89 protein-coding genes, 11 pseudogenes and 1 riboswitch (2 of these 101 cut by a window edge) are annotated in these 115,343 nt (G+C 62.3%); of the genes and pseudogenes, 38 read left to right on the forward strand and 62 right to left on the reverse strand.

Annotated elements, in window-relative coordinates; genetic code table 11:
* From ssuD to ubiE, 16 genes are all read right to left on the reverse strand, one after another.
* Positions 1 to 987, reverse strand: partial view of an FMNH2-dependent alkanesulfonate monooxygenase gene (gene ssuD, locus ACL58G_RS01525; protein ID WP_440964786.1) — the 5' portion only. The gene continues 165 nt to the left of window position 1, outside the view; only the first 987 of its 1,152 coding nucleotides appear in the window; its start codon is at positions 985 to 987; its stop codon lies beyond the left edge, outside the window.
* Positions 988 to 990: 3 nt separating this feature from the next.
* Entirely contained in the window at positions 991 to 1,992 is a 1,002-nt protein-coding gene (locus tag ACL58G_RS01530; RefSeq protein WP_440964788.1) for a sulfonate ABC transporter substrate-binding protein, read from the reverse strand.
* 26 nt (positions 1,993 to 2,018) lie between these two features.
* Complete coding sequence (gene ssuE / locus ACL58G_RS01535; RefSeq protein ID WP_440964789.1) at positions 2,019 to 2,582, reverse strand: NADPH-dependent FMN reductase; 564 nt, start codon at positions 2,580 to 2,582, stop codon at positions 2,019 to 2,021.
* 123 nt (positions 2,583 to 2,705) lie between these two features.
* Complete coding sequence (locus tag ACL58G_RS01540; protein ID WP_413386230.1) at positions 2,706 to 4,382, reverse strand: ATP-binding protein; 1,677 nt, start codon at positions 4,380 to 4,382, stop codon at positions 2,706 to 2,708.
* Positions 4,379 to 5,668, reverse strand: a complete 1,290-nt coding sequence (locus ACL58G_RS01545) for an HD-GYP domain-containing protein (RefSeq protein ID WP_440964790.1) — start codon at positions 5,666 to 5,668, stop codon at positions 4,379 to 4,381. Before ACL58G_RS01545 ends, ACL58G_RS01540 begins: the two co-directional genes overlap by 4 nt.
* Positions 5,669 to 5,775: 107 nt before the next feature.
* Entirely contained in the window at positions 5,776 to 7,434 is a 1,659-nt protein-coding gene (locus tag ACL58G_RS01550; protein ID WP_440964792.1) for a diguanylate cyclase, read from the reverse strand.
* A gap of 129 nt (positions 7,435 to 7,563) precedes the next feature.
* Entirely contained in the window at positions 7,564 to 8,829 is a 1,266-nt protein-coding gene (locus ACL58G_RS01555; RefSeq protein ID WP_440964794.1) for a lipoprotein-releasing ABC transporter permease subunit, read from the reverse strand.
* Entirely contained in the window at positions 8,826 to 9,284 is a 459-nt protein-coding gene (gene nudB / locus ACL58G_RS01560) for a dihydroneopterin triphosphate diphosphatase (RefSeq protein ID WP_413386226.1), read from the reverse strand. Before nudB ends, ACL58G_RS01555 begins: the two co-directional genes overlap by 4 nt.
* A gap of 103 nt (positions 9,285 to 9,387) precedes the next feature.
* The gene (aspS, locus tag ACL58G_RS01565) at positions 9,388 to 11,181 is read right to left on the reverse strand and encodes an aspartate--tRNA ligase (RefSeq protein WP_440964796.1); all 1,794 of its coding nucleotides are present in this window, start codon (positions 11,179 to 11,181) and stop codon (positions 9,388 to 9,390) included.
* A gap of 83 nt (positions 11,182 to 11,264) precedes the next feature.
* On the reverse strand, positions 11,265 to 11,894 hold the full coding sequence (locus ACL58G_RS01570; protein WP_440964798.1) for a DUF502 domain-containing protein: 630 nt from the start codon (positions 11,892 to 11,894) through the stop codon (positions 11,265 to 11,267).
* A 77-nt stretch (positions 11,895 to 11,971) separates the two neighbouring features.
* Positions 11,972 to 12,280 (reverse strand): FmdB family zinc ribbon protein, encoded by a 309-nt coding sequence (locus ACL58G_RS01575; protein ID WP_440964799.1) that lies wholly within the window; start codon positions 12,278 to 12,280, stop codon positions 11,972 to 11,974.
* Positions 12,281 to 12,559: 279 nt separating this feature from the next.
* Positions 12,560 to 13,165, reverse strand: coding sequence for a methyltransferase (locus ACL58G_RS01580; protein ID WP_440964801.1), 606 nt, complete (start codon positions 13,163 to 13,165; stop codon positions 12,560 to 12,562).
* Positions 13,165 to 14,733 (reverse strand): ubiquinone biosynthesis regulatory protein kinase UbiB, encoded by a 1,569-nt coding sequence (gene ubiB / locus ACL58G_RS01585; protein ID WP_413339787.1) that lies wholly within the window; start codon positions 14,731 to 14,733, stop codon positions 13,165 to 13,167. Before ubiB ends, ACL58G_RS01580 begins: the two co-directional genes overlap by 1 nt.
* On the reverse strand, positions 14,733 to 15,392 hold the full coding sequence (locus tag ACL58G_RS01590; protein WP_413386222.1) for a ubiquinone biosynthesis accessory factor UbiJ: 660 nt from the start codon (positions 15,390 to 15,392) through the stop codon (positions 14,733 to 14,735). The genes ubiB and ACL58G_RS01590 overlap by 1 nt, the downstream gene beginning before the upstream one ends.
* Positions 15,393 to 15,622: 230 nt before the next feature.
* Positions 15,623 to 16,576: a Tim44 domain-containing protein gene (locus ACL58G_RS01595; RefSeq protein WP_440964804.1), complete on the reverse strand. Its 954-nt coding sequence runs from the start codon at positions 16,574 to 16,576 to the stop codon at positions 15,623 to 15,625.
* Between the two features lie 9 nt (positions 16,577 to 16,585).
* The gene (gene ubiE / locus ACL58G_RS01600; protein WP_056126659.1) at positions 16,586 to 17,320 is read right to left on the reverse strand and encodes a bifunctional demethylmenaquinone methyltransferase/2-methoxy-6-polyprenyl-1,4-benzoquinol methylase UbiE; all 735 of its coding nucleotides are present in this window, start codon (positions 17,318 to 17,320) and stop codon (positions 16,586 to 16,588) included.
* Between the two features lie 275 nt (positions 17,321 to 17,595).
* Here ubiE and ACL58G_RS01605 point away from each other — a divergent pair, with 275 nt between their 5' ends.
* Positions 17,596 to 17,799 carry a cold-shock protein gene (locus ACL58G_RS01605; RefSeq protein ID WP_413339701.1) on the forward strand — a complete coding sequence of 68 codons (204 nt, stop codon included), beginning with the start codon at positions 17,596 to 17,598 and terminating at the stop codon, positions 17,797 to 17,799.
* 57 nt (positions 17,800 to 17,856) lie between these two features.
* On the opposite strand, the gene ACL58G_RS01610 is transcribed toward ACL58G_RS01605, so the two are convergent.
* From ACL58G_RS01610 to ACL58G_RS01710, 21 genes and pseudogenes are all read right to left on the reverse strand, one after another.
* Positions 17,857 to 18,282 carry a gamma-butyrobetaine hydroxylase-like domain-containing protein gene (locus tag ACL58G_RS01610; RefSeq protein WP_413386220.1) on the reverse strand — a complete coding sequence of 142 codons (426 nt, stop codon included), beginning with the start codon at positions 18,280 to 18,282 and terminating at the stop codon, positions 17,857 to 17,859.
* A 126-nt stretch (positions 18,283 to 18,408) separates the two neighbouring features.
* On the reverse strand, positions 18,409 to 18,831 hold the full coding sequence (locus ACL58G_RS01615; protein WP_413386219.1) for an HIT family protein: 423 nt from the start codon (positions 18,829 to 18,831) through the stop codon (positions 18,409 to 18,411).
* The gene (locus tag ACL58G_RS01620; protein WP_440964807.1) at positions 18,828 to 22,847 is read right to left on the reverse strand and encodes a DUF3683 domain-containing protein; all 4,020 of its coding nucleotides are present in this window, start codon (positions 22,845 to 22,847) and stop codon (positions 18,828 to 18,830) included. The genes ACL58G_RS01615 and ACL58G_RS01620 overlap by 4 nt, the downstream gene beginning before the upstream one ends.
* A gap of 375 nt (positions 22,848 to 23,222) precedes the next feature.
* The gene (locus ACL58G_RS01625) at positions 23,223 to 24,044 is read right to left on the reverse strand and encodes a 4'-phosphopantetheinyl transferase family protein (RefSeq protein ID WP_440964809.1); all 822 of its coding nucleotides are present in this window, start codon (positions 24,042 to 24,044) and stop codon (positions 23,223 to 23,225) included.
* Between the two features lie 643 nt (positions 24,045 to 24,687).
* Entirely contained in the window at positions 24,688 to 25,980 is a 1,293-nt protein-coding gene (gene ectB, locus ACL58G_RS01630) for a diaminobutyrate--2-oxoglutarate transaminase (protein WP_440964811.1), read from the reverse strand.
* A gap of 43 nt (positions 25,981 to 26,023) precedes the next feature.
* Positions 26,024 to 27,271, reverse strand: a complete 1,248-nt coding sequence (locus ACL58G_RS01635) for a hypothetical protein (protein WP_440964813.1) — start codon at positions 27,269 to 27,271, stop codon at positions 26,024 to 26,026.
* A complete protein-coding gene (locus ACL58G_RS01640) occupies positions 27,268 to 28,017 on the reverse strand; it encodes an outer membrane lipoprotein-sorting protein (protein WP_440964814.1) in 750 nt (249 codons plus the stop codon). Before ACL58G_RS01640 ends, ACL58G_RS01635 begins: the two co-directional genes overlap by 4 nt.
* A 35-nt stretch (positions 28,018 to 28,052) precedes the next feature.
* Entirely contained in the window at positions 28,053 to 28,739 is a 687-nt protein-coding gene (locus ACL58G_RS01645; protein ID WP_440964816.1) for an ABC transporter permease, read from the reverse strand.
* A gap of 142 nt (positions 28,740 to 28,881) precedes the next feature.
* Positions 28,882 to 29,445 (reverse strand): hypothetical protein, encoded by a 564-nt coding sequence (locus ACL58G_RS01650; RefSeq protein WP_440964817.1) that lies wholly within the window; start codon positions 29,443 to 29,445, stop codon positions 28,882 to 28,884.
* Positions 29,442 to 30,149, reverse strand: a complete 708-nt coding sequence (locus ACL58G_RS01655) for an ABC transporter ATP-binding protein (RefSeq protein WP_440964819.1) — start codon at positions 30,147 to 30,149, stop codon at positions 29,442 to 29,444. Before ACL58G_RS01655 ends, ACL58G_RS01650 begins: the two co-directional genes overlap by 4 nt.
* Positions 30,146 to 30,934 (reverse strand): SET domain-containing protein-lysine N-methyltransferase, encoded by a 789-nt coding sequence (locus ACL58G_RS01660; protein ID WP_440964820.1) that lies wholly within the window; start codon positions 30,932 to 30,934, stop codon positions 30,146 to 30,148. The genes ACL58G_RS01655 and ACL58G_RS01660 overlap by 4 nt, the downstream gene beginning before the upstream one ends.
* Positions 30,935 to 30,951: 17 nt before the next feature.
* A complete protein-coding gene (locus ACL58G_RS01665; RefSeq protein ID WP_440964822.1) occupies positions 30,952 to 34,146 on the reverse strand; it encodes a non-ribosomal peptide synthetase in 3,195 nt (1,064 codons plus the stop codon).
* Positions 34,143 to 38,804 (reverse strand): SDR family NAD(P)-dependent oxidoreductase, encoded by a 4,662-nt coding sequence (locus ACL58G_RS01670; protein ID WP_440964823.1) that lies wholly within the window; start codon positions 38,802 to 38,804, stop codon positions 34,143 to 34,145. The genes ACL58G_RS01665 and ACL58G_RS01670 overlap by 4 nt, the downstream gene beginning before the upstream one ends.
* Positions 38,801 to 42,136, reverse strand: a complete 3,336-nt coding sequence (locus ACL58G_RS01675) for a condensation domain-containing protein (protein WP_440964825.1) — start codon at positions 42,134 to 42,136, stop codon at positions 38,801 to 38,803. Before ACL58G_RS01675 ends, ACL58G_RS01670 begins: the two co-directional genes overlap by 4 nt.
* A 21-nt stretch (positions 42,137 to 42,157) precedes the next feature.
* Entirely contained in the window at positions 42,158 to 44,218 is a 2,061-nt protein-coding gene (locus tag ACL58G_RS01680) for an FAD-dependent oxidoreductase (protein ID WP_440964827.1), read from the reverse strand.
* A gap of 13 nt (positions 44,219 to 44,231) precedes the next feature.
* Positions 44,232 to 44,981: a 3-oxoacyl-ACP reductase FabG gene (gene fabG, locus ACL58G_RS01685; RefSeq protein ID WP_440964829.1), complete on the reverse strand. Its 750-nt coding sequence runs from the start codon at positions 44,979 to 44,981 to the stop codon at positions 44,232 to 44,234.
* 29 nt (positions 44,982 to 45,010) lie between these two features.
* Complete coding sequence (locus ACL58G_RS01690) at positions 45,011 to 46,219, reverse strand: beta-ketoacyl synthase N-terminal-like domain-containing protein (RefSeq protein ID WP_440964831.1); 1,209 nt, start codon at positions 46,217 to 46,219, stop codon at positions 45,011 to 45,013.
* Positions 46,220 to 47,470 (reverse strand): beta-ketoacyl-[acyl-carrier-protein] synthase family protein, encoded by a 1,251-nt coding sequence (locus ACL58G_RS01695; protein ID WP_440964833.1) that lies wholly within the window; start codon positions 47,468 to 47,470, stop codon positions 46,220 to 46,222.
* Between the two features lie 42 nt (positions 47,471 to 47,512).
* Positions 47,513 to 47,995, reverse strand: a complete 483-nt coding sequence (locus tag ACL58G_RS01700) for a 3-hydroxyacyl-ACP dehydratase FabZ family protein (protein ID WP_440964835.1) — start codon at positions 47,993 to 47,995, stop codon at positions 47,513 to 47,515.
* A gap of 29 nt (positions 47,996 to 48,024) precedes the next feature.
* Complete coding sequence (locus tag ACL58G_RS01705) at positions 48,025 to 48,354, reverse strand: acyl carrier protein (RefSeq protein ID WP_440964837.1); 330 nt, start codon at positions 48,352 to 48,354, stop codon at positions 48,025 to 48,027.
* A gap of 565 nt (positions 48,355 to 48,919) precedes the next feature.
* Positions 48,920 to 49,093: pseudogene (locus ACL58G_RS01710) on the reverse strand (hypothetical protein); the annotation flags it as partial.
* Between the two features lie 185 nt (positions 49,094 to 49,278).
* Between ACL58G_RS01710 and ACL58G_RS01715 the strand changes: the two are divergent.
* Entirely contained in the window at positions 49,279 to 49,770 is a 492-nt protein-coding gene (locus ACL58G_RS01715) for a helix-turn-helix domain-containing protein (protein ID WP_440964839.1), read from the forward strand.
* A pseudogene (locus tag ACL58G_RS01720) lies at positions 49,767 to 50,211 on the forward strand (transposase); the annotation flags it as partial. The gene ACL58G_RS01715 and the pseudogene ACL58G_RS01720, both read left to right, overlap by 4 nt.
* Before the next feature lie 60 nt (positions 50,212 to 50,271).
* On the opposite strand, the pseudogene ACL58G_RS01725 reads toward ACL58G_RS01720, so the two are convergent.
* Positions 50,272 to 50,442: pseudogene (locus ACL58G_RS01725) on the reverse strand (integrase core domain-containing protein); the annotation flags it as partial.
* A gap of 230 nt (positions 50,443 to 50,672) precedes the next feature.
* Positions 50,673 to 51,197, reverse strand: a pseudogene (locus ACL58G_RS01730) (transposase); the annotation flags it as partial.
* Between the two features lie 213 nt (positions 51,198 to 51,410).
* On the opposite strand from ACL58G_RS01730, the gene tnpA reads away from it, so the two are divergent.
* From tnpA to tnpC, 3 genes are read left to right on the forward strand one after another with little or no spacing between them, the layout of a single operon-like run.
* Positions 51,411 to 51,770, forward strand: a complete 360-nt coding sequence (gene tnpA, locus ACL58G_RS01735; RefSeq protein ID WP_440964841.1) for an IS66-like element accessory protein TnpA — start codon at positions 51,411 to 51,413, stop codon at positions 51,768 to 51,770.
* Positions 51,767 to 52,114, forward strand: coding sequence for an IS66 family insertion sequence element accessory protein TnpB (tnpB, locus tag ACL58G_RS01740; protein WP_440964842.1), 348 nt, complete (start codon positions 51,767 to 51,769; stop codon positions 52,112 to 52,114). The genes tnpA and tnpB overlap by 4 nt, the downstream gene beginning before the upstream one ends.
* 30 nt (positions 52,115 to 52,144) lie before the next feature.
* Entirely contained in the window at positions 52,145 to 53,704 is a 1,560-nt protein-coding gene (gene tnpC / locus ACL58G_RS01745; RefSeq protein WP_440964844.1) for an IS66 family transposase, read from the forward strand.
* Positions 53,705 to 54,030: 326 nt separating this feature from the next.
* Here tnpC and ACL58G_RS01750 read toward each other — a convergent pair.
* A pseudogene (locus ACL58G_RS01750) lies at positions 54,031 to 54,819 on the reverse strand (IS5 family transposase).
* 188 nt (positions 54,820 to 55,007) lie between these two features.
* The gene (locus ACL58G_RS01755) at positions 55,008 to 59,015 is read right to left on the reverse strand and encodes a DUF3683 domain-containing protein (RefSeq protein WP_440964845.1); all 4,008 of its coding nucleotides are present in this window, start codon (positions 59,013 to 59,015) and stop codon (positions 55,008 to 55,010) included.
* Positions 59,016 to 59,465: 450 nt separating this feature from the next.
* On the opposite strand from ACL58G_RS01755, the gene ACL58G_RS01760 reads away from it, so the two are divergent.
* The 4 genes from ACL58G_RS01760 to ACL58G_RS01775 all read left to right on the forward strand — a co-directional run bounded on the left by ACL58G_RS01760 (position 59,466) and on the right by ACL58G_RS01775 (position 65,029).
* A complete protein-coding gene (locus tag ACL58G_RS01760; RefSeq protein ID WP_413386217.1) occupies positions 59,466 to 61,952 on the forward strand; it encodes a type VI secretion system Vgr family protein in 2,487 nt (828 codons plus the stop codon).
* Positions 61,953 to 62,228: 276 nt separating this feature from the next.
* Positions 62,229 to 64,400, forward strand: a complete 2,172-nt coding sequence (locus ACL58G_RS01765) for a hydroxyethylthiazole kinase (RefSeq protein ID WP_413386216.1) — start codon at positions 62,229 to 62,231, stop codon at positions 64,398 to 64,400.
* Positions 64,401 to 64,853, forward strand: a complete 453-nt coding sequence (locus ACL58G_RS01770; protein WP_413339691.1) for a hypothetical protein — start codon at positions 64,401 to 64,403, stop codon at positions 64,851 to 64,853.
* Between the two features lie 44 nt (positions 64,854 to 64,897).
* Positions 64,898 to 65,029, forward strand: coding sequence for a PAAR domain-containing protein (locus ACL58G_RS01775; RefSeq protein WP_413386215.1), 132 nt, complete (start codon positions 64,898 to 64,900; stop codon positions 65,027 to 65,029).
* Between the two features lie 87 nt (positions 65,030 to 65,116).
* Here the strand turns inward: ACL58G_RS01775 and ACL58G_RS01780 are convergent, their stop codons facing one another.
* The gene (locus ACL58G_RS01780) at positions 65,117 to 65,620 is read right to left on the reverse strand and encodes a YqaA family protein (protein WP_413386214.1); all 504 of its coding nucleotides are present in this window, start codon (positions 65,618 to 65,620) and stop codon (positions 65,117 to 65,119) included.
* A gap of 179 nt (positions 65,621 to 65,799) precedes the next feature.
* On the opposite strand from ACL58G_RS01780, the gene ilvA reads away from it, so the two are divergent.
* From ilvA to rapZ, 5 genes and pseudogenes are all read left to right on the forward strand, one after another.
* A complete protein-coding gene (ilvA, locus tag ACL58G_RS01785; protein ID WP_413339685.1) occupies positions 65,800 to 67,332 on the forward strand; it encodes a threonine ammonia-lyase, biosynthetic in 1,533 nt (510 codons plus the stop codon).
* Positions 67,333 to 67,527: 195 nt separating this feature from the next.
* Entirely contained in the window at positions 67,528 to 68,358 is an 831-nt protein-coding gene (gene queF, locus ACL58G_RS01790; protein WP_440964848.1) for an NADPH-dependent 7-cyano-7-deazaguanine reductase QueF, read from the forward strand.
* 335 nt (positions 68,359 to 68,693) lie between these two features.
* On the forward strand, positions 68,694 to 69,176 hold the full coding sequence (locus ACL58G_RS01795) for a PTS sugar transporter subunit IIA (RefSeq protein ID WP_259448148.1): 483 nt from the start codon (positions 68,694 to 68,696) through the stop codon (positions 69,174 to 69,176).
* A gap of 16 nt (positions 69,177 to 69,192) precedes the next feature.
* Entirely contained in the window at positions 69,193 to 70,128 is a 936-nt protein-coding gene (gene hprK, locus ACL58G_RS01800; RefSeq protein ID WP_036238906.1) for an HPr(Ser) kinase/phosphatase, read from the forward strand.
* A gap of 216 nt (positions 70,129 to 70,344) precedes the next feature.
* A pseudogene (gene rapZ, locus ACL58G_RS01805) lies at positions 70,345 to 71,209 on the forward strand (RNase adapter RapZ).
* A 242-nt stretch (positions 71,210 to 71,451) separates the two neighbouring features.
* On the opposite strand, the pseudogene ACL58G_RS01810 reads toward rapZ, so the two are convergent.
* The 8 genes and pseudogenes from ACL58G_RS01810 to ACL58G_RS01845 all read right to left on the reverse strand — a co-directional run bounded on the left by ACL58G_RS01810 (position 71,452) and on the right by ACL58G_RS01845 (position 78,108).
* Positions 71,452 to 72,529: pseudogene (locus ACL58G_RS01810) on the reverse strand (enoyl-CoA hydratase/isomerase family protein).
* A 103-nt stretch (positions 72,530 to 72,632) separates the two neighbouring features.
* Positions 72,633 to 72,992: a ribosome hibernation-promoting factor, HPF/YfiA family gene (gene hpf / locus ACL58G_RS01815; protein WP_036238902.1), complete on the reverse strand. Its 360-nt coding sequence runs from the start codon at positions 72,990 to 72,992 to the stop codon at positions 72,633 to 72,635.
* Positions 72,993 to 73,054: 62 nt separating this feature from the next.
* A complete protein-coding gene (locus ACL58G_RS01820; RefSeq protein ID WP_440964850.1) occupies positions 73,055 to 74,557 on the reverse strand; it encodes an RNA polymerase factor sigma-54 in 1,503 nt (500 codons plus the stop codon).
* 2 nt (positions 74,558 to 74,559) lie between these two features.
* Positions 74,560 to 75,354, reverse strand: coding sequence for an LPS export ABC transporter ATP-binding protein (gene lptB / locus ACL58G_RS01825; RefSeq protein ID WP_440964852.1), 795 nt, complete (start codon positions 75,352 to 75,354; stop codon positions 74,560 to 74,562).
* A complete protein-coding gene (gene lptA, locus ACL58G_RS01830) occupies positions 75,351 to 75,920 on the reverse strand; it encodes a lipopolysaccharide transport periplasmic protein LptA (protein ID WP_413337890.1) in 570 nt (189 codons plus the stop codon). Before lptA ends, lptB begins: the two co-directional genes overlap by 4 nt.
* A 13-nt stretch (positions 75,921 to 75,933) precedes the next feature.
* Positions 75,934 to 76,545: an LPS export ABC transporter periplasmic protein LptC gene (gene lptC / locus ACL58G_RS01835; protein WP_413386210.1), complete on the reverse strand. Its 612-nt coding sequence runs from the start codon at positions 76,543 to 76,545 to the stop codon at positions 75,934 to 75,936.
* A 7-nt stretch (positions 76,546 to 76,552) separates the two neighbouring features.
* Positions 76,553 to 77,086: a KdsC family phosphatase gene (locus tag ACL58G_RS01840; RefSeq protein WP_413386208.1), complete on the reverse strand. Its 534-nt coding sequence runs from the start codon at positions 77,084 to 77,086 to the stop codon at positions 76,553 to 76,555.
* Complete coding sequence (locus tag ACL58G_RS01845) at positions 77,086 to 78,108, reverse strand: KpsF/GutQ family sugar-phosphate isomerase (RefSeq protein ID WP_440964855.1); 1,023 nt, start codon at positions 78,106 to 78,108, stop codon at positions 77,086 to 77,088. The genes ACL58G_RS01840 and ACL58G_RS01845 overlap by 1 nt, the downstream gene beginning before the upstream one ends.
* Before the next feature lie 85 nt (positions 78,109 to 78,193).
* Between ACL58G_RS01845 and ACL58G_RS01850 the strand changes: the two genes are divergently transcribed.
* Complete coding sequence (locus ACL58G_RS01850; protein ID WP_440964857.1) at positions 78,194 to 80,176, forward strand: cation:proton antiporter domain-containing protein; 1,983 nt, start codon at positions 78,194 to 78,196, stop codon at positions 80,174 to 80,176.
* A gap of 73 nt (positions 80,177 to 80,249) precedes the next feature.
* Here the strand turns inward: ACL58G_RS01850 and ACL58G_RS01855 are convergent, their stop codons facing one another.
* Positions 80,250 to 81,368 (reverse strand): DUF484 family protein, encoded by a 1,119-nt coding sequence (locus ACL58G_RS01855; RefSeq protein ID WP_440964858.1) that lies wholly within the window; start codon positions 81,366 to 81,368, stop codon positions 80,250 to 80,252.
* Between the two features lie 95 nt (positions 81,369 to 81,463).
* Positions 81,464 to 82,054 carry a prolyl oligopeptidase family serine peptidase gene (locus tag ACL58G_RS01860; RefSeq protein ID WP_440964860.1) on the reverse strand — a complete coding sequence of 197 codons (591 nt, stop codon included), beginning with the start codon at positions 82,052 to 82,054 and terminating at the stop codon, positions 81,464 to 81,466.
* Between the two features lie 154 nt (positions 82,055 to 82,208).
* Between ACL58G_RS01860 and ACL58G_RS01865 the strand changes: the two genes are divergently transcribed.
* The 8 genes from ACL58G_RS01865 (at position 82,209) to ACL58G_RS01900 (ending at position 89,475) form a co-directional block, all read left to right on the forward strand.
* The gene (locus tag ACL58G_RS01865) at positions 82,209 to 82,958 is read left to right on the forward strand and encodes a GntR family transcriptional regulator (protein ID WP_440964862.1); all 750 of its coding nucleotides are present in this window, start codon (positions 82,209 to 82,211) and stop codon (positions 82,956 to 82,958) included.
* A 22-nt stretch (positions 82,959 to 82,980) separates the two neighbouring features.
* Positions 82,981 to 84,723, forward strand: a complete 1,743-nt coding sequence (locus tag ACL58G_RS01870; protein WP_440964864.1) for a fumarate reductase/succinate dehydrogenase flavoprotein subunit — start codon at positions 82,981 to 82,983, stop codon at positions 84,721 to 84,723.
* Between the two features lie 13 nt (positions 84,724 to 84,736).
* Entirely contained in the window at positions 84,737 to 84,970 is a 234-nt protein-coding gene (locus tag ACL58G_RS01875; protein WP_036238885.1) for a 4Fe-4S dicluster domain-containing protein, read from the forward strand.
* 21 nt (positions 84,971 to 84,991) lie between these two features.
* Complete coding sequence (locus ACL58G_RS01880) at positions 84,992 to 86,386, forward strand: ABC transporter substrate-binding protein (protein ID WP_440964866.1); 1,395 nt, start codon at positions 84,992 to 84,994, stop codon at positions 86,384 to 86,386.
* Between the two features lie 146 nt (positions 86,387 to 86,532).
* Positions 86,533 to 87,354, forward strand: coding sequence for an ABC transporter permease (locus ACL58G_RS01885; RefSeq protein WP_440964868.1), 822 nt, complete (start codon positions 86,533 to 86,535; stop codon positions 87,352 to 87,354).
* Positions 87,351 to 88,193, forward strand: coding sequence for an ABC transporter ATP-binding protein (locus ACL58G_RS01890; RefSeq protein WP_440964870.1), 843 nt, complete (start codon positions 87,351 to 87,353; stop codon positions 88,191 to 88,193). The genes ACL58G_RS01885 and ACL58G_RS01890 overlap by 4 nt, the downstream gene beginning before the upstream one ends.
* Before the next feature lie 23 nt (positions 88,194 to 88,216).
* Positions 88,217 to 89,194 (forward strand): HEAT repeat domain-containing protein, encoded by a 978-nt coding sequence (locus tag ACL58G_RS01895; RefSeq protein WP_440964871.1) that lies wholly within the window; start codon positions 88,217 to 88,219, stop codon positions 89,192 to 89,194.
* Complete coding sequence (locus ACL58G_RS01900) at positions 89,191 to 89,475, forward strand: DUF971 domain-containing protein (protein WP_413386195.1); 285 nt, start codon at positions 89,191 to 89,193, stop codon at positions 89,473 to 89,475. The genes ACL58G_RS01895 and ACL58G_RS01900 overlap by 4 nt, the downstream gene beginning before the upstream one ends.
* Positions 89,476 to 89,594: 119 nt before the next feature.
* On the opposite strand, the gene ACL58G_RS01905 is transcribed toward ACL58G_RS01900, so the two are convergent.
* A complete protein-coding gene (locus tag ACL58G_RS01905) occupies positions 89,595 to 90,440 on the reverse strand; it encodes an MOSC domain-containing protein (RefSeq protein WP_440964873.1) in 846 nt (281 codons plus the stop codon).
* A gap of 135 nt (positions 90,441 to 90,575) precedes the next feature.
* Positions 90,576 to 90,679, forward strand: a riboswitch (TPP riboswitch).
* A gap of 197 nt (positions 90,680 to 90,876) precedes the next feature.
* Here ACL58G_RS01905 and thiC point away from each other — a divergent pair.
* From thiC to thiE, 5 genes are read left to right on the forward strand one after another with little or no spacing between them, the layout of a single operon-like run.
* Positions 90,877 to 92,790, forward strand: coding sequence for a phosphomethylpyrimidine synthase ThiC (gene thiC / locus ACL58G_RS01910; protein WP_413386192.1), 1,914 nt, complete (start codon positions 90,877 to 90,879; stop codon positions 92,788 to 92,790).
* 2 nt (positions 92,791 to 92,792) lie between these two features.
* Positions 92,793 to 92,996 (forward strand): sulfur carrier protein ThiS, encoded by a 204-nt coding sequence (gene thiS, locus ACL58G_RS01915; RefSeq protein ID WP_105378838.1) that lies wholly within the window; start codon positions 92,793 to 92,795, stop codon positions 92,994 to 92,996.
* Between the two features lie 25 nt (positions 92,997 to 93,021).
* Positions 93,022 to 93,816, forward strand: a complete 795-nt coding sequence (locus ACL58G_RS01920; protein ID WP_413386190.1) for a thiazole synthase — start codon at positions 93,022 to 93,024, stop codon at positions 93,814 to 93,816.
* A complete protein-coding gene (thiD, locus tag ACL58G_RS01925) occupies positions 93,816 to 94,580 on the forward strand; it encodes a bifunctional hydroxymethylpyrimidine kinase/phosphomethylpyrimidine kinase (RefSeq protein WP_413386189.1) in 765 nt (254 codons plus the stop codon). Before ACL58G_RS01920 ends, thiD begins: the two co-directional genes overlap by 1 nt.
* Positions 94,581 to 94,590: 10 nt before the next feature.
* Positions 94,591 to 95,196, forward strand: a complete 606-nt coding sequence (thiE, locus tag ACL58G_RS01930; protein WP_413386188.1) for a thiamine phosphate synthase — start codon at positions 94,591 to 94,593, stop codon at positions 95,194 to 95,196.
* Between the two features lie 116 nt (positions 95,197 to 95,312).
* On the opposite strand, the gene ACL58G_RS01935 is transcribed toward thiE, so the two are convergent.
* Positions 95,313 to 97,295, reverse strand: a complete 1,983-nt coding sequence (locus tag ACL58G_RS01935) for a PhoX family protein (protein WP_413386187.1) — start codon at positions 97,293 to 97,295, stop codon at positions 95,313 to 95,315.
* Positions 97,296 to 97,450: 155 nt separating this feature from the next.
* On the opposite strand from ACL58G_RS01935, the gene ACL58G_RS01940 reads away from it, so the two are divergent.
* On the forward strand, positions 97,451 to 99,409 hold the full coding sequence (locus ACL58G_RS01940; RefSeq protein ID WP_413386186.1) for a phosphatase PAP2 family protein: 1,959 nt from the start codon (positions 97,451 to 97,453) through the stop codon (positions 99,407 to 99,409).
* Between the two features lie 3 nt (positions 99,410 to 99,412).
* On the opposite strand, the gene ACL58G_RS01945 is transcribed toward ACL58G_RS01940, so the two are convergent.
* Positions 99,413 to 100,063, reverse strand: coding sequence for a DVUA0089 family protein (locus ACL58G_RS01945; RefSeq protein WP_413386185.1), 651 nt, complete (start codon positions 100,061 to 100,063; stop codon positions 99,413 to 99,415).
* Positions 100,064 to 100,486: 423 nt separating this feature from the next.
* Between ACL58G_RS01945 and ACL58G_RS01950 the strand changes: the two genes are divergently transcribed.
* Positions 100,487 to 100,918 carry a hypothetical protein gene (locus tag ACL58G_RS01950; protein ID WP_440964877.1) on the forward strand — a complete coding sequence of 144 codons (432 nt, stop codon included), beginning with the start codon at positions 100,487 to 100,489 and terminating at the stop codon, positions 100,916 to 100,918.
* Between the two features lie 161 nt (positions 100,919 to 101,079).
* Positions 101,080 to 102,867 (forward strand): annotated as a pseudogene (locus tag ACL58G_RS01955) (type VI secretion system Vgr family protein).
* A 71-nt stretch (positions 102,868 to 102,938) separates the two neighbouring features.
* Here ACL58G_RS01955 and istB read toward each other — a convergent pair.
* Both istB and istA read right to left on the reverse strand, forming a co-directional pair.
* Positions 102,939 to 103,724, reverse strand: coding sequence for an IS21-like element helper ATPase IstB (gene istB, locus ACL58G_RS01960; RefSeq protein WP_413382469.1), 786 nt, complete (start codon positions 103,722 to 103,724; stop codon positions 102,939 to 102,941).
* The gene (istA, locus tag ACL58G_RS01965; RefSeq protein ID WP_440962794.1) at positions 103,721 to 104,800 is read right to left on the reverse strand and encodes an IS21 family transposase; all 1,080 of its coding nucleotides are present in this window, start codon (positions 104,798 to 104,800) and stop codon (positions 103,721 to 103,723) included. The genes istB and istA overlap by 4 nt, the downstream gene beginning before the upstream one ends.
* On the opposite strand from istA, the gene ACL58G_RS01970 reads away from it, so the two are divergent.
* The 4 genes from ACL58G_RS01970 to ACL58G_RS01985 all read left to right on the forward strand — a co-directional run bounded on the left by ACL58G_RS01970 (position 104,769) and on the right by ACL58G_RS01985 (position 108,496).
* Entirely contained in the window at positions 104,769 to 105,872 is a 1,104-nt protein-coding gene (locus ACL58G_RS01970) for a DUF2345 domain-containing protein (RefSeq protein WP_440964879.1), read from the forward strand. The genes istA and ACL58G_RS01970 overlap by 32 nt on opposite strands.
* Positions 105,869 to 107,548, forward strand: coding sequence for a hypothetical protein (locus ACL58G_RS01975; protein ID WP_440964881.1), 1,680 nt, complete (start codon positions 105,869 to 105,871; stop codon positions 107,546 to 107,548). The genes ACL58G_RS01970 and ACL58G_RS01975 overlap by 4 nt, the downstream gene beginning before the upstream one ends.
* A complete protein-coding gene (locus tag ACL58G_RS01980; RefSeq protein ID WP_413386183.1) occupies positions 107,545 to 108,147 on the forward strand; it encodes a hypothetical protein in 603 nt (200 codons plus the stop codon). Before ACL58G_RS01975 ends, ACL58G_RS01980 begins: the two co-directional genes overlap by 4 nt.
* 82 nt (positions 108,148 to 108,229) lie before the next feature.
* Positions 108,230 to 108,496 (forward strand): PAAR domain-containing protein, encoded by a 267-nt coding sequence (locus tag ACL58G_RS01985; RefSeq protein WP_413386182.1) that lies wholly within the window; start codon positions 108,230 to 108,232, stop codon positions 108,494 to 108,496.
* On the opposite strand, the pseudogene ACL58G_RS01990 reads toward ACL58G_RS01985, so the two are convergent.
* Positions 108,468 to 109,133: pseudogene (locus ACL58G_RS01990) on the reverse strand (integrase core domain-containing protein); the annotation flags it as partial. The gene ACL58G_RS01985 and the pseudogene ACL58G_RS01990 overlap by 29 nt on opposite strands.
* Before the next feature lie 3 nt (positions 109,134 to 109,136).
* On the opposite strand from ACL58G_RS01990, the pseudogene ACL58G_RS01995 reads away from it, so the two are divergent.
* Positions 109,137 to 109,850 (forward strand): annotated as a pseudogene (locus ACL58G_RS01995) (integrase core domain-containing protein); the annotation flags it as partial.
* Between the two features lie 104 nt (positions 109,851 to 109,954).
* On the opposite strand, the gene ychF reads toward ACL58G_RS01995, so the two are convergent.
* From ychF to ACL58G_RS02010, 3 genes are all read right to left on the reverse strand, one after another.
* Positions 109,955 to 111,046, reverse strand: coding sequence for a redox-regulated ATPase YchF (gene ychF, locus ACL58G_RS02000; RefSeq protein WP_105378846.1), 1,092 nt, complete (start codon positions 111,044 to 111,046; stop codon positions 109,955 to 109,957).
* A 460-nt stretch (positions 111,047 to 111,506) separates the two neighbouring features.
* Positions 111,507 to 111,932, reverse strand: coding sequence for a recombinase family protein (locus tag ACL58G_RS02005; protein WP_440964884.1), 426 nt, complete (start codon positions 111,930 to 111,932; stop codon positions 111,507 to 111,509).
* A 103-nt stretch (positions 111,933 to 112,035) separates the two neighbouring features.
* The gene (locus ACL58G_RS02010) at positions 112,036 to 113,133 is read right to left on the reverse strand and encodes a patatin-like phospholipase family protein (protein ID WP_440964886.1); all 1,098 of its coding nucleotides are present in this window, start codon (positions 113,131 to 113,133) and stop codon (positions 112,036 to 112,038) included.
* Positions 113,134 to 113,273: 140 nt separating this feature from the next.
* Between ACL58G_RS02010 and ACL58G_RS02015 the strand changes: the two are divergent.
* Positions 113,274 to 113,813, forward strand: a pseudogene (locus ACL58G_RS02015) (DUF3857 domain-containing protein); the annotation flags it as partial.
* Between the two features lie 1,161 nt (positions 113,814 to 114,974).
* Here the strand turns inward: ACL58G_RS02015 and ACL58G_RS02020 are convergent.
* A protein-coding gene (locus ACL58G_RS02020; RefSeq protein ID WP_413386180.1) for a GNAT family N-acetyltransferase crosses the window boundary here: on the reverse strand, positions 114,975 to 115,343 show its 3' portion. It continues 150 nt past the right edge of the window; only the last 369 of its 519 coding nucleotides appear in the window; its start codon lies off the right edge, out of view; its stop codon occupies positions 114,975 to 114,977.

Raw genomic sequence — 115,343 nt, forward strand, 5'->3', positions numbered from 1 at the left:
GATGCCGAGGTCCTGGTACTCGCGCATGCGCGCGGCCACGGTCTCCGGATCGCCGACGAGCGCCGTGCCCGCGCCGCCGCGCACGAGGCCCACGCCGGCCCACAGGTTGGGCGCCACTTCCAGCTTGTCGCGCCGGCCGCCGTGCAGCGCGGCCATGCGGCGCTGGCCCACCGAATCCATCTTCGCGAACGCCGCCTGCGCCTTGGCGATGGTGGCGTCGTCCAGGTGGCTGATGAGTTTATCGGCCGCGGCCCACGCTTCCTCGTTCGTCTCCCGGACGATCACGTGCAGGCGGATGCCGAATTTCACCGTGCGGCCATGCTTCGCGGCGCGCGCGCGGATGTCCGCGATCTTCGCCGCCACGGCGGCCGGCGGCTCGCCCCACGTCAGGTAGACATCCATCTGCTCCGCGGCCAGTTCGTGCGCCGCTTCCGACGAGCCGCCGAAGTACAGCGGCGGATACGGCTTCTGCACGGGCGGATAGAGCGTACGCGCGCCTTTCACGGTCAGGTGCTTGCCCGCGAAGTGGAAACCCTCGTCGCCGCCCTCTCCGGCCAGCGCGGCGCGCCAGATACGGATGAATTCATCCGAGATCTCGTAGCGCGTCTCGTGGTCGGCGAACACGCCGTCCGCTTCCAGCTCCGCCTGGTCGCCGCCCGTGACGACGTTGATCAGGAGGCGGCCGTTGGACAGGCGGTCGAACGTCGACGCCATGCGCACGGACAGGCCCGGCGTCGACAGGCCGGGACGGATCGCGACGAGGAATTTCAGCTTGCGCGTGGCGTGGATCAGCGACGACGCGACGACCCACGCATCCTCGCAGGAGCGGCCGGTGGGCAGCAGCACGCCGTCGTAGCCGAGCGTGTCGGCCGCCACGGCGATCTGGCGCGTGTAGTCGGCGTCGACGGGGCGGGCACCCTTGCTGGTGCCGAGGTAGCGGCTGTCGCCGTGGGTCGGGATGAACCAGAAAACGTTCGGACTACTCATGGCTTATTCCTTCGCGAGCAGGTTGGCGGGCGGCTGCGCATCGCGCACGGCGATCGGTTTCGGGATCAGCTTCAAACTGTGGAACGTGTCCGCGATCTTCTGCTGCGCGGCCAGCACGTCCGGGGTCACGGTGCGCACGCCGTACGCATAGCGCCGGGCCGCGAGGGCCACGACGTCCACGGGGAGGCCCGTCTGCGCCGCGAGGATGGTCGCGACTTCCTGCTGGTGCGTTCGGCCCCACTCGTCGACCTTGGCCAGTTCGTCGATCACGGTGCGCACGACGTCGCCATACTGCTCGGCGAACGGGCGCGCGGCCACGTAGAACTGGTGGTTGGCGGCCAGGCCCTTGCCATCCGCGAGCACGCGCGCGCCCAGCTGCCTCTCGGCCGCGGCGAGGAACGGGTCCCAGATCACCCAGGCATCCACGGCGCCGCGCTCGAACGCGGCGCGCGCCTCGGCCGGCGGCAGGTACACGGTCTGGATGGCACGGTAATCGACGCCGGCCTTTTCCAGCGCCTTCACGAGCAGGTAGTGCACGTTCGATCCCTTGTTGAGCGCAACCTTTTTCCCTTTCAGTTCCGTCACGCTGCGCAAGGTGGAATTCTTCGGCACGACGATCGCCTCGGAGTCCGGCGACGGCGGCTCGTTGCCGACGTAGACCAGGTTGGCGCCCGCGGCCTGGGCGAAGATCGGCGGCGCTTCGCCGACCGTGCCGAAGTCGATGCTGCCCACGTTCAGGCCTTCGAGCAGCGCGGGACCGGCCGGGAACTCGGTCCACTTGACCGCGATGTTCTTCTCGGCCAGGCGTTTTTCAAGCGTGCCGCGGCCCTTCAGCAGCGTGAGGGTGCCGTATTTCTGGTAGCCGATGCGCACCTCGCGGGACGCGCCCGCGGCACGCGCCAGCGGCAGATCGGCGAAGGGGGCCGCCACGGCGGCGGCGAACAGCAGGCCGAGCGTGCGGCGGCGCTGGCCGCGCCGCGTGCCGGCATCGAACGAATCAGTCATGGGGGTGATCCTTTTTATCGTGACGGTCAGGCGGCGACGGCGAGTACGTGGGCGGCCGGTGCCATGCGCTGCAAGTCGTCGTGCAGCTGCGCGACGCCGGCGGCGATGCGCGCGGAGATCGCCGGCACCGGGCGCAGGCCCAGCTCCGGATCCCACGGCAGCTGCTCCGACGTTGCGAAGATGCTGGGCAGGATGTGGCGCGGCGCGAGCGAGGCGAGCACGGGACGCAGCGCGTAGTCCAGCGCCAGCATGTGCGACTGGCTGCCGCCGGTGGCGAGCGGCAGCACGAGCTTGTCCGCCAGGCCGTCCTGCGGCAGCAGGTCGAGGAAGGCCTTCAGCACGCCGCTGAAGGAGGCTTTATGGATGGGGGTGCCGATGACGATCGCATCGGCGTCGCGCACGCGGGCGACGGCGTCCGCGATGACGGGATCCTTGACGTCGGCGCGCAGCAGCGCCAGGGCGGGCAGCTCGCGCACCTGCAGCGCGCCGGTGCGATGGCCCAACGCGGCCAGGCGTTCGCCCACCAGTTGCTGCAGGCGCCACGTCGTCGAAGGAAAGGATGGGCTTCCGCCCAGCAGGAGAACAGTCATGGTCGTTCCGGGTCGATGAGATGGACACAGGCTACTGCTGCCCTCATCGAAGCGGAACGAATGCTTTTACGTTTTGATATGCCGTTTTCGTTAAAAGATTTCGCGCATATGCATTGTCGACGGCTAGATGACGACGCCCGCCTCGGGCACCGGCTGGAAGCGCGGCAGGACGACGCGGAACAGGGTTCCCTTGCCCACTTCGCTCTGCACCTCGAAGCGGCCGCCGTGCTTCTGCACGATCCCGTACGACAGCGACAGGCCGAGACCCGTGCCTTTGCCCACCGGCTTGGTCGTGAAGAAGGGTTCGAAGATGCGGCCCAGCCGGTCCTCGGGGATGCCGGTGCCGGTGTCCTCCACCTCGATCCACACGTGCTTCTCGTCGTGGGCCGTGCGCAGCGTGATGCGGCCGTGCTTCTCGATCGCGTGCGCCGCATTGACCAGCAGGTTCATGAAGACCTGGTTCAGCTGCGACGGGTAGCATTCGATCTGCGGGATGCTTCCGTACTCCTTGGTCACCTCGGCCTTGTACTTGATCTCGTTCCAGACCACGTTCAAGGTGCTGTTCAGGCCCGCCTCGATGTCGGCGTACTGTAGGTCGCCGCCGTCCACGTGCGAGAAATCCTTCATGTCCTGCACGATGCGCCGCACGCGGTCGATGCCGTCGAGGGATTCGCGCAGCAGCGGCTCCAGGTCCTCGCGCAGGTACTCGGCGTCGACTTCCTCTTTTACCCGCGCGATGCCGGCGCGGTCTTCGGGGCTGAACGCCCCTTCCAGCGCCGCGTAGCTGTCGAGCAGCCGCAGCATGCCCTGGGCGTACCGCTGCAGGCTGCCCAGGTTCGAATTGACGAAGCCGATCGGGTTGTTGATCTCGTGCGCGACGCCGGCCGCCAGCACGCCGATCGACGCCATCTTCTCCGACTGCAGCAGCTGGCTCTGGGCCTCGCCCAGCTTCTTGATCAACTCCGCCTGGCGCGCCTTTTCCTTTTCCAGCGTCGCATTCGCCTCCTGCAGGGCGCGCGTGCGTTCGCGCACCTTCGATTCGAGCTGGTCGCGCGACTCGCGCAGCGCTTCCTCGGCCCGGTGGCGTTCGGTGACGTCGGTGTAGCCGAACACCCGCCCGATGATGCGCTCGCCCAGGAACTGCGGACGCGAGCGGCATTCGAAGAAGCGGCCGTTCTTCAGGCGGAACAGGTCCTGCGTTTCGGTCGTATCGGCCACCTGGCGCAGCTGGCTGCGGATCAAGTCGCCCTGCTCCACCTGGCCCGCGATGTATTCGACGATGCCGTCGTCGTCGCCGGCCTGCAGCAGCGCGGCCGGGATCTCCCACATCGCCGAGAACAGGCGGTTCATGCTCGTGATCTTGCCGTGCCAGTCGACCACGAGGATGCCGTCCGCGGTGGACTCCAGCGTCGTGCGCAACTGGGCCAGGGTCTGCTCGAGCAGGGCCTCGACCTGGCGCTCGTGGCGGCAGTCCTGCGCGCGCACGAGCAGCAGCGGGCGGTCGCCGTCGTGGAGTACGTTCACCGACTTCATCACCGTCAGCAGCGACGTGTCGGCGCACAGGTACTCGCCCTCCTGCGCCTCGAAGCCGAGATACTGGCCGCCGCGTACCTCTTCCCAGTAGAACACGTCCTGCAGCGAGCTTTCGATGTCCGTGATGAGCATGTCGCGCAACTGCGCGGCCGCGTAGCCGAGCGTCTGTTCGACCTTGCGGTTGGCGACGAGGATGCGCAGGTCGGCCGGATCGACCAGCATCACCATGTGCGGGCTGTGGTCGACCATCAGCTGGTGCAGGTTCATGGCTGGCTCCTCCGCGCCGGGTCACCCGCGTCGAAGTAATAGCTGACGCGTTTGCGCGGGCTGAGGTAATTGTAGATGTCCTTGGGCACCTGGGACGGGCGGATCGACTTCACGATGTTCAGGTCCGGCTGCGTCTCGAGGTTGACGACGATCGCTTCCTCGCGCGGCACGCTGGCCTCGTAGATCATCACCTGCGGCCTGGTCGGCTTGGCGGTGTTGACGTTGACGCACATGCCGACGACGCCGTTGGCCAGCTGGACGATCGTGCCCGGCGGGTATACGCCGAGGCAGCGGATGAACACCTGCAGCAGCTTCGGGTCGAAGCGGCTGCGCATCTTGGCGAACATCAGCGACAACGCCTCGTGCGGCGTCAGCGAATCGGCCGGGTTGCGCGGGTTGCACAATTCGTCGTAATGGTTCGCGATCGCGACGATGCGGGCGAGGATGCTGATCGCCTCCCCTTGCAGGTGGCGCGGATAGCCGCTGCCGTCGAACATCTCGTGGTGGTCGCGGATGATGGCCAGCGCGGGTGCCGCGAGGCCCAGCTTCCTGCCGATCTCGTAGCCACCCTCGCAATGCGTTTCGACCAGCGCCTGCTCGGCGTGGTTGTAGGCATCGAGCTTGTTCAGCACCTTGTCCGGGATGTTCTTCGTCCCGACGTCGTGGAACAGTGCGCCCATGCCGAGCAGGCTGGCCACCTCGTGCGGCAGCTTGATGTCGCGCGCGATCATCATCGACAGCATCGTGACGTTGAGCGAGTGGACATAGATTTCCTCGCCGCCCAGCTTGTCGCCCATCAGGTTGATCGCCAACTCGGGCGCGGACAGGATCGAATCCGTGATCTGGCCGATCAATTTGCCGGCCACGCGGACCGTCTCGGCCGGCTGGGAAAACAGGTTGCGGTCGATGTCGCGGACCGCGCGCGCCGTGTTCACGAACGCCTGCTCGATGCGCGCCGCGTTCTCGCGCTGCTCGCGGATGCGTTCCATCATCTCCCGTTTCGCCGCCATGACCGGCGACTCGGCACGCGCCTCCGGCGACATCGGCGCCGGCACCGCCGGCACAGGCTGCGCCGATGCCGGTGCGGCCGTGGGCACGGGCCCGTCGCTGAGCGCGGGATCGACGCGGACCGTGGCCAGGCCCAGGCCGCGCAGGATGCGCAGCTGGTCCTCGGTCTTGACCTTGAAATGGCTGAACGCGAACGGGTGCTGGAACCATTTCAGGTCCAGGTAGACATACAGGCCGATCTGGACCTGGTCGATTTGGATAGTGACTGTATCGGCCATGAAAACGCCTCCTTCCAGACCGAAAGTATCAACCCCCACCCATTTCGGTCAAGAAACATTTGTTGCCGTGTGGAATTGATGACACAATCCCGGCGGCGGCGCCACAATCAGTCGCCCATCACCACCCGGTTGCGGCCCTGCTGCTTGGCGCGGTACAACGCCTTGTCGGCTGCCCAGAACAGCGCCTCGGCATCCTGGGCGTGGGCGGGATAGGCCGCGACGCCGAACGACGCCGTCACCTTCTGCGGTCCCTCGCCCTCGGGGTGCGGCGCGATGGCGGCCAGCGCGATGCGGATCGCCTCCGCGCGCGTGCCAGCGTCCGCCGCCGCGCACTCCGGAAGCAAGAGTACCATTTCCTCGCCGCCGTAGCGACAGGCGATGTCCCCTTCGCGGACACCCAGGCGCAGCTGCTGCGCGATGGTGCGCAGCACGGCGTCGCCGACGGCGTGGCCGTAGTCGTCGTTGACACGTTTGAAATGGTCGATGTCGACCAGCACGAGGCTCACGGGCACGTTCTTGCGGCGCGCCCGCGCGAGTTCGCGTTTCAGCGCGGCGTCGAAATGGCGCCGGTTGAACAGGCCCGTGAGCGGATCGAGCACCGATTGCCGGCGCAGCGATTCGCGCAGGCGCGCATTCCCCAGCGCCAGCGCGAGCTGCTCGGCGACCGTCACCGCGAGGCGTTCCTGTTCTTCGTAATCCGGAGCGGCGGCCAGCCCCTCGAGGTGCAGCATGCCCACCAGTTCATCGTGCGTGACGAGCGGGATGCACAGGCGTGCCGCCGCTTCATCCGCCGGCTTGCGGTAGTGCGCGCACGGCAGGTCGTCGGAACTCGCCGTGCGGTAGCGCGCCCCGTGGCGCAGCGACCAGCAAGACTCGATGTCGATCTCGGAGGGTTGCCCGGACGGCGTGCCCCATTGCGTGTGCCGGTCCAGCACATGGTCGTCCTCGTCGCGCAGCAGGAACAGCGTGCCGGACACGCCGGGCAGCAGCTTCGGCAGCGAGCGCGCGATCACGGGCGCGGCATCGGGGATCGACGGCACGGCCTCCACGGCGCGCAACAGTTCCGCGACAAATTTCAGTTCGCGGTTATGGCGCGTCGTCAGCGCGACGGCCTCCGCGAGCTGGCCGGTCTGCGTCTCCAGCTTCCCGGCGATGGCGCGGCGCGCGCGCAGCATGCGCATCGTGACCAGCAGCAGGATACCGAGCGCGATGATGTTGCAGGCGGTGGCGGCAACGCTCACGGTGAACGAGCGCGCCGAACGGGCCAGCAGGTCGGCCTGCAGCGCGTCGCGGCGCGCGCTGCGCCGCGTACGTTCCGCCGCGACGATGCGGCGCAGGTCGTCCATGTACTGCTTGCCGCGCAGGGAGCCGACGACGCGTTCCGTCGCCTCGAATCCTTCACGGCGGCGCAGCCGGATGGTCTCGTCGAGTTCCGCCAGCTTCAGTTCCGCGAGCCGCTCGATGCGCCACGCGGTGGCCCGCTCGGCATCCGTGCGCGCCTTGTCCTTGGCGTCGTGCAGCGCCGCGGGCAGCGTGCGCCGGACCTGCTCGTACGGCTCGAGGAAGACGTCGTTGCCGGTGATGACGAAGCCGCGCTGCGCCGTCTCGGCGTCGCGCATGGATGTCAGGATGTCATCGAGGCGCTGCTGCGCGCGCAGCTCGGCGCGCGATTGCGCCAGCAGCACGTTGACGGAGCGGTTCAGCCAGAACGGCACCGCCGCGATCAGGACCATGACGAGGAAGACGGCCAGGGCGACGAACTTCAAATGTCTTGCGCTGCGCATGCGGGGGTGGTCGGGACTCGGTTGCTATAAGGCAAGGCAAAATAGCACAACTCGAGCGCGCACGGTTGAATTGGACGATTTCGTAACTGGGGCCCACATTTGTCGATGCGCTCACTCGTAGCGCAACGCCTCGGCCGGCCTGACTCGCGCGGCCGACCAGCTCGGGTACAGCGTGGCGATGAAGGCCAGCAGCACGGCCACGCCGCCCACGCGCCCGACGTCGCTCCACAGCAGGTCGGATGGCATCTCGCTGATGAAATAGATGCCCTTGTCGAGGAAATGCACGCCGAACGCGTGCTCGATAAACCGGACGATCACGTCGACGTTGAGCGCCACCGCGACGCCGAGCCCCACGCCGATCAACGTCCCGAGCAGCCCGACGAGCGTGCCCTGCACCATGAAGATCCGCATGACGGCACCCGGGGACGCGCCCAGCGTGCGCAGGATGGCCACCTCGGCCTGTTTGTCGCGCACCGTCATGACGAGCGTCGAGACGAGATTGAACGCGGCCACCGCGACGATCATGGCGAGGATGATGAACATCATGCCCTTTTGCGACTGCACGGCGGCGAACCACGTGGCGTTCACCCGCGACCAGTCGCGCATGACCAGTTCGCCTGTCATGCTGCGCTTGAGCTCCCGCGCCACGCGCGGGGCGGTATCCATGTCCGCCAGCCGCAGGCGCAGGCCCGCTGGCGCCGTGACGCCCTGCAAACGCTCGGCGTCGTCGAGATGGACGAAGGCCAGGGTCGAATCGAACTGGTAATGCCCGGCTTCGAAGATGCCTGCCACCGTGAAGGTGTGCGGCCGCGGCAGCATGCCCGCGACGCCGCGCTGCCCGGGCGCGGCCGGCGCCGTCGTCAGCACGGTAATGCGCTCGCCAACGCCCACGCCGAGCGCACGCGCCAGTGCGCTGCCCAGCACGATGTTCGACGAGCCGGCACGCAGCGCGTCCAGGCTGCCCTCGCGCATCTGGCGCGCGACGTCGGACACTTGCGTCTCCATGGCCGGCAGCACGCCGCGGATCACGGCCGGTTTCATCGTGTCGTCGCGCACGAGCATGGCCTCGGTCTCGACGAACGGCGCGGCGCCGCGCACCTGCGGATTGCGCGCCGCTTCCCGCGCCGCCGCCTGCCAGTCGGGCATGCTGCCGCGCGCGTCGAAGATCTCGATGTGCGCCACCACCGACAGCATGCGCGCCGTGACTTCCTTCTCGAAGCCGTTCATGACGGACAGGACGACGATGAGCGCCGCCACGCCCAGCGCAATGCCGGCCACGGAGATCAGGGAGATGAACGAGATGAAGCTGTTCCGGCTGCTGCGCTTACCCGCGCGGGTGTAGCGCAGGCCGATGACCCATTCATAGGGCAGGTTCATCGTTTGCCCGGAACATGCCTGGGAAGCTGCAGGATGGCCTCGGCGTTCGACGACGAGAAGCACCGGTCGGCCGCCTCCAGCAGCGGCAGCCAGGCGTATTGCAGGTGCTCGCGCGGTGCGAGGGTGATCGGGATGTCGCGCGGGACGCAGACGGAGAACACGTGTTCCGTGTTGTGGGTGACGCCGGGCGCGTAGCGGTGGCGCCAGGTCTGGTAGATCTCGTAGACGTTGGACAGGAGCCAGTCCTTGAGGACGATGCGCTCGCCATCGGCCACGATGCCCGTTTCCTCGAACAGTTCGCGCGTGGCCGTTTCCAGCAGCGGTTCGTCGGGGCGGTCGAGGGAACCGGTGACGGATTGCCAGAAGCCGGGGCGGTCGGCGCGTTCGATCAGCAGGACGTCCAGGTCGGCGGTGTGGATGACGACCAGAACGGATTCGGGGATTTTGTGGGGCATGGCATGATTGTAACGCTATGCGAACGTCACGCGTGGGCACGGGGTGCCCACCCAACGGCAGGATTTCGCAGGGTGGGCACCCCGTGCCCACCAAACGCATCCGTTACGCGACCTTCGGCTCGTTACGCAGACGGATATGCAGCTCTTTCAGCTGCTTCTCGTCGACTTCCGACGGCGCGTTGGTCAGCAGATCCTGCGCGCGCTGCGTCTTCGGGAACGCGATCACGTCGCGGATCGACTCGGAGCCGGTCATCAGCGTGATCAGGCGATCCAGGCCGAACGCCAGGCCGCCGTGCGGCGGGGCGCCGTACTGCAGGGCGTCGAGCAGGAAGCCGAACTTCAGCTGCGCTTCTTCCGCATCGATCCTCAGCGCGCGGAACACCTTGCTCTGGACTTCCTCGCGGTGGATACGGATCGAACCGCCGCCCAGTTCCCAGCCGTTCAGGACCATGTCGTAGGCCTTGGCGATGCAGGCGCCCGGGTTCGTCTCGAGCATGTCTTCGTGGCCGTCCTTCGGTGCCGTGAACGGGTGGTGCGTCGCGTTCCAGCGGTCGCCTTCGTCGTCGTACTCGAACATCGGGAAGTCGATGACCCACAGCGGCGCCCAGACGTCGTCGAACAGGCCGGCCTTCTTGCCGAATTCGGAGTGGCCGATCTTCACGCGCAGCGCGCCCATCGAGTCGTTCACGACCTTGGCCTTGTCCGCGCCGAAGAAAATCAGGTCGCCGTCTTCGGCGCCGGTCAGTTCCAGCACCTTGGCCAGCACGTCGTCCGAGATGTTCTTGACGATCGGCGACTGCAGGCCTTCGCGGCCCTTGGCCTTCTCGTTGACCTTGATGTAGGCGAGGCCCTTGGCGCCGTAGATGCCGACGAATTGCGTGTACGCGTCGATTTCCGAACGCGGCATCGAACCGCCCTGCGGCACGCGCAGGCCGACGACGCGGCCGCCCACCATGTTGGCGGCGTTGTTGAAGACCTTGAATTCGACGGTCTTCATCAGCTCCGTCAGTTCGGTGAACTGGAGCTTCACGCGCATGTCCGGCTTGTCCGAACCGTACGAACCCATCGCGGTGGCGAAGTCCATGACAGGGAACGGGTTCGGCAGGTCGATGCCGGCGGCGTTCTTGAAGACGACGCGCATCATGTCTTCGAACAGGTCACGGATTTCCTGCTCCGTCAGGAACGACGTTTCGCAGTCGATCTGGGTGAATTCCGGCTGGCGGTCGGCGCGCAGGTCTTCGTCGCGGAAGCACTTGGTGATCTGGTAGTAGCGGTCGAAGTTGGCGACCATCAGCAGCTGCTTGAACAGCTGCGGCGACTGCGGCAGCGCGAAGAAGTTGCCCGGGTTGACGCGCGACGGCACCAGGTAGTCGCGCGCGCCTTCCGGCGTGGACTTGGTCAGCATCGGGGTCTCGATGTCGATGAAGCCCAGGTTGTCCAGGTACTTGCGCACTTCCATCGACACCTTGTAGCGCAGGCGCAGGTTGTGCTGCATCTGCTGGCGGCGCAGGTCGAGCACGCGGTGCGTCAGGCGCGTGGTTTCCGACAGGTTGTCGTCGTCCAGCTGGAACGGCACCGGCACCGAAGCGTTCAGCACTTCCAGCCTGGTGGTGTTGATCTCGATCTTGCCCGACTTCAGGTTGGCGTTGGCGGTGCCCTCCAGGCGGTTCACGACGGTGCCCGTCACGCGCAGGCAGTACTCGTTGCGCACGTGCTCGGCGACCTTGAAGACCTCCGCATTGTCGGGGTGGCAGACGACCTGCACGAGACCTTCGCGATCGCGCAGGTCGATGAAGATCACGCCGCCGTGGTCGCGACGACGGTGCACCCAGCCGCACAGGCTGACGGTTTGGCCCAGCAGCTCTTCGGTCACGAGGCCGCAGTAGTGAGTACGCATGGAGGACATAGTTTTTCGATCCTGGTTGGTTGATTCGGTGGCCCGCTTCTGGCGGGCCTGGATTCTTTGCTGCCTTGTTGGTTCTATTCCGCGGCGGCGGCGGGGGCCCCGGCCGCTGCATCGAGCGGCGACGGCGGCGACGGCGGCGCCACGACGCCCATCGAGACGATGTACTTGAGGGCCGCGTCGACGGTCATGTCCAGCTCCACGACGCGGCTCCGTTCCATCATCAGGAAGAAGCCGGACGTCGGGTTCGGCGTGGTCGGCACGTACACGCTCACGTACTCGCCCACCAGGTGGTTCTTGACGTCGCCGCCCGGCACGCCGGTCAGGAAGGCGATCGTGTACGAATTCTCGTGCGGGTACGGGATCAGCACGGCCTTGCGGAACGCGTTGCCCGACGACGAGAACAGCGTGTCCGACACCTGCTTGACGCTCCCGTAGACCGAGTTCACAACGGGAATGCGCTGCAGCAGCCGCTCCCACATGCGCACGAACCATTTGCCGACCAGGTTATTGGTCAGCACGCCGGTCAGGAACACGATGGCCAGCGTGATGATGGCGCCGAGGCCCGGGATGTACGTGCGCGGCTGCCACTCGCTCGGGACGAGCACGAGCGACTGGTCCAGCGTGCTGATCACGAAGTTCAGCACCCAGGCCGTGATCGCCAGGGGAACCAGGACCAGCGCGCCGGTAATGAAATATTTACGCATCGATTGTCGTGACGGATCTCGTCCGAGGATTTGTCGGGTGCTCATTATGCGCCGGCCGCGATGGGCCGGCGCCGCGGTCAGGTACTGCTGCTGTCCTTCGCCGGCGCGGCGGCCGGCGTCGGCGCGGGCGACGCGTCGGTGCTGCTGCCCGTGCTACTGTCGGACGACGTCGACGATGGGGCCGTGCCCGTTGCCGGCGTAGAGCCACCGCGGAAGTCGGTCACGTACCAGCCAGTACCTTTCAATTGGAAACCGGCGGCGGTGACTTGCTTCTTGAACGATGACTTGCCGCACGAAGGGCAAACGGTCAGAACCGGATCGGAAATCTTTTGCAGTACATCCTTGGCAAAACCGCATTCATCGCAGCGGTAGGCGTAAATCGGCATCTGAATACTCCGCAAAAATCATCAAAACCCTGAATTATAAAGCTTTTACGGAGCCGATGGACGCCTGGCCGGCTTGGTGCATTATGGAAACAGTGTTGTTTTTCGTCAGCGCACGATTGTTTCTGTTTGTCGAACGTCAACTTAACTGATTAAATAGCATTCTTAGCAGCAATGCTGCACGAGGATTAAGAAACAGAAGTTTGCGCGACCGGCTTCCGGCCCGCCGCAATACCGCAGAAAAGCACTTCACTCGGGCCCGCTTGCGGGCCCTTTTCTTTTTTATCGGCGCTGCCAAATCATCCAGCGTTCCTTGCCTGCGAACACGGGAATCGAATCCTCGACGGCCTCATCGGCCACGCATTCGAACGTGGGCGTCAATAAGCCATCCAGTTCCTCACGCGTGATGCCGAACGGCGGCCCCTTCGGCACCTGGTCGAAATAAAAATAGCCAGCCAGCAGGCCGCCCTGCCCCAGCAGTTCCGCCCAGCGCCGCGCCACGTCCGGCCGGCGTGCCCCCGGCAGCGCGCACAGGAACGCCTGTTCGTAGACGAGATCCAGCGGCTTCTCCAGCGCATACGCGAAGAAATCGGCTTGCCGGATGCGGTCCGCCCACGGTCCGGCCAGCGCGCGGGCGCGCGCGACGGCTTCGGGCGAGAAATCGATGGCGGTGGCGTCCCAGCCGGCCTCGCACATCAGCGTCAATTCGTGCGCGGAGCCGCAACCAGGAATCAATGCCGACAACGGACGCGCCGATGCGCAAACGAACCGCCGCAATGCCGCCGACACTCCACCCCGCTCCCACGGCGTGAAACTGCGCTCGAAGCGCTCGTCCCAGAATTGCGGCGACAGCGGATCGCGGCTGGCGAAAGCGGGCGGTGCCACCATCACGGCGTCCAGTGCAGGTGCCCCGCGACCTCCAGACCGACGACGATCACCGTCAGTACGCCCGTCACGCAGGCGAGGAAGGCCAGCAGGCGATTGGTGCGGCGCTGCTGGTCGACCAGCTTGGCCATCAGGTCGCCCATGTCGAGGTCGCTGTACGCCCGCTTGTGCAAGACCTGGTGCACGAGACGGGGCAGCTGCGGCAGGATCTGGCCGAAGCGCGGCGCCTCCGCCTTCAGGCGCTCGGCCATGCCGCGCCAGCCGACCTGCTCGGCCATCCAGCGCTCCAGGTACGGTTTCGCCGTCTTCCACAAGTCGAGGTCCGGGTCGAGCTGGCGGCCCAGGCCTTCGATGTTCAGCATGGTCTTCTGCAACAGCACGAGCTGCGGCTGCACTTCGACGTTGAACCGGCGCGACGTCTGGAACAGGCGCAGCAGCACCTGGCCGAACGAAATGTCCTTGAGAGGACGATCGAAGATGGGCTCGCACGTCGCGCGCACGGCGGCTTCCAGTTCGTCGACGCGGGTCTCGCGCGGCGCCCAGCCCGATTCGATGTGCGCCTCGGCCACGCGCTTGTAGTCGCGGCGGAAGAAGGCGAGGAAGTTCTGCGACAGGTAATCCTTGTCGAAATCGTTCAGGGTGCCCACGATGCCGAAGTCCAATGCGATGTAGCGCCCGAACGTGTCCGGATCGATAGACACGAGGATATTACCCGGGTGCATGTCCGCGTGAAAAAAGCCGTCTCGAAAAACTTGCGTGAAGAAGATTTCGACACCGTCGCTGGACAATTTCTTGAGGTCGACGCCGGCCGCGACGAGGCGGTCGGTCTGCGAGATCGGGATGCCGTTCATGCGCTCCATCACGATCACGCTGCTGGAACAATAGTCCCAGTACATCTCCGGCACCATCAGCAAATCGGAATTCGCGAAATTGCGGCGCAGCTGGCTCGCGTTGGCGGCCTCGCGCATCAGGTCGAGCTCGTCGTGCAGGTATTTGTCGAACTCGGCCACGACCTCGCGCGGCTTCAGGCGGCGGCTGTCGGCCCACACCTTTTCGATGAGGCCGGCGGCCATCTGCATCAGGGCAATGTCTTCATCGATCGTGGTCTTCATGCCCGGACGCAGCACTTTCACCGCGACCTGCTTGCCATTCTTGAGCTCGGCAAAGTGCACCTGGGCGATCGATGCGGATGCGACCGGCGTGCGCTCGAACGATGCGAACAATGTTTCCGGCGAGGCGCCGAGGGAACGCGTGATCTGGGCGACGGCCAGGTCGGAATCGAAAGGCGGCACGCGGTCCTGCAGCAGCGACAGCTCGGCCACGATGTCGGGCGGCATCAGGTCGGGCCGGGTCGACAGCACCTGGCCGAATTTCACGAAGATCGGACCCAGCTCTTCCAGCGCGAGACGCAGGCGGATCGCGCGCGGCGACGTGATGCGGCGCCAGAAGAAGACGGTATTGATCAGGCGGGCGGTGCGGGGTACGTGGAGGCCGGAAATCGCGATCTCGTCCAGGCCATACTTGACGATGACGGTGAAGATCTTCAGCAGGCGCAGGAATTTCAGGATCATCAGTGGTCCGAAGGCGTGTCAGGGGTCGTCGGAACGGGAGCGATGCTGTGCGCGGCAAGCTTCTGCTCCAGTTTGGCGATGCGCTTGGCCGTGCGTTCGACGTCGTCGCGCAGGCGGCCGACGTCGTCGGCGAAATCATCGACAGTCGCCGGGCGCACGAGCACGCGGCGTTCTTCCAGCAGGAATTCGGCGACGTTTTCCGCGAGCCGGCGTCCGGCCGTGGCCGCGCCCGTCACCGCCGAGCGCGCACCGCCGGCGAGGCGCACGGCGCCGATCGGCCCCACCACGCGCTCGAGATCGTGCTCGGCATCCCAGCGCAGGCCCTTGGACAATTGCGAGATCGTGTTGGCGAACTCGGCATCGCCCTCGATCCGTACGTACGAAAACGCGCGGTCGCGGTTCTGCAGGATCAGCGGCAGGTCGGAGAGCTTGACGTGGATGGTGACGCTGGCCGCGTCGTCGACGCCCGCCGTCTCGAGCATGCCGTCGCGTGCGACGCGCATGCGCAGGGCCAGGTGGCCCGTATCGATCACGGCGGTCTTGCCGGCATGGCGCATCAGCGCGTCGCGCGCCCAGGCTTCCTGCGCCAGCAAGTGATTGATCGTCGCGACGGCCGGAGCCGACGGCGACAGGAAAGAGGGAGTCGAAGACATGACCATTTTCGTCTGCACAAAATAAAACCGCCCGGCACTGGACACGTCGAAAAACCTGCTGCGCGTTGCACTGCTGTGCTGCGATGCTCGCTGTACTCCTCGTACAGCTGCGCTTCTCCCACAGCATTGCGGCCGCTTGCGACGGTTTTTCGAGGTGCCCGTAGGTCGGGCGGTTTCGATCTTACCAGTTCACCAGAGCATAAACCCTAGAGCACGGAACTTTTCTTGCGAAAATTTCAAGTGATCTGCTGAATGCCCGCCAGGGCCCAGCCGCCATTGCCGGCGAGCGGCTTGGCCAGGTTCCAGACTTCGACGAACGGTTCCGGCGCCGCGCCCGGCGCGTTGCGGATCATGCCGTTGAACTGGACGCTCGCCAGGTAATCGCGGTCGGTCGTCTCGATGCCCAGCAGCTGCGAATCGATGTTGACGACTTCCGTGTAGTCCGGCTGGCCGCCCCGTTCCTGGATCTGCAGCGACAGTTCGGCGTACACCTCGGGCGACGTGAATTCGCGCAGGTCGGCGAGGTCGCCGCGGTCCCACGCCGCTTGCATGCGGATGAACGAGGACCTGGCGTGGCGCAGGAACGCTTCCGTGTCGAACCCGGCCGGCACGCCCCACTGCTCGTGCGCGGGCGCGGCCTTGTCGAGCGACGGCGCATTCGAGAAGCCCGACTGGAAGCCGCCCTGGTTGCCGGCATAGGCATTGTTCAGGCCCGAACCGATTTCCGGCGTGGCCGAGGCCGGCACGGGATGCTGCTGGTTAAAGCCCGTAAAAGTCGGGTTGGCCGGCGTGTCCTTGCGGCGGAACATGCGGATGATGAACATCACGGCGAACACGAGCAGCAGGATCATCAGCAGCGACGACAGGGCGCTGGCCATCGCGCCGCCGATGCCGAAGTGCGAGAACAGCGCGCCCAGGCCGAGGCCGAGCAATGCACCGCCCAGCACGCCTTTCCACATGCTCGGCCGTTTCTGCGGCACCTGGGCCGGCGCCATGGGAGCCGGCGCCGGCCGTTGCTGGTACGACGGCTGCTGGTAAGGTGCGGGGGCCGGTGCGGGCGCCGGGGCGCGCATGCGGCTCACGGACTGCGACTGGCGGCCGAACGAACGGCCACCGCCGACCGGACGCGCATCGGCGACGCTGGACAGCGTCATCAGCGCGATCATCATGCTGGCCAAAAACTTTTTCATCAGCTCACCTCAAAGTTTGATGCCGGTGTGCAGTGCGGCCACACCGGCCGTCAGGTTGTAGTACTGCACTCTTTCCAGGCCTGCGGTTTCCATCATGCCCTTCAGCGTTTCCTGGTCCGGATGCATGCGGATCGATTCCGCCAGATACCGGTAGCTTTCCGCATCGTTGGCGATGCGCTGGCCCAGCCACGGCAGCACCGAGAACGAATACACGTCATACGGCTTTTGCAGCGGCGCCGCCACTTTGGAAAACTCCAGCACCAGTAACTTGCCGCCCGGCTTGAGCACCCGGCGCATTTCCGCCAATGCCTGATCCTTGTGCGTCATGTTGCGCAGGCCAAAGGCCACGCTGACGCGATCGAAATAATTGTCCGGGAACGGCAGTTTTTCCGCGTCACAGAGCAAGGTGGGGGTGACCAGACCTTTGTTCAATAGACGATCGCGGCCCACGCGCAGCATCGACTCGTTGATGTCCGTGAGCCAGACCTCGCCGCTCGGCCCCGCCGCCTTGGCGAATGCCTTCGACAAGTCGCCCGTACCGCCGGCGATGTCGAGCACCTTGAAGCCGGGACGAATGCCGGCCTGGGCGATGGTGAACGCCTTCCACACGCGGTGCAGGCCGGCGGACATCAGGTCGTTCATCACGTCGTATTTGGACGCGACCGAGTGGAATACCTTGGCTACCTCGTGGACCTTCTCGTCTTCCGAGACGGTCTTGTAGCCGAAATGGGTGGTGTTGGTCATAGTAGCAAGCCGTTTAGTCTTGCCACATTATACAAGCCGGGGTCCGCCGCCCGACTTAAAGATGACTTACCCGGGCGAACGCGAAGAAAACGTTTGCGTCGACGTCAATGTCGGCTTTACCACACAAGATAACAAACGTGCATCCCAATTGTTAAAACTCTGCTTATAATGGTTTTCGCTTGCGCACAGTCAGGAACAGGGATGTTTATCGCTTAACCATGTGCTGCCGGCGATACTTCATGACTTGTTAAAAAAATTTCTAGAGAGAGAAACAAATGGCGACTGGCACCGTGAAATGGTTCAACGACGCAAAAGGCTTTGGCTTCATCAAACCTGACGATGGTGGCGACGATCTGTTCGCACACTTCTCGGCCATCAATTCGGCAGGCTTCAAATCGCTGGCGGAAAACCAGCGCGTCACCTTCGACGTGACCTCCGGCCCGAAAGGCAAGCAGGCGTCAAACATCCAGCCGCAGTAATTCCAGGCCGGTAAACGAAAAAGCGCCGTGTGCAAACCGGCGCTTTTTTCGTTTTCGTCAGTGGCTGCACCCACCGCTGCCGCAACCGCCGCCTTTCGGCCCGGCCGCCGGCACGGCGCTGGCTTCGCGCCCGCTGTCGCCTTCATACCCCGCCGCATGCAGGCGGCCCAGGTAGTCCTGCCACAGCGTGGCCTGCTCGTTACCCAGCTTGTACAGGTAATCCCACGTGAAGATCCCGGACTCGTGGCCGTCCGTGAACAGCGGCTTGACGCCATAGTTCCCGACCGGCTCGACACCGCGGATGCCCACGTCGCGCTTGCCGACCTGGAGCACTTCCTGGCCCGGGCCGTGGCCCTTCACTTCGGCCGACGGCGAGTACACGCGCATCAACTCGAACGGGATGGAGAACGCGGCGCCGTCGTCGAAGGCGATTTCCAGGATCTTCGATTGCTGGCGGATGGTGAGGTTGGTGGGGGTGGGCATAATTGGATCGGGAGCGTTGATTACCGTCGCTCCCGCGAAGGCGGGAGCCCAAGTTCTGCGTGCGTCGCGTCGGCGCTTGCGAAATTGGGTCCCCGCCTCCGCGGGGACGACGTGGATAGGCGAATTTTACCGCTTAATGAAGCGGCGCTTGATCGCCTCCGCCAGCTGTGGCACCAGCGCCCGGCGCGCGACGAGCACCGCCTCGTCCGTCGTCCGCTGCGCCTGCGCCCACACGGGCGCGGGGAAGTGCGCGTCGTCGGCGTAGCGCGGGATCACGTGCCAGTGCAGGTGCGGCACCACGTTGCCGAGGCTCGCCACGTTGACTTTCAGCGGCTGCATCACCTCGCGCACGGCGAGTTCGAGCTTGTACACGGCGTCGTTCAGCAGCAGGCGATCCGCATCCGCGAGGTCGCTCACTTCGCGCACGTGGTCTTTCCAGATCACGCGCGCGAAGCCGGGGTAGTTGGCATCGTCGACGAGGATGACGGCGAACTTGTCGTTGTCGACGACAGTCGGCACGGCCAGTTCGCACAACTCGCAACCCATCATACGAGCACCCGCTCGATGCCGCCGTTGTTGGCGTTGGCCACGTAGTTCGGCATCCAGTTCTCGCCCAGCAGGTGGCGCGCCATTTCGACAACGATGTAGTCGGCCGTGGTGCCCGAATCGTCGTTGTAGCGGTTCAGGCCCTGCAGGCAGGACGGGCAGCTCGTCAGGATCTTGACGTCGCCGCTGAAGCCGTCGGCGCGCAGCTTGTCGGCACCCTTCACCATTTCCTGCTCCTTGCGGAAGCGGACCTGGGTCGAGATGTCCGGACGGCTCACGGCGAACGTGCCCGACTCGCCGCAGCAGCGGTCGTTCTTCTCGATCTTGACGTTGTCGACGGTCTGCACGAGCGCGTTCACGGTCTTCGTCGAATCGCCCAGCTTCATCGGGTTGTGGCACGGTTCGTGGTACATGTAGCGCATCCCCGTCACGCCTTCCAGCTTGACGCCCTTCTCCAGCAGGTACTCGTGGATGTCCATGATGCGGCAGCCCGGGAAGATCTTCTCGAACTCGTAGGTCGCCAGCTGGTCGTAGCAGGTGCCGCACGAGACGAGGACCGTCTTGATGTCGAGGTAGTTCAGCGTGTTGGCCATGCGGTGGAACAGCACGCGGTTATCCGTCATCATCTTGTCGGCCTTGTCGTACTGGCCGGCGCCGCGTTGCGGATAGCCGCAGCACAGATAGCCCGGCGGCAGCACGGTCTGCACGCCCACTTCCCACAGCATCGCCTGCGTGGCCAGGCCCACCTGCGAGAACAGGCGCTCGGAACCGCAGCCCGGGAAGTAGAACACGGCTTCCGTATCGGCGTTGGTGACCTTCGGATTGCGGATGATCGGGATGACCTTGTCGTCCTCGATGTCCAGCAGCGCGCGCGCCGTCTTCTTCGGCAGGTTGCCCGGCATCTTCTTGTTCACGAAGTGGATCACCTGCTCGCGGATCGGCGCCTTGCCGGTCGTCGGAGGCGGCGCCTTCGTCTGCTCTTTCGCGACGGCCTTCAGCACGGTCGCGCCGAGACGCTGGGCCTTGTAGCCCCAGTCGATCATCCCCTTGCGCATCGCGTTGATCGTCGTCGGGTCGGTCGCGTTCAGGAAGAACATGCCCGCGCGGTGGGCCGGCTTGAAGCTGCGCTTGTCCATCTTGCGCAGCAGGTTACGCATGTTCATCGAGACGTCGCCGAAGTCGATGTTGACCGGGCACGGCGTCACGCACTTGTGGCACACGGTGCAGTGGTCGGACACGTCCTCGAATTCTTCCCAGTGGCGGATCGACACGCCGCGGCGCGTCTGCTCTTCGTACAGGAACGCTTCGATCAGCGCGGACGTCGCGAGGATCTTGTCGCGCGGCGAGTACAGCAAATTCGATTGCGGCACGTGCGTCGTGCACACGGGCTTGCACTTGCCGCAGCGCAGGCAGTCCTTGACGCTGTTCGCGATCTCGCCGATGTCGCTCTGCTGCATGATCAGCGATTCGTGGCCCATCAGGCCGAACGACGGCGTGTACGCGTTGCGCAGGTCGGCGTACGCGGTGTCGCTGTTCAGGAGCTTGCCCTTGTTGAAGCGGCCTTCCGGGTCCACGCGCTGCTTGTAGTCGCGGAAGTCGCGGATCTCGTCTTCGGTGAGGAATTCCAGCTTCGTGATGCCGATGCCGTGCTCGCCCGAAATGACGCCGTCCAGCGAACGCGCCAGCTTCATGATGCGCTCGACGGCCTTGTGCGCGTCCTGCAGCATCGCGTAGTCGTCCGAGTTCACCGGCAGGTTCGTGTGCACGTTGCCGTCGCCGGCATGCATGTGCAGCGCGACGAACACGCGCGAACGCAGCACGCGCTTGTGGATCGCGGTGGCTTCGGCAAGGATCGGCTCATAGGCCGCGCCGTTGAAGATCTGGCGCAGCGGCGCGCGGATCTCCTGCTTCCACGAGACGCGCACCGTGTGGTCCTGCACGACGTCGAACAGTTTCGCGCCCGGCTGCTGCGCGAGGCGCGCCTGGAACGTGCCGGCGAGACCATCGAGGCCGACGTCGGCCAGCTTGTCGAGCACGTCGCCCAGTGGCTGATCGAGGTTCGCCGTGATCCAGGTCCAGCGCGCCGCGACGCGGCCCAGCAGCTCGTCGGCCTGCTGTGGACGGTCGCCGAGGATCTCTTCCTTCGACACGCCTTCGCCGGTCGCGTCGTCCGCCTTCGTCACTTCCAGGTTCCCGGCCGTGAAATAGGCGTGCAGTTCCTCGACGAGCTGCAGCTTGTTCTTGATCGACAGCTCGACGTTGATGCGCTCGATGCCGTCGGTGTACTCGCCCATGCGGTTCAGCGGGATCACGACGTCTTCGTTGATCTTGAAGGCGTTCGTGTGGCGCGCGATGGCGGCCGTACGCGAGCGGTCGAGCCAGAATTTTTTACGGGCTTCCGGGCTGACGGCGATGAAGCCCTCGCCCACGCGCGTGTTCGCGAGGCGCACGACTTCCGACGTGGCCAGCGCGACGGCGTTCTCGTCGTCGCCGACGATGTCGCCGAACAGCGCCATCTTCGGCAGGGTGCCGCGCTTCGATTTCGTCGCATAGCCGACGGCGCGCAGGTAGCGCTCGTCCAGGTGTTCCAGGCCCGCGAGGCGCAGGCTGGCGAATTCCGGCTTGCCGCTCTTCGGCAGGCTGTCGAGGTAATCCTTGATCTCGACGATCGACGGGATCGCATCGCGCGCCTGGCCGAAGAATTCCAGCGCGACGGTGCGCGTGTACTTCGGCATCTTGTGCAGGATCCAGCGGCTTGAGGTGATCAGGCCATCGGTGCCCTCTTTCTGGATGCCCGGCAGGCCCGCGAGGAATTTGTCGGTGACGTCCTTGCCGAGGCCTTCCTTGCGGAAGCGGCGGCCTTCGATGGCCAGCGTCTCCGTGCGGAACGGCTGGCCTTTCGGCGCGCCCTTCTCGGACGGGTGCGTCCATTCGAGCTTGAACGTGGCGACCGGGGCGTCGTGGATCTTGCCCAGGTTGTGGTCCACGCGCGTGACGTCGAGCCAGTCGCCGTTCGGGTCGACCATCCGCCACGACGCGAGGTTGTCCAGCGCGGTGCCCCACAGGACGGCCTTCTTGCCGCCCGCGTTCATCGCGATGTTCCCGCCGATGCACGAGGCGTGCGCGGACGTCGGGTCGACGGCGAACACGAAGCCGGCCTTCTCGGCCGCCTGCGACACGCGCTGCGTGACGACGCCGGCACCCGTGAAGATGGTCGCGTACTCGCGGTCGACGCCCGGCAGGCGCGTCATCTCGACCTCGCCCATCTGCAGCAGCTTTTCCGTGTTGATCACGGCCGACATCGGCGACAGCGGAATCGCACCGCCCGTGTAGCCGGTGCCGCCGCCGCGCGGAATGATGGTCAGCCCGAGTTCGATACAGCCTTTCACGAGGCCGGCCATCTCGTCTTCCGAATCCGGCAGCAGGACGAGGAACGGGTATTCGACGCGCCAGTCGGTGGCGTCCGTCACGTGCGACGTGCGGTGCATGCCGTCGAAGCGGATGTTGCGCTTGTCGGTGTAGCGGCCCAGCACGGCCTTGGCGCGCTTGCGCAGGTCGTAGGTGTCGGCGAATTCGAGGCCGAAGTCGTCGACGGCCTTGCGCGCGGCGACGAGCAGCTGCTCGACGGCGGCGCTGCGGCGCGCGGCCGTGGCGGGGTCGGACTCGCCGGCATCGACCGTCAGGCGGCGCTTGTCGACTTCCGCCAGGCGGTGATGCAGCGCTTCGATCAGCTTGGCGCGGCGCTTCGGGTTGTCCAGCAGGTCGTCCTGCAGGTACGGATTGCGGCGCACGACCCAGATGTCGCCCAGGACTTCGTACAGCATGCGGGCCGAGCGCCCGGTCTGGCGGGCACCGCGCAATTCATCCAGCAACTGCCACGATGACTCGCCCAGCAGCCGGATCACGATCTCGCGATCGGAGAACGACGTGTAGTTATAAGGGATTTCGCGCAGCCGGATGGGCGCGTTCTCCCCAAGCTCTTTCGCCAGCAATTGACGCTGTCGTACCGGTGCATTCATTGGGGGTCCGTCGGAATTGCCGAAAAGAAAATATTGCCAAGTTAGACATTCCGATAACCCTGCAACCTCGGAATGGCAATAACCAGAGTGTATACGCAATCAATATCGGCCGCCAGATGCAGTCTGGCGCAGCGCATGCGAACCTGCATTCACAAGCCCCTCACTGGCTTGCACTGACAAACCAGCGACTAGATCCCGATGAGGTTATTGCTGCATGGGTTACGTCCTCACGTCGATGGGTTACGTGTCGCGATAGCACGCAGAACTGCGATGAGCTAAGACATCAATCCTAGAGGCCTGCCGCCAAATTTATCGGCCTGCCCGGAACATTTTCACTCGTGGATGAAGATGGCTTAACGGAACCGCGGCAACGATTTACGCGCCTCCAACGCGTAGCAAATCGAACAGTATATTTTCCTCCCATGCGAACGGCACAACGCGTCGTGCTGCGATCCGATGTGCGACGCCGCAACGTCGCGCGCAGAGAGCGCCGATACTGCCCACGCTCGGGCACCACTGCCAGAAAGTCCAGTTATTGGGAGCGTCGTCCAGAACAGGATCAAAGAAGGCCCGCAATTCTTGGCTGTAGCCTAACTCGAACCCGAACTTTTGCAGCGGTATCGACAGCCCCATGCCGCGCGCCTTAATATAGCTTTCCTTGAGTGTCCAGAATTCCAGGAAGCGGTGCGCATGCTCGGCCGGCGACGCTGCACGCAACTGCCTGATCTCTCGCGCAGCGAAATAATGATCGGCGACTGTCTGCGCCACATTGTGGCCAGTTTCTTCGACGTCGATGCCGAGCTGTCCGTCGCGGGTCAACGCCATCAGCACCACTTGGCCGGAGTGCGAAATATTGAAGTTCAAGCGCTTGGCTTGGGGAACATCGTTGAGAATGAATGGCCGTCCATGCGGAGCGGCACCAAATCTCCACTGCTCCGGGGCCAGCGGAACATAGCGCGACAGCACGTAACGAACGAGCGCACGGGTAACGAGATAGCGGCGCTGGTCTTTCTCGAACAAAAAACGCGCCTGCTGCCGACGCTCTTCTTCGCTAAGAACCCGCACGAGCTGCTTGGCCACGCCGCTCTCGATCGTTTCATCGACCATACCGATCCAAATGTCGATCTGCCCCGGATCTAAGGTCAGCGTGGTGAGGCTACCGGGTTCGACAGGTGTATACGTGAATTCGTGGCACATTAGGGTCAAGTCTCACGTAATCATAGCCGCGCTTCCAACCACCTCGGGCTTGGCGCGGTGTCAGCTCTTGGGAGACTGAATCGAGGTTTTGGTACCAATGACGCGCTGAGGAGTGGTGGGAATACGGTTTAAGGAAGTTGAGCCGAGCGGCCTCCAGGTCGGCCCTCCCCTTGAGTCCGGTTTGATGCAACCGTTGAATTACTCCGCCATCCGTTGGTTTGCGGTTGGCGAGGCGCTGTCACCTGGTGCTCGCCGGACAAACCGCCACATACCTTGTCGAACGCATGTTCTCCACTTGGCGTCTCATCTTTCGTCGCAAATCGGTCGGTGAACCCGAAGTCATTCTCAGTCGAAAATCCTGGTAATTCCGATCGACGAAGCGAGCGCTAGATGGCGCAAGAAATCGAGGCTGCTCGTCGGTCATGTCATCATAAATGTGCATCATCATCTGGCGGGTAAGACGGTCGATGGTCACGACGGAAACGGCGTGAAGCCTCATCGGGAATCTGGGAGAGGTACCTGATATCGATGTAAACCACGCCTGGCTCGTAGATCGAAATTTCTACAAATCGTACTTGCGCTCGACGGTACTGCACACAAGCCTTCAGGTTCTGTGCAACGCTGAAGCCCCGCCCGGGAAGACTCATGCGATTTTCGCCCAATTTTCCGCATGCAGATGCGCGCTCGCTCTCATAATGCCCTTACGCAGCCGCCTGAAGCCTTCCTGGAGTGTCGCCTGATCGATCGTCAACGCCGGCATAATCTTGAGCACTTCGTTGTCAGGGCCGCAAGTTTCAGCAATGACACCTTCGTCGAACCCAAGTCGCGACACATCGCTGGCGAGTTGTGGCGACTTGAAAGCTAGTCCTTGAAGCATCCCTTTGCCACGCACCTCCACCGCATTCTCGGAAAAGAGCGCCGCAGTGGCCTTGAGTTCCTCAGTGATCCATTCTTCCTTGAGCGACAACTCTTCTGGAAAAGGAGACGCAGAGTCCCAATAATCCAGCGCCGCCGAACCCGCAACAAATGCCAAGTTGTTGCCCCTGAAAGTCCCGTTATGCTCGCCCGGCTGCCACTGATCCAAGCCCTCCTTGATCAGATTGACTGCGATCGGCAAGCCGATTCCGCCCAAGGATTTCGACAGGCAAATGATATCGGGTTCGATGCCCATTTCTTCGAAGCCGAAAAATTTGCCGGTGCGGCCACAACCGGTCTGTACTTCATCCACGATCAGCAGAGCACCCAGATCATTTGCTAGTTTTCCAATCCGGGACAGCCAGCCAGAGCTTGCCACATTCAATCCCCCCTCTCCCTGCACGGTCTCCAGGATGAATGCGGCCGGCACTTCAAGACCTGCACCAGCTGTTCGATACATGCCTTCGACGATTTCCGCAGTGTTGATTCCATCACCAAGAAAGCCGTCATAGGGCATGCGCGTAATGTAATGCAATGGCACGTAGCCTGCTTTGCGTTTGGATTTGTTCGCAGTAGCGGCCAATGCTCCCAGCGACACGCCGTGAAAAGCATTAGTGAACGCCACTACCTGCGTCCTCCCCGTTACCTTACGAGCCAGCTTCAGCGCCGCTTCAACGGCGTTGGTACCGGTCGGTCCGGTGAACTGCATCTTGTGCCTTAGATGGCGCGGCTTGAGGATGACATCGACGAATTTTTGTATGAATTCCTGCTTGGCTCGCGTATGAAAATCAAGCGAATGCATGATTCCATCACCTCGCATATAGCGCATGATGCTATCGACGACATGGCCGTTGTTGTGACCGTAATTGACTGCGCCAGCGCCAGCGAAAAAGTCGATGTATTCACTCCCTTCCACATCGTATACAACCGAACCTACCGCCCGGTCGAAAACCTTCGGAAAGCTCCGACAGTAAGATCTCACATTCGACTCGTATTCAGCAAAGACAGAAAATTTATTCACGCATCACCCCACGATCCTAATCATTGAATTGTTCCGTCCACGCTCAAAAATATGTCAGCAGTTTAATTACTAAAATGTTCGAGTTTGGCAGCGCGCCGAACGTACTGCGTGCGTCCCCCCGATTTCGCTGCCCCTGCAGGATAAGATCAGCCCGGCTCATTCGGTATCGCCCTTCTATCCAGTCCAGGTGGCTCCGGTCAGCCATATCTCGTCGCGTCATAACGCTGACGTCGAAATGAGCGACACCAGCGTCTTGCCAGTTGCCATAAATGAACAAAGCCTGCTTCGTTGGCAGCTCTTGCGCGTAGTCCAACCATTGCCGGTAACGTGCATAGTCCGCCTGTCCACGGCTGCGCAAAACATCCCATTGGGCCCGGCTGAGCGACGCACCACTGTACTCATATTCGAGGGTAATGCTCTGCTTTTGTGCCGTGGTAATTCGTAGCCCTGCTGCGAGTTGGGTGTACAGCGCTTTCTGGGCCGGGCGAGCAAGTGCGCGGTCCAGTAATGCGATGGATTTGCGGCTTGCGGCCTCGATATAGGCCACTGTCGAGCCGCCGACCGCCCAGGTCTGGTTCACTCCAACAGTTGGTGACTGCCCTTTTTCGCCAAAAATCAGCAGCGTAGAGCTGGACGTTGTCCCAAGGCGCGGACTCAGGGCCACCTGCCAGCGGTCGACCGCATTCGTAGCGCCTAGGTCGATATCGAAAGGCGCAGTACTTGGCGTGCCCGCGAGCTTTGGAGAATACAGCATGGTCAGCGACCCCGCTTCCGATAATGTCTGCCCTCGCAGCATGACGCTTCCAAGGCGATTGCTGCGTAAGGATTCGGGATCGATAGAACTGATAGTTCGGATCGAACCAGCGCGGAAAAAATCGGTCGGGTTATAGCCAAACGCGACCCCGCTTCGCACGTTGATGCGGCCAAAATCGATAATTCGCTCGCTGCTGTATGAGACGCTGCCGTAAGCTTCCTTCAGGGTGTTGACCGTGCTGTCATAAGCCGACGAGCTGCCGCGGTTCACGTCGAGTCGGTCGGCGAACACGAAGCTCAACGAGGGCGCGACCTTGTGATCGACCATGACGTCGAACGACAAGTGGCCGAGTGCAAAGGATGGGTCTGCCGCCTTTTGTACCCCCGCCTCAACCTTGGCATGCCATTCACTCGATCTGGCCTCCGGCGCCACAATGCTGTCGGCAATCGCCAGGGCCACTTCATCGTCCGACTGCTGCGCTGATGCTTGGCTGAACAGCAATGCCAGCGCGATCCCTAACACAGATTTCGTCGTCATTCGGGATTAAAACGCGGAAGATAATCGCGCTGGTACCAGCTTTCGGGAATGTCGCGAAACGCATAATTTGTGTACTGCATTACCGTGATCCATGTCGCATCCACGCCATCGATAATGACCGTCTCGGTAGGCCGTTCCCCCCCGAGTTCGCTACGGTAACGGCGGTAGTAAACGGTCTTCAGCAAGCGTCCGGAATCAGATTTGAACTGTGCTTTCACCGGACGATTCGACGTTGAATCTACCCACATGTCGATAAGCGGATATAACACGTCTTCGGTTTTGGCGGTCAGCTTCAGGTGATTGCAGGGCCGTGCCACACGATCTCCGTCGCGAATGTCTTCCTGGTTAATGATTTCCGCAACATAATCCCTGGCAAAATTCACCGTCACCACGTCACCGTTCGCGGCCTGCCCCAGCAAACGTTGCTGGGGCGGAATGCGAATGCTGGATTTATTTGCGGCATCGTAGTACCACAACTCATTTCCCATCTTCAGCATCAACTTGTTGACGTCGCGTTCGGGGGCCAAAAAACGCACTAGGCTTCGGAACTGTCCCGTGCTTTCCGATACGCGTGAGTACACCGCCAGCTTCGTAGTGTCGATCTTCCTGCCATGGCGGTACTCGACAAGTTCTGTATCTACTCTAAATGGCTTGCCGGGATTGCGAACTGCATCGCTAATGGCCAGCATGTCCTGAGCACTAAGTGCACCCGCCACAGCCGGCATCCAGGCGAAGTAACAGAGCATGCAGCAAATCTTCTGTCGCGAAATTGGTACCATTCTCATATATGTCTCAACGCATCCACGATATTCATCGATGCCGCACGCTGCGCAGGCCGGTATGCGGACATCACGGTAAGAAATGCCAAGCCAAACGCCGTCGATGCCAATAAGTCGATCTCGCCCCATAGCCGAACTGTCAGTAAAACGGGCTTCGCATTACCTGGCGGGTTCCACGTGATACCGCTGTGGTTGATTAGCCAAGCCAGCAGCAAGGCGAGAACGATACTGCCAACCGCACCGACGCAGCCGAGCATTAATCCTTCAGATACAAAAATGCTGTTGACCCTGGACCGGCGCGCGCCCAACGCCCGCAGTGTGCCGATCTCTACGGTACGTTCGATCACGGCCATGCGCATTCCATTACTGACCGTGAAAATGACGACGACTCCGATCAGCACCGCAATAAACACAAAAATTACATTGAACATCTTGACCGACTGGCCATAAAAAGGAAAAACCGTCATGAAATCGAGCAGTTCCAACGATTCGCCGGCCAGTGAACTGGCGATCAAGTGTTCCAGCCTGGCACGGGCGTGAGGCATGCTATCCGTATGACGAAGTTGCACGGAAATACCCGTTACTTCGGGATCAGCTTGGCCGAACAGCAATTTCTGCGCCTGTTCCAAATGCATGATGAGATACACATCGTCCCATTCTTTGCCGCCCTGCTGCTCGGCTTTGATCACGTGCAAGTCAACCACGTTGGGTGCGCCATGCAAATTCGATGCGAGCAGTTGTATGATATTGCCGGCTGGTCCGCTGGTCTTTTCGTCGGGACGGGATCCAAGCGCCTGCAGCTCGTCCGGCGTGCCTTCTGTGTTCGTTCCTTCAGAACGGTTGTGGAAAATCGACGCAATTCCGAACCTTCAAGGGTTCGCATAGCTGCAGCACACGTGCCAACCCGTTTCCGACCACCGCCGCGTCTTTGCTGGAGCCGGTCAGGGCCAGCTTGTCTGCCATATCGGCGAGTCCGTATTCGTTCCAGCTGCGAAAGCGATTTTGTTCATTGACCACGACACCGCGCGTTACCACCGTGCGCGAAACGCCGCGTGCCGTGTTCCCGGCAATACCGTTGAAGTCCAGGGTGGGGGTCATTGCCACGACCATTCCGGACATCACCGGGTCGTGCATGATCACGTCTTCCACATGTTGATAGTCCTTTATGCTGAAGGCCGCTGGATTACCACTTCCGTACAGAAAATATCCCTGCTTCTGGATCTGAAAGTGTCCCCCGTACTGAACATATGCCGTCTGCAACGCATACGTGATGAATCGGCTAAAGCCCCCGAACAGCAGGATGGCGCTCCCCCCGACAACGATCGTCAATACCATCGCTAGAGATCGGTGACGGTTACGCAGTAGATTACGTTTTGCGAGAAAAAGTGCATTCATGCGACCGCCGTCTGTTCACTTGGCGCCCGCGCTACCGAAACAATACGGCCATCCTTCACCTGAATAGCGTCATCAGCTGCAGCCAACACCTGCGGATCATGCGACGAGAAGATGCAGGCGACTTTATACGTGCGCTGCATAGTACGCATGAGGTCGATAATTGCCGCGCCGGTGACGGTATCCAAATTCGCGGTCGGCTCATCAGCTATCACTACTTTAGGAAAATGGACGAGCGCCCGTGCAATCGCGACTCGCTGTCTCTGTCCGCCCGATAGCTGGTTGGGACGTGCGCTGGCCTTGCCTTCGAGACCGACGGCAGCAAGCATGTCAAGTACCCGTGCGCGGCGTTCCGCCTTCGGTATCTTCAGCGCAAATAGCGGATACTCGACGTTTTCGTAGGCCGACAGCACCGGCAACAGATTGAAGTTCTGGAATACGAATCCCAGATGGCGCGCACGGAAGTCCGACAGCACGTTGTCAGGCATTTCACGCACGGACTGTCCGGCGATGATCACTTCACCATGGTCAGGCGTATCGATACACCCAATCATGTTTAGCAGCGTTGTTTTGCCACTGCCTGATGCGCCGGCGATGACGGTGAAACAGTTGGCCCGAATATTCAAATTGACATTCTCCAGGGCGCTGACTTTCGTATCGTCCAGCAAATAGCTTTTGGAGATATTTTTCAGGACAACCGCATTCATCGCATTGCCCCGATCTGCAAAAGAGGGATGGCGCAAGGGTGCAAAAGCACCCGGCTGGGGATGAGCAACTCCTCACCGGATGCCACGTCGCGCTTAGCGATGAAGTCCATCAAATCAACCTCGTGGCGCTCGACGACATCAACGTTGGCATCGTGCGACGACGCCGCGAAGAAATGCGACATGCCCGAGCAGAAAACCATGTCGGTCTCACGCCAGTTGAACCACGGCTTGTTTGCTACATGCAGGACCGAGGCAAGTTCGATCAATTCGCCCGCAACGATAGCGCGCCGCGCGAACACTCCCATTCGATCGATTTGCGACGGTCGTACCTCGACGCTGTCTGACACCCGGGGCATCCCGTCCGGCAGCGCTCGCCTGTCAGTGAATGCAGGCACTTGCATTGCCTGGACGACGGAGTCGGTCTCGCAATCGATGGCGTAGCGGCGCCAATCGGGATAGCAATGACAGAGCTCCTCATCCTGTCGAACGTCCCTGATCGCAAAAAAATACATGCGCATGTTCGCGTAGTCACGCACCACCTCGACATTGGGCATGGCAGAATGGTTATAAAGCTGGGACAGGCCCGAGCCAAACACAAACTGTCCATCTTGCCAGAGGAACCAGTATTGATCGTCGACGCGGCGAACGATGCTGCGCTCGACGACGCTACCCTGACTTATGTTTCGTGTCGCGACAACGCTCCAACGTTCAGGGAGCCGCCTTACCGTGCATGAGAGTTTTCCTGACTGCACGCTTCTAGATGGGATAACAAATGGCGTAGACATCGAAACGATCCGATAAATTATTGAACAGAGAAACGCACTTCCAGGTCGATACGTTCAAGCTCACTGGCGAGCCGTTCGACCGTCGGATGCATGAACAGGGTCGCCAACGGCACGAACGTGCCACAGCTGCGCTTGATGGCGGCACGCAGCATCACCGCCAGCAGGGAATGACCGCCAAGTTCGAAGAACGACCGGTGGATATCGATCCGTCCCTTAGGCAACTGCAATACGTCAGAAAACACGTCGGCCAGCATGGTCTCGGTGGGAGTACGCGGCGCGGCGCAAACGGCTTGGAAGCCGAACTCCGGTGCGGGCAGCGAATGACGGTCCAGCTTTCCATTGGGTAGCAGCGGCATCGCAGGCAATACCATGATTGCTGCCGGCACCATATGATCGGGCAACTGGTCCTTCAAGTTTCGGCGCAGCTCGTCTACCGGCGGTTCACCGCCGGCACGACCGGTGACGTAAGCCACCAAGCGCCTCTCGGTTTCCCCTTCGCTGTTGACGACGACGACGGCATCCTCGACGCGCGAGTCCCGGCGAAAGACTTCTTCAATCTCCCCGAGCTCGATACGAAACCCTCGGATCTTCACCTGGAAGTCCGCCCGCCCGACGTACTCAATCTGGCCATCTGGCCACCACTTGGCCAGATCCCCCGTGCGGTACAGGCGCGCACCTGGCGTCGATGAGAACGGATCGGACACAAAACGCTCCGCTGTCAACTCGGGACGCTTCCAATAGCCCCGGCCAACCTGAGTACCTCCGATATACAACTCACCCGTTACCCCGACCGGTACAGGCTGCATCGCGCTATTCAAGATGTACGCCTGGGTATTCGCGACAGGCCGGCCGATGGGGACGAGACCACCATGAGCACCAGGACGACACGTCCATCCTGTAACGTCCGGTCCGCACTCCGTCGGGCCGTAGAGGTTGTACAGATTACAGCCGGGCTGTTTCTTGAAAAACTGCTCAAGGAGTGCACCAGGCAGCGCCTCGCCGCCGACGATCACATGGCGCAGCGTGATACAGGTCTCGACCTGCTCCTCGTTCACAAACGCTTGCAGCATCGCCGGCACGAAATGCGTAGCCGTGATGGCTTTTCCCCGGATGATGCGCACCAAGTAATCCGGCTCTTTGTGGCCTTCGGGGCGGGCAATGACCAAGCGCGCGCCGACCATCAAGGGCCAGAAACATTCGCGCATCGAATCGTCGAAGCTCAGCGGAGTCTTCAACAACATGCGATCGGTGTCGCGCAGACCATAGCTCTCCTGAGTCGAGCGAATCCGGTTGACGGCGCCGCGGTGCAGATTCATGGCACCTTTCGGCTGCCCGGTCGAACCCGACGTATAGATGATATAGGCCAGATCGTCCACGCCCGCTACCGCCCCGACACTCGAGCGTGGCAGGGCCGCAAGTTGTTCCCGGGCTTGATCCAGCATAAGCACGACGGCGGCAGCGGCATCAAGTCCCAAGTGGGACTCGGTAAGCAGCACGCGCGGCGCGGCGTCGGACAGCATGAACTCGATGCGCCGGGCTGGATAGCTAGGGTCGATTGGTACATAAGCGCCGCCAGCCTTGAGCACCGCGATTACCGCTACCACCATCTCAATGCTACGCTCAGCTGCAATGGCCACCAACTCGTCACGGCCAACGCCCTGGGCGCGCAACCAATGCGCGAGTTGATTTGCCCGACCATCAAGCTCGGCATAGCTGATCAGGGTGTTCTCGAATTCCAGAGCAATGGCGTCCGGCGTACGTAAGGCCTGCTCCTCGAACAATTGGTGCAGCAGCGTTTCCGGGGGATACGCTGCCGCGTTATCATTAAATTCGAGCAGGACTTGGCGCCGCTCGGCGGGACTGAGCATGTCCAGGTTTTCGATTGGCGTATCAGGATCGCGCAGCGCCGCGTCGAGCACGCGCAGCCAGCGGTCCGACAGTGCGGCTATGCTTTCCGCTGTAAACAATGCCTTCGCATAGTCGAACGAGCCAGACAGGCGCTCGCCCTGCTCCCGCATCTCCACGCTGAGATCGAACTGTGCGATGGTCACGACCGGCGGCATAACAGAGGCCTGAAGCCCCGGCAAACATATATCGCCCTCCGGCATGGTTTGCAGAGCGAACATGACTTGGAACAGTGGGCTGTGCGCCAAGCTGCGCTCGGGGTTGACTGCTTCAACCACGCGCTCGAACGGTATCTCCTGATGCGCATATGCCTGCATGCACATCTGCTTGACCCTTGCGATGAGTTCGAGAAATGTCGGATTGCCTTGGAGGTCGACGCGCAGCACGAGCGTATTGACGAAGAAGCCGACCAAGGGTTCGAGCTCACTGCGGGTGCGATTCGCGACTGGACTACCGATCGCGATATCGGTTTGCCTGCTCATACGCGCCAAGACAACCGCGAACGACGCCAACAAGACCATGAACGTCGTCACGCCGGTAACGCCTGCCATTACCGCTCGCAGACGCGCGGCAGTCTCGGGGCCAATCGCAAAGTGATGGGAACCGCCCTCATAGCACTGCACCGGCGGACGCTCGAAATCCATCGGCAGGCTCAACGTGGCCTCCAGTCCGGCGAGCTGCGCCTTCCAGTATTTCAGACCGTTCAGAAGCGTAGGTTCTTCATCGCGCTGCCATGCCGCGTAATCCAGGTACTGGATCGCCAGATGCGGCAATGCCGTCGGCCTGTGCTGGGCAAACCCGAGGTAAAGCGTACTCAGCTCCTTCGTGATCACGCCAAGCGACCAGCCATCCACAATAATGTGATGGAAGGTTAACAGGCAGACGTGATCATCGGCGGCGACGCGAACGAGCAAGGTGCGAACCAGCGGATCATTGCGCAAATCGAATACCGTGCTTGCCTGCTGTCGCATGCAACCGGCCACGCGGTTTTCCCGTTCGTCCGCATCGGCTGTCGATAAATCGACAACATCAATGTCGATGTTGAGCCGGGGGTGAATGACCTGCACGGGCTCGCCGTCGACCGTGGAGAAATTCGTGCGCAGTACTTCGTGCCGCGCAATCATGGCATTCACGGCGGCGCGGAGTGCCGGGACATCGAGCTGACCGCGTAGGCGCAACGCCAGCGGAACGATGTAGGCGACGCTTTTACCGCCATCGAGTTGGTCCAGGAACCAAAGGCGCTGCTGTGCATACGACATCGGTCCCACGACGATCGTGTCGTCGCGATGAGGGAGAGAGGTAGTCAAGATTCGTCGCTATCGATAAGAATGCTGCGTGCCAAATGGCGACGCCGGGTTTGCTGAATCGGCGCATGTGCGTGGATCTGCCCCACCTGTTCGAGGACTTTGGCAAGCGCCGCGATAGTCGGGGTCTCGAACAAGTGGCGCAGCGACAGTTCGACCCCGAAGTCGCTGCGGATGCGCGAGATTACTTGTGTGGCCAGCAGGGAATGGCCTCCTAGTTCGAAAAAATTCGCGTAAATATCGATCTCGCCAATATGTAGCAGTTCGCTCCAGATGCCGGCGACACGCTTTTCCCATTCGGTGTTCGGCAGGGTGCGATCGATATCGGACGTTCCCTCTGTCCCCGAGTGCATCGACAAGGCTGCGGTATCGATCTGGCCATCGGAAGTGCGAGGAAGCTCCGCCCTCGCGGTAATACGGCATGGAACCGGGCGACCGAACGCATCCTGAACCGGCGCCGCGCTCGCTTGAGGGGTCCTGGCGTCGAGCACGGGAGCGACGTAAGCGTGCAGACCTTCCCCGCCAAGCATGTCAACCACCGTACCGCGCGAGCGCCATCCCGGATGGGTGTCGGCGACGCCAACGATCACGTTCGCCGGCACGCAGGCCAGGCTGTACAGGAAAGCCTCCAGGCCTTGCTGCGGCGTGAGGACCGAAAAACCCTGGGCGAGTGTGCGCTCGCGCAGCGGTGCGGGCACCTGGGCCGCAAGCCCGACCTGATCCCACATCGACCACTCCAGGCAATAGGTCGCAGGGGCCCCTCGCAGCCGGCGTTGGCTACACAGAGCCGACAAGAAGGCATTGGCGGCGGCATAATTGGCCATGGTGGCGGCCCCGAACGTCGCTGCAACCGACGAGAACGCGATAAATGGCAATTGATCGTCGCCCTCGAGTAACCTGATCAAATTGAGCGATCCGGTGGTTTTGGCGCTGAGTTCCGCGCGAACGCGTGCATGATCGGCGTTCAGGACGCCGCGCTCGCCAAACGATTCCCAGTGCTCGGCCAAATTGCCGGTTGCAGCCATCTGAACTACGCCGGCAAGAGCGCAGTCCCACCTAGCCGCGGCCCCGTCGATCGCGGCTTGCACCGCGGCCATATCGGAAATGTCGCAACGCGCATAGATCAGGTCGGCACCGTGATGCGCCAGATCGTCGATGTGTTGCTGAACCTGCGCATCGTGGGCACGCCGGCCGACGATGAGCAAGCGCGCACCGGGACGTCGCGCGAAATGCGCCGCAACTCGCCTGCCGATGCCGCCCAGGCCTCCGGCGAGCAACCAAAATCCGCCGCGATGGAGCGACGCATGTTCCGCGAGCGTAGCTGGCGCGGCCAATCGAGCCAGGCGCGGCACGAAGCGTCGCCCCGCCCGTAGCGCAACAGCCTGTTCACGGTCGACAGTACTCAGCTCCTCGACCAGTTCCGCGATGGTCACCTGCGGCACAAGATCGATATGACGGCAGCGAATCTGCGGCAATTCCGCGGCCACGCTCTTAAGCCATGCCGACAAGGCTGCCGAAGCGCAGTCGAGAGGTTGAGGCAGCTCCACGTCCATCCCGTAGGTCGATACCAGGAACAAGCGGGTGGCTGCACCCGGCGTCAGCGCGCTCATGCCGCGCACCAGATCGCCCAACCCCCCGATGGTGTCGGTCAATGCAACGTCGGGTGCCTTGTCGCCGGCTACGGCCAGGTAGACGACATAGTCGACGGTGGCAAGCGCCGGGACCGCATCCTCCTCGACGGACACGACGTCGTAACCAGCGACCTCAAGAGCACGACCCAAGTCGTGCCGCACGTTCGTCGCCCCTCCTACGAGCGCGAATCGTCCGGGCGGAAGCCGCCCAGCGCATCGGTTGCGCTGGGCACACCGCCAGTCCACCCGCGCAAAGTCGTCCGGAAAACCGCCCTCGTCCAAGGCGCGACGGCGATCGTCGAAGTCGCCCGCCTCAAAGCCTGCGCGCAGCTGCGAGCGCTGGATTTTACCGATGGCGGTCTTCGGGATCTCGGCCGGAAGGACGGGCAGCAGATGCACTCCCCCCAGTCCGAAGTGACGCCCCAGCGCGGCGCGGATGCGAGCGCCGACCTCAGTTACCGCGCTGCCTTCTTCGCAGGCGAAAAACACCAACAGCTCATCGGTATCGGCATCCGGGATACGGTACGCGCACGCGGCCGTGTAAGAGCGCATGACGCCGGCGACGTCCTCGACGATCGCTTCGATCTCCTGGCTATATAGATTGAGCCCGTTGACGATAACGCTGTCCTTAGCGCGGCCCACTACGGTAAGGGCGCCATCGCACAGAAATCCGAGGTCGCCAGTATCGAACCAGCCGTCCGCGCTGAATGCCTCGCGGTTCGCGTCTTCGTTTCGGAAATAGCCTGACATGACCGACTGTCCGCGCACTTGCAGGCGCCCGATGGCAAACCCATCCGGGTGTTCGCGCACGGAATCGACGATACGAAGCGAACTGCCGGCCAGTGGTCGGCCAAGGTCGACGAACACGGCGCCATCCGGGCTGCGGTGCTCGATCAGGCTTTCGGCACCGGTGATTGCCGAAGCGGTTTCGGACATGCCCCATTCCGGCTTCATTGCCGCGGGAGGCAATCCGAACGGCTGCAGCAGTTCGACAAAGCGCAACGCGCTCTTGTAGACCACGGCTTCGCCCGCATTGACGATCACGCGCAGGCACGACAAGTCCCAGCGTTGGCCGGAGATGTTCTCTGCCCGTGCGACGACAAGGGCAAAGGCAAAGTTCGGCGCCCAGGTCACGGTCACGCGCCAACGGTCCATCCATGCCAGCCACCGCAACGGGTCCGTCAGCACACGGTCGGTGTTGGTGTGGAATTGGTCGCAGTGCAGGACGACATCGCGCAGGTGGAACATGACCAGCGCACCAACGTGGTCGAGCGGCATCCAGTTGAACGAGACGTCCAGCGCGCTGTAGTGCCGATGTGCGATCGTAGAGGCGCAACGTGACAGCAACGTACGATGGCTGTGGGTCACAAGCTTCGGGGCGCCCGTGCTGCCCGATGTCAGCAGCATCAGCGATGCGTCGTCCGGCATGGCCTGATAGTCATCACTCAGCTCATGCGTATTGCGCAGTACGGCTATTGGCGCGATGCGCATCGGTGACGCCAGGCCAGTCAGGGAAGTAAGCTTGTCCGCTTCGCGGCTGCCGGCCAGCACCCCGGGGTGGCCGAGACGGTCCCACACTTGGAGCAATCTGTTCAGGGCCGCGCTTGGTTCGACATAGGAAGTCGGCGTCGCGCTTGACACGGGCACCATGCCCCCGAGCACGCATGCCCAAAAGCCGATCAGGAATTCGTCTTGCGCGGCCAGCTGCAGCACTACAATGTCGCCGGCCTTCCAGCCGAGACCGCGCATGCCAGAGGCGACGCGCCGCGCCGCACTGAGCAGCGCGGGGTAAGTAAGCGTCGCAACGCTGCCGTCGGCATCGATAAAATGTACGCCGCGCGAAGGCGCGGCAAGTGCTGCGGCGCGTAAAGCGGCGGGAAGCGTATCGAAAGCCAGTGGCGGAAGCGCTGGTCCGTGCGACTCCTGCACTTCAGCGACGCCCTGTCGGTCGCGTTGCATCGCGCGGCGCGCCTGAACCTCAAACAAAGGCATGGGCGCGCGCAGGATCTTGCGAGTCGGAAGAGCAACGTCGGCACAGATCACGGCCACGTCCTTGACGCCCGGCCTGAGCGCGAGCCGGTCTTGCCAAGCACGCTGGGCAAGCGCATCGGGGATCGCGAGGCTTTCGAGCGCGTTAACGTCTACCTGCCCCGTACGCGTGAGCGGCAAGCTGCGGACGGCGACGATCAGACTCGGCTTGAGCGCAGGCGCGATGCGCGTCTCGATCGCACGGCGTGCTTGCGCTGCTTCCGGCACGACCCATGCCACCGCGACGGTACCCAGCGTCGGCGACATGCGAATGCCGACATGGCAATCCGCCACCTCGGGCAAAGCCAAAATGGCGCGCTCGATGTCGAGCGGATCAACGCGGTGACCGCGCAACCAGATATGGCCGTCGGTGCTACCGGTCAACTCGACCCGTCCATCGCGCAGGATACGCGCCTTATCGCCAGTCTTTTCGAAAGGCGCATTCGGCTCGGCCCGTACGGCGATGTTGCCGACCACACCGGGCGGTACAGGGCGTCCGGCAGCATCGGCGACTCGCGTCAAGCCGTCCTCGGCGATGCGCCCCAAGGGCACGCGCTCACCATGCAAGTCGGTCTGGTTAATGCGCCACCATAGCACCGGCGCGCGCGTGCCATATGCATGGAAGTAAACAAGTGCGGCAGCGCTGTTACGCAAGAATCGTTCGGCCACCTCACACGGCAGCGCTTCTCCTCCACAGAATACGGCGCGCAAGGCGGGAGGAAAGATCTGGTCGCCCATATGCCGGTGCAAAGAGGCCAGTTGCGACGGCAACAGGCAGGCGACGGTCACTCCCTGCGCGCCCATCAGAGCAAGCCACCCGGCTGGATCGTCCGGCGCCCCCCGGCAGATGCGGGCGCCGTGGGCCAGAGGCCACGTGGTCTCGGACGCGCTCCCCGTCCACGGATGCCCTTCGATGTGTAAGACCACGTCGCTCGACGTGAGCTCAAGTACCTGTTGGCGCCAGGCGATCCAGGTCGGCATATGATCCGAGCATGCGTTCATGCGTTCTCCTCTTCGTGGATCGAGACAGCGGAGATGGCCGCTTTAGGTTGCGTAAGCAGTGCGTCGACGAGACGCAAGTAGCGATCGGCCATCCTTTCGATCGAATCGCTGGCGAAAATGTCGGCGTTGTATTCGAACACCACATGCATGCGTCCCCGATTGGGGATGACCGACAGCGTCAGATCGAACTTGGCGGCCCCCGAGTCGACCAACATCGGTTCGCAGTCGAGTCCAGGCAAGGAAGTCATCTCTCCGAGCGAATTTTGCAAAACGAACATGACCTGGAATACTGGGGTACGACCGGATTCGCGCGCCGCACCGAGGGCATCAACGACCTTTTCGAACGGAACATTTTGATGTACCAGTGCTTCCTGCGCGATCTTGCGCACCCTGTGGGCGAGATCCTCGAAGGTGGGGTCGCCCGTCAGACAGGCACGCAGCACGACGGTATTCGCGAAAAAGCCGATCAATGGTTCCATCTCGGCGCGAACTCGGTTGGCAACCGGCGTGCCGATGCAGAAATCGTCCTGGCCAGAATAGCGCTGCATTAAGGTTAGAAACGCGGCAAGTAGCACAGGGAAGCGCGTCGTGCCCGATTTGCGGGCGAAATCGTCGACGCGTTCGGGTGACGGCAACATCCGCGCCACCAAACCACCGCGTCCCGAGCTAATGACGGGGCGACGGAAGTCCGTAGGTAGATCGAGTGACGATACGTTCTCGAGTTGCTCCAACCACCAGTTCAGGTCATTGCCGGCAGCGACCTCGTCGCGCGCATCAGTCTGCCATGACGCAAAATCTGCGTACTGGATCGATAACGGCGGCAACAACGGCGACCTGCCATTGAGGATAGCGGCGTACCGCTCGCCCAGTTCACGCAACATGACGCCAATCGACCAGCCATCGGCACTGATATGGTGGATGGTCAACGTGAATACGTGGTCGGTGTCGGCGAGGCGTATCAAACGTGCGCGCAACAAGGGGCCACAACGCAGGTCGAAGCCGCAATTTGCCTCAATCCGTAGCAAACGCTGCAGTTCCGCATCGGCGTCTGGGCAGGACTGTAAATCAGTGATCGGCAACGGCAAGGCTAATTTGGGCGCAATGATTTGAACCGGTTTGCCGTCGACGGTATCGAACACGGTCCGCAGCGTTTCATGTCTGGCGATCATGCCGTTCAAGGCTTCCTGCATCGCGTCGGTCCGCAATTCGCCGCGCAAGCGCAAGGCCAACGGAATAACATAGGTGGAATGGCCGCCGCCTTCGAGCTGATCGATGAACCATAGCCGTTGCTGGGCGTGCGACAAGGGCAGGTAGCGATTGCGTTCCACGCGCGGAATCGGTGCGCAGATGCCTGAGTTCAGGCGCGGCGCCAGATCGATACGTTCAGCCAGGCTACGAATGGTGCTTGCCTCGAACATCACTTGCAAGGGTAAGTCGACCTCGAAATGCGACTGAATCCGGGCCATCAACTGTACCGCCAGCAGCGAATGTCCGCCGACCGAAAGAAAGTCGTCGTCCACGCCAGGTGCAGCGGTGCCGGTGCAGCACTCCCATATCTTCAGCAGCGCTTGGGCAGTCGGCGACGGCGCCCCCCCCTCATTCGCCTTTACAGAGCTGAGCTGATCGCTGTTACGCCAGGCCCAGACGGGTATAAGTTTGTCTTCGAGGAACATCTCGCGGCAAAGCACGCGCTGAATCTTGCCGCTCGTCGTACGCGGCAAGCTTCCGGCCTTGACCAGCACAATCGCACCGAGGCGTAAGATGCCGTGCTGCTCTGCAATCTCGGCGCGGACTCGAGCGACTAACCCGCTAACGTCGGCGCGAACCTGGAGCTCAAGCTCCTGCACCAGGATCAATTCGTCTTCACCGCCCCGTTCAATAGAAAATGCGGCGGCACTGAGCGGTCGGAATGCCGGATCGAGTTGTTCGAGCGTTTTTTCCACGTCCTGCGGATAAATGTTCCTCGCGTCAAAAATCATCAATTCCTTGACTCTGCCGGTGACAAACAAATCCCCGTCGCGGAGAAAGCCGAGATCTCCGGTACGCAAATAGTGCCCGGGAAGTCCCTCGACACGCCCACTGAAGAGAATCGCGTTGAGATCGGGGCGATTCCAGTAGCCGGCACATACGGAAGGACCGTGCACCCATATTTCCCCAATCTCGCCGGTCGCCTGAAACTTGCCGTCGCTATTTGCCACAATGATGATTTCGTGCTCAGGCAAGGCGCTGCCATGATTGACGAACGCGATTGCATCCTGCTCAGTCTCCTGGCGCGCGGCGACACCCGCAGCCAAGGCCGTCTTGGCGATGCGCTCCTCCGTCGGCATGCCGTCAGCTTGACGCCGGTCGCGGTTCATGGAAACAAGCAAGGTGGATTCCGCCAATCCGTACGCCGGCGTAATGGCCCTCGGGTTGAAGTTGCAACCAGCAAATGCCTGTACGAAACCGCGCAGCGTGCTCGGCCGAATCGGTTCTGCGCCATTCAAGGCGATCTCGAGAGTACTCAGGTCGAGTTCGGCCTTCTGTTCCTCACTAACGCGCCGGATACACATTTCATAGGCGAAATTCGGGGCGCCGGTCAGCCGGGCACGATATCGCATGATCGCCTTCAACCACAGGAAAGGATTCATCAGAAATGCTGCCGGCGGGATCTGCACGCAATGGTTGCCTGCGGCCACGGTGCCGATAATCCCGGCGATAAGACCGAAATCGTGGTAAGCCGGCAACCACGTAACCGCGACGTCATCCTCGGACGTCTGCAGTAAGTTATGTCCGCCCAGGAGATTTGCCCGAAGGTTTGCATGGGAAACCATCACGCCTTTCGGCGTACCTGTGGAACCGGACGTATATTGCAAGAAGGCAATATCGTTGGACGCAATCGCCGGCTTGTGCCACTGCGTCGAGAGGTCTGGAAGCGTGCTCGACGCCAAATAATTCAAACGCGCCATTTGTGCGAATTGACCAGTACTGCCAATGCGCTGCGTGATCGCTGGCATCGTCAGCACGACCTGGGCTCCAGAGTCGTCGACAATCGCCAGCAAGCGCTCCATATGGCGCGAACTACTCGGCGCAATAGCCGGCACCGCGATACGGCCGCTGATAATGCAACCGAAGAAGCCAACGATAAATTCCAGCGAGGGCGGATAAAGCAAAATGACCCGATCCCCCTGTTGCGTGCATTGCATCAAATGTGCCGCGACACTCTTGGCCCGGCGCGTCAGTTCGGCGAAGGTGATCGCGTCACTAACATTGCTGCCATCCTGCAAAAAACTGAAAGCTGTCTTGTCGCGGCTTCCTGACTGTGGCTCGTCGCGCCACAGCAGTACTTCCATCAGGTTGTCAAATTCCACGTTTCATACCGCCATATCTGCTTGTTCGGCCACAATCGGAGCGGACCCAATGGACATGCTCATGGCACAGGCGTAGCCGCTCCTAATCGACGAGGAAATGCTCGCCGGCTCCCTCTGGCATGGACTGGCCGCGCCGATGATGGTGAATGCGATTGCGGCGCGCGTCAGGGCTTCGCGGAGTGTTTCGGTACGCGCATGCTGCCCCGTCGCCATGATCAGCGTTTTTGCCGGAATGGTCCTGGACCGACCCTTGTTCGTCACCACGACGCCATCGTCGCTGATTCGCGCCAGCTCGGTAGCCCGCAGCATTTCCACTCCGCTGGCCTCGAGCTCCTGTATCGTGATCCAGCGCGTCGTGCGTCCAATCCTATAGCCGATCTTTTTACTCGAACGTTGCATGATCGTGATCGACCGCAGCGTCTCCGGAATACTACCCAGTTCGCCAGTCAGGCGATCCACACCATGGTCTCGTAAATACTTCTCCGAAATCGCGGTACGGCTCGGTTTACGCAGCAACAGCTTGGCGATGTCGCACGCGACGCCCCCCCCGCCATAGATCACGACCGGAAACGCAACCGGTAAATTCTTGTCGATAACGTCATACCAGCTCAGCACCCGAACACTGTTCGCTTCCTGCGACGACGGCGTGACAAAGTTCGGTTCGGTGCCTGTGGCTACGACCACGTGATCCCAGGCGGAATCGTTCAAGTCCGCGTGGCCAAATTCGTGGAGAAGTACGACGTCTACGCCGGCTTGTCGCAAAGCGCGCTCGTAGAAGCGCACGGTTCCGCCGAATTCACTCTTGGACGGAATTTTTGCGGCCAAGCGCATCTGGCCGCCGAGTTCGTGACCGCGTTCGAACAAGGTAACCTCTGCACCGCGCCGCCGCAGGTAATACGCAGCAACCATCCCCGCCAAACCGCCACCCACAACTGCGACTTTAGCCCGCAACGGTGGTACCTGGGCACGGTCGTCCATCACGCCGTATTCGGGATTGACGCTGCAGCCAACCTCGTGTCCTAGAAGAATACGGTCGAGGCAATCCTGGTTGCATGCAATACAGAAATTGACGTCCTCGTAGCGCTGCTGCCTGAACTTGGCCACGATGTCCGCGTCGGCCAGAAAGGGCCGCGCCATCGCTACCATGTCCGCTACGCCGTCGATCAGCATCGCTTCGCCATGGCGCAAGTCATTGATACGATTACTTACGCAAGTCAACAGCTCGGGGAAAGTTCGCTTGACGTACGCTGCCGCCTGAGCGAAACCGGCTTGCGGCACGACGTTCGAAAGCGTGGGCACGCGCGACTCATGCCAGCCGATACTGACGTTGAGCAGATCGATCTGATAACAAGCCAGTTTCCGGATCAAGGTCATCGAGTCTTCCAGCGTCAATCCGTCTTCAAGCAGATCCAGACATGGAATGCGGAAAATGATCGGAAAATCAGGTCCGACAGCCTCGCGGACCGCCGCCGCAACACAGACGGCAAACCGCATGCGTGAGTCCCGGTCGCCCCCCCACTCATCTGTGCGCAAGTTCGTATTCAGCGATAAAAACTGATGGATCAAGAACCCTTGCGAAAAAAGCAGCTCGATCGCATCGTAGCCAGCCTCCACGGCACGCCGCGCTGCGCTTCCATAGCTGTTGATCGTTTCTATAACGTTTTCGTGGGTCAAGGCGGTCGGGGTAAAGATGTTGCCGGGCAACCGCAGCGCCGACGGCGCGACGAGACGGCCATGGGAAGACTCGCGCCCGAAATGAAGCAACTGCAGTGCAATCTTCGAATCGCCTGCCCGATGTACCGCCTCGGTAATCAGACGGTGCTGTTTAATCTGGCTATCGTGATCGAGCGAAAACCCTTCGGCTGCCGCCCTCCCTGCCACATCCGGACCACATCCGGCGGTGACGATCAGACCAGGGCCATCCTTGGCACGCCGCGCATAAAAACGAGCCATGCGTTCGTATTGGTCCGCACCTTCGTAACCCAGGTGCATTGAACTCAGCAGAATACGGTTGGGCAGCTCTAGTCGATTCAGCCGAATCGAGGAAAACAGGTGATTGAGCATGAAGTTCCAAAAATCAGAGACAGAGGCCGCCGTCGACCTCGATCACTTGGCCGGTAATGTAAGAAGCAAGCGGCGAAGCGAGGAAATGCACCAACTCTGCAATCTCTTTCGGATGCCCAGTGCGGTTCAATGGAATCATGTTGTCCACGGCGAAATCGAGCCATTGCTTGGCCGCCGCATTGGCGCGCAATGCGTCGAGCATCTCGGTTTCAATGAACCCGGGCGCGACACAATTGACGCGGATACGGCTGCGCCCGAGTTCCTTCGCCAGCGACTTGGTCATGCCGATCAGACCGGCCTTCGCAGCCGCATAGTTGGTCTGACCGAGTTGCCCATGAATGCCTGACACCGACGATATGTTGATGATGTTGCCGGAACGGCGCGACAGCATCGAGCCGACCGCTGCCTTTACACAGTAAAAAGAACCGCTTAGATTGGTGTCGAGCACGTCCTTCCAGTCGCCAAGCTTCATTGTTGCAATGAGCTGGTCACGCGTAATGCCGGCGTTGTTGACGAGGGTGTGCACCCAATAGCCGGCTTCCCTGATTGTGACGAACAATTGGTCTACCCCGGCTGGATCGGCAATGTCGGTCGCCGCGACCATGCCCTTGCCACCGTTGGCGACGATTTCATCAAGTACGACTTGGGCAGCTGCGAGATCGCTACGGCAATGTACGACCACCGGCATGGATGCCGCCAAACGCAACGCAATGGCCCTGCCGATTCCACGGCTTGCGCCCGTTACCAAAGCAATTTTTTGCATACGACGTTCTCTGTCAACGAATCTCGGCGTCAGGCGCTCAGCGAAACGAGCGAATACGCATCGCGATCCGTCATGGTGCTGATCACCGCCGATCGCGCGGGTGTATATTCCGGCATGGCGGACGCGGATTGCACGCTTCGGCTGTTGCGCAATAAAGTCGCCGCGGTAGCGACGCCATAAAGCATGTTCAGCGAACCCGCATCGCCGAAGTTGCGTCGGGAAAGAATTTGACGTCCGGCCAGGCCGAATTCCGTGATCGCACGATTCAGGCTGGCTTCGCGCAACTGGCGCTTCGCGGCGCCGGCAGGTGCAGTAACGCTCGAGCAAACGTGCAAGACACCTTCATCTTTTTCGAAGTCCGAGCGTGACGCCAGATGTCGCTTCAGCACAGGCTCCCACCCCGCGAGCTCCAGTCCTTCGTCAGCAAACTGATATCCGTGGTTCGCACCGCTGATGGTGGCGTACGGCGCACGGCCACGTTCCGCCGCATGTCCCTCCGACTCGACCACGAAAAAGCACGCCCCCTCGACAGGCACGTATTCGTTATTGGTCGAGCGGGCAACCGCATTTTCCAATTCATTTTTTCGCCAACGTCCCTTGAGTTGGTGCAAGGATATTTGCGACAGCAATTCGAACGCCCCCACCAGCACGCATTGGGCACGGCCGAATCGGATAAGTTCGACCGCGCGCGCCAGGGCATGGGCTCCTGAAATGTCACCGGCAGCGATCACGCTGCTCCAGCCGCGCAACCCGAAACGAATCGCGACCTGCCCACAAGAAATGTTGCGAGCACTCATGGAAAAGTGAAAAGGATTCACCGAACCGACTTGCGGACGAAATAGCGGAGTGCAATAACGGTACAGCGACGGGGTCTCGCCGCGCGAAGTTCCCAGGACAGTTGCCACCGAACCACGCCCGATAACTTCCTCGTCGATCAGAATGCCGGCATCTTCCATTGCAAAGGCTGCCGCAACCGAAGACATGGTCATCGCCTTGTCCATAAGACGCAGCTGACGTTCGTTAAAATAACGCTCTCGCGGAAAATCCCTGACAATTCCCAAGCGCGCATTTTCGAACGGCGGCTCCACATCCGTGCCCCAAGGAGCATAGTCCGGAACACCATCGGCAATTCTCGTGAATATCTCGTTCCAACCGGTGGCGAAAGGGGCAATGGCACCAATGCCCGTAATACAGGCGTTTTGAAACTGTGACTGACTCATGGCAGCGTTGACTTCCAATTAGACGGTTTCCGGTTGCGGTGGCGATGCGATCAGATCGGGCGCGCCAAAAAGTACCGCCGAGGATGCGCCACCAAAGCCGAACGATTGCGAAAGTCCGTGGCGCACGACACGTTCAATGCCATTCCCGACAACGAGCGGAACCACTGGATCAATGTCGCCGGCTGAATTAAGGGTCGCAGGAATAAACCGGTCGGCAATGCACTTGATCGTGGCGATGGCTTCAAGTGCACCTGCGGCACCCATGCAATGACCGATATTCGCTTTGATCGAAGTGATGGCCATGCCGCCAAGCGATTCACCGAAAACGCGGTTCAGTGCTTTCGCCTCCGATATGTCGTTATGTTTGGTGCCGGTACCGTGGGCGTTCACGTATTGAACATCCGCCGCATCGACGCCGGCATCGGCCAAGCAACGCTCTATTGCCAACGCTTCGCCAACGCCGTCTCTCGACGTTGCGGTCAAGTGATATGCCGCGTTACTCAAGCCATAGCCCAGCACTTCCGCATAGATATGCGCCTCGCGCGCCAGCGCATGCTCCAACTCTTCAAGGACGAGCATGCCCGCACCTTCGCCGATGAAAAAACCGCTGCGTTGCGTATCGAAGGATTTTGAGTCGTCGGTTGTAATCGAAAACACCGAGTTAAAACCGGCATGAGCGGTTTCAGAAAGAATATCGCCCCCCCCGGCAAGCATCACGTCGGCATTACCGTTGCGGATAAAATCCGCAGCATAGCCAATCGCGTCCGTCGACGATGAGCAGGACGTCGATATCAGTGTCGACGGCCCCTCCATCTGAAAATGACGAACTAGGTGTTCGAGTTGATACGAAATCGTGCACGCATCGACATCGGGGTATTGGGAGAGATCGGTATTTGCCGCGGCGAACAGGCGACCATAACGTTCGAACAAATGCGCGCTCGAGGACAAGGTCCCGACGACGCAGCCGAAATCGCTTTTTACCGCGTCATGTAGACCGGCATCCCTGAATGCCTCATGCGCGGCAATCGACGCGAACAAGGTCGCACTTTCAGCCGGTCGACCAGCCAGCGCCTGCAATTCCTGACTGTTTCGCACTTCCTGCGGCACTTCGGCGGCGAAATTGGAACGGTACGGCGAAGCGTCAAAACCACCAATCAGTCCCTTGCCCGACCGGTTCGAGCAGAGCCCACGCCAGAATTCTTCAATACCAACCCCAAAACACGACACCGCACCCAGACCCGTGCATACGACTCTACGAACTTTTGCCAATTTCTTTCCCTCGACAGTAACAGCTGAATCCAAGTACCCCCCTCAGGGTGGTGCGTCGATCAGGCTCGCCCTCGCGACAATCGCAACGTTCAGCTCGCACTTGCACACCTTCTGCCCTGCTTCGCTGACAGCTTCAGCACGCACAGATACGATTCCCGCCATTGCGTTTTCGATAGCGACGGTGTAAATCAGGCACTGACCAGGTAAAACAGGTCTGTGGAAGGTGCTGCGCTTAACACCGATGAGCACACCCACCGGATCCGCCGGCAACGTGACGCCCGATGACTTCTGATGCCGCAACTGCTGCGCTATCAGCACGCCCGCCAACTGAGCAGCAGCCTCCACCATCAATACGCCAGGAACCACCGGAAGTTGCGGAAAATGGCCCTGAAAGATTGGATTATCAGAATTCCAACGACACACTCCGCGAATTTCTCGCGGACCGAGCACCTCGGCTGATTCGACGAAGAGAAATGGCGCACGATGAGGAATCAGGAGCGCAATTTCGCTCTCATTGAGTTTCATAAGGAGTTATGCGAAGCAAGACGCGTCGGTCAAGCGAATTCGCCGTCATCGTACATGCTTGACATGTACGCATCGATGTCGACATTCATGAACTTGTCGATTGTATCGGCATCGAATTTTCTAAGGATATATTCAGCAATACCACCGATGCTACCGAAATCGCCAGGATTAATATCATCGGGAATTCGGACACCAAGCATCTCGTGCAAGGTGGCGAGTGCCTCGAACGCCTCGATTGAGTCCAGACCAACTTCACTTACTAGGTCAGATTCAGGGCGCAGGGTGACATCATCACCCAACTTAAGACTGATACGGATAATCTTCTCGACCCGAACCACCACCTTCTCAACTGAATACATAAAACCTCATGAATACGATTTGAAGTGAACGAACACAGGAAGCTCAATCTCGCACGAGCGCGGCAATCAATAATGATTCAAGCGCTTGAACTTAGGGAAAAATATAGCACGAGTATTAATACTGTTCAATAAGTACTAGTGTTTGTTTTCGCTAACCTGACTAATGAAAAATAAGCCGTGCCGGCATGCTTCGGAAAATTCATTTCGCAAAGACGACCGTATTCGAGATGCCGGATATTATCACCTGAACTACAGCCAGATGCCTCCCCCCATCCCATAGCGAACGAGTATAACATTGAAATATACCTCAATTTCTCGCGAAAAGTAACGACTGGAAATTATTCCATTCGCGGATCGCTGAATAATACATTCGAAGGACAGCAACCATTTTTCCCAATTTACGCCATAAAACACCGTGAAAAACATCGGCTGCAATAAATTAAAACTGCTTATCGTGAGGTAGTCCTGCTTTTTAGGATATTTACAATTGAGGAATTTGTCGAAGGGGGACGCGAGATATAACGACCGTAGACGCCGAAGGTCTGGGTCGAGGCGGTCAAACCAGTCAATCAACCGGCGCGTCCAAGTCCTGCGTGCGCATCATTAAGGCCATCATGTCGGGAGGAAGAAGCGTACGCCGCCACCGTGTCTCCCAGCCATCGCAGGCATTGGGCACACTTGCCGTCGGTTCGGCGACCGCTCTCTTGTTCAGGCGCGGATCGCCCAGATCAAGTTGTCCAAATTCCTGCTTTGGCGAAGGTCTACAAGAAGGTTGTCAAGTCATTGAAAGTAAACAGCATTTCGGGCGGCCAAACGCAGGCGCCGGCGGACTTGAATATAACGAGGTTGGTAAGGCCCTGTGTTTAAGTAGTCGCCCAATTTTTGCTGTCAAAGCTAAATTGATCACGCAGCAGGGGTTGGGCGATGAAGCACTTGGAGTTGTCCGAAGACGAGCGGCGCACTCTGCGTGAGATGGGCGTGTTCCACCCGCATTCGCGGACACGGATGCGCGCACAGGGAATTTTGCGGTTGAGTCAGGGATTAACGCTGCAGAAAACGGCGGATGAGTTCGGGGTGCACCTGAACAGCGTCGAGCAGTGGAGGCAACGCTGGAACAAGCTTGGCCTGGCCGGATTGTACGAGGGGCGTCATACCGGTCGACCCAGGAAGTGGACGCCTCAGCAGCAGCAGGCTCTTGGCGAGTTGGCGCATTCCGAGGGCGGAAGCGTGGTTGCACTGCTGCGCCAGATCGAGCAATGCCGAGACCATGCGTCGATCAGCGAAAGCACAGCCAAACGGTATCTCAAGGAGATGAATTTCACGTACAAGCGCTATCGGTACGCTCTAAAAATGGGGTACCCTGACTTTTTCGGACACTTCCGATTGATAAACTTGTCGGAAGGAGCAAACACATGAAATTGAAGACATACACGCCGGAGTTCAGGGCGGAGGCGGTAAAACTGGTGCTGGCGCAAGGGTTGTCGCATGAAGAAGCGGCCCAGCGGATCGGGATTCCGAAAGGGACGCTGGCGAATTGGTGAGCGCGGCGAAGCGCAGCGCGGACCCGACGGCGGCACCTGGCAGCCGCAGCGTTGCGGAGTTGGAAGCCGAATTGGCCAAGCTGCGCAAGGAACTGGCCGTCGAGCGGATGGAAAAGGAAGTGCTAAAAAAGGCCACCGCGTACTTTGCGAGGGAGTCGCTGCCCGGTACGCGTTCATGAAGACGGTGCGGCTCGATTATCCGCTTAGCCTGTTGTGCCGTGTCTTCGGGGTGTCGCGAAGCGGCTTTTATGCGGCGTTGGAGCGTCCCCCGTCGCAGCGCGCCCAAGACGACTGGCGGCTGAAGATCGCCATCAAGGCCGTGTAGTGGTCGAGTAATTTCGGACACGACGATAGGTTCTTTCGCTACCAAATTCCGTTCGTAGACAGTGGGCGGCGGATTTCCCAATACCGAGTGCAAGCGCTGGCTGTTGTAGAACTCGACGATGTAAGCCGCGATATCGCACTTGGCTTCTGCACGGTTGGCATAGTTCCGCTGCCAAACGCGTTCCATCTTCAGGTTCAGGAAGAACCGTTCGGCGACCGCGTTGACGCTATATCGTTATACACATCTTCTTTTCACTAGTAAAATCAATGACTTACAGCTGACTCTTCTGGGGCATCACGGGTATGGAGACGAACGCAAAATTGGTGCGTTTGATACAAAATCCCGACTTTTTGCCCAAATTTTAGGCAAAACTTCATGAAAATCGCCGCCCCGGGCTCAAATGGCGCTGAGCGAAAAAGATGTGTATAACGATATGCGTTGACGCTCCTATGTCAAGCGGCCAACGTAGCTACTTGCAGGTCGTTCAATATGACCGGGTAAAGCTCCCTGATGAGATATCGTTTCAGGCAGCGATGAATTTCCTTGTTGGACATGCCTTCAGTTGTTCGCCGTTCGACATAAGCACGCGTCCGCGGCTCACTTCTCATCCTGACCATTGCGATTGTCCACAACGCGTTATTCCCTTGCCGGTCGCCACCGCGATTCAATCTATGTCGTATCGTCTTGCCTGAGGAAGCGGGCAGCGGGTTCACCCCGCAAAGTGCAGCTAGGGCTGCTTCGCTGCGCAAACGTTCAGGATTATCACCAGCAACGGCGATCAATGTTGCCGCAGTCTGTGGTCCGACGCCGAACTGCTCACGAAGACTTGGCGCAAATTGGCTCGTCAACTTATCAAGGGTGTTGTCGAGTTCCTTGAGCTCGGCCGCCAGCGTCAACCAGCGTTTCGCCAACAGACGTAGCGTCGTCGTTAATGCCTTGAGGACTGTCGTGGTGCCCAGCTGTTCAAGTTCAGCGCAGACTGCAGCGGACGGACAATGGATGGAAGGTGGGTGAGCTGGACGCTTACGGACAACGGGTTGCGGTCGGCGGTGTGAATATCCATGAGGACCAAAATTGCCTCTTAGCCAACGAGTTTTTTTCAACGACAGTAAGCGTCGTCCCAGCACCGTGTAGACACCCGATAGCGCGCCACTCAACATAGTCCCCACTATTTTCTAGCGGGGACTATTTTGGCGGGTGAAGCAGAACAAAAAAAGCGCCGGCGCAGCACGAACTATCCGCTGGAGTTCAAGCGGCGGCTGGCGCAGCAGGCTTGCGACGAGTCGGTGTCGGTAGCCCAACTGGCGATGCGGCATGGGCTGAACACGAACATGCTGTTTCGCTGGCGCCGCCAGCTGCGTGCCGGTTTGCTCGGCACGGCGACGCAGTTTCTGCCGGTAGCGCTGGCGGCCGAGCCGAAACAACCGATCGGCGTCGGCGCTGGCAGTGCCGGCAGTATCGAAATCCAGTTGGGCCAGGCCACGATCCAGATTCGCGGCGTGCCCGATCCGGCGACACTGGCGCTGGTACTGCAAGGTTTGCGTCCATGATCGGGCTGCCCGCGGGTACGCGAATCTGGCTGGCGGCCGGCGTGACCGACATGCGCTCCGGCTTCAACGGCCTGGCCGCGAAGGTGGAGACGGCACTGAACGAAGACCCGTACAGCGGCCACGTGTTCGTGTTCCGTGGCCGGCGTGGCGACCTGGTGAAAGTGCTGTGGTGGACCGGTGACGGCCTGTGTTTGCTGTGCAAGCGGCTCGAGCGCGGGCGCTTCGTCTGGCCGCAAGCGGCCGAGGGCACGGTGACGATGACCCAGGCTCAGCTTTCGATGCTACTGGAAGGCATCGACTGGCGCCGGCCCGAGCGCACCTGGCGGCCGCAGTCGGCCTTGTAAACGTGGCGCGACCCGCGTAAACTGGGCCGCATGCTCGACGCCACCCACCTGCCCGACGATATCGCCGCCCTGAAAGCGATGCTGCTGGCGCGCGAGGCGGCATTGCAGGCCAGCGAGGCGCGCGTGGCCCACCTGTCCGCCGAACTCTCGACGCGCACCGCCGAGATCGAGCACCTGAAACTGGTGCTGGCCAAGCTGCGGCGCATGCAGTTCGGCCGCCGCTCCGAGAAGCTCGACCAGCAAATCGAACAGCTGGAACTCAAGCTGGAAGACCTGGAAGCAGAGGAGGCGGTGGCCGAAGCAAAGGCGCCGGTAGACGTCGCACCGCGCAAGAAGGCCGAGCGCAAATCGCTGCCCGCCAATCTGCCGCGCGAGGAGCGCGTACTGCACCCGGCCGTGGATGCCTGCCCGGACTGCAAAGGCAAGCTCGCGCACCTGGGCGAGGACGTGTCGGAACAGCTGGAGTTTGTGCCGGCGAGCTTCCGCGTCATCCGTCATGTGCGGCCCAGGCTGGCATGCACGTGCTGCGATCGCATCGTGCAGGCCCCGGCGGCCAGCCGGCCCATCGAACGCGGCCTGCCCGGCCCGGGTTTGCTGGCGCACGTGCTGGTGTCCAAGTACGCCGACCATGTGCCCCTGTACCGCCAGAGCGTGATCTACGCGCACGAAGGCGTGGAACTGGAGCGCTCCCTGCTTGCCAGTTGGGTGGGCGCGGCCAGCACGCTGCTGCGGCCGCTCGGTGAAGCCTTGCGCCGCCACGTCTTCGCCGCCGCCAAGCTGCACGCCGACGACACGCCGCTGCCCGTGCTCGCGCCGGGCAACGGCAAGACGCGCACGGCGCGCCTGTGGACCTATGTGCGCGACGACCGCGCCAGCGGCGCCATCGAACCGCCCGCCGTGTGGTTTGCGTACTCGCCCGACCGCAAGGGCGAACATCCGCAGGCGCACCTGGCCGGTTTCACCGGCGTGCTGCAGGCCGATGCGTACGCCGGCTTCAACGCCATCTACGAGAGCGGACGCGTCGCCGAAGCGGCATGCTGGGCGCACGCACGCCACAAGTTTTACGACTTGCACGCGGCCCGCCCATCGCCCCTGACCACCGAGGCGCTGCGCCGCATCGGCGAGCTGTACGCCATCGAAGAGGCCATCCGGGGCAAGCCACCGGACGAGCGCCGCGCCGAACGGCAGGCGCGAGCCAGGCCGTTGCTCGACGACCTGGAGCGCTGGCTACAGGCCACGCTTGCCACGCTCTCGCGCAAGTCGGACACGGCGGCGGCGATCCTGTACGCGCTCAAATTGTGGCCGGCCCTGACCCGCTATGCCGACGATGGCCGCGTCGAGATCGACAACTCGGCCGCCGAGCGGGCCTTGCGCGGCGTGGCCCTGGGCCGGCGCAACTTCCTGTTCGCCGGCGCCGACAGCGGCGGCGAACGCGCGGCCGCCATGTACGGACTCATCGGAACGGCCGGGCTGAACGGTATCGACCCCGAAGCCTGGTTGCGCCACGTGCTGACGCATATCGCCGATCATCCCGTGAACCGCGTCGACGACTTCCTGCCCTGGAACTGTGCCGCCAAACTGGCCGGCTGAACTCCGCGTCCCAGCGGTGTGGCAAGCATCATCTCGCATTAACCCTGGTAGTTCAATACGGTGCTGAGACGACGCTTACCAACGACACGTCATGGGTCCAAGCAGATCTGGCTTCGTCCGGTTGGCGAACTTGCGGCAGCGCTACTAGGAGCGGCCTGGTGGGATCGTGGATTTGGACGGCAAGATTTCCAAACTCGTTGATGAACTTGCACCAGAGCTCATCGCACGTGACTTCATCAGGCACGAATTCGCGGCACAGCTATTGCTGACGACATATGGTAAAAGTGGACGCCTGAACCGGAAGCCAGCGTTGCTGCACTAAGAGCCTATCCCAGTAGACCTGCTGAGCGCCAGGCGATGATGCCGCATACGAAATGAAGAAAGGCGAGGTAGTTGCTCGCCTTCTTCGGCCAACGGATCAGCAGACCACGAAATCGGTTCATCCAGCTGTGCGTGCGCTCGACGACCCAACGTCGGGCGCGAAATCCCGCATCCCCGCCGATTTCTGTCGCTTCTTCGCCGCGTGACCGGATATGCGCAACGAAGCCGAGGTCCTCAACCCACTGGCGTACCTGCTCATAGTCGTATCCCTAGTCCAGACATAGGCCCTGTGGATCGTCCGATGCGGGTACTGGCCGGTCAAGCTGCAAGTCCTCGATTGTCGGGCATACCATCTTCATGTCATGCCGGTTGGCGCCGTCCACGGCGATCGCTATCGGAATGCCGTACGCCTCAGTGAGCAAGCTGCGTTTGACGCCGCCTTTGCCTCGATCCGTAGGATTGGGGCCGGTTTTTTTCCCTCCCAACGGGGCCTTCGTCATCGCACCGTCCATCGCCAACCATGACCAATCGATGCCATCGAGCGCCAGCAACCCCAGACGCCAGAATTCTTCGAACACCCCAGCCTGGGTCCACTTCTGGAACCGTCGATGTGCTGAACTGCTCGAACAAATTCCGGTACCGCTTAACGCATTCCACTGGCATCCCGTACGCAGCACAAATAGGATCGCGTCCATCGCCGCACGGTCGCTCACGCGCGGGTTGTGCCCGCCGAGCGGATGCGGCTTACGTGGCGGCAATAACGGGTCCATCTGCTCCCACAACTCATCCGGCAAACGCCATCCATCGTCACTTTTTACCAAGCCATGATAAGTCTCCTGACCATGGACTTAGATTCAAAGGCGCTTCAGATGGCCCGTGGATGAGCTCTACTGGGATACTCTCTAAGTGCGGGTAACTGGATCGCTGTGCAGCCCATGCCAAGCTAATAGAGGGCAACGCACATGTGCGTTGCCCTCCGCGATCAAACCAGTACCCGCTCGATGCCGCCGTTGTTGGCGTTGGCCACGTAGTTTGGCATCCAGTTCTCGCCCAGCAGGTGGCGCGCGATCTCGACGACGATGTAGTCGGCCGTCGTGTCCGAATCCTCGTTGTAGCGATTCAGGCCCATCAGGCAAGCCGGGCAGCTAGTCAGGATTTTGACGTCACCAGCGAAGCCGTCGGCCCGCAGCTTATCCGCCCCTGCGACCATCTCCTGCTCCTTGCGGAAGCGGACCTGAGTCGCGATGTCCGGACGGGAGATGCCAAAGGTACCCGACTCGCCGCAGCAGCGGTCGTTCTTCTCGATCTTGACGTTGTCGACGGTCTGCACGAGCGCGTTCACGGTCTTCATCGAATCGCCCAGCTTCATCGGGTTGTGGCACGGTTCGTGGTACATGTAGCGCATCCCCGTCACGCCTTCCAGCTTGACGCCCTTCTCCATCAGGTACTCGTGGATGTCGATGATGCGGCAGCCCGGGAAGATCTTCTCGAACTCGTAGGTCGCCAGTTGGTCGTAGCACGTGCCGCACGAGACGACGACCGTCTTGATGTCGAGGTAGTTCAGCGTGTTGGCCATCCGGTGGAACAGCACGCGGTTATCCGTCATCATCTTGTCGGCCTTGTCGTACTGGCCGGCGCCGCGCTGCGGATAGCCGCAGCACAGGTAGCCCGGCGGCAGCACGGTCTGTACGCCCACTTCCCACAGCATCGCCTGCGTGGCCAGGCCCACCTGCGAGAACATGCGCTCGGAACCGCAGCCCGGGAAGTAGAACACGGCTTCCGTGTCGGCGTTCGTGACCTTCGGATTGCGGATGATCGGGACGAACTTGTCGTCCTCGATATTCAATAACGCGCGCGCCGTCTTGTTCGGCAGGTTGCCCGGCATCTTCTTGTTGATGAAGTGGATCACCTGTTCGCGGATCGGCGCCTTGCCGGTCGTCGGAGGCGGTGCCTTGGTCTGCTCCTTCGCCACGGCCTTCAGCACGGTGTTACCTAAGCGCTGGGCTTTGTAGCCGATATTGAGCATCCCCTTGCGCATCGTGTTGATCGTCGTCGGATCGGTCGCGTTCAGGAAGAACATGGCCGCGCGGTGGGCCGGCTTGAAGCTGCGCTTGTCCATCTTGCGCAGCAGGTTACGCATGTTCATCGAGACGTCGCCGAAGTCGATGTTGACCGGGCACGGCGTCACGCACTTGTGGCACACGGTGCAGTGGTCCGACACGTCCTCGAATTCTTCCCAGTGGCGGATCGACACGCCGCGGCGCGTCTGCTCTTCGTACAGGAACGCTTCGATCAGCGCGGACGTCGCGAGGATCTTGTCGCGCGGCGAGTACAGCAAATTCGATTGCGGCACGTGCGTCGTGCACACGGGCTTGCACTTGCCGCAGCGCAGGCAGTCCTTGACGCTGTTGGCGATCTCGCCGATGTCGCTCTGCTGCATGATCAGCGATTCGTGGCCCATCAGGCCGAACGACGGCGTGTACGCGTTGCGCAGGTCGGCGTACGCGGTGTCGCTGTTCAGGAGCTTGCCCTTGTTGAAGCGGCCTTCCGGGTCCACGCGCTGCTTGTAGTCGCGGAAGTCGCGGATCTCGTCTTCGGTGAGGAATTCCAGCTTCGTGATGCCGATGCCGTGCTCGCCCGAGATGACGCCGTCCAGCGAACGCGCCAGCTTCATGATGCGCTCGACGGCCTTGTGCGCGTCCTGCAGCATCGCGTAGTCGTCCGAGTTCACCGGCAGGTTCGTGTGCACGTTGCCGTCGCCGGCATGCATGTGCAGCGCGACGAACACGCGCGAACGCAGCACGCGCTTGTGGATCGCGGTGGCTTCGGCAAGGATCGGCTCATAGGCCGCGCCGTTGAAGATCTGGCGCAGCGGCGCGCGGATCTCCTGCTTCCACGAGACGCGCACCGTGTGGTCCTGCACGACGTCGAACAGTTTCGCGCCCGGCTGCTGCGCGAGGCGCGCCTGGAACGTGCCGGCGAGACCATCAAGGCCGACGTCGGCCAGCTTGTCGAGCACGTCGCCCAGCGGCTGGTCGAGGTTCGCCGTGATCCAGGTCCAGCGCGCGGACACGCGGGCCAGCAGCTCGTCGGCCTGCTGCGGACGGTCGCCGAGGATCTCTTCCTTCGACACGCCTTCGCCGGTCGCGTCGTCCGCCTTCGTCACTTCCAGGTTCCCGGCCGTGAAATAGGCGTGCAGTTCCTCGACGAGCTGCAGCTTGTTCTTGATCGACAGCTCGACGTTGATGCGCTCGATGCCGTCGGTGTACTCGCCCATGCGGTTCAGCGGGATCACGACGTCTTCGTTGATCTTGAAGGCGTTCGTGTGGCGCGCGATGGCGGCCGTACGCGAGCGGTCGAGCCAGAATTTTTTACGGGCTTCCGGGCTGACGGCGATGAAGCCCTCGCCCACGCGCGTGTTCGCGAGGCGCACGACTTCCGACGTGGCCAGCGCGACGGCGTTCTCGTCGTCGCCGACGATGTCGCCGAACAGCGCCATCTTCGGCAAAGTGCCGCGCTTCGATTTCGTCGCATAGCCGACGGCGCGCAGGTAGCGCTCGTCCAGGTGTTCCAGGCCCGCGAGGCGCAGGCTGGCGAATTCCGGCTTGCCGCTCTTCGGCAGGCTGTCGAGGTAATCCTTGATCTCGACGATCGACGGGATCGCATCGCGCGCCTGGCCGAAGAATTCCAGCGCGACGGTGCGCGTGTACTTCGGCATCTTGTGCAGGATCCAGCGGCTTGAGGTGATCAGGCCATCGGTGCCCTCTTTCTGGATGCCCGGCAGGCCCGCGAGGAATTTGTCGGTGACGTCCTTGCCGAGGCCTTCCTTGCGGAAGCGGCGGCCTTCGATGGCCAGCGTCTCCGTGCGGAACGGCTGGCCTTTCGGCGCGCCCTTTTCCGACGGGTGCGTCCATTCGAGCTTGAACGTGGCGACCGGGGCGTCGTGGATCTTGCCCAGGTTGTGGTCCACGCGCGTGACGTCGAGCCAGTCGCCGTTCGGGTCGACCATGCGCCACGACGCGAGGTTGTCCAGCGCGGTGCCCCACAGGACGGCCTTCTTGCCGCCCGCGTTCATCGCGATGTTCCCGCCGATGCACGAGGCGTGCGCGGACGTCGGGTCGACGGCGAACACGAAGCCGGCCTTCTCGGCCGCCTGCGACACGCGCTGCGTGACGACGCCGGCACCCGTGAAGATGGTCGCGTACTCGCGGTCGACGCCCGGCAGGCGCGTCATTTCGACCTCGCCCATCTGCAGCAGCTTTTCCGTGTTGATCACGGCCGACATCGGCGACAGCGGAATCGCACCGCCCGTGTAGCCGGTGCCGCCGCCGCGCGGAATGATGGTCAGCCCGAGTTCGATACAGCCTTTCACCAGGCCGGCCATCTCGTCTTCCGAGTCCGGCAGCAGGACGAGGAACGGGTATTCGACGCGCCAGTCGGTGGCATCCGTCACGTGCGACGTGCGGTGCATGCCGTCGAAGCGGATGTTGCGCTTGTCGGTGTAGCGGCCCAGCACGGCCTTGGCGCGCTTGCGCAGGTCGTAGGTGTCCGCGAATTCGCGGCCGAAGTCGTCGACGGCCTTGCGCGCGGCGACGAGCAGCTGCTCGACGGCGGCGCTGCGGCGCGCGGCCGTGGCGGGGTCGGACTCGCCGGCATCGACCGTCAGGCGGCGCTTGTCGACTTCCGCCAGGCGGTGATGCAGCGCTTCGATCAGCTTGGCGCGGCGCTTCGGGTTGTCCAGCAGGTCGTCCTGCAGGTACGGATTGCGGCGCACGACCCAGATGTCGCCCAGGACTTCGTACAGCATGCGGGCCGAGCGCCCGGTCTGGCGGGCACCGCGCAATTCATCCAGCAACTGCCACGATGACTCGCCCAGCAGCCGGATCACGATCTCGCGATCGGAGAACGACGTGTAGTTATAAGGGATTTCGCGCAGCCGGATGGGCGCGTTTTCTTCGAGCAGGGCGTGGATATTGGCAGGAGCGTTCATGGGGAGATCGACTGTCGTACTGACGCGTAGGACTCTCTATTCTAGCTTATTGCGATGCACCACGCTGGGGAAGGAATATTTTTTGCAACGGCGAAAAAGCAGAAAGGGGCGGAAAACGACGCTTTCGCGCAAATTTGTTTTGGTTGAACGCAAGAATTTCCGGCGAAAGCTCGGCATCGTGGTCGCGAGGGCATCTTATCCACGTCGACTTAACCTTGGTGCCATATGTATTTGTACGAAGCACCTCACTGCACCTGGGCTACATCAATTCCAGAAATTTTCAGGGCGACATGGCTTCGGCATAGGGGGACGAATCAATTGCGTTCGTTGCCTACGGGGCACAAGAGACCAAGCGAATCCGCTTTTGCTTCTTATCAACAACATTCAAGCTCTGTTGGTTACCTTGGCCGATGGAAAATCTGATACCAGATAACCCATCGGAGGTAATACATGGATAGGGGTCAAGCGATCTCGGCAGGCGCTGCGCTGTCGGTGTTCAGTCTCAATGCGCAGCACGACCGCTTGATGCGCCTGGAATTCCCCCGGGGGGACGGGCCTGATCCCATTCTCTTGCCGAACCGGATGTCGGCACGCGAAGAAGTGTCCCGCTGCTTCCGTGTCGAGGTCGAGCTCCTGTCCGATGACGCACGAATTCCCTTGAAGGCGATGATGGCCAGGATGGTGACGATTTCTATCGTGCGCGAAGACGGCTCGCTGCGCTACTTCAACGGCTACGTCACCGAATTCCAATTCATGCGCACTGACGGCGGTTTCGCGTTTTATCGCCTGGTGCTCGAGCCCTGGCTGGCCTTTACGAGGCTGCGCAAGGACAACGTGTCGTTCCACGGCAAGAGCGTCATCGAATTGACCGAACTGACGTTTGCCCGTTACCGCCAGGCCGACTGGCATGCGGCTATCGTCGGCGACTATCCGCGCATGACCTGCGCCAACCAGTACGACGAGACCGACTACAACCACCTGCACCGCCGTTGGGAAGATCTCGGGCTGCACTACTGGTATGAGCATCGGGCGGACGGGCATACGCTCTGGCTCAGCGACAAGAGCACGCTCGCGCAACCCATCGATCCGTCCGGGATCGACGATTCAGGAGAGATTCCGTTCCGCGACAAGGCCGGTTCGCTCGAATACGACGGCATTCGCGAATGGAGCCCTGCGCGGCGCATCGGTTCCGGCCAGACGACCCTGGCCAGCTTCGATTACAAGAATCCGATCGTGCAGCGGTCGACCGCCGAGTCACTGAATGATCAGGGCGACGTCTTTCCGTACGAGATCTACGAAAACACGGGATCGTACGGGTTTCGCACCTACGACGACGGCGAAAAACTCGCGCAGCAGCGCATGGGCGAGCGCGATGCGAATACCCAGTATTTCGAAGCGCGCGGCAACGATCGTACCGCCCAGCCCGGCCGATGCTTCAAGCTCGGCGGCCATTTCAGCGCCGAGCTGCAAGCGCCGAAGTGGGGTGAAGCGCCTCACCCCAGTATCGCCAACCGTGACTATCTGATCCTTTCGGTCGACCACGAAGCCAGCAACAACTACCGGGCCGGGCCGGGCGCGCCGTCGCATTACGAGAATTCGTTCCGGTGCGTACGCAAGGATATCCAGTGGCGTCCAGGCCGCCACTACAACAGCAAGCCCTGCACTTATCCCGGCATTCAGACGGCGATCGTGGCCGGGCCTGACGGTTCGGAAATCCATACCGATGGCTACGGGCGCGTCAAAGTCCAGTTTCATTGGGACAGGCTGGGCAATTACGACGAGAACAGTTCGCCTTGGCTCCGTGTCATGTCGCCAGGGGCTGGCGGCGAATTCGGGAATATTCGCTTGCCTCGGGTTGGTGAGGAAGTGGCGGTGGTCTATCTTGACGAGAACATTGATCATCCTGTGATTCTTGGGGCGCTGTACAACTTCACGCATATGCCGCCTTGGCAGTTGCCTGAGCAGCAGGCTTTGAGCGGGTTGCGGAGCCGGGAGCTGCAAGCCGAAGAAGGCAGTGGGCGAGGTAATCATCTGATACTGGACGATACTGCCGGCAGAATCCAGGCGCAGTTGAAAAGCGACCATCAATGCAGCCAACTCTCGCTCGGACATATCACTCGCATCGACGACACTCGCGGACGCAAAGATGCGCGCGGTGAAGGATGGGAACTACGCACTGATGGACACGGCGTTGCCCGCGCGGCAAAGGGCATGCTGATTACCACTGAAGCTCGACAGGGCGCGCACGGGGCGATCAAGGACGTCGAAGAAACCTCTCGGCGCTTCAATCTCGCTGTAGAGCAGCATCGAATTTTGGGCGAGCTTGCGCAAAAAAATGGCGCCCAAGATATCAGTAGCAACCAGGAGGACGTCGCTCTTTCACTCCAGACGCAGAACGACGCGATTACCGGCCCCTCCTCGGCAACTAGTGGCTTTCCTGAGCTGACGGAGCCACATCTGGTACTGGCGAGCCCTTCAGGAATTGCAACAACTACTGCAGGCGACAGCCACATTGCCAGCGAGCGCCATACGGCCATCACAACCGGGAAAAACCTTTCGTTGGCTGCAGGGACAAGTTTCTTCGCCACCATCCGTCAGACCTTCCGTTTATTCGTCCAGAAGGCCGGCATGAAAATGGTGGCTGCGGCCGGCGACATCGACATCCAGGCGCTCTCCGACAATATCAATCTTTTGGCGAAACTGTCGATTACGCAGACTGCAAACCGCATCACCATCAGTGCCAAGGAAGATCTCGTCATCAATGGCGGCGGTAGTTATATGAAGTTCGACGCCGGAGGCATTGAGCTCGGCACCAGCCGCTCTTTCATCGCGCACGCTGCAACTCACAGTTTTATTGAACCGAAAAATCTGTCGACGCCTGATATGCCAGTGGTGCAACGAATGCAAGTGGAGACGAAATTAAAACTGTCCCTCTGAATGCGGCATTAGCCTGGGGCCAGCGACCGCCCGGGAGAACGATCTTCTCCTAGTAACCGGTGATTGACATGCGAATTGATAAAGTCAAGCCATATTCTCGAAAAGAAAAGCTTCAATGTCGAAATCTCTTGAAATTCATAAGCGAAAAAAACAATCATGTTAATTAGCCCACCTTTTTTGACTGACAAGCATGATGAGAAGGATATTTTTGACACAGGTCTCCGATCAGTTGTGGCACGTGAGGCGACTACTTTGGCTCCAGAAGGAAATTATCCAGTGAGCCAATCTTTCATGTGGCACACGGGATTACATTTGCAGGCACCGAAGGTCACCGACGCCGGGTACGCTCCTGTACGCGCCATTGCCGACGGGAAGGTCGTCTTTGTGCACCAGCCTCGGCTGAAAGTCGAGGATCCGAACGACGGCCAAGCCTACAACCCGTTCGGGGCAGCCCCGAGCTGGTCGGACAATGGCATGGTCGTAATCGAACACACAACCGATATCGGAGCGGACGGTGACACGATAACGTCTGTGACCTTTTACTCCAGCTACATGCACCTGTCGCACGTTGAGACAGCGGTCGTGGTCGGCAAGGCAGTTTATCGCAAGGATAAGCTCGGCAAACCAGGGGCGATCTACAACCACGCAGGACAAATCGAGCTGAGCATTGCTTGCGACCGCGCAAATCTGCATAAGTTGATCGGCCGCGAACCGACATGGCAAGATCCTAAGCTGGCACCCACGGTCGACGGCCGGACTGACTCCTTATTTGGCGACATCTATTTCTATCTGCCTGCGTCGACGCCGGTCGTCATGACCGCGGCCAAGCCAAATGTGCACGTGAGAAGTGCCTATCACGGTACTGCGGTCTTAGGTGAGGCTCAATGGGTCAGGATGGATCTTGGCGGTAGCGGAATGGCACCCGGGACCTGTGTCTTCAGCACCTACAACACGGCATGGCAATTGATCGGCTCCCGGACGCCGGAGGCTGGCGCTGAATACACCCTTGATGAGGAGGCGGCAGCGCGCCACAAGAGTGCCGTGCAGTCTGGTGCCGCGAGGAGTAGCCCAAGTGGTTGGTACGAGTTACTGCGTTTCGGCCGCAATATCGGCAGAAGCTCGGAGGACAAGGACACACTGCCAGATGACGCTATGCATTGGAGGAAAATCCGGACGATTGCGGGAACGGACGTGTGGGCAGACTTGAATGCGGAGGGGAGCCGTAAATTCAGCGACGCCGACTTTCTGCCTGTCATAGGCTGGAATTGCTATGATGACGACGATAGCCCCAACGATCAAAAATGCGGTTCAGACAAGCTCAAGAACTTGATCGCCGATCCTGCGTCTCCGGACAGCAAGAACGACCTCGAACAATTGGCGAGACGTATCGGTAATGAAGAGGTACAGCTAAAGCTGGCCCACGTCATCTGCAAATTCCCGAATGAATGGGACAAGGCAACGTTGGAGACTCGCTATAAGTTTATGAGCGACCGACCGGACATCGCCGAGAATTCTGCAAGTTGGGACAAGGCGAAAAAACACCTGGAAGCGATGGGCATAGATGGTCTGCCGGGCAACTTCAAAAACGCGGAGTGGCATTTCCATCCAGTTGCGTTTATACGTCACTTCTCAAAGTGCGGATGGCTTAGCAGCCTAGAGCTTGCGCAATGCTTTCCTCGAAAGCAATTACATTTGCAAGGTACGAGTTTTCATGAGGTGCAGTGTAAATGGATCGATGCATTTGCACGGGCGACACGCTGGGCTGTGCATTTCAACAAGGCGACAAGGAAATACGGGGTCGCGAAAACGAGACAAAGACTTCTCCATTTCTTTGCCCACGTCATTCCAGAGACTGGTTATTTGACGCTGATGAAAGAAGGTGGTGGGCCGGCTTATCTCCAGTCGAAAGCCTATTATCCGTACTACGGCCGTGGCTTGATTCAGTTGACTTGGGAAGAGACCTACAGATCATACGGAAATTTCCGTGGCTTTCCGCATAAAATCACCAACGACGCATATAACGAAATAGGCTGGAACCCAGACATTTACATTGCACGCGACAACACGAACTTCAATGCGGCGAACTGCGCTGATTCAGCTGCATACTTTGTATTATATAAACAGGGATTATTGAGAATAATGGACCACGGAATTGCACAAAGCGATGCGATCGCCGCGAGCAAATCTGTCAATGGAGGGGGAAGTCATATCGAAAACCTGAATGGCCTGGACTCCCGGCTCCAGAGTATCCTTTTCTTGCGAGATATTCTGCTCGACTGGGTTGCGGAAGCGACATCGGAGACCATAATTTTCGACTGGAGAAGAAATAGTGAAAAAGAACCGACGGAGGAACTGGACTCACACGGCCACCGAAAAAAAAGGTTTGTCTTGAGGACTCCCTCTTGGCAAATTTCCGTTCCACTTGATAAACAGAGGCCAGGTGCTTAAATGAATAAACTATATACTTTGTTTTGCGTAACGATCCTTGGCTCGAGCATAGCGCACGCTGAAGTGCGGGTGGAGGAATCGTGCTGGACCCATGCGGCACGAGGTGGTTCCGACAAGCAGATTCAATTTGTTCTGAAGGCCTATAAGGATACGGATCTAGACAGGGAGGTTGGCGCCGTCGTGCAATATGTGGGATCGAAGGGCATAATCTCATTGGTGTTCACGAATTTCGTGAGAACGGATATGGAGGACGATCCAGATGCCGGAAATTACGAACTCACCCGAGTTGAGGTAATTGGCGGGAAGATTGGTGGCGAGTATGTTTTTGCTCAGGTCGGCTCTGGGATCAGGCAAGGCAAGATGGTTACGTATAGAAAATCCAAAACTGCAAAACCAATAAATTTCTACCATTCTTCCGATGGCGATGGAAGGTGTGGATTTAAGGTGAACTGAGCCTATTTCTTGAATTCGCAATCTAACGTGACGATTAAATTACCATGCCGCTCAAGATTATTGTAGTCGGAGACTCGACTGATCACGGCGGCAAGGTGATCAGTGGCTCGCCATCGCACGATGTCGACGGCAAGCCTATCGCGCGGCTGGGCGACCAGCGTGCCAGCGTCGAATGAAGGACGCTGCGTAGTTCGCCTCGGCGATTAAATCCGATCACGGTCAGATGCCAACCGGCATAGACCATCCACACACAACACCCGCGTCTATCCAAATACCCGGCTCGTCATCTCCCCAAGCCACCTCCACCACCCGTCCGGCACATACAGCAGCGTGACCGTCATGAACACGTAGCGCCCGAACTTGCCGATCGCCATATAGATCACGCTGGGCCAGAACGGCAGGTGCAGCCAGCCCGCCAGGGTGCACAGCGGGTCGCCGATGCCCGGCACCCAGGACAGCAGCATCGTCTTCGCGCCGTAGCGTTTGAGCCAGTGGAACCAGCGCGACGAGCGTTCCTTCGCGAACGCGACCTTGGCGCGGTAGCCGATCCAGTAGTCGACGATGCCGCCCAGCGTGTTGCCCAGCGTGGCGACGAGGACGGTGGGCCAGAACATCGCGGGATTCGCTTTCACGACGGCGAACACGGCGGGCTCGGAGCCGAGCGGCAGCAGGGTCGCGGAGACGAAGGCGATGAGGAATACCGACGTGAGCCCGACAGTGGGCACGGCGAGGAATTTCAGCAGCCACAGTACGGCGGATTCGATCATCGGAAAGAAGGGATGGACGGCGGAAGGATAAGTTGAGTACATTATAATGAGGAGCAACACCTCGCAACGACACGGTACGCCTGGCTCTACCAAGCCAGGCTGCCGCACTGCTCGCCTCGGTTACCCACCAAGCAGGACAGTCAGCGTCGCCCCGGAACCCGAACAGCCCCGCACCGATCATGACTACCGACTACCTCAAGAAAATCCTCACCGCGCGCGTCTACGACGTGGCCGTCGAAACCCCGCTGGAGTACGCCCCCAGCCTGTCGAAGCGCACCGACAACAAGATTTACCTGAAGCGCGAGGACATGCAGAGCGTGTTCAGCTTCAAGCTGCGCGGCGCCTACAACAAGATGGCCAACCTGTCGGAGTCGCAACTGAAACGCGGCGTGATTTGCGCGTCGGCTGGCAACCACGCCCAGGGCGTCGCCATGTCGGCGGCGCGCCTGAACTGCCGCGCCGTGATCGTGATGCCGACCACCACGCCCAGCGTGAAAGTGGATGCGGTGCGCGCGTTCGGCGGCAGCAACGTGGAAGTCGTCCTGCACGGCGAGTCGTACACGGATGCGTTCAACCATGCACAGATGCTGGAAAAGGAACAGAAGCTGGCGTTCGTGCACCCGTTCGACGATCCGGACGTCATCGCCGGCCAGGGCACGATCGGCGTCGAGATCCTGCGCCAGCATTCGGCGCCGATCCATGCGATCTTCCTCGCGATCGGCGGCGGTGGCCTGATCAGCGGCGTGGCCGCCTACGTAAAACAGATCCGCCCCGACATCAAGATCATCGGTGTGCAGACGAACGATTCGGACGCGATGGCGCGCAGCCTCAAGGCCGGCGAGCGCGTGACCCTGCCGGACGTCGGCCTGTTCGCGGACGGCACCGCCGTGCGCCTGGTCGGTGCCGAGACCTTCCGCCTGTGCCAGGAACTGGTCGATGAAATCATCATCGTCGACAACGACGCGCTGTGCGCCGCCATCAAGGACGTGTTCACCGACACGCGCAGCATCGTCGAACCGTCCGGCGCGCTGGCCATCGCGGGCGCGAAGGCCTACGTGGAACGTTCGCAGATGTCGAAGAATCCGGTGCGCGGCGAGACGCTCGTCGCCGTCGCGTGCGGCGCCAACATGAACTTCGACCGCCTGCGCTTCGTCGCCGAGCGCGCCGAGCTGGGCGAGGCGCGCGAAGCCGTGTTCGCCGTGACGATCCCCGAGCAGCGCGGCAGTTTTAAACGCTTCTGCGCGCTGATCGGGCCGCGCAACGTCACCGAATTCAACTACCGCATCAGCGACGAGCGCGAGGCGCACGTCTTCGTCGGCGTGCAGATCGGCAGCCGCAGCGAGTCCGGTACCGTCGCGCGCACGTTCGAGGAACACGGTTTCCGCACCCTCGACCTCACCCACGACGAACTGGCCAAGCAGCACGTGCGCCACCTCGTCGGCGGCAAGAGCGGGCTCGCGCACGACGAACTGCTGTACCGCTTCGAATTCCCGGAGCGTCCGGGCGCGCTGATGCGCTTCCTGGACACCCTGGCGCCGAACTGGAACATTTCGCTGTTCCACTACCGGAACCAGGGCGGCGACGTGGGCCGCATCCTCGTCGGCCTGCAAGTGCCGTCGGGCGAGATGGACGAGTTCCGCGAGTTCCTCGCGACGCTCGGTTATCGCCACTGGGACGAGAGCGCGAATCCGGTCTACAAGCTGTTCCTTTGATATGCATGGTGGGCTCGGGGAGCCCACCCTACGGCAAACGATATCGTAGGGTGGGTACCCCGTGCCCACGAATAATGTACCCGTAACGCATCCATGAGCGGTGCGCGCAACGATCGCGGGAAAGGTGTACGATACGCCGCTTTGCCGCCGCCGGACGGCATCGTCACGCACGTTGGCCGGCTTCGAGTACACACCATGACCAATACCCCTGAACAATCGCCTCTCGGCAAAAACTCGGCCTACCAGACCGAATACGCGCCGGAGCTGCTGTTTCCCATCCCGCGCCAGCAAAAACGCGCCGAACTCGGCCTGGCGGGCACGCTCCCCTTCTTCGGCGTCGACATCTGGAACGCCTATGAATTGTCGTGGCTGAACATGCGCGGCAAGCCGCAGGTCGCCATCGCGACCTTCACGGTGCCGGCCGATTCGCCCAACATCGTCGAATCGAAATCCTTCAAGCTGTACCTGAATTCGTTCAACCAGACCCGGCTGGCCAACACGGACGCCCTGCTGGCCCTGCTGCGCGAAGACCTGTCGAATGCGGTCGGCGCGCCCGTGCACGCGGCGCTGACGCTGCCCGAAGAGTTCGACAAGCTCAAAATGGGCGAGCTGGACGGCCTCCTGATCGACCGCCTCGACGTCGAGATCGACAATTACAGTCCGTCGCCGGAACTCCTCAAGGCCAACCACGAGGAAGCCGCGGTCGAGGAAACCCTCGTGTCGCACCTGCTCAAATCGAACTGCCTCGTCACGGGCCAGCCCGACTGGGGCAGCGTGCAGATCCGCTACGTCGGTCCGCAGATCGACCAGGAAAGCCTGCTGCGCTACCTGATCGGTTTCCGCGAGCACAACGAATTCCACGAGCAATGTGTCGAGCGCATCTTCACGGACATCCTGCGCCAGTGCAAGCCGAACAAGCTGGCGGTCTATGCCCGCTATACCCGGCGCGGCGGCCTGGACATCAATCCGTGGCGCGCCAATTTCAGCACCGCCAAACCGCCGAATTTGCGTGCCGCGCGCCAATGAACAATGCGGATGGGTGATTTTTGATCGTTCGTCCCCATCTACAGTGTACGTTTCCGGCGACATCCTTCACGAGGTTTCCGGATGTGTAAAACGGCAACTCAGCGCTAGAAAAATCGGCAAAAGAGGCCCCGGGAAGATGTTTCATGCGTGAAACCCGGGATTTCGTGGCGGAAATTGCGCTCGTCGGAACGCCGAGTACGGGGTCTTTGCGCAAAGGTTTGCGGCAGGGATCACACAGGCGTCGGACGGCGTGCAAAATCGAATTACACGGCCATAAAACAGGCCTATAATTCCCGCTCGCAAGCACCCAGGGTGCACCGCAATAGAAGCGTGTTATGACTAATCTAAGCAAAATCCTCTCGCTCGAGAACGTGCAGCTGGACATCGAAGTGTCGAGCAAGAAGCGCGCCTTCGAGCAGGCCGGCCTGATCTTCGAGAACAACTGCGGCATCGCCCGCTCCACCGTGTCGGACAACCTGTTCGCGCGCGAGCGTCTCGGGTCCACCGGACTCGGTCATGGCGTCGCCGTGCCGCACGGTCGCATCAAGGGCAGCAAAAGCCTCAAATCGCCGCTGGCCGCGTTCGTGCGCCTGGCCGAGCCGATCCCGTTCGAATCGCCGGACGGCCAGCCGGTGAAACTGCTCTTTTTCCTGCTGATCCCGGACCACGTCACGCAACAGCACCTGGAAATCCTGTCGGAGATCGCGGAACTGTTTTCGGATGAGGCAATCCGCACGGCCTTGAGCACGGACACGGATCCGAAGTCCGTCTACGAACGCATCATCAACTGGCAACCGAGCCTGCAAGCCCTCGGCTGACCTTGCGAAAGCGACCATGCTGCAGACCCCGCTGACCATCCAACGGCTGTACGACGACAACCGCGACAGCCTGCAACTGGGCTGGTTCGCCGGATTTCCAGGCGGAGAACGCCAGATTTCCGGCGACGCCGTCTCCGCCGCGGACCAGGTCGGCCACCTGAACCTGATCCACCCGGGCCGCATGCAGGTGTTCGGTCACCAGGAACTGAATTACTACCAGCGCCTGAAATCCGGCTCGCGCAGCCACCTGATCGGCGAACTGATCGCTGGCGGTCCGCCGGCGCTGTTCATCGCGCAGGGTCTCGACACCCCGCCGGACATCCTCGCCATCTGCGACGAGCAGAACATCCCGCTGTTCTCGACGCCGCTGCCGGCCGCGCAGGTCATCGACTACCTGCGCGTGTATCTGTCGAAGAAGCTGGCGCAGCGCGTCATCATGCACGGCGTGTTCATGGACGTGCTGGGCGTCGGCGTGCTGATCACGGGTGACTCGGGCCTCGGCAAGAGCGAGCTGGGCCTGGAACTGATCTCGCGCTCGCATGGCCTCGTCGCCGACGACGCCGTCGAATTCTCGCGCATCGCCCCGAACATGATCGAGGGCCGCTGCCCGCCGCTGCTGCAGAACCTGCTCGAAGTGCGTGGCCTGGGCCTGCTGGACATCAAGGCGATCTTCGGCGAGACGGCGGTGCGCCGCAAGATGCGCCTCAAATTGATCGTCCACCTCGTCAAACGGGGCGCGCTGGACGAGGAAGTCGAACGCCTGCCCTTCCACTTCCCCACCGAGGACGTGCTGGGCCTGCCGATCCGCAAAGTGGTCATTCCCGTCGCGGCCGGCCGCAACATCGCGGTGCTGCTGGAAGCCGCGGTGCGCAACACGATCCTGCAGCTGCGCGGGATCGATACGCTGCAGGAGTTCATGGAACGACAGCGACAAGCAATGAGCAGCGATTAGCGCTGCAGTGGAGTGCGGGCCAAGCATGGCCCGCCCGTTCCGCAGGCGCGGAGCGGTGCTCCGCGAAACCCCTGCTCCACCAGCGACAAGCAATGAGCAGCGACTGAGCATACGAAAGTTCAGTCCAGGAATCCGCTCCCCACGGCACTGTTGCAAATACCTCATCCATAAGCCTTGTGCGATGCGGCAAAGACTTGCCGATGCTATCATCGCGCCATGCGCATCCTACTCATCACCGGTATCTCGGGCTCCGGTAAATCCGTCGCCCTGAACGTCCTCGAAGACGCTGGCTACTATTGCGTCGACAACCTTCCCCCCGCCCTGCTGCCGGCGCTCGTCGGCAGCATCGAAGGCGACGAAACCAGAACGCATCGCCGTCGCCGTCGACGCGCGCAGCGCGGAGTCCCTGGCCGAGCTGCCGACGACGGTTGCCGCGCTGCGGGAGGAAGGCCACCAGGTGAAGGTGATCTTCCTGACCGCCAGCACGCACTCGCTCGTCGCCCGTTTTTCCGAGACGCGCCGCAGCCACCCGCTGTCGCACGAACTGCGTCCGGGCGAGAACCCGGCGTCGCGCCGCACGCTGATCGAATGCATTTCGGAAGAACGCGACCGGCTGGGGCAGATCGAGAAGATGGGCCACGTGATCGACACGTCCGAACTGTCGGCCAACAAGCTGCGCGCATGGATCAAGGAACTGGCCGAGGTCGCCTACGCGCCGCTGACGCTGTATTTCGAATCGTTCGCATTCAAGCGCGGCGTGCCGCTCGATGCCGACTTCGTGTTCGACGTGCGCGCCGTGCCGAATCCGTATTACGACCTCACCTTGCGCCCGCTGAACGGCAGGGACGCGCCCGTGATCGCCTTCCTCGACGCCCAGCCGCAGGCGGCCGAGCTGCTGTCCGACATCCGCGCGTTCATCGCCAAGTGGCTGCCGTCGTTCAAGAAGGACAACCGCAGCTATCTCACCGTGGCCGTCGGTTGCACGGGCGGCCAGCACCGCTCCGTGTACATGGCGGAGCGGCTCGGCGCGTATTTCAGCGACACGGAACGCGTCGTCGTGCGCCACCGCGAGCAGCCCTGACACCGCCAACACGACGCATGCTTCACGCGTGGCACGTTTCATTTGAGGCCCCCGGCCTCAAATGCCCACCGTACGTGATCCCGGCGTAGGCGGGCTCGCCGAGCCCGCGCGGAAATCAAAAGAACTCGTCGAGCAGCCGGTAGAAGCCGCTCTTCACCGCAGCGGACCGGCCGGTTCGAATTTCGCGAACAGCACGGGGCGATCCGGTGCGTCCAGGCGGAACGCGTCTGCTTCCAGCGAGATCACAAAGCGCGCAAGGGATGCGCGTGTTCAGGCCAGAACGGGCGCGAAGAACCACGCGACCATCTCCGGCGTGACCGCATCGAGCGTGGGCGGATTCCAACGCGGCGCATTGTCCTTGTCGATCACGAGCGCGCGCACGCCTTCGAGCACTTCGCCGTGTTCGAACGTGCGGCGCACGAGCGAGCGCTCCATGCGCAGGCAGTCCGCGACGCCGAGCGCTTCCCCGCGCACGAGCATCTCACGCGTTACCGACATCATCAGCGGCGAGCGCTGGCGCAGCGTGGCCAAGGTCTTTTGCGCGAACGGGCTCCCATCCGTCTCCAGCGATGCCATCACGGCCGCGACGGAGTCCGCGCCGAAGTGGCGGTCGATCGCGTCGCGCTGCGCTTCCAGTTCGCTCGCGCCGGCCGGGAACGGCGCGGCGAACGCGCGGATCGCGGCGGGCAGTTCCGCGCCCGGCGTCGTCTCGATCAGCGCGCGCAGCGCATCCAGCTGCGCGCCCGGCACGAACACGTCGGCCAGGCCGACGTAGATCGCATCGGCCGCGCCGATCGTCACGCCCGTCACGCCGAGATAGTGGCCGAGGCGGCCCGGCGCGTGCGACAGGAAGTGGCTGCCGCCCACGTCCGGGAACAGGCCGATGTTCACTTCGGGCATGGCGATCTTCGAGCGCTCCGTCACGATGCGCAGGCCGCAATCCGGCCCGCCCTGCGCGATGCCCATCCCGCCGCCCATCACGACGCCATCCATCAGCGCAATGTACGGCTTCGGATAGAAGTGAATGAGGTGGTTGAGCGCGTATTCCTCGGTGAAGAAATCTTCCAGCAGCGGGCTGCCGGTCTGCGGCGTGGCGCGGCCGGCCTCGTGGAAAAAGCGGATGTCGCCGCCGGCGCACAAGGCCTTTTCGCTGCTGCTTCCGATGACGACGGCGTCGATCGATGCATCGTCGCGCCAGGCGAGCAGCGTGGCGGTGAGCGCACGGACCATGTCCAGCGACAGCGAGTTCAGCGCCTTCGGGCGGTCCAGGGTGACGATGCCGCTGCGGTTGGCAACCCGCGTCAGAACGTGTGCAGTCATGTCTCGTTGTTATTGAAATAATCAGAGCAGCATTGTAGCGCCCATAAAAACTAAAAGGGCGCCGATGCGCCCTTTACTCCTTGGTGCTACTGCACGCGTGGCATTACGCCGCGGCGGGCTCCTCCTCCCCACCTTCGGACATGCGCTTGATACACGCGTTGTCATGATCCTTGAGCATTTGCTTGTACTTGACGACCTGGCGGTCCAGGCGGTCCATCAGCATGTCGATCGCGGCGTATAGATCGTGCGCGGCACTGGCGACATGGACGATCTTGCCCGCGAGGCGCAGGTTGATCTCGGCTTTCTGGCGTTTTTCTTTCTCGGTGAGATTGTCGATGCAGAGGATGACGTGTGAGTCGATCACTTGATCGAAATGACGGGTGATGCGTTCGAGCTTGTTCTGTACGTATTCTCGGATGGCTGGAGTTACATCGAGATGATGTCCGCTGATTGTGAGATTCATACACACTCCTTTGAAGATGCACTGCCTGCCGTGCGCGCATCTGCGCAATGGGACAGTGTTTGTTACAAGGATTTGCGGAGACTGACGGGCGGGATTTTCAGCGCCTCACGGTATTTTGCGACCGTGCGTCGCGCGATGACCATTCCCTGTTCCCCTAGCATCTCCGCGATCTTGCTATCGGATAATGGATTCTTGGGGTCTTCTGCTCCTGTGAGTTGTACGATGAGGGCCCGTATTGCCGTCGACGATGCTTCGCCTCCCGCTTCGGTGGCAACGTGACTCCCGAAGAAATACTTCAACTCGAACATGCCGTGCGGGGTCAGCATATATTTCTGAGTTGTGACTCGAGAAATTGTGCTCTCGTGTAGACCTAGTGTATCAGCTATCTCACGTAAAACAAGGGGCCGCATCGCGACTGCGCCGTGGGAAAAAAAGTTGCGCTGCCGATCGACAATTGCCTGAGCTACACGCAGGATCGTGTCGAAGCGCTGGCGCATGTTCTTGATGAGCCACTTGGCTTCCTGCAACTGCGCGTTCATCTGCGCTTCCGATTTGCCCTGCTTCATCAGCGACGCGTACAGGCTGTTCACGCGCAGGCGCGGCATCACTTCCGGATTCAGCTGCACGCTCCAGCCATCCTTGGCGCGGCGCACGATCACGTCGGGCACGACGAAGTCCGACACGTCCGACGCGAACGCCGCGCCCGGATGCGGATTGCACTGGCGGATGACGGCCTGGGCTTCGCGCAGGTCTTCGTCGTCGCAATCGAGCGCCTTCTTCAGCTTGTTGAATTCGCGCTGCGCGAACCACGTCAGGTATTTTTCGACGATGACGAGCGCCATGCGCCGCGTCACCATCGGCACGCCGGGCATGCGGCGGATCTGCAGCGCCAGGCACTCGGCCGCGCTGCGCGCGCCCACGCCCGGCGGGTCCATGCTCTGCACCATGGCGAGCGCCGTGCGCAATTCGTCGAACTCGATCTCCAGTTCTTCCGGCAGGCGCGCATGGATGTCTTCCAGCGGTTCTTCCAGATAGCCGTTGTCGTCGAGCGCATCGACGACGAGTTCCACGAGCGCGCAGTCGCGCGCCGCGCAGCACGTCAGGCGCACCTGCTCCATCAAATGTTCGCGCAGCGTGACGGGGCTCGCTTCCAGCTGCGGGCGGCCGTCCTCGTCCTCGCCGCCGCCGCTGCCGCTGCGGCCGTATTCGCCCCAGTCCTCGCCGCCTTCGCCGCCGCTTTCTCCGCTGTCGCCGCCGGCGTCACCGCCTTCGCCATTGCCGCTCTCGGCGGGCGCACTGCCGCCTTCGTCGCCATTGCCCTGCGCGGCCGGCGCCTCGCCCGCCTGTGACGAGGACGGGGCACTGTTGATGGCGCCGTCGGCCAGCAACCGCACGGAGCGGTCGAGCGGATCGTCGAGCCGTTCGAGCAGCGGGTTCTCGCTCAGGACCTGCTCGATTTCCTGGTGCAGCTCGAGCGTGGACAACTGCAGCAGGCGGATCGATTGCTGCAGTTGCGGCGTCAGTGCAAGGTGCTGTGAGGTCTTGAGTTGCAGCGTCTGTTTCATGACTACATTCGGAAGTGTTCGCCCAGGTAGACGCGGCGCACCGATTCGTTGGCGATGATGTCGTCGGGACGGCCCGATGCCAGCACCGCGCCCTGGTTGATGATGTAGGCGCGGTCGCAGATGCCCAGCGTCTCGCGCACATTATGGTCCGTGATCAGCACGCCGATGCCGCGCTCCTTCAGGAAGCGCACGATGCGTTGGATCTCGATCACGGCGATTGGATCCACGCCGGCGAACGGTTCGTCCAGCAGCACGAAGCGCGGATTGGTCGCGAGCGCGCGCGCGATCTCCACCCGGCGGCGTTCGCCACCGGACAGCGACAGCGCCGGGCTCTCGCGCAGCTTCTCGATCTGCAGCTCGGCCAGCAGCTCGTCGAGACGTTCGGTGATGCGCGCCTTGGTGAGCGACTTGCCGTTCTCGCGCTGCAATTCCAGCACGGCGCGGATGTTCTCTTCCACCGTCAGCTTGCGGAACACGGACGCTTCCTGCGGCAGGTACGACAGTCCGAGCAGCGCGCGCCGGTGGATCGGCAGGCCGGTGATGTCGGTGCCGTTGATGTCGATGCTGCCGGCGTCCGACGGCACGAGGCCCACGATCATGTAGAACGAGGTCGTCTTGCCTGCGCCGTTCGGGCCCAGCAGGCCGACCACTTCGCCGCACACCACCTGCAGCGACACGTCGCGTACGACGAGCCGCTTGCCGTAGCTCTTCTGCAGTCCCTTGACGACGAGGGTGCTGCCGCCGCATTCGGCCGGCGCGGCCTGCGTGCCTGCTTCCATCGTGTGCGCCTCCGTCATTGCTTGCCTGCCGGAGCGGGAGCGGCGCCGGCGGCAGGGGCGCGGCGCGGCTGCAGCGTGATGCTGCCGCGGCCATTGCCCGGCTTGTCCGTGCCGTTGGCGTCGTTCAGGCCGAGCAGCTTCTCGTTGCGGTTATCGTAGGAGATGAATTCGCTGGCCATCTCCTGCGTGACCTTCTTGCCCTCGAGCTGGCGGATGACGGCCTTCGAGAACAGCTTCACGATGTCGTTGCGCTCGTCGTATTCGATGCGCTGGGCCTGGCCCTCGCCCCACAGGTCCGGGCCGCCATCGCGCTTCTGGCGGAAGGTCGCGAGCTTGCCGGGATTCGCGGTGAGGATGAAGGTGCGCCAACCGTCCGGCGATTCCTTGACCTCGGCGCGGTCGGACTTCAGGATCATGGTGCCGCGCGTGATGACCACGTTGCCGGTGGCGACGTAGTTCTGCGTGACCTGGTCGACGTTGGCGTTGTCGAACGCGATGTCGACGGGCTTGAGCGCGTCCGCCTTCTCGGCCGAGGCAGCCAGCGGCACCAGCAGGAAGATGGCGGCGGCGAGTATTTTTTTCATTCGATAGTCCTTTTTAGTGACTTGCGCGCGACTGGCGTGGCGGATAGGTGACCTTGCCGCGGCCACCCAGCGCGATCTGCTGCGTGGCGTTGTTGGCGACCATGCCCACCGCGTCGACCGATGCGGCGCCGAGCGTCATGTGGATCGGCTTGTCGGTCTTCGCGATCTCGTCGTCCGGCAGGATCGTCAGGACCTCGGTGCGGATCCGCATCGGCTCCGCACCCGGGGCGGCCGGACGCCGGATGTCGACATTGCCCGTCAGGTCGATCTGGTTCTGGTTCTGGCTCACGAGCGCGCTGTTGGCCGTCATCGTCATCGGCGGATGCTCGTCGGTGAGGCTCTGCACGACCGGCTTGTCCACGAGCGCCGTGTTGTCGACGGGGCGGTGCGTGAGGCGCTCTCCCGAGATCACGTAGCGCGGCTTGCCGGCCTCCGACATGCGGACCCAGCTGAAGTTGTCGACGATGTAGTCCGGCTCGTTGCCCGCGTTGAAGCCCGGCCCGTTCTCCTCGCCCTGCATCACCTGCACGAGCCAGAAGCTGCCGAACGCGCAGAACACGGCGAACAGCATCAGGAGCAGCAGGCGCCAGCGGTGCGCGGTACGCTTGTAGCTTGCGGGAGCCATATCTCTCTTATCCGAAGTAAGGCGCGAGCGCCTGTTCGTAGGTGCCCTGGGCGCGCATCACCATGTCGCACACTTCGCGCACGGCGCCGCGGCCGCCCGGGTTCTTCGTCACGTAATGGGCGCGGTGCTGCACTTCCGGATGCCCGCTCGGCACCGTCACCGCAAAGCCCACGCGCGTGAGCAGCGGCAGGTCGATCACGTCGTCGCCGATGTAGCCGCACGCCTCCGCCGTCACGCCGGTTTTATCCAGCAGCTCGGCGAACGCGAGGCGCTTGTCGTGCTGGCCCTGGAACACGTGCGTGATCCCGAGGTCGCTTGCGCGCTTGATGACGATGGGCGACGTGCGTGCGCTGATGATCGCCGTCTGCACGCCGGTGCGATTCAGCAGCTGGATGCCGAGGCCGTCCAGCACGTAGAACGTCTTCGTGACTTCGCCGTCCGGCCCGTACGTCAGGCTGCCGTCGGTGAGGACGCCGTCCACGTCGAAGATCATGACTTTGACGCGCGCCGCGCGCTCCATGTGTGCCAGCGGAGTCACCATCAGATCACCTTGGCGCGCGTGAGGTCGTGGATGTGCAATGCGCCCACCAGCACGCCGTCCGCATCCGTGACGAGCATCTGGTTGATGCGGAATTCTTCCATCACGGCGACGGCATCCACCGCCAGCTGTTCCGGATGCACGCGGCGCGGGTTCGGGTGCATGACGTCGCGGATCGCGAGCTTGCTGAAATCCTGGACCTTTTCGATCAGGCGGCGCAGGTCGCCGTCCGTGAACACGCCGACGGGGCGGCCGGCATCGTCGACGATGGCCGTCATGCCCATGCCCTTGTGCGAGATTTCCAGCAGCGCGTCCGTGAGGAGCGCGTCCGGTTTCACCGTCGGCACCGCGGCGCCGCTGCGCATCACGTCGCGCACGTGCGTGAGCAGGCGGCGGCCGAGCGCGCCGCCCGGGTGCGAGCGTGCGAAATCGTCCGGTTTGAAGCCGCGCAGCTCGAGCAGCGCGACGGCGAGCGCATCGCCCAGCGCGAGGGTCGCGGTGGTGCTCGCGGTCGGCGCCAGGTTCAGCGGGCAGGCTTCCTTCTCGACGGCCACGTCCAGGTGCACGTCCGCCGCCAGGGCCAGGCTCGACTCCGGCTTGCCGGTCATCGCGATCACGGGCACGTTCATGCGCTTGACGGCCGGGATCACGATGGCCAGTTCGCTGCTTTCGCCGGAATACGAGATGGCGATCAATACGTCCTGCGAGGTCACCATGCCGAGGTCGCCGTGCGCGGCCTCGCCCGGGTGCAGGAACAAGGCCGGGGTGCCGGTGGAGGCCAGGGTCGCCGCGATCTTGCGGCCGATGTGGCCCGACTTGCCCATGCCCGACACGACGACGCGGCCCTTGCACGCCATCATCAGCGCGACGGCGCGCGGCACGCTGTCGTCGCGGTCGAGGCGCGCGGACAGCTTGCGGATCGCCTCGCCTTCGATATCCAGCGCCTCGCGGGCCAGATCCAGCGCGCGCCGTGCCTGGGCCTCGTTAAAACTTGTCAGCATTATTTTTTCATCGGTTACACTCATAGGCAAAGTATATCCGAATTGGGAAAGCAAAAAACTTGCCAGACGTAACAAACAACATATTTACGGGACCTCGCCGTCGCGCTCCATGACCTCAGGCCTCGAACTCACCCTCCTGTTGCTGGGCAGCGCAGTCCTCGGCGTCGTCGCGTTCCGGATGCTGCACCTGCCGCCGATGCTGGGCTATCTCGCCGTCGGCGTGCTGATCGGCCCTCACGCGCTGAACCTCGCCGACAACGGCACCACGACGCAGGCCCTGGCCGAATTCGGCGTCGTCTTCCTCATGTTCTCCATCGGGCTGGAATTCTCGCTGGCCCAGCTGCGCGCCATGCGCCACATCGTGTTCGGGCTCGGGCTCGCGCAGGTCGTGCTGACCATCGTCGTGACGGTACTGGTGTCGCTGTGGACGCGCTACCTGCCCCCGTCGATGCAGATCGGCTGGCAGGCCGCGCTGGCGCTCGGCGGGGCGCTGGCGATGTCGTCGACGGCCATCGTCTCGAAACTGCTGACGGAACGGCTGGAGCTGGAAAGCGAGCATGGACGCCGCATCATCGGCATCCTGCTGTTCCAGGATCTCGCCGTCGTGCCGCTGCTGATCCTGATCCCGTCGCTGGCGAAACCGGCCGAGGAACTCGCGATGACGCTCGCGTGGGCCGGCATCAAGGCCGCCGCCGTGCTGGCGCTGCTGCTGTTCTTCGGCCAGAAGCTGATGCGCAAGTGGTTCAACATCGTCGTCAAGCGCCGCTCGCAGGAACTGTTCATGCTGAACCTGCTGCTCGTGACGCTGGGCGCGGCCGCGATCACGGAACACGCCGGCCTGTCGATGGCGCTGGGCGCGTTCGTGGCGGGCATGCTGATCTCCGAGACGCCCTATAAGCACCAGGTGGAGGAGGACATCAAGCCGTTCCGCGACGTGCTGCTGGGCCTCTTCTTCATCACCATCGGCATGCTGCTGAACGTGCAGCTCGTGCTCGCGAACTGGTGGGTCGTCCTGCTCCTGCTGGCCGTGCCGGTGCTGCTGAAATTCGCGCTGATCGCGCTGCTGGCCAAGGCGTTCGGCTCGACCGACGGCGTCGCGATGCGCACGGGCCTCGCGCTCGCGCAGGCCGGCGAATTCGGCTTCGTGCTGCTGAGCCTCGCCTCGGGTTCGCACCTGATCGCGCCGTTCGTGATCCAGCTCGTGCTCGCGTCGATGGTGCTGTCGATGCTGGTCGCCCCGTTCGTCATCGCCAACATGGACAAGCTCGTGATGAAGGTGGCGACCAACGAATGGATGCTGCAGTCGCTGCAGCTGACGCAGATCGCGAGCCGCACGATGGCCGCGCAGAAGCACGTGATCATCGCCGGCTTCGGCCGCAGCGGCCAGTCGCTGGCCACGCTGCTGTCGGAAGAAAAGCTGCCGTGGTACGCGCTCGACCTCGACCCCGAGCGGGTGCAGGAAGCGCGCACGGCCGGCATCAACGTGTCGTACGGCGACTGCACGCGCCGCGAAGCGCTGATCGCGGCCGGTATCAACCGCGCCAGCGCCCTCGTGATCACGTTCGCGGACACGCGCCTCGCGGTGAAAGTGCTGCACCTCGTGACCGAGCTGGCGCCGAAGCTGCCCGTGATCGTGCGCGCCCACGACGACACGGAACTCGACGTGCTGAAACGGGCCGGCGCCACCGAGGTCGTGCCGGAAGCGCTGGAATCGAGCCTGATGCTGGCCTCGCACGCGCTGGTCGTGATGGGCGTGCCGCTGCGCCGCGTGGTGCACCGCGTGCAGGCCGCGCGCGACGAGCGCTACGCCTCGCTGCGCGGCTTCTTCCACGGCGCCAGCGACATCGCGGACGGCACGGAACACAACTACGTGCGCCTGCATTCGGTGACCCTGCGCGACGACGCCGGCGCCGTCGGGCGCTGCATCGCGGAGCTGGAACTGGACGAAGTGGGGGCCGAAGTCACGGCCGTGCGGCGCGGGATCGACCGCATCGAGCCGACGCCGGAGACGGAATTGCGGGCGGGGGATGTGGTGGTATTAAGAGGAACCGGAAACGCGGTCACGCGCGCGGAAGGCCGGTTACTGCGGTGATCGGTGGGCACGGGGTGCCCACCCTACGGCTACGGAAATTCGTTGGGTGGGCTCCCCGAGCCCACGCGTGACGTTACGTCATCGCGACGACGCGGTTGCGTCCACCTTCCTTGGCTTGATAGAGCGCCTGGTCGGCCTGCGCGACGAGCTGCTGCGCCACGCCTTCGATCGCGTGGTCGCGCTCGAAATCGTCGAGGGTCGCCACGCCGATCGACACCGACACCGCCAGCATCTGCCCTTCCGGCATCACGAACGGCTTCTCCGCCACGCTGGCGCGGATGCGCTGGGCGACCATGCTGGCGCTGCCCAGGTCCGCGTCGATCAGCAGCACGACGAATTCCTCGCCGCCGAAGCGGCCCAGCGCATCCGTCATGCGCAGTTCGGCCTTGATGCGCGCCGCGACTTCGCGCAGCACGTCGTCGCCGGCCAGGTGGCCGTACGTGTCGTTGACCTGCTTGAAATAATCGATGTCGATGTACATGCACGACAGCCGGTACGCCTGGCGCCGCGCGCGTGAAATCTCTTCGACGAGGCGGCGGTCCATGTAGCGGCGGTTGTAGACGCCCGTCAGCGCATCGGTCAGGCCGATGTACTTCAGCATTTCGTTGCTGATCACGTTCTCCAGGCAGATCGCGATGATCGACCCCATGTGCTCGACGAAGTCCGTCCCCAGCAGCGGCGTGAAGCGGCCCGGGTCGCGGCTGCCCAGGTTCAGGCTGCCGATCAATCGTTTATTGCGCAGCAGCGGCACCAGCGCCACGCTGGCGATGCCCGCGGGCGGATGGGGAAAGGCGTGGCGTTGCGTGGCCGCGTCGAACGGTATCAGCCGCGGTTTCGGCGTGCGACCGGCGGTCAGGTCATACCCGAGACCATCGACATTGTCGTGGAACAGCAAGTTGGGAAACGCCTCGAAATCCACGCCCAGCTTGTCCATGACGGTGTAGATGTCGGCGTCCGTGTCGACGAGCGACAGGGTGACGGCGTCGAGGTCGGACACTACGGGCAGCAGGCGGAAGATCGTGCCGACCAGTTCCTGGAAAGTGCTCGCGCCCACGATTTCCAGGTCGAACGCCTGGTGCCGCATCATGATGGCGTGGTTGCCCTCGGCCTGGTCCATCAAACTGGCCAACTGGCGGCGCAAGGCCTCGTTCTCGGCGATGAGTTCGCGCACACTGGCGCCGCGCTCGTGCATGTGTGGTTCCCCTTCAGCAAGAACCCTAATTTACGCGAACTTACGCGGCTTGAAAACGAAAATGATGAGGTAAGGCTAACAATATTGCCAACATGTCATCTCAATGTTGCGCGTACCGCGTCCCAGGCCCGGTCCAGCAGCGGCGGCGCCAGCAGGTGGACGGCGCGGGGCACGACGTCCAGCCGCACGTCCGCCCCGAGCGCGGCGAGGCGTTCGAACATGCGTTCGCTGTGCTGCACGGGCACCGTCCCGTCCCGGCGGCCGTGCACGAGCGTGACGGCCGTACGGCGCTCCCAGACGTCAGGCAGCGGCGCGCAGCGTCCCGCGACGGCGACGACGTGGCGCGCGAGATAGCGGTCCCGGCACGCGGCCAGCGCCATGATCGCGCCCTGCGAAAAGCCCGTCAGCACCGTGTCATCCGCGCCCACGCCATGCGCGCGCTGTAACGCCTCGATGGCCGCGACGAATGCGGGCAGCGCGGCACGGATGCGGCCCGGACGATTCTCTTCCGTGATGCCGGCCACCGACATCCATTGAAAACCGGCGCCGCCGCGGTCGCAGGGACAGGCGGCCGGCGGTGCGACCACGCGCGCGTGAGGATCATGGATGGTGACCAGGTCGGCCAGCGGCGCCATGTCGGCGGGCGTCTGGCCGGCGCCATGAAGCAGGATGATCAGGGAATGCATCCGCGCAGTCTAGCGCATCCGCCGCATATCGATATACGCCCACCGACTCAGGCGTTTTCCAAATTAACAAGCGCGAAACCATTCGTTCCCCGGGGCCCCGCTCGTCGATACCATCCTGCCAATCATGACTTGTCATGACAGGACATACCAGACCATGACCCACGCCACCCTTCGCGCCATCGAACCATCCGCCGTCCCGCTGTATTCGCAAGTCCGTGAACGGCTGCGCGAACGCATCGTCGACGGCACCTATGCCCCGCAGGCCCGGCTGCCGTCCGAAAGCGAGATCGGCACCCTCTTCAAAGTGAGCCGCATTACCGTGCGCCAGGCGCTGGGCGACCTGCAGAAGGAAGGCGTGATCGTGAAGGTGCCAGGCAAGGGCACGTTCGTCGCCGCGACCCGTCCGAGCCAGGAACTGGCGCGGCTGGAAGGCTTCGGCGAAGCGATGTCGCGCAAGGGCCACCGGATCGTCAACCGCGTCGTGAAGCATGCGCTGGTCGAGGCAACGCCCCTGGTGGCGGCGCGGCTGCGCGTGGCGCCGGGCGCGCCGGTGACGGAGATCCACCGCGTGCGCTGGCTCGATTGCGAGCCGGTGTCGTTCGAGATCACGTACCTGCCCCCCGCGATCGGAGAGCGCCTGCGCGGCGAGAACCTCGCTGAACGCGACATCTTCCTGATCCTGGAAACCGACTACGGCATCACGCTCGGCCACGCCGACATCCAGATCGGCGCGGTCAATGCAGATCACGCGTTGGCCGGGGCGCTGCGCGTGGAACCGGGTGCCGCGTTGCTGCGCATCGAGCGCCTGACGTGGACGGCGGACGGCATGCCGGTCGACTTCGAATACCTGTACGTACGCGGCGAAGCCTTCCAGTACGCCCTGCGCCTGCCGCGCCATCCCTGACATTCATTTAACTGGAACCGATATGGAAACGCATATTCAAACCGTCGACGTGCTCGTGATCGGCGGCGGCACGGCCGGCCCGATGGCCGCCGTCAAAGCCAAGGAAGCGAACCCGCAGCTGCGCGTGCTGCTGCTGGAAAAGGCCAACGTCAAGCGCAGCGGCGCGATCTCGATGGGCATGGACGGCCTGAACAACGCCGTCGTGCCGGGCTTCGCGACGCCGGAACAGTACGTCAAGGAGATCACGATCGCCAACGACGGCATCGTCAACCAGGCCACCGTGATGGCGTACGCGCAGAACAGCTACGCGATGATCGAGGAGCTGGACAGCTGGGGCGTGAAGTTCGAGAAGGACGAGACGGGCGACTACGCGATGCGCAAGGTCCACCACATGGGCACCTACGTGCTGCCGATGCCCGAGGGGCACGACATCAAGAAGGTGCTGTACCGCCGCCTGAAACGGGCACGCGTCGCGATCACCAACCGCCTCGTCGCCACGCGGTTGCTGACCGCCGAAGACGGCTCAGGTGCCAGCAAAATCGCAGGCGCGATGGCCTTCGATTGCCGCACGGGCGACTTCCACGTGATCCGCGCGAAGTCCGTCGTGCTGGCGACGGGCGCCGCCGGACGTCTCGGGCTGCCCGCCTCGGGCTATTTGTTCGGTACCTACGAAAATGCGACCAATGCGGGCGACGGCTACAGCATGGCGTACCACGCGGGCGCCGAGCTGTCCGGCATCGAATGCTTCCAGATCAACCCGCTGATCAAGGATTACAACGGCCCCGCCTGCGCGTACGTCACCGGCCCGTTCGGCGGTCACACGACGAATGCGAAAGGTGAACGCTTCATCGAATGCGATTACTGGAGCGGCCAGATGATGCAGGAGTTCTACGACGAACTCCAGGGCGGCAACGGCCCCGTGTTCCTCAAGATGAACCACCTGGCCGAGGAAACCATCCAGACCATCGAGACGATCCTGCACACGAACGAGCGTCCGAGCCGCGGGCGCTTCCACGAAGGGCGCGGCACGGACTACCGCGAGCAGATGGTCGAGATGCACATCTCGGAGATCGGCCTGTGCAGCGGCCACTCCGCGTCCGGCGTGTGGGTCGACGAGCATGCGCGCACGACGGTGCCGGGCCTGCACGCGGCCGGCGACCTCGCCTGCGTGCCCCATAACTACATGCTGGGCGCGTTCGTCTACGGCCGCCTGGCCGGCGAAAGCGCGGCCGCGTACTGCGCGGCGCACGCGCTGCCCGCCGTCGACGAGGCCCAGGTCGAGCGCGAGCGCGCCCGCGTGTGGGCGCCGCTGACGCGCGAGGACGGGTTGCCGCCGAACCAGGTCGAGTACAAGCTGCGCCGCATGGTCAACGACTACCTGCAGCCGCCGAAGGTCACGCGCAAGATGGAGATCGGCCTGCAGCGCTTCGAGATGATCCGTGCCGACCTCGATCGCCTGCAGGCGAGGAATCCGCACGAGTTAATGCGCGCGATGGAGATCCACGCGATCCGCGACTGCGCCGAGATGGCCGCGCGCGCGTCGCTGTACCGCACGGAGAGCCGCTGGGGCCTGTACCACAACCGCGTCGACTACCCGCAGCGCAACGATGCCGACTGGTTCGTGCACGTGCAGCTGAAGAAGCAGGACGGCGAAATGACCTGTTTCAAGCGCCCGGTCGCCCCGTACATCGTTCCGCTCGACGAAAACGAGAAGGACGCCTACCGCCGCCTGCGCGTGCACAAGACCGAAGCCCTCGCGGCCTGACCAGGAGAACCTCATGCCGACCACCATCAACATCACCAGCGTCCCCGTCACCGTCGACGAAGACAAATGCATCGCACACAAGGGCTGCACCGTGTGCGTGGACGTGTGCCCCCTCGACGTGCTGGCCATCGACATGGTCAAGGGCAAGGCCTACATGAAGTTCGACGAATGCTGGTACTGCATGCCGTGCGAGAAGGATTGCCCCACGGGTGCCGTGCACGTCGACATCCCCTATCTGCTGCGCTGAACAACCTACGGAGAACAATCGATGAAATTCCTTGCCCTGTCCCTGCTGCTCGCCTTCGGTTCCGCCAACGCGGCCGAGACCATCCGCGTCGCCATCGGCACGCAGGACACGACCATCAACTGCGCCACCGGCGGCCTGCTGATCCGCGAGCTGCACCTGCTCGAAAAATACCTGCCGCACGACGGCAAGTACAAGGACGTCAAGTACGACATCGAGTGGAAGAATTTCACGTCGGGCGCGCCGCTGACGAACGAGATGGTGGCCGGCAAGCTGGACCTGGGCTCGATGGCCGACTTCCCCGGCTCCTTCAACGGCGCCGCGCACGCCAAGGCGGGCAAGAAGAGCATCTTCATCACCGTCCTGTCGGGCAGCACGCTCGGTTCCGGCAACGGCATCGTCGTGCCGAAGAACTCGCCCGTGCAATCGCTGGCGGAACTGAAGGGCAAGACGATCTCCGTGCCGTTCGCCTCCACCGCCCACGGCATGCTGCTGCGCGCCGTGAAGGCGCAAGGCTGGGATCCGGAGAAGGACGTGAACATCACGACGCAGGCGCCGGAAGTCGCCGGCTCGGCCCTGCAGAGCAACAAGGTCGACGCGCACGCCGACTTCGTCCCGTTCGCGGAGTTATTCCCGCACCGCGGCTTCGCCCGCAAGATCTACGACGGCTCGCAAGCCCAGGCGCCGACGATGCACGGCAGCCTCGTCGACGCGGCGTATGCGAAGAAATACCCGGAAATCGTCGTCGCCTACCTGCGTGCCGCCATCGAGGCGGACCGCCTGATCGCGGCCGAGCCGGAAAAATACAGTGAGCTGATCGCGAAAGTCACCGGCATCGAAGCGGAAGTGAACTATCTATTCCACGGCCCCGTGGGCCTGCAGACGCGCGACTTCACGTGGAAGCCGGAGTATCGGCAAGCCGTGAAAACGTCGATCGAGACCCTGCGCCTCCTGAAGCGGACCGATGCCGACATCGACGTGAACAGCTTCATCGACGATACCTTTATTCGCACTGCCTTCAGGCAGGCCGGCCTGGACTACGACAAGCAGTTGAAGAACTACGAAAAGCTGCCGCTGAAGGCCAAGGACGCCGTCACCGGCAAACCGATCACGGACTTCCGCCACCTCACGCAGATCTGGGTGCAAGGCGAGCCGCTCGTACGCCACTACGCGAACGCAACGACCGCGATCGCCGAGCTGCGCAAGCTGGAACAGGCGGGCAAGAAGGCGCGCACCGTGTACGCCCACGACCAGGGCTCGGGCCTGAAGCTGCTGGCCCGCGACGCATGGTTCGTCGTCGCGGCCGACGGCAAGGACGTCAGCGCCTGGCTGCTGAAGGCGGATGCGCAAACGCAGGCCGCGAAGGTGAAGGGCAAGGTCGTGGACTTCGATACGCTCAAGGGCGCGAAATCGATCTGATCCCATTACCCGTTAGCGGATGATTCGTCATCCCCGCGCAGGCGGGGATCCAAGTTTTGCGGCCGTAGTCGAAGAAATTGGGTTCCCGCCTCTGCGGGAACGACGTTCAAACGCAGCGTTCCTATTACAGTAACCCAGGAGCCTCAATGGACACCACCGCCCCTCGCACACTCGACCCGGCCCTGCTACGCCGCGCGGGCCGCCTGCTGCTGCGTGCGCTGTCGCTCGCCGCCTGCGTGGCGGCCTGGCAGTGGGCGTCGACCCACCACCTCGACCTCGGCCTGGTTTCTTTCCAGAACGTGCCGTCGCCGAAGGACGTGCTGGACGCCGCCACGACCTTGATCGAATCGCCCAAGCTGGCGCTGCACCTGAAGGCCAGCGTGTGGCGCGTGTTCGCCGGCTTCGTGGCGGCGGGCATCGTCGGCATCGGGCTCGGTCTTTTCATCGGCCGTTCGCGGCTGCTGGAAGACGTGCTGCTGCCGCCGCTGGAAATGCTGCGCCCGATCCCGGCTGTCGCCTGGATCCCGCTGGCGATCCTGATGTTCCCGTCGTCGGAACTGTCGATGGTGTTCATCACGTTCATCGGCGCGCTGTTCCCGATCCTGCTGAACACGGTCCACGGCGTGGAAGGCGCCGACCCGCGTCTCGTCGCCTCGTCGCGCAGCCTCGGTGCCGGCCGCTGGACCATCTTCTCGGAAGTGATCCTGCCGGCGGCCGCGCCGAACATCGTCACGGGCCTGTCGATCGGCATGGGCACCGCGTGGTTCTGCCTCGTGACGGCGGAGATGATCTCCGGCCAGTTCGGCATCGGCTACTACACGTGGGCCGCGTACACGATCCAGAACTACCCGGACATCGTCGTCGGCATGCTGTTCATCGGCGTCATCGGCATGGGCAGCAGCGCGCTCGTGAAGAAGATCGGCGACCTTGCGATGCCCTGGTACCACATGCAAAGGAAAAAGCGATGAACCAGACGACCAACTTCGAACGCGTGCAGCTGGCGCAGGGCGGCGCCATCGAGATCGACAAGCTGGGCGTCCGCCTCGGCGAGGGAGCGCAGGCGTTCGACGCCGTGCAGGACATATCGCTGTCCATCGCGCCGGGCGAATTCGTCTGCGTGTTGGGACCCTCCGGCTGCGGCAAGTCCACGCTGCTCGGCGCGCTGGCCGGCCACTGGACGCCGAGCCGCGGCAGCATCCACGTCGACGGCGCGCCCGTCGCGGGACCGCATCCGGACCGCGGCCTCGTCTTCCAGCAGCACACGCTGTTCCCGTGGAAGAAGGTGCTGGACAACGTCGCCTTCGGCCTCAAGATGCAGGGCGTGGGCCGGCGCGAGCGGCGCGAACGGGCGCGCGAGCTGCTGGGCCTCGTGGGCCTCGCCGGCTTCGAGGACCGCTATCCGATCCAGCTGTCGGGCGGCATGCAGCAGCGCGTGGAGATCGCGCGCGTGTTGATCAACCATCCGCGCGTGATGCTGATGGACGAGCCGTTCGGCGCGCTGGACGCGCAGACGCGCCTGAAGATGCAGGAACTGCTGCTGGACGTGTGGGCGCGCGTGAACACGACCATCATCTTCATCACGCACGACATCGACGAGGCGCTGTTCCTCGCCGACCGCATCCTCGTGATGAGCCCACGGCCGGGCCGCATCATCGACGAGATCCGCCTCGACTTCGAACGCCCGCGCCATCCGGACGTCATGACGTCGAACCACTTCACGCGCCTGAAGCGCCACTGCCTGGACCTGCTGCACCCGCAGGCCAGCATCACGCCGCTCGCGCGCCTGAGCCCCCTGGGCCCTCTCTGAACTCTGCCATGCAAGGACACACCGTGACTTCCGATTTTTACGACGACCCCGAACTCGCCGAACCGCATTTTTCTCTCCTTGAGCGCCTGCAGGATAAAGATGCCACGGTGCGCCGCATCGCCGTGATGGACCTGGCCGACCTGGACGGCGACGCCCACGTGCCGCTACTGCTCGCCGCGCTCGGCGACGATGCCGCCGTCGTGCGTGCGGAAGCGGCGCGGGCGCTGGAAGCCTTCGAATCGCCGGCGACCGTGCGCGGCCTCGCGCGCCTGCTGTCGGACGAAGATGCCGACGTGCGCGCCGCCGCGGCCCAGGGCCTCTCCGAACTGAAGCTGCAGGAATCTGCACAGGAACTGCTGCCGTTCATCGGCGCGATCGAGCCCTTCGTGCGTGCGGCGGCGCTGCGCGGCGTGCGCGAGCTGCGCGTGCCGGACAGTTTTGCGCCCGCGCTGGCGGCCCTGGACGATGCCGATCCGCTCGTGCGCCGCGAAGCCCTGACCGTGCTGGGTTACCTGAAACGCCGCGATGCGGTCGACGCGCTGACGCGGCTGGCGATCCAGGATCCGGTGCCGGAAGTCCGCCGCGCCGCGGCCGGTGCGCTGGGTTTCGCGGAAGAGATGCCCGCTGTGCTGGTTGCCCTGCTGGCCGCATTGTCCGACCAGGCCTGGCAGGTGCGCGAGGAAGCGGCGACGACGCTCGGCAAGCTGCGCCTGCGCGACGCGGCGCCGGCCCTCATCGCCGCGCTGGACGACGCCTACTGGCAGGTGCGCCTGCGCGCCGCCCGCAGCCTTGGCCGCCTGCGCAATGTGGATGCCCTGCCCGGCTTGACCGCGGCGCTCACGCACACGATCGGCAATCTGCGCAAGGAAGCGGCGCTGGCGCTGGGCGAGATCGGTTCGCCGACCGCCCTGCCCGCGCTGCGCGCGGCGGAAAACGACCCGGATCCGGAAGTGCGCAAGTCCGTGCGCCTCGCGCTGCAGCAGATCGGGGCGCAAGCATGACGGCGCTGCCGGAGACCATCGAGAACCACGCCGCGCAGGGCGTGCTGGCGCTGCACTGGCCGGACGGCCGCAGCGCGCGCGTGACGCACGCGCGGCTGCGCGCGGCGTGTCCGTGCTCGGCATGCCGCGCGCAGCGGCGGGCCGGGATCGAGGTGCCGGAAGACGCCGCCGTGCGCGTGGCCGCCATCGAGCCGGTGGGTGCCTATGCGCTGAACCTGACGTTCAGCGATGGGCACCGGCGAGGGATCTACCCGTACGAGATGCTGGCGACGTTCGTGTGATGTCGGCGTTCGCGTGGGCGGGGGCCGCCCACCCTACGATGTAGCGATGCCGTAGGGTGGGCACCCCGTGCCCACGCGAACATCAATCCGTACGGTGGCACCCCGTGCCCACACGGACATCAGAACGCGATCTCGGTGGTCAATTCCTGCCCGAGATGCAGCTCGTTGCCGGCCCCCGCCGTCACGATGCAGTTCATGCCCAGGCACACGGCGCCATCCATGCGCGGATTGGCGCGGTAAGTCTGCAGGATGTCCAGCGGATCCGGGCCGGGAATGCCCGTCGCCTGGTCGATGGACGGGATCGGGCAGCGCGCGCACGGCTTCACGGGACGGATCTCCACGTCGCCGATCGTGAGCGTCGCGAGAAAATCCTCTTCGCAGGCATCGATGCCGTCGACGACGAGATTCGGGCGGAAGCGGTCCATCTGCAGCGCCGTGCGGCCGGCCGCGACTAGGCGGGCGTTGAGGTCGTCCAGCGACGCCTGGCCGATCAGCAGCAGCGGATAACCGTCCGCGAAACGCGTCCGCGCTTCCACGCCGTTCGTCCACTTGGTGCTCGTCGGGCGCACGACGTCGCGGTGGAAACGCACGAGCCGGCACGAGGTTGCCAGCGCATTCGAAAACCAGTCCGCCGCCGCGTCGCCGCAATCGGCGGCGTCCACCGTGTCGTCCCAGATCTTCACCGTGCGCTTCGGCGCGGACGCGTCCCAGGCGAGCGGCAACACCAGCGGATCCATGCCGGGCGCATGGACGCGCAGCCTGCCGCCATCCGGCAGCGGCCGGAGCAGCGCCATGCGCGGATGCTCGCGCTGCGTGAGGAACTGGCCGTCTTCCGTCACCAGCATCCATTTGCGGTCGTGCACGCCCAGTGCGAACAGGCCGGATTCGAGCACGGTGGCGGACCGGACGGCGATACCGGCGCAGGATTTGATCGGGTACAGCAGCAGATGGGTTAGGAGGGCCATGGATCGGTTCGTTCTGATGGGATCTGAAGAGTCAGGCCGATAGTATGCACCAATCCACACCCGCGGTTCCTGTTTGCCAAGCGCATAAAACCCGCGTACACTCCGTCCCGTCGTTTCGTGGACTGCACGAAACGACGCCAATGCTAGGGGTCCTGCGCCGTCATCAACGGCGTGGGTGAGAAATACCCTCCGAACCTGATCTGGATAATGCCAGCGAAGGGAAGCTACAGAGTCGACGCGCACGTTCGCTGCACGTATTCTCCGCATCTCCTCCAGCTGGATCGCCGATCTTACGGGGAACTTCCAAACCTGCTGCGCGTTGCATTTTTGCCCTGCGATGCTCGCTGTACTAGCGTACAGCTCCGCGTCTCGGACAAAAATTGCTGCCGCTCGCGACGGTTTTGAAGTGCCCCTCAGTGACCAACAAGGAGTGCACTTGAACGCCGATCCGAAATTCCTCTCCGCCAGCGCCACCGTCGACGCCGCCGCCGTCGCGCCGCTGCCCAATTCCCGCAAGGTCTACGTGACGGGCAGCCGCCCGGACATCCGCGTGCCGATGCGCGAGATCACCCAGTCCGACACGCCCGCATCGTTCGGCCATGAACCGAACCCGCCCGTGTGGGTCTACGACACGTCCGGGCCGTACACCGATCCCGACGCCGCCATCGACATCCGCTCCGGCCTGGCCCCGCTGCGCGCCGACTGGATCCGCGAGCGCGGCGACACCGAAGAACTGGCCGGCCCGTCGTCGCACTACGGCGTCGAACGCCTGAACGACCCGAAGCTGGCCGAGCTGCGTTTCAACCTGCAGCGCAAGCCGCGCCGCGCCGTCCCCGGCCGCAACGTCACGCAGATGCACTATGCACGCCAGGGGATCGTCACGCCCGAGATGGAATACGTGGCCATCCGCGAAAACCTGCGCCGCCAGGAATACCTCGCCGCGCTGGAAGCCGCCGGCCCCACGGGCAAGCGCATGGCGCAGATGATCGGCCGCCAGCATCCGGGCCAGTCGTTCGGCGCCAGCATTCCCCGTGAAATCACCCCGGAATTCGTGCGCGACGAGATCGCCAAAGGCCGCGCGATCCTGCCGAACAACATCAACCACCCGGAATCGGAGCCGATGATCATCGGCCGCAACTTCCTCGTGAAGATCAACGCGAACATCGGCAACTCGGCCGTGACGTCGTCGATCGGCGAGGAAGTCGAGAAGATGACGTGGGCCACGCGCTGGGGCGGCGACACCGTGATGGACCTGTCGACCGGCAAGCATATCCACGAAACGCGCGAATGGATCATCCGCAACAGCCCCGTCCCCATCGGCACGGTGCCGCTGTACCAGGCGCTGGAAAAGGTGCACGGCAAGGCCGAGGACCTGACGTGGGACATCTACCGCGACACGCTGATCGAGCAGGCGGAGCAAGGCGTCGACTACTTCACCATCCACGCCGGCGTGCGTCTCGCCTACGTGCCGATGACCGCGAACCGCCTGACGGGCATCGTCTCGCGCGGCGGCTCGATCATGGCCAAGTGGTGCCTCGCCCACCACAAGGAATCGTTCCTGTACACGCATTTCGAAGAGATCTGCGAGATCATGAAGGCGTACGACGTCGCGTTCAGCCTGGGCGACGGCCTGCGTCCGGGCTCGATCTACGACGCCAACGACGAAGCCCAGCTGTCCGAACTGAAGACGCTCGGCGAGCTGACGCAGGTCGCGTGGAAGCACGACGTGCAGGTGATGATCGAGGGTCCGGGCCACGTGCCGCTGCAGCTCATCAAGGAAAACATGGACCTGCAGCTGGAGCAGTGCCACGAGGCGCCGTTCTACACGCTCGGCCCCCTGACGACCGACATCGCGCCGGGTTACGACCACATCACGTCCGGCATCGGCGCCGCCAATATCGGCTGGTACGGCACCGCGATGCTGTGCTACGTGACGCCGAAGGAGCACCTGGGCCTGCCCGACAAGGACGACGTCAAGGACGGCATCATCACGTACAAGATCGCGGCGCATGCGGCCGACCTGGCCAAGGGCCATCCGGGCGCGCAGATCCGCGACAACGCGCTGTCGAAAGCCCGTTTCGAATTCCGCTGGGAAGACCAGTTCAACCTGGGCCTCGATCCGGACAAGGCGCGTTCCTTCCACGACGAGACCCTGCCGAAGGATTCCGCCAAGGTGGCGCACTTCTGCTCGATGTGCGGTCCGCACTTCTGCTCGATGAAGATCACGCAGGAAGTGCGCGACTACGCGGCCGGCCAGGGCATCGCCGCGAACGCCGCGCTGGAACAGGGCATGCAGGTGAAGGCCGTCGAGTTCATGAAGCGCGGCGCCGAGCTGTATCACAAGGAATAAGGATGGTCGAGATCGAACTGAACGGCGCCGCGCACACGCTGCCGGCGCAGGCCAGCCTGCACGACCTCGTGGAATCGCTGGGCCTCGCGGGACAGAAGCTCGCGCTGGCCGTGAACCGCCAGGTCGTGCCGCGCGAGCGCTGGCGCGACACGCCCCTGCAGGCGCGCGACCGCGTGGACGTGGTGCGCGCCATCGGCGGCGGCTGATCCTGAACTTCAAAAGGAATACGACATGACGAATACGACGCATGCGGACCGGCCGCTCACCATCGCCGGCAAGGCCTACAACTCGCGCCTGCTGGTGGGCAGCGGCAAATACCGCGACCTGGAACAGACGCGCGCCGCGACCGAAGCATCGGGCGCCGACATCATCACGGTGGCGATCCGCCGCGTGAACATCGGCCAGCACGCGAACGAACCGAATTTGCTCGACGTGGTGCCGCCGTCGCGCTGGACCATCCTGCCCAACACGGCGGGCTGCTACAACGCCAAGGACGCCGTGTACACCTTGCAGCTGGCGCGCGAACTGCTGAACGGGCACAAGCTCGTCAAGCTGGAAGTGCTGGGCGACGAAAAGACGCTGTTCCCGAACATGCCCGAGACGCTCGTCGCCGCGCGCGAACTGGTGCGCGACGGCTTCGACGTGATGGTCTATTGCAGCGACGACCCGATCCAGGCGCGCATGCTGGAAGACATCGGCTGCGCGGCGATCATGCCGCTCGCGTCGCTGATCGGTTCCGGCATGGGCATCCTGAATCCGTGGAACCTGTCGCTGATCATCGAGCAGGCGCAGGTGCCGGTGATCGTCGATGCGGGCGTCGGCACGGCGTCCGACGCGGCCATCGCGATGGAACTGGGCTGCGACGGCGTGCTGATGAACAGCGCCATCGCCGGCGCGCAGGATCCGGTACGTATGGCGGGTGCGATGCGCCTCGCGGTGGAAGCGGGGCGCGAAGCGTATCTGGCGGGCCGCATGCCGCGCAAATTCGCGGCATCGCCGTCGTCGCCGATGGCGGGCCGGATCTGATGGAGACCGCCACGCGGCCCTGCGTCCTCGTGTGCGCCGGCCTCGATCCGTCGGGTGGCGCCGGCATCCAGGCCGACATCGAAGCGATATCGGCCCAGGGCGCGCACGCGCTGCCGCTCGTGACGGCGCTGACGGTCCAGGACAACAACGCCGTGCGCGAAGTGGTACCCGTCGACGCGGGCCTGCTGCTGCGCCAGGCCGTGGTGCTGGCCGACACGGTGCCCATCGACGCGGTGAAGATCGGCATCCCCGGCAGCCGAGAAAACGCGGAAGCCATCGCCGGCATCATCCGCATGCTGCGGGTGCGCCGGCCCGGCCTGCCCGTCGTCCTCGACCCGGTGCTGGCCAGCGGCCGCGGCGACAGCCTGGCGCGCGGCGACGCCCTCGCTGCGCTGGCGCCGCTGCTGGCGCTGGCGACGCTCGTCGTGCCGAACCTGCCGGAGGCGGCGGCGCTGGGCATCTCCACGACGGGCGCCGACCTGCCCTGCCCTCACGTGCTGGTCACGGGCGGACACGCCAACGGCGCCGACGTCGTCAACCGCTGGCTCTCGGCCGCGGGCGCGCGCGAATGGCGCTGGCCGCGGCTGCGCGGCGAATTCCACGGCAGCGGTTGCACGCTCGCATCGAGCATCGCGGCGCGCCTGGCGCTGGGGGACACGATGGCGCAGGCGCTCGAACTGGGCCAGCGCTACTGCGACCGGACGCTCGCACACTCGTACGCCATCGCGCCGGGCCAGCGCATCCCGCGCCGCATCCATCCATAGGAGAACAGAAATGCGAGGTTTGTACCTGGTGACCCCGAACTGGGACGACACCGACCGCCTGCTGGACGTGACGGAACAGGCGCTGCGCGCCGGCGCCGCGCTGATCCAGTACCGCCACAAGGATGCGGGACCGGATCTGCGCCGCGAACAGGCCTCTGCCCTGCTCGCGCTGTGCCGCCGCAACGGCCGGCCGCTGGTCATCAACGACCACGTCGCGTTGTGCACGGAGCTCGATGCGGACGGCATCCACGTGGGCGGCCTCGATGCGCCGGTGGCGGCGGTGCGCGGGGTCGTCGGCCCGGACAAGATCGTGGGCGCGTCGTGCTACGGCGACCTGGAACTGGCGCGCCGCGCGCAGGGCGCGGGCGCGAGCTATGTCGCGTTCGGCGGTTTTTATCCGTCGCTCGTGAAGAAGTATGCGGTGACGACGCCGCCGGACATCGTCCTGCAGGCCAAGGCCAGCCTGTGCGTGCCGGTGGTCGTGATTGGCGGGATGACGGCGGCGAACGCGCGGCCGCTCGTGTCGCGCGGGGCCGATATGGTCGCGGCGATCAGCAGCGTGGTGCAGGCGCCGGATCCGTATTCGGCGGCGCGGGAGTTCGTGGCGTTGTTCTGAGCGGCCTGCGGCCTCGACGTCGCCCCCGCGAAGGCGGGGGGCCAAGTTTTGCGCCGCGTGAACGCATCGACATTGGGCCCCTGCCTTCGCAGGGGCGACGGTTCATGCGTTCGCGGTCAAGCTTTCGCCAGCTTGAACTGCGCCAGCTCACCGGTCAGGTAACCGACCGCCGCCCCGAACTTGTCCTTGTAATTGGCCTTGATGAGCGGGTCCAGCGTGCCCTTGACACCGGCGTGGATGCCACCCCAGTCGCCCGGATGCTGGAAGTTGCTCATGATGTAGGTCCAGCCATTGACGTCGTCGACGGCATGCAGGCCCGTCGACTCGCCGCCGGCCGGCACGGACAGCAGGCGCGCGAGCTGCTTCGTGTCGACGTTGTACGCCCACAGGAAGTTGTTCACGTGCTGGCTGCTGTCCTCGCCAATGAACAGCGTGCGCATCTTTTCCGAGAACTTCAGGTTGTCCGGGTTGCCCACCTTGTCCGGGTTCGCCGTGTTGCCGAGGGCGTCGGCGGCGATGTCTTCGCCGACCAGCAGCGCCTTCGTATCCGCCGGCATCCACTCGCTGTTAATGGCGTTGCCGGCCGTGTCCTTCTGGCCGCCCTTCAGGTTCAGCATCATGACGGCGCCCGCGTTCAGCGCCTTCGGGATCGAGATGCCATTGCCCGGCACGTTCAGCGCGTGTCCGGCGACCATCGAGCTCTGGCAGTTCTGCAGGGCCGAGTACGCAATCTTGTCCTTGATGTTGACGGTGGTGCCTTCCATCTTCGTGAAGCCCATCGAGGCGCCGACGAGGGCGGCGTAGCGGTGCGTCTCCAGGAACGCGGCCGCCTTTTCCATGCCGGCCTTCACCTTGAGCCACTCGACGCGGCCGTTCGCGGTGACCTTCGTGTAGGTGGCATCGGCCGGGTCGGTCGTCTTGACGTCCATGATGTCGGCCGGTTTCAGCGACGCGGCCAGCGAGCGGATTTCGGCGCTCGTGGCGGAACCCAGCTTGATCCACGTGAGCGGCGCGGCGGCTGCGGCCGGGTCCAGCGAGAAGCCGGTGCCGACCTTGGCCACGTACAGCGTGCCCGCCGACAGGTCTTTTTCCTTGTCGGCCACGAACGCGAAGTAGCCGCTGTTGGTGGCATCGTCGCCCATGATCACGGTGCGGTTGTCCGGCATGACCTGCACCAGCTCGTGCGAGATGCGGCCGAGGCAGTAGTGCTTCTTGATCGATGCGGTGCCGTCCGCGTTGACCGTCACTTCCGGCAGGTGGCCGTAGTTGTACGGGTTCGCCTTCGTCTCGTCGCCGTACAGGTTCTTGCTGAAGGCCTTGAATTGCGCATCGGAGGCGGCGAGGTAGGCGTTCGGCTCGTACTCCTCGCTCGACAAATGGGTGCCCCACGGCGACAGGCTCGCGCCGCACGTGATCCACAGGCCGTTCACGCTGGAGGTGTCGACGTTGTGGTACTTCACGAGCGTCAGCTTGCCGGTGGTCTTGTCCTGGTCGAGGGTCAGCACGGCGATCGGCGACGGCAGCCGGCCGTACATGTCGGTCTTGCCGTCCTGGGCCCACGTCGTGTACTCGAACTGCACGACGGCGAACACGGTATTGCCCTTCACGCCCGCCACGTTCGCGTTCGGCACCGTCAGCAGCGACGTGCCGTCCGGCGAGTCCGAGAAGAACTGGCGCTCCTTGCCGGCGACGGTGGTGTCGACGATCGGCTTGTTGTTGATGTCGTAGTAGCCGCCGGCGAGGATGGTGCCGCCGCTGCCGTTCGGGACCATGTCGCCCGTGATGAAGAACGGTTGATACGACAGCTTGAAATCGAGCTTGCTGCTGTCGCTGAAGTTGACCGTCATCGTCGAGCCGACGGAGGTCGTCGCCATCGCGGCGGCGGCGGCCAGGGTCGGCGCCGTCATCGACCCGAACGACACGCTGGCGAGGGTCACGGCCGGCGTCGTCGGCGCGGTGGTCGTCGGGGTGTCATTGTCGCTGCCGCCGCCGCAGCCGGCCAGCAGAGCGGCCACGCCGCCGGCGCCCAGCGGCAGCATCGGGGTGGCGCCCATCAGGCGAAGCAGGCGGCGGCGGGACACGTCGGGATTCGGGTTCATGCGTCAACTCTCCAAGGTTCACAAAAGGAATGCCCGGAGATTAGTTGACAAATATTTCACCCTAATTACAAGAATCGTCGGTCATTAAGCCGTCATCAGCCGCTCATATCATGCGATCGATTTTTCCGCCTTGACAACACATTGAAGGGTTTCGCATGCACCACCCCAATCCGCTGCGCCGTCTTCCTCTCGCCATCGCTGCCGGCACGCTGCTCGCGCTGACAGCTTGCGGCGGCTCCGATCGCAACGACAATGCCGACACCATACTCGCCATTCCGGCCGCGCCCGCCGACCAGGGCGCACCCGACACGGCGCCGGTGCCGTCGGCGCTGGCCTTCATCGATACGGCCGCCACCAACCAGCGTGGCGACGCCCGCTATGCAACCCTGGCGACCAACGCCGGTGTGCGCGTACTCGGCGGCATGCTCGACATCTGGAAACCCTTGACCGAGATCGTCGACGCCGGCGTCACCGCGCCCGCCGTGGATGGTTTCCCCGCGGTGGTCGCCTCGACCTGGACCGGCCTGCCCAACGACGGCACGCAAGGCGGCACCATCGTCAACGCGGCCGTTCACAACGCGAATATCGACTACGTGGTCAAAGCCACCGCCAGCCGCACTGCCGAGCAGACGCTGCAGGCCTACCTGGACGATCGCCGCAACAAGGGCTACAGCGTGACCGAAGGCATGGGTCCGCTGACCAGTGCCTGGCGCACGGCCACGCGCCAGACCACCACGATCACCGACATTCCGGCGGATGCCACCACCGTCAAATACGATGACGGCGGCAACAACAACGGCGTCGGCGGCGACGCCAATGCCGACTTCGGCAAGGTCGTCGACCTGATCAACTCGATGGGTAACAATGGCTCGACCGAGCCCGCCAAGCGCTTCTACAAATATGCGCGTCCCTACCGCTGGAGCAGCGCGGTGAAGGTCGTGCCGCAACTGGAGCCGGCCAAGAGCACGACCCCGAGCACCGACGGCGGTTTCACCAGCGGCCACGCGGCCGAGGCGACCCGCAATGCCGTCGGCATGGCTTACGTGCTGCCGGAGCGCTACCAGGAGCTGGTCGGTCGCGGCCTGGAACTGGGCGAAAGCCGCATCCTCGCCGGCATGCATTCGCCGCTGGACGTCATCAGTGGCCGGGTCCAGGCGCAGGCCGTGGCCGCCGCCAACCTGATCGCCGCGGGTGCCGCAGTCCGCTCCGCTGCCGTAACGCAGGCCCATGCGACCCTCATGAAGCTGACCGGCACCACGCCGGCGACCTTTGCGGCCTACGCCGTGTCCGGCACCGCCGCGAACGACCGTTTCGCCGACTACGCCACCAGTCGTGCCAACTACATCCGCCGGATGACGTACAACCTGCCGCAGACCGGGGCCACGAACCTGCCGGCCGTGGTGCCGAAGGGCGCCGAAGTGCTGCTCGAGACGCGGTTGCCTTACCTGACCGACGCGCAGCGCCGCGTCGTGCTGAAAACCACGGCGATTCCCTCCGGTTACCCGGTCCTGGACGATCCTGAAGGTTGGGGCCGCCTGAATCTGTTCGCCGCGGCCGAAGGCTATGCCGTCTTCACCGGTAACGTGATCGTGAACATGGATGCGAGCAACGGCGGCTTCAATGCGGCCGACCGCTGGCGCAACGACATTGCCGGCAGCGGGAAGCTGGTCAAGCAAGGTACTGGCGCGCTGAAGCTGGGCGGTCAGAACAGCTGGACGGGCGGCACCCAGGTCGAAGGGGGAACGCTCGAGGCGCTGTCGGCCAGGGCGTTCGGCAACGGCGACGTCTATGTCGCCGGCGGCGGTACCGTGGCCAGCAACGCGCCGGCTGCGCTGGTCGTGGGCGGCAACTACACGCAGCTCGCCGGTGCAACCCTCGAACTGCGCCTGGGTGCCGGCCAGCAGGGACGCATCAACGTCAGCGGCACCGCGACGATCGCCGGCGGCACGCTGCGGATCAAGTTCCTGGACGGCTACAAGCCGGCCGTTGGCGACACGCTGACGGTGATTGCTGCAACGAGCCTGAAAGGGAAGTTCGAGACCATCGCCGTCGACGGTTTCACCGCGACCCCGACCTATACCGAAACGGGTCTGCAGCTGCGTTTGAGCAAATAGCGATTACATGGATGTCATGGCGGGACGGCACCGGCGTGCGGCCGCGACGCCGAGCATGCCCGCGCCGAGCAGGCTCAGCGTGGCCGGTTCCGGCACGGCCGCGACAGGGTCGCCGTTCAGGTTCGCAACGTTGCCGATGGCGCCGTTGGTCGCCGTCATCGTGACGCGCCAGGCGGCCCAGTCCAGGTTGCCTGCACGCGGATTGAACCAGGTGTTGGTGGAATAACCGCGCAGCGCGTCGAAGCCGGTGCGGCCATGTTCTCCGATCGCCATCGTGTAGGTGCCGGCCTCGCCGAAGGTGTGGCTGAAGGCCGTGTCGTAACGGTGGACGGAGCCGTCGCCGAAGGTGAGGGACGAATCGTCCTCGTCGCGCAGCAGGGTCGTGCCCTTGAACAGCCACATGTTGACGTCGAAGCCGGTAATAACCCCGTCGCCGTTCAGGTCGACGTTGGTCGCCTCGTAGGCCAGCGAATCGAAGAACACCGTCGTCCCGGCCGTGACGGTGAACGTGAACTGCGAGATGCGGACATCGTCCACTTGGCCATCCTTGTCGCCGTCGATCTTGTGGATCGTGCCGTTGATGACGGTGGCGCGGGCGGCCCCCGCCAGTACGAATCCGGCGGCGCACATCAGGATCGTGAACAGCTTTTGCATGCGTTTCTCGTTGTTGAAAAACCCATACTCAGCAATTGGTGTGCCAGACCATCAATGCACGAGAAATCAAGGACTTGCGATAAATGACGGCCCGCTGTCAGCGTGGACGGCACCTCATTGCTGGGGTAATTGCCATAAATCATACATATGCCTGCCGCATATCGGCTGGATTGACGCGGTTTTGCGGCGACAATCGTCGCGATAGCGGGCTTTAAAGCGGCGGACGCGTTGTCAAAACCGTTGTCACCCCTTGCCTGGGGGCGGAAAGCCATTCCACGCGGCACATAACCGGATGCTGCCGGCATGGCAATGGCGACGGTCGGTGTTGATTACGGGAATCCTTGCGTTTCTTCAACGTTGCGACATTTCCGGCGCGTTAGGTTCCCAGAGCAATCAAACCACTGACGAAAGGGGACGCCTCGCATGAAACCCGGATACTTTGCCATTGACCTGTGCCTGATCCCGCTGGCCGCGACGGCCGCACCGGTCACGACACCGTACGCGGACAACAACGGCGCGCTGGCGCCGGCGAGCCAGTACAACGGCCCATTGTTCAAGCTCAGCCGCGCGTACCCCGCCAAGGCCGGGACGCCGGCCATGCATCGTGCACGAGGCGTCATCGTTATGGATCGGGAAGGATTCGGCTACGTCCGTCGGTGGGCTCGATTATCGACCGCATGGGGTCAGGAATGTCTATGTCACCGGGGTGGGTTGTTTCCGACTTCATGGTCGTGGAATCCGACGTTGACTATTTGTGGGCTGGCGCAGGATCTGGCGGAGAAAGCTGAGCTGACGGAAACGGGGGCCGTCGATGCGTTCCACTACGGCCCGCGCCGGACCCGTGAAGAACGCTGACCAATTTATTTCAAAAATAAAAGAAGACAATTATGCAACAAAGTCATAAAATTTTACAATTCGCTCTTGCTACAAATTTCTGAACATGATCTCTCATAAAAAGTCTCCCGTTGCACGTGTTGTGCTGTCTCGTCCAACTCATCGGGAATGAAATAATTAATATGAAAACCCCTTTTCCCTTCGAGCAAGCACTCATCGGGCAACAAAATCGCCTTCTCAAATTAACGACCCCTTTTGATAATGACGTTCTCCTGCCCCAACGAGTTCTCGCCCACGAGAGGTTGGGCAGATGTTATGAATACACTGTCGACGTAGTATCGGTACGTCCTAACATCGAACTGAAGAGGCTCATAGCACAACCGGTCACGCTATGGGTGCAGCAGACTGACCGCACCTAGTTGCCAATTCATGGCTATGTCTGCACCGCCAAACGACTCGGCAGCGACGGGCAGCTGACCTACTGTCAGATTACCTTCGCGCCATGGCTGCACTTCCTCAGATTCCGCAAAGATGCCCGCATCTGGCAGGACAAGTGCGCCGACGATATTTTAGCGGAGGTATTTGCCGAGCATCCTCAGGCGCAAGGGAATTTTCGTTTCGTTTTGGTTAGGTCGCCTGAACCACGCTCTTATTGCACGCAATATGAAACCGACTGGCATTTTGTCCAGCGTTTAATGGAAGAGGAAGGCTGGTACAGTTACCACGAACAGTCTGAAGACGGGACCGGTCACGTACTCGTGATTACCGATTCGACCGACCAGCTCATGCCAACCACCCCTGAACAGATTCGGTTTCACGGCGCAGGCACCGATGATGAAGTGCACAAAATCGTCCATTGGAGCGCCGCCCATAATCTTGTTCCGAGCAAGCTCACGACTCGTACCCATGACTACAAGGTGCCCAACCAGCCCAAGCAGAACAGCACTTCCGTCCTGCCGGAACATGCCGGACTGCCAGCCCAGCTGGAAGTGTACGAATACACGGGCGCCTATACCTATTCGAACCGTGATCAAGGCGACAAGCAATCGCGTATCCGGGTAGAGGAATGGGAATCCCGCATGCAGCGGTTTTGCGGGGTCTCGGGCACGCGCTGTCTACCGGTAGGCCGATGGTTCACCTTCGAAGGCCATCCCGCGCATCAGGGCGACGTAAAAGAAGATCGCGAGTTCGTCGTCATCGCCGTCGAATGGTGTATCGAAAACAATTTACCGCTGTCGCATCGCATGAAGGAATTCCCTGGTAGCTTGAGTCAGCAGGTGGAAGAATTCAGGGCATCAATCGGCCGTAGCGATAGCCAGGGAAAGGTGAATCAGGGCGCTGAGAAAGGTATCGAACAAACCGACCATTGTTTCAACCGTTTTGAAGTCCAGCCGCGCAAAATTCCCTTCCGCAGTCCTCCGGAACACACCAAGCCTGACGTACACGCGCAGACCGCCGTGGTTGTTGGGCCAGCGGGCGAAGAAATCTACACGGACCATTTGAACCGCGTCAAAGTCCAGTTCCGCTGGGACCGGAAAAACCCGGGCAATGAAAGGGCATCATGCTGGGTACGCGTCAGCTATCCTCACGCCGGACAAGGATGGGGCAGCGTCCACGTTCCACGAACTGGACAGGAAGTCATTGTCACGTTTCTAGGTGGCGATGGTGATCGTCCGGTAGTCACTGGACGCCTCTACAACGAAGACCAGACGCCCCGATGGCATACCGACGGAAAACTTTCCGGTTATAGGTCGAAGGAATTTAGGGGCACAGGATTCAATCAGCTCGTCTTCGACGATAGCACTGGCCAGAACCGGGCGCAGCTCTACAGCACGAGCACAAACGCACAACTGAACCTAGGCTACCTTGTAACCCAACAAGGCAACGAACGGAGCCGTTTTTACGGATCAGGTTTTGCACTGACCACCGATGATTATGGCGCGATCGTTACCCATGTCAACGGCGATTGAAAACTGATACAGATTTCGTCATGCCAGCGATTTAAAACTGATACACCGCCGTCGCCGAACACCGTCCGTGTTCAGCCCAGTTCTGCAACGTCGTTCCCCCTCATCATTCCGGCCTGTCGCTGGTGTTTCAAGCGATAGCTTTCCCCTGCAATCGGCACGATATGCGCATGGTGCAGCAACCGGTCGAGCAGGGCCGCAGTCAGCGTCGTGTCCTGCGCGAAGGTCGTGTCCCATTGCCCGAACGGCAGGTTGCTGGTCACGACCAGGCTGCTGCGCTCGTACATGGCCGCGATCACCTGGAAGAACAAATTGGCCTGTTCCCGGTTCATCGGCAAGTAGCCGATCTCGTCGATGATCAGGAGCCGATATGCCTTGATCGCGCGGTGCATCACCGCCTTCAGATTGTTCTGCGTGTGCGCCGTCGTCAACGCCAGCAACAGGTCGGCTGCCGTCGTGAAGCGCGTCTTGATGCCGGCCTGCGTGGCCTTGTAACCGAGGGCCATTGCCAAGTGCGTCTTGCCCACGCCGCTGGGGCCGACCAGTACCACGTTTTCATGCCGTTCGACGAAGCCCAGGCCGGCCAACTCCTCGACCTGGCTGCGTTTGACGCCCTTGGCAAAGTCGTAGTTGAACTCATCCAGCGTCTTCACTGCCGGGAATCCGGCCAGCCGGGTCAGCGTGCTTTGCTTGCGCACATTGCGTCCAGCTACTTCCTCCCTCAGCAAGCCTTCCAGGAAGTCGCTGTAGGCCGTTCCCTGCTTGGCTGCCTTCTGGGTTGCGGCGCTGTAGCCCTGCGCCACGAACGGCAGGTTCAGGCTCTCGCACAGCGCCGCGATCCGCTCATGCTGCAGATTCATGCCACCACTCCTTCCGATACCCGCATCAGCAGCGCGTCGTAGACCTGCAGCGGATGCTGTACCGGAGAAGGTTGCGCGATCCGCTCCACCACTGCCGCCGGCCGTGGTGCCGCAGGCGCCGTTACTGCCGGTTGCGGCCGGGCTGCCGCAATGTCTGCCCGCCACGGTGCTGGCAGTGGCTGCAGGTGCTCCGACTCCCGCTTCAACGCCGCGGCTGGCGGCTCCCCGGTGGTGCCGTGGATGCGTGCATTGGCCACTTCTTGCAACCAGTGAGCCACTTCCACGTTGGCCGTTACGACATCAAGCTTCTGGCCGCTCTGCGCCAGCCGGCTCACCAGCGGCACGTAGAACGAACGGCGCAGATAACCGTTGAAGCGTTCGACCTTGCCCTTGGTCTTGGCACGGTACGGCTGGCACAGCTTGATCACAAAGCCGCTATGCCTGGCATAGTCCAGGAAGCCGGCATGGAAGCGGTGCTCGCCTTCGCCGTAAGCGTCGCGCTCCAGTACCACCGTCTTCATGTTGTCGTACAGGACCCGCCGCGTCACGCCACCGAAGGCAGCGAAAGCGCGCTCGTGGCAAGCGATCAGGGTTTCCACCTTCATGTTGCTGACGAACTCCACATAGCTGGCCCGGCTAAAGCCGAGCGTGGCGCAAAATGCATACAGCGGCGCGCTGCCCTTGCGGAACTCGACCCAGTCCACCTGCAGCTGCTCGCCCATCGCCGTCTCGAAACGCACCACCGGATCTACCGGCGGCGTCGGGCGCAGCGTGCGCATGAAGGCGCGCAGCTGGCTCATGCCGCCTTCGTAGCCGCGCGCTGCGATCTCACGGTACAGCACCGTGGCTGGAATCGTATCGGGCTGGGCGGCCTGCTGCCGATCCCTCAGATACCGCTCGAATTGCGCCAGCTTCGTCTGGCGCTTGACCTTGCGCTCGTACTTCGGCACGGCCTCCAGAGCCAGATGCCGGCGCACCGTGTTCACTGCGCAGCCGACTTCAGCGGCAATCTGCCGAAGGCTCAACCCATGCTTCTTCAGTAGCTTGACTTCCACGTACACCTCTTTGGGTTTCAAGGCCGCTCCGCAAAGCGGCCATCTTCTCAAATCGGTGTATCAGTTTTCAATCGCTGCCTGTATCAGTTTACAACCGCTGCTGACAACCCACAAAGGCTTGTACCTCAGCACCTTCGGCCGACCAGGGACGCAAGGCACCCAGCTTGATGCTGTCGAAGCAGCAGCCCAGCTCAGAGCTGGTGCAGCGCTGAGCAAGGCGTTATCGGACACCGCATCCAAGGCAGGGGCGACCCCACTTGCCGGCCACGACGCGCTAGACCACTTCATTGATGCTACTCATTGCGGTTACGACGGCACGAACCAACAGAATGCTAATCGCTTCAAGGAACCGATCCTTGTCGCAGGGTCTCCTGCCGGCATCGGTCTGGCCAGCGCTACCAGCACTCACGTGCACGCAGGCGAGCAGGTGACGCTATCGTCCGGCAAAGATACAAACATTGCGGTAGGAAAAAGTCTGCTAGCAAGCGTCGCTGAAAAAATCAGCCTGTTCGCATCGAACGCCGGCGTCAAGTTATTTGCGGCAAAAGGAAAGGTTGAAGTGCAGGCACAGAGCGACGACCTCGACATCATCGCCGAAAAAGTCCTGCGCCTGTTGTCTACCACATCGCGTATAGAAATCCATGCAAAAGACGAGGTCACGATTTCCGCTGGTGGCTCTTCTCTGAAAATCGACGGGTCAGGGATCACGAACAGCACTTCGGGAAAATGGACCGCGCATGCCTCAATGCACACAATGCCCGGACCGGCGACAAATCCTTACGTCATGCCGCATATTCCCAAAACCGATATTCAAAAATCCGATCTGGAATTTCGTCACCTGACCGATTGGGGCGAGCCGCTCGCCGGCGCGGCCTATAAAGCGATCCTAAGTGACGGCAGTATTCGTAAAGGCACACTTGACGCGCAAGGCATAGCCCGTATCACTGGGTTGCGTGCGGGGACAACGGCCAAGGTCGAATATAACTACAAGCCTCTGCAGGCAAGTTCTACCGTCGATACCGAAATGCACGAAGACGTGCACGAGTTTCTGAACTGGGAGCCGAGCAATGCGGAAAGTGGGAATAACGCATGAGCGGAACTCATCCGGACCATCAATCCATCCTCGACGACGCATGGAACAATGTCGTCGGCGGCATGAATTGGCTCAAATCTGTCGTCTTCGGTGAGTTCGCTGATCATCGCCCGCTTTCCGCTGTGGTGGCCGACATGCTTGTCAGCTTCGTCCCCGGTGTGGTGATCGTGACGAGTGCACGCGACGCGGTCGCCGTCACATTGCGCCTTGCGAGCCACCCGGAAAAGCGTGAAGACCTCATGGAATGGGTGCTCTTGTGTGCGTGTCTGATTACGATCGCATTGCCACTGGCGATGGCGGCAGGGGGCGTGGCGGCTGCGGGTGTGGGTGCGGTAATCGGCGGCATCGCCGGTACTGAGCTCGGGGCAGCGCTACGGGCAGTCATGCTCCTGCTGATAAAGGAAGCGTCCAAACTTGTTGAGTTAGTGCAATTCCTGCAAAAGTTCATCAAGGGCGACATCCTGAAATTCCTGCGCTCCGTAAATTTCGCCAAGTACGAAAAACCACTTGTGTTGGCACTAAGCAAGATATGCAGCAAGTTGCTCGAGATGATCAAGTCATTGCGTCTGCACTTGGAAAGCCTGAAATACTTCAGTACAGTCGAGACGACAGTCGCCAAGCTCGCCGAATGGGAACACAAATTCTATGCTGTACAGCATGCAGCGTTGACGAAAATTCCCTTGGCGATGGCGGAACTCGACGCCAGACTGGCGAAAGTGCTTGCTCAAACCGCCCCCAAGGAGGCCCATACGGTTGCCGCTGGCGTCGCTGCGGACAAGGGAACGGCAACGCTGCCAGTCAAACAGGCGGTAATGGACACGCCCGGCAAAATATTGGCGAAAGTGGACGATAGTGCCGCCGCCGGTATGGCAAAAGCGGCAGACAACAAAGCGGTACCGAAGGGCACATCGAAGCCCGGTTCGAAAGGCAATCCAAAGAAAGCTCCCTCACCTCAACCAAAACCGAAACCCGATCCGGTCAAGCCTACGAACAGGGGAACGGGCACAAAAATCCAGGATACTGCTGACGCGCTTGTAATGGCAGATCGGGAACGGGTTACACAGCTGTCCAATGAAGCGCGAAATGCTCAGAAAAGTGGTGATGCGGCACTTGCAGAAAAGAAAATTGACGAAGCCCGCCAAATATTAAAACCACACTTCCCGACCAAAGAGGGAGATACTTGGGATGAAGTTATCAAAAGGCTTGATGTGGCATCGCCGAAAGATGGAGCAGTTTTTTGGTCCGGGACTGCAGGGCAGGCGAAAGATTTGGGTCAACCTGATGCCGCCAGAGCCTTTGCCGAAAAAATAGGCGGCGTGACGCTCGAAACAACACCAGGCGGGCGTGTTATAGATGATTGGCCGGATATCAACAATCTGCCTTGGGATGGTAGTACGGGTGCTTCGCCCCCTTTCTCAGGTCCGCTCTGGGAGGCCGTGTCGCGAAAGTATGCCGAAAGTACATCAGGGATCGTAAACGTAGTGCAAACGCCAGATAGGGTCTGGTCCCCTAAAACCGTTTGGCACAATCAAGAAAAACCCCTGCTGTTGGATCGCTTGGAAACAGGGAAAATCGACGGCATTCAAATGCATATTGTCGATTTGAGCTCATCTACACATCAGTTGTCACCGAATTATATCGATCAGCTACTAAAATTTGACCAACGAAAACCATGACCTACGCATATCATAAATTCTTAGATTTTTTTACAACGGCCAACAAAGAGCGGCTTGATGGGTTGAATGAGGCTCATTTCGACGGCATGTCCCCCGAAGAAAGATCGAAGGCCTTCGATTATTTATTGGAAAGAGTGTTAAATGGCGGAAGCCGTGAAAGCGTTGGCGGGCTCTTTGTGGCCGATCCGGTGCGCGCCGTCCCTATAGTGAGACAACTATTGGATTCCGGGAAATTGCGCGAAGATGCAGAAATCTCGGCAGCGTGGGAACTTTACCAGATACAAGCGGATTCTTCATTGATACCGGTATTTATACGACTAATGTCGAGTGCAAACGAGACTAATCGGTCCAATGCCGCATTCTATGTACCCGCCGACGCGTTGACACCCGATCTTGATGCTGCATTAAAAGGCATGATCCGGACGGAAACGGAAACTCTTCCACTAGTTAATGCGATCAATAAATTACTTGAATGCCATGGCATCACTAGAGAATCCGTCAGCAAGGAAGATTTCTCAAAATTTTACCTGGGATTGCGTAGCGATGTTTTGGCTGACAAGGAAAAAACATTCAGGCACCTCGATAATCTTTCCAGTTAGCGATTATTTGCTTCGCTGAATAGAACGATCACGAGGTCGTTCTAGCAAACATCTACGTCATCAACAGGAGCTCAGTATAGAAATGGCATTGCCAATCATCCGCTTAGGTGACCCCACTTCTCATGGTGGCAAAGTTATCTCAGCTTCTACCACGCATATCATTTCCGGAATCGGCATTGCCCGTGTCGGCGATAGCGTGTCCTGTCCAATACTAGGCCATGGCATAAACCCTATCATCGAAGGAGCTCCAACTTTCCTGATTGGCGACCGAATGGTGGCCTTGCAGGGCCATCATAGTGCATGCGGGTGCACACTGATTTCTAGCTTGCTCGCGGCAACCCATGGCTAAGTGTCAAGACCCGGCTGTTATACACGCGTTTCCTGAACAATTCCGGGCGCTTTTCGCCCCATTCCTTGAGCGCCTGAATGGGCGTTTTATGGTTGAGAGCGCGTTGCGGAATGTTGTGATTGTAGATCTTGACGTAGTTGCGCAGCGTCGTTTCGAGTTCTGCGCGTGAGCCGAAGCGGGTCTGATTGACGATGTCGCTGATACGACCGTTGAAGCGCTCCACCATGCCGTTGGTTTGCGGATGCCGAGGCGGAATGAGGCGGTGTTCGATACCGAGCTGCTTGCAAAGTCGGTCAAACACGTGCGTGCCGCTCGGTTCTTTCTTCTTGCCGCCGGCCGTGAAGCGGTCGGTGAATTGGCTGCCATTGTCGGTGAGCAGCTTGACGATCTTGACGGGGCTGGCTTGGTGGACCTTGGCGAGAAAATCGACGCTGCTGTCGGTCTGGTCGGCATACAGCTCGATGAAGACCCAGCGTGTGCAGCGGTCGATCGCGACGAACAGGTAGCGCCTCGCCGTCTCGTCTGGCATCTGCGGCAGGTATTTGATATCAATGTGCACGAAGCCCGGCTCGTAGTCCTTAAAGGTTTTTTTCGTGGCGGGCGCGACACCTTCCTGTTCGACCAGGTCGCGCAGGTCTAACTCAAGCGCGAAGGGATGTCGCGTCTTGAAGACGTGATCCCGAAAGCCGAAGGCGAAGCGATTCAAGCGAAGAAGACCTTCAAGGACTACGAGCCGGGCTTCATTCATATCGATATCAAGTACCTGCCCCAGATGCCAGACGAGACCTCGCGCCGCTACCTGTTCGTCGCCATCGACCGCGCGACGCGCTGGGTCTTCATGCACATCTACGGCGACATGACCGAGAACGGCAGTGTCGATTTCCTGCGCCGTCTGAAGCTGGCCTCGCCCATCAGGATCAGCAAGATCCTGACCGACAACGGCTCGCAATTCGCCGACCGTTTCGCCACCAGGGACAAGAAGCCCAGCGGCCAGCACGACTTCGACTTGGCCTGCGCAGCCCTGCCTGCCGAGCATCGCCTGACGCCGCCACGGCACCCGCAAACGAACGGCATGGTCGAGCGCTTCAACGGCCGTATCAACGAGTTGCTGCAGCAGACCCGCTTCGACAGTAGAGCCGATTTGCAGGCTACATTGATGAACTATTTGAAGCTGTACAACCACCATATTCCGCAACGTGCACTCGACGCAAAAACGTCTATCCTCGCGCTCAAGGAATGGCAGCAGAAACGGCCAGAACTATTCGTTAAATGCATTTACGATCAAACGAGACTCGACAAGTACTCACCCAAGAACACAGTAAATTCGCTGTCGAAACCTTTCATCATAGACTGAATCTCCGCTAGGCCTTAATGTATCTGCGCGCATAAAAAAGCCTCGGCTCAATGGAGAGACCGAGGCGTCGGATAGCCGTCGGGTCCGCCTGGACCCGACCTCACTCAAACGTTGAACAGGAAGTTCAACACATCCCCATCCTTGACGATGTATTCCTTGCCTTCCGCACGCATCTTGCCCGCTTCCTTGGCGCCTGCTTCACCCTTGTAGGTGATGTAGTCGTCGAAGGAAATGGTCTGCGCACGGATGAAGCCGCGTTCGAAGTCCGTGTGGATCACGCCGGCCGCCTGCGGGGCGGTGGCGCCGATCGGGACGGTCCAGGCGCGCACTTCCTTCACGCCGGCCGTGAAATACGTCTGCAGGCCCAGCAGTTTAAAAGCGGCGCGGATCAGGCGGTCGAGGCCCGGCTCTTCCATGCCGAGGTCGGCCAGGAATTCCAGCTTGTCGGCGTCGTCCAGGTTGGCGATTTCCGATTCGATGGCGGCGGAGATCGCGACGATCGGCGCGTTCTGCTTGTTGGCGAATTCCGTCAGCAGGTCCAGCAGCGGATTGTCCTTGAAGCCACTCTCGGAGACGTTGGCCACGAACATGGCCGGTTTCGCCGTGATCAGGCACAGCGGCTTGATCAGTTCCAGCTGGTCGGCGTCCAGGCCCAGCGTGCGCGCGGGCTGGCCTTCGTTCAGGTGCGGCAGCAGCTTTTCCAGGATCGCCACCAGCTTGATCGCATCCTTGTCACCGGCGCGCGCCTTCTTCTGCTCGCGGTGCAGGGCTTTCTCGGCGGTACCCATGTCGGCCAGTGCCAGCTCGGTCTGGATGACTTCGATGTCGTCGATCGGGCTCACCTTGCCGGCCACGTGGATGACGTTCGGGTCTTCGAAGCAGCGCACGACGTTGACGATGGCGTCCGTCTCGCGGATGTGCGACAGGAACTGGTTGCCCAGGCCCTCGCCCTTCGACGCGCCGGCCACGAGGCCTGCGATGTCGACGAACTCGACGATGGCTTTGACGACACGCTCCGGCTTGACGATGGCGGAAAGCTGGTCGATGCGCGGATCCGGCACCTCGACGACGCCGACGTTCGGCTCGATGGTGCAGAACGGATAGTTTTCAGCCGGGATGCCGGCCTTGGTCAGGGCGTTGAACAGGGTGGACTTGCCGACGTTGGGCAGGCCGACGATGCCGCATTTGAGACTCATGGGGAAACCTTGTGTAATCAGATAGTTAGCGGTGCATGTGTACCTTACCCCAGCCAAAGCACATCAAGTCAAGGCAGAGTTTGGAAGTTGCACAAGGGAATTTATTTGGAGCAAGAAGTTACAACGGAGTTGCAACTTTTGTACTCATCTTGTTCCCAAAAATATGTCCATTATAACGCTCTCCGACGCCCTCATCCAAAGGTTGGCCTCTACTCGCTGCAGGATTTTGAGGGACCGTGTTGTGTCTGGATTCTGTCTTCGACTCAACAAACAAACCCGTACATTTTTTCATAGCGACCACCGCAGCAGGTAAACAAGTTCGAGTCGCTATCGGACGATTGCCGCTCATCTCAACCGATCAGGCTTGAAAACAAGCTGCAAAGCTGCGCTTAGAGCGCAGAGTTCTCAGGGGTCGAATTTACGAAACCGTTCTCCGAGACCTACGCAAAGCTAACCATAGTTAACTTTTGCCGCTGGGTTCCTGCTTCACCGGGACCGGTTTCGTTCCATGCTCGCGCACGGGACCAGAGCCGGCCACGATCTCGTCCAGCAAGCATTGCAAGCTCTTCTTGTAATAGTTCATGCCAGAGCGGAGGTCGGCGATGATGTCGAAGGGCCAGCCTTGTGCAGCGCAGTACAATTCGAGCGCTTGCTTCTGGCGTTCGAGGTCCGCGCGTTGGTCGTGGCTGGACACGCGCGGGTAGGCCACGCAGCGGCACGGTGGCGCCGTGGATATGCCTGGGACCCAGTGCAGCGAGGTCGTAGCGACGCTGCCCGTCCTCGGTCCGGATCGGGACGAGCAGACGACGGTCTCCAGGCGTCGCAGCGTGCTCGTGGAGACATTGGGTGCCTTGATGGCGGCGCCAATAGAAAGAAGCTGGCTCATACTGCACCAGACTGCGCGGATTTAGTTAAGTTCCCACCGAACTGATCCCTGTACTAGACCTCCCCTTGCCTGCAAAGACCGCAAACAAGCCCGTTGTCGTAGCTTAAAGCGGACGAATCCGTGCAATATCGGGCTTGTTCACAAATGCCGTGAAGGCATCCCGCAGCCGCTCCCCCTCGTCCATCGCCAAGCGCCACGCACGGATGCGGGCATCGTGATCCAGCCCATAAAACCTGAAATCGCTGCGGTCGATGATTTTTCCGCGCGGCATCTTGGCAAGAAACGCATGGCTCGGCGCCACGATCAACACGTTGTCCAGCCAGCCGCGGTTCGGTCCGCGGGCGGCGCGGCGCCATGGCAGCGCCTTGTCCAGCCAGCCCGGCACGATGTGCTCGGAGAAATGGGGATACAGCACGATGTCGCCGGGCGCCTGCGCCGCCACCCGGGCGTACGGCAGCGCCAGGTTGTAATCGATGATGCCGCCGTCCCAGTAGTGGCCGGACGGTGCGCCGGCGATGTCGCGCACCGGCTTCATCAGCATCGGCAGGGTGCCCGAGGCCAGCAGGCCGGCCGTCAGGTTGTCCGGCGTGAGCGGGGCGAAATGCGTGGCGAAGCTGTCGAAGCGGTCGCGCAGCCAGGGCGTGTTCGCACGGCGGTCGCCGAGCACGACGCGGTCCATCAGGTGCGCCAGCTTGTCGCGCGAAAAGAGGTTGTGCAGCGCCGCTGCGGCGAATCCGCGCATCTCGGCGTGACGGTGGCCGGGCGCCGCGAGGGCGCGCTTGCCGCGCACCGTCAGCACGTGCAGGCGGTGGTGCGGGTGATTGACGATGTCGTCCTCGTGGCCGCGCACGAATTCGTTCAGCAGGCCCTGCACGACGGCGTCGATCTGTTCCTGCGACGGCTTCGTGCTCGTATAGCGCTGGCCACTGTAGAGCTCGCCCAAGCGCGCGAACGCTTGCACCGGATCGCGCTGGCAGGCGGCCGCCATGCGCCAGGCGCCGATCGACGAGCCGATCAGCACGCGCTCGCGCGGCGCGCGCGGGAACCACTCGCCGAACACCCACTGGTCGAGGGCGCGGAACACGAGACCCTTTGGTCCGCCCGCCGCGGCAGGCACGACGGCGACGTCTTCCGCGCGCAAGCCGTGCGTGCGGATCCGGGCCAGGGCCAGCGGGCCCGCGTGGAAAGTCAGTGCGCTCATCGCGGAATTATCGCAGGAAGAGCACGATTGCGTAGGCTCAAGGGTCAACGGATCGCCCTCCGTAACATGGTCCGGTCGCCCTTCCGACTTGAGCATGTGGAGCCCGCATGACCAGTAGATATTGTGCCCTGCTAATGCTGATGATCGTCACACTGCTGGCGCCGTTCGGCCATGCGCGCGCCGGCACGGACAGCGATTCCTCCGCCATCGTCGAGCGCCATGTCCGGCACTATGTCGTCGAGCAGGACGGCACGTACCGGCTTGCCGTGGACGACGTCCGCACCATCGCCGGGTTACGTGCCCTGCGGGACCAGGGCCGGTTCGCCATCCGCTACGACAGGGCGCAAGACGACCTCGTATCGCTGGACGCATACACGCAAAAGCCCGGCGGGCGGCGCATTCCGGTGCCGCAGAACGCCATCCACGATCAGCCGGACGCGCACGCGAGAACCATCGTGTTCCCCGATGCGGCGCTGGGCGACCAGCTGGTCGTGCACTACGTCATGCGCCGCCGCATACCGCCGTTGCCCGGCCACTTCGAAGACGTGGCGGTCATGCCTTTTCAATTCCACCGGAACACCACCGTGATCTACGACATGCCGTCCACCCTGCCGCTCCACGCGGATGCCGTCGGCTTCGTGCCGGTACCGGCCGACAGTCCCCCGGGCCGGCGGCGCTACCAGTGGCGCTACGTGAACGAGGCCGATGGGCATGGCGAGGCTGGCGCCGTCAGCGTGCTCGACGACGGCCACCGCCTGGCCGTGTCCACCTTCGCCGACTACCCGGCGCTCGCCGCCGCCGTACGCGACGCCGCGGCCGGCAAGGCGCTGCCCTCTCCCGCCCTCGCGGCACTGGCGCACCGGCTGGCGGACGAACTGCCCGACGCGCGCGCCCGCGTGCTGGCCCTGTCGGACTGGGTGCGGAACAACGTCCGCCGCGGCGACGACAAGGACCACGCCACGCGGCTGCAAGCCATGCTGGCCGCCATCGGCATCGACAGTACGCCGGCCCTCGTCAACGGCGGCAACGCCTACCGGCTGCCGGACGCGCCCGTGCTGGCCGTCCTCGACCACATGATCCTGTACGTACCGGCGCTGGACCTGTTCGTCGACCCGGCGGCGGCATCCGTCCAGGCCGGCTATTTGCCGCCTGCGTTGCTGGGCAAGCCCGTGCTGTTGATCAGGAGCGGCACGTTCGCGATGACGCCGGTGCTGCAGCCGCAGAAGGTCCGCGCGGTGGCCACGGTCGACGTCGATCATGACGGACACGTCAGCTTCAACGTGGACCGGGCCATGTCCGGCGCGCTGGCCGAGCCCTTGCGCGCGATGGCGCGCGATGTCGCGGCAGGCGGGCGCGAGCATGCCGCACGAACCAACCTGCGCGACGTGAAACAGGGCGGCGATGACGACACGCTGACGCTGTCCGGCACCGACAATGTTGGCGCCTTGCGCACGGGACGGACGCTGGCAACCAGCCACCGCGCCTGGAGCGTCGTGGACGCCGCCGTGGCAGGCCTGACGCAGGAACGCGACCGGCACCACGACTTCGTCTGCCCGGCCATCGACGCGGAGGACGAGACCCGCCTGCGCCTGCCGCCGGGCCTGCGGCTCACGTCGCTGCCGGCGCCGGCCAGCGTGATTGCTGGCGGCATCTTCTATCGCGCGATGTATGTGCGCGAGAGCGACGGCGTGCTGGTCAAGCGCCGCCTCACATTCCGCCACGGCCGTGCGACCTGCTCGCCGATCGATGCCCGTGCCATGCAACCGGCGCTGGAACGCATCCGGCGCGACCTGCGCAGCCGGGTCGCCGTCGCGACCGATGCAAAGATCAAACCCGGGCGCTCAGACAGTGCCATCCCGCGCAAACGCCTCGCGCCACCCGCACGCGTGCAGCCTGGCCACGGCCTCGTCCGTGAGATCGAAGCGCAGGTCGACGCGATCCCGTCCCGAACGGTAGCCGCCGGGCCAGCGGGCGATCTCGATGAAGCCGCAGCGTTTGAAAAAGCCGGCCGTGTGCGGATGCGTATCGACCGTCACGTAGCGGGGCCGCAGCTTGCGTCCGGCCATGTGCAGCAGGCGATAGGCCAGCAGCGCGCGGCCGATGCCCGTGCCGTGGCGGTCGGCCCGCACGAGGCCGAACACGAGCGTGCCGAGGTCGTAGAACTCGGACAATTCGTAGCCGCCGAAGCCGACGATCTCGCCCGCCTCGAC

The organism is Massilia sp. GER05 (assembly GCF_052056005.1).
Classification (GTDB): Bacteria; Pseudomonadota; Gammaproteobacteria; order Burkholderiales; family Burkholderiaceae_D; genus Telluria; species Telluria orientalis.

Bases quoted from the DNA above. Each gene is read 5' to 3' on its own strand.
- ACL58G_RS01795 (WP_259448148.1), top strand. From the start codon at position 68,694: ATGACTAATCTAAGCAAAATCCTCTCGCTCGAGAACGTGCAGCTGGAC.
- ACL58G_RS01855 (WP_440964858.1), bottom strand. From the start codon at position 81,368: ATGCACGAGCGCGGCGCCAGTGTGCGCGAACTCATCGCCGAGAACGAG.
- ACL58G_RS01615 (WP_413386219.1), bottom strand. From the start codon at position 18,831: ATGATGGGTTGCGAGTTGTGCGAACTGGCCGTGCCGACTGTCGTCGAC.
- ACL58G_RS01820 (WP_440964850.1), bottom strand. From the start codon at position 74,557: ATGAAACAGACGCTGCAACTCAAGACCTCACAGCACCTTGCACTGACG.
- ACL58G_RS01620 (WP_440964807.1), bottom strand. From the start codon at position 22,847: ATGAATGCACCGGTACGACAGCGTCAATTGCTGGCGAAAGAGCTTGGG.
- ACL58G_RS01975 (WP_440964881.1), top strand. From the start codon at position 105,869: ATGAGCGGAACTCATCCGGACCATCAATCCATCCTCGACGACGCATGG.
- ACL58G_RS01580 (WP_440964801.1), bottom strand. From the start codon at position 13,165: ATGGTGGCACCGCCCGCTTTCGCCAGCCGCGATCCGCTGTCGCCGCAA.
- thiS (WP_105378838.1), top strand. From the start codon at position 92,793: ATGGTCGAGATCGAACTGAACGGCGCCGCGCACACGCTGCCGGCGCAG.
- ACL58G_RS01840 (WP_413386208.1), bottom strand. From the start codon at position 77,086: ATGGTGACTCCGCTGGCACACATGGAGCGCGCGGCGCGCGTCAAAGTC.
- ACL58G_RS01640 (WP_440964814.1), bottom strand. From the start codon at position 28,017: ATGCTCTGTTACTTCGCCTGGATGCCGGCTGTGGCGGGTGCACTTAGT.
- ACL58G_RS01890 (WP_440964870.1), top strand. From the start codon at position 87,351: ATGAACCAGACGACCAACTTCGAACGCGTGCAGCTGGCGCAGGGCGGC.
- ACL58G_RS01595 (WP_440964804.1), bottom strand. From the start codon at position 16,576: ATGAAAAAGTTTTTGGCCAGCATGATGATCGCGCTGATGACGCTGTCC.
- ACL58G_RS01860 (WP_440964860.1), bottom strand. From the start codon at position 82,054: ATGCATTCCCTGATCATCCTGCTTCATGGCGCCGGCCAGACGCCCGCC.
- ACL58G_RS01980 (WP_413386183.1), top strand. From the start codon at position 107,545: ATGACCTACGCATATCATAAATTCTTAGATTTTTTTACAACGGCCAAC.
- ACL58G_RS01770 (WP_413339691.1), top strand. From the start codon at position 64,401: ATGAATAAACTATATACTTTGTTTTGCGTAACGATCCTTGGCTCGAGC.
- ACL58G_RS01675 (WP_440964825.1), bottom strand. From the start codon at position 42,136: ATGGAAGTACTGCTGTGGCGCGACGAGCCACAGTCAGGAAGCCGCGAC.
- fabG (WP_440964829.1), bottom strand. From the start codon at position 44,981: ATGCAAAAAATTGCTTTGGTAACGGGCGCAAGCCGTGGAATCGGCAGG.
- aspS (WP_440964796.1), bottom strand. From the start codon at position 11,181: ATGCGTACTCACTACTGCGGCCTCGTGACCGAAGAGCTGCTGGGCCAA.
- ACL58G_RS01935 (WP_413386187.1), bottom strand. From the start codon at position 97,295: ATGAACCCGAATCCCGACGTGTCCCGCCGCCGCCTGCTTCGCCTGATG.
- ACL58G_RS01850 (WP_440964857.1), top strand. From the start codon at position 78,194: ATGACCTCAGGCCTCGAACTCACCCTCCTGTTGCTGGGCAGCGCAGTC.
- ACL58G_RS02010 (WP_440964886.1), bottom strand. From the start codon at position 113,133: ATGAGCGCACTGACTTTCCACGCGGGCCCGCTGGCCCTGGCCCGGATC.
- ACL58G_RS01545 (WP_440964790.1), bottom strand. From the start codon at position 5,668: ATGGCCGATACAGTCACTATCCAAATCGACCAGGTCCAGATCGGCCTG.
- istB (WP_413382469.1), bottom strand. From the start codon at position 103,724: ATGAATCTGCAGCATGAGCGGATCGCGGCGCTGTGCGAGAGCCTGAAC.
- ACL58G_RS01610 (WP_413386220.1), bottom strand. From the start codon at position 18,282: ATGCCCACCCCCACCAACCTCACCATCCGCCAGCAATCGAAGATCCTG.
- lptC (WP_413386210.1), bottom strand. From the start codon at position 76,545: ATGGCTCCCGCAAGCTACAAGCGTACCGCGCACCGCTGGCGCCTGCTG.
- ACL58G_RS01635 (WP_440964813.1), bottom strand. From the start codon at position 27,271: ATGACGACGAAATCTGTGTTAGGGATCGCGCTGGCATTGCTGTTCAGC.
- hprK (WP_036238906.1), top strand. From the start codon at position 69,193: ATGCTGCAGACCCCGCTGACCATCCAACGGCTGTACGACGACAACCGC.
- ACL58G_RS01880 (WP_440964866.1), top strand. From the start codon at position 84,992: ATGAAATTCCTTGCCCTGTCCCTGCTGCTCGCCTTCGGTTCCGCCAAC.
- ACL58G_RS01900 (WP_413386195.1), top strand. From the start codon at position 89,191: ATGACGGCGCTGCCGGAGACCATCGAGAACCACGCCGCGCAGGGCGTG.
- ACL58G_RS01945 (WP_413386185.1), bottom strand. From the start codon at position 100,063: ATGCAAAAGCTGTTCACGATCCTGATGTGCGCCGCCGGATTCGTACTG.
- ACL58G_RS01655 (WP_440964819.1), bottom strand. From the start codon at position 30,149: ATGAATGCGGTTGTCCTGAAAAATATCTCCAAAAGCTATTTGCTGGAC.
- ubiE (WP_056126659.1), bottom strand. From the start codon at position 17,320: ATGACCAACACCACCCATTTCGGCTACAAGACCGTCTCGGAAGACGAG.
- ubiB (WP_413339787.1), bottom strand. From the start codon at position 14,733: ATGATCCTGAAATTCCTGCGCCTGCTGAAGATCTTCACCGTCATCGTC.
- lptB (WP_440964852.1), bottom strand. From the start codon at position 75,354: ATGACGGAGGCGCACACGATGGAAGCAGGCACGCAGGCCGCGCCGGCC.
- queF (WP_440964848.1), top strand. From the start codon at position 67,528: ATGACCAATACCCCTGAACAATCGCCTCTCGGCAAAAACTCGGCCTAC.
- ACL58G_RS01920 (WP_413386190.1), top strand. From the start codon at position 93,022: ATGACGAATACGACGCATGCGGACCGGCCGCTCACCATCGCCGGCAAG.
- nudB (WP_413386226.1), bottom strand. From the start codon at position 9,284: ATGCCCCACAAAATCCCCGAATCCGTTCTGGTCGTCATCCACACCGCC.
- ACL58G_RS01530 (WP_440964788.1), bottom strand. From the start codon at position 1,992: ATGACTGATTCGTTCGATGCCGGCACGCGGCGCGGCCAGCGCCGCCGC.
- ACL58G_RS01845 (WP_440964855.1), bottom strand. From the start codon at position 78,108: ATGAGTGTAACCGATGAAAAAATAATGCTGACAAGTTTTAACGAGGCC.
- hpf (WP_036238902.1), bottom strand. From the start codon at position 72,992: ATGAATCTCACAATCAGCGGACATCATCTCGATGTAACTCCAGCCATC.
- ACL58G_RS01885 (WP_440964868.1), top strand. From the start codon at position 86,533: ATGGACACCACCGCCCCTCGCACACTCGACCCGGCCCTGCTACGCCGC.
- ACL58G_RS01875 (WP_036238885.1), top strand. From the start codon at position 84,737: ATGCCGACCACCATCAACATCACCAGCGTCCCCGTCACCGTCGACGAA.
- ssuE (WP_440964789.1), bottom strand. From the start codon at position 2,582: ATGACTGTTCTCCTGCTGGGCGGAAGCCCATCCTTTCCTTCGACGACG.
- ACL58G_RS01605 (WP_413339701.1), top strand. From the start codon at position 17,596: ATGGCGACTGGCACCGTGAAATGGTTCAACGACGCAAAAGGCTTTGGC.
- ACL58G_RS01700 (WP_440964835.1), bottom strand. From the start codon at position 47,995: ATGAAACTCAATGAGAGCGAAATTGCGCTCCTGATTCCTCATCGTGCG.
- ACL58G_RS01555 (WP_440964794.1), bottom strand. From the start codon at position 8,829: ATGAACCTGCCCTATGAATGGGTCATCGGCCTGCGCTACACCCGCGCG.
- ACL58G_RS01670 (WP_440964823.1), bottom strand. From the start codon at position 38,804: ATGAACGCATGCTCGGATCATATGCCGACCTGGATCGCCTGGCGCCAA.
- thiD (WP_413386189.1), top strand. From the start codon at position 93,816: ATGGAGACCGCCACGCGGCCCTGCGTCCTCGTGTGCGCCGGCCTCGAT.
- ychF (WP_105378846.1), bottom strand. From the start codon at position 111,046: ATGAGTCTCAAATGCGGCATCGTCGGCCTGCCCAACGTCGGCAAGTCC.
- lptA (WP_413337890.1), bottom strand. From the start codon at position 75,920: ATGAAAAAAATACTCGCCGCCGCCATCTTCCTGCTGGTGCCGCTGGCT.
- ACL58G_RS01650 (WP_440964817.1), bottom strand. From the start codon at position 29,445: ATGAATGCACTTTTTCTCGCAAAACGTAATCTACTGCGTAACCGTCAC.
- ACL58G_RS01715 (WP_440964839.1), top strand. From the start codon at position 49,279: ATGAAGCACTTGGAGTTGTCCGAAGACGAGCGGCGCACTCTGCGTGAG.
- ACL58G_RS01905 (WP_440964873.1), bottom strand. From the start codon at position 90,440: ATGGCCCTCCTAACCCATCTGCTGCTGTACCCGATCAAATCCTGCGCC.
- ACL58G_RS01540 (WP_413386230.1), bottom strand. From the start codon at position 4,382: ATGAACCTGCACCAGCTGATGGTCGACCACAGCCCGCACATGGTGATG.
- ACL58G_RS01660 (WP_440964820.1), bottom strand. From the start codon at position 30,934: ATGTCTACGCCATTTGTTATCCCATCTAGAAGCGTGCAGTCAGGAAAA.
- ACL58G_RS01760 (WP_413386217.1), top strand. From the start codon at position 59,466: ATGGATAGGGGTCAAGCGATCTCGGCAGGCGCTGCGCTGTCGGTGTTC.
- ACL58G_RS01570 (WP_440964798.1), bottom strand. From the start codon at position 11,894: ATGCGTAAATATTTCATTACCGGCGCGCTGGTCCTGGTTCCCCTGGCG.
- ACL58G_RS01625 (WP_440964809.1), bottom strand. From the start codon at position 24,044: ATGTGCCACGAATTCACGTATACACCTGTCGAACCCGGTAGCCTCACC.
- tnpC (WP_440964844.1), top strand. From the start codon at position 52,145: ATGCTCGACGCCACCCACCTGCCCGACGATATCGCCGCCCTGAAAGCG.
- thiE (WP_413386188.1), top strand. From the start codon at position 94,591: ATGCGAGGTTTGTACCTGGTGACCCCGAACTGGGACGACACCGACCGC.
- ACL58G_RS01775 (WP_413386215.1), top strand. From the start codon at position 64,898: ATGCCGCTCAAGATTATTGTAGTCGGAGACTCGACTGATCACGGCGGC.
- ACL58G_RS01755 (WP_440964845.1), bottom strand. From the start codon at position 59,015: ATGAACGCTCCTGCCAATATCCACGCCCTGCTCGAAGAAAACGCGCCC.
- ACL58G_RS01870 (WP_440964864.1), top strand. From the start codon at position 82,981: ATGGAAACGCATATTCAAACCGTCGACGTGCTCGTGATCGGCGGCGGC.
- ilvA (WP_413339685.1), top strand. From the start codon at position 65,800: ATGACTACCGACTACCTCAAGAAAATCCTCACCGCGCGCGTCTACGAC.
- ACL58G_RS01590 (WP_413386222.1), bottom strand. From the start codon at position 15,392: ATGGTCATGTCTTCGACTCCCTCTTTCCTGTCGCCGTCGGCTCCGGCC.
- ACL58G_RS01575 (WP_440964799.1), bottom strand. From the start codon at position 12,280: ATGCCGATTTACGCCTACCGCTGCGATGAATGCGGTTTTGCCAAGGAT.
- ACL58G_RS02005 (WP_440964884.1), bottom strand. From the start codon at position 111,932: ATGAGCCAGCTTCTTTCTATTGGCGCCGCCATCAAGGCACCCAATGTC.
- ACL58G_RS01705 (WP_440964837.1), bottom strand. From the start codon at position 48,354: ATGTATTCAGTTGAGAAGGTGGTGGTTCGGGTCGAGAAGATTATCCGT.
- ACL58G_RS01950 (WP_440964877.1), top strand. From the start codon at position 100,487: ATGAAACCCGGATACTTTGCCATTGACCTGTGCCTGATCCCGCTGGCC.
- ACL58G_RS01940 (WP_413386186.1), top strand. From the start codon at position 97,451: ATGCACCACCCCAATCCGCTGCGCCGTCTTCCTCTCGCCATCGCTGCC.
- ACL58G_RS01985 (WP_413386182.1), top strand. From the start codon at position 108,230: ATGGCATTGCCAATCATCCGCTTAGGTGACCCCACTTCTCATGGTGGC.
- tnpB (WP_440964842.1), top strand. From the start codon at position 51,767: ATGATCGGGCTGCCCGCGGGTACGCGAATCTGGCTGGCGGCCGGCGTG.
- ACL58G_RS01680 (WP_440964827.1), bottom strand. From the start codon at position 44,218: ATGCTCAATCACCTGTTTTCCTCGATTCGGCTGAATCGACTAGAGCTG.
- ACL58G_RS01865 (WP_440964862.1), top strand. From the start codon at position 82,209: ATGACCCACGCCACCCTTCGCGCCATCGAACCATCCGCCGTCCCGCTG.
- ACL58G_RS01780 (WP_413386214.1), bottom strand. From the start codon at position 65,620: ATGATCGAATCCGCCGTACTGTGGCTGCTGAAATTCCTCGCCGTGCCC.